Annotated in this window: 116 protein-coding genes, 1 tRNA gene and 1 pseudogene (1 of these 118 only partly in view); 52 read left to right on the plus strand and 66 right to left on the minus strand. The window is 69.7% G+C overall.

The annotated features are described in order from the left end of the window. Positions 1-72 precede the first annotated feature (72 nt). Together IF188_RS20680 and IF188_RS13530 are read right to left on the minus strand one after the other, a co-directional pair. The gene (locus IF188_RS20680; RefSeq protein WP_396652790.1) at positions 73-258 is read right to left on the minus strand and encodes a UvrD-helicase domain-containing protein; all 186 of its coding nucleotides are present in this window, start codon (positions 256-258) and stop codon (positions 73-75) included. Then, positions 255-1,952, minus strand: coding sequence for an ATP-dependent nuclease (locus IF188_RS13530; RefSeq protein ID WP_191172340.1), 1,698 nt, complete (start codon positions 1,950-1,952; stop codon positions 255-257). Before IF188_RS13530 ends, IF188_RS20680 begins: the two co-directional genes overlap by 4 nt. 548 nt (positions 1,953-2,500) lie before the next feature. Between IF188_RS13530 and IF188_RS13535 the strand changes: the two genes are divergently transcribed. Together IF188_RS13535 and IF188_RS13540 are read left to right on the plus strand one after the other, a co-directional pair. Then, a complete protein-coding gene (locus IF188_RS13535; protein WP_191172341.1) occupies positions 2,501-3,085 on the plus strand; it encodes a hypothetical protein in 585 nt (194 codons plus the stop codon). A 67-nt stretch (positions 3,086-3,152) separates the two neighbouring features. Then, a complete protein-coding gene (locus IF188_RS13540; RefSeq protein ID WP_191172342.1) occupies positions 3,153-4,178 on the plus strand; it encodes a beta family protein in 1,026 nt (341 codons plus the stop codon). Here IF188_RS13540 and IF188_RS20685 read toward each other — a convergent pair. Both IF188_RS20685 and IF188_RS13550 read right to left on the minus strand, forming a co-directional pair. Further along, positions 4,060-4,716 carry a sce7726 family protein gene (locus IF188_RS20685; protein WP_191172343.1) on the minus strand — a complete coding sequence of 219 codons (657 nt, stop codon included), beginning with the start codon at positions 4,714-4,716 and terminating at the stop codon, positions 4,060-4,062. The two genes, IF188_RS13540 and IF188_RS20685, sit on opposite strands and share 119 nt — an antisense overlap. A gap of 275 nt (positions 4,717-4,991) precedes the next feature. After that, a complete protein-coding gene (locus tag IF188_RS13550) occupies positions 4,992-5,171 on the minus strand; it encodes a MerR family transcriptional regulator (RefSeq protein WP_224751873.1) in 180 nt (59 codons plus the stop codon). Positions 5,172-5,287: 116 nt separating this feature from the next. Here IF188_RS13550 and IF188_RS13555 point away from each other — a divergent pair, with 116 nt between their 5' ends. Next, positions 5,288-5,902 (plus strand): hypothetical protein, encoded by a 615-nt coding sequence (locus IF188_RS13555; protein ID WP_191172344.1) that lies wholly within the window; start codon positions 5,288-5,290, stop codon positions 5,900-5,902. A 335-nt stretch (positions 5,903-6,237) separates the two neighbouring features. Here the strand turns inward: IF188_RS13555 and IF188_RS13560 are convergent. Both IF188_RS13560 and IF188_RS13565 read right to left on the minus strand, forming a co-directional pair. Beyond that, positions 6,238-6,705: pseudogene (locus IF188_RS13560) on the minus strand (fibronectin type III-like domain-contianing protein); the annotation flags it as partial. An 81-nt stretch (positions 6,706-6,786) separates the two neighbouring features. Next, positions 6,787-8,286 (minus strand): alanine/glycine:cation symporter family protein, encoded by a 1,500-nt coding sequence (locus IF188_RS13565; RefSeq protein ID WP_191172346.1) that lies wholly within the window; start codon positions 8,284-8,286, stop codon positions 6,787-6,789. Positions 8,287-8,440: 154 nt separating this feature from the next. Between IF188_RS13565 and IF188_RS13570 the strand changes: the two genes are divergently transcribed. Further along, complete coding sequence (locus tag IF188_RS13570; protein WP_396652791.1) at positions 8,441-8,659, plus strand: hypothetical protein; 219 nt, start codon at positions 8,441-8,443, stop codon at positions 8,657-8,659. Continuing rightward, positions 8,656-9,132: a CinA family protein gene (locus tag IF188_RS13575; protein ID WP_318152879.1), complete on the plus strand. Its 477-nt coding sequence runs from the start codon at positions 8,656-8,658 to the stop codon at positions 9,130-9,132. Before IF188_RS13570 ends, IF188_RS13575 begins: the two co-directional genes overlap by 4 nt. A 3-nt stretch (positions 9,133-9,135) precedes the next feature. Here the strand turns inward: IF188_RS13575 and IF188_RS13580 are convergent, their stop codons facing one another. From IF188_RS13580 to IF188_RS13590, 3 genes are all read right to left on the minus strand, one after another. Further along, complete coding sequence (locus IF188_RS13580) at positions 9,136-9,579, minus strand: hypothetical protein (protein WP_191172347.1); 444 nt, start codon at positions 9,577-9,579, stop codon at positions 9,136-9,138. 92 nt (positions 9,580-9,671) lie between these two features. Beyond that, positions 9,672-10,136, minus strand: a complete 465-nt coding sequence (locus tag IF188_RS13585) for a pyridoxamine 5'-phosphate oxidase family protein (protein WP_191172348.1) — start codon at positions 10,134-10,136, stop codon at positions 9,672-9,674. Between the two features lie 9 nt (positions 10,137-10,145). Beyond that, complete coding sequence (locus IF188_RS13590; RefSeq protein ID WP_191172349.1) at positions 10,146-10,661, minus strand: GNAT family N-acetyltransferase; 516 nt, start codon at positions 10,659-10,661, stop codon at positions 10,146-10,148. Positions 10,662-10,677: 16 nt separating this feature from the next. Between IF188_RS13590 and IF188_RS13595 the strand changes: the two genes are divergently transcribed. Beyond that, positions 10,678-11,247, plus strand: a complete 570-nt coding sequence (locus IF188_RS13595) for a helix-turn-helix domain-containing protein (RefSeq protein ID WP_191172350.1) — start codon at positions 10,678-10,680, stop codon at positions 11,245-11,247. A gap of 49 nt (positions 11,248-11,296) precedes the next feature. On the opposite strand, the gene IF188_RS13600 is transcribed toward IF188_RS13595, so the two are convergent. Beyond that, the gene (locus tag IF188_RS13600) at positions 11,297-11,716 is read right to left on the minus strand and encodes a hypothetical protein (protein WP_191172351.1); all 420 of its coding nucleotides are present in this window, start codon (positions 11,714-11,716) and stop codon (positions 11,297-11,299) included. A 96-nt stretch (positions 11,717-11,812) separates the two neighbouring features. Further along, positions 11,813-12,790: a phosphotransferase enzyme family protein gene (locus IF188_RS13605; protein WP_191172352.1), complete on the minus strand. Its 978-nt coding sequence runs from the start codon at positions 12,788-12,790 to the stop codon at positions 11,813-11,815. Positions 12,791-12,922: 132 nt separating this feature from the next. Between IF188_RS13605 and IF188_RS13610 the strand changes: the two genes are divergently transcribed. Then, positions 12,923-13,936, plus strand: a complete 1,014-nt coding sequence (locus IF188_RS13610; protein ID WP_191172353.1) for an epimerase — start codon at positions 12,923-12,925, stop codon at positions 13,934-13,936. 41 nt (positions 13,937-13,977) lie between these two features. On the opposite strand, the gene IF188_RS13615 is transcribed toward IF188_RS13610, so the two are convergent. The 4 genes from IF188_RS13615 to IF188_RS13630 form a co-directional block, all read right to left on the minus strand. Then, on the minus strand, positions 13,978-17,523 hold the full coding sequence (locus tag IF188_RS13615; protein WP_191172354.1) for an error-prone DNA polymerase: 3,546 nt from the start codon (positions 17,521-17,523) through the stop codon (positions 13,978-13,980). A 90-nt stretch (positions 17,524-17,613) separates the two neighbouring features. Further along, on the minus strand, positions 17,614-19,368 hold the full coding sequence (locus IF188_RS13620) for a Y-family DNA polymerase (protein WP_191172355.1): 1,755 nt from the start codon (positions 19,366-19,368) through the stop codon (positions 17,614-17,616). A gap of 1 nt (position 19,369) precedes the next feature. Then, a complete protein-coding gene (locus IF188_RS13625; RefSeq protein WP_191172356.1) occupies positions 19,370-20,128 on the minus strand; it encodes a hypothetical protein in 759 nt (252 codons plus the stop codon). Between the two features lie 95 nt (positions 20,129-20,223). Next, a complete protein-coding gene (locus IF188_RS13630; RefSeq protein WP_191172357.1) occupies positions 20,224-21,168 on the minus strand; it encodes a LysR family transcriptional regulator in 945 nt (314 codons plus the stop codon). 135 nt (positions 21,169-21,303) lie between these two features. On the opposite strand from IF188_RS13630, the gene IF188_RS13635 reads away from it, so the two are divergent. The 3 genes from IF188_RS13635 to IF188_RS13645 are packed head-to-tail and all read left to right on the plus strand — an operon-like array spanning position 21,304 to position 24,434. After that, positions 21,304-22,539, plus strand: a complete 1,236-nt coding sequence (locus IF188_RS13635) for an MFS transporter (protein WP_191172358.1) — start codon at positions 21,304-21,306, stop codon at positions 22,537-22,539. Beyond that, the gene (locus tag IF188_RS13640; protein ID WP_318152880.1) at positions 22,536-23,432 is read left to right on the plus strand and encodes an MBL fold metallo-hydrolase; all 897 of its coding nucleotides are present in this window, start codon (positions 22,536-22,538) and stop codon (positions 23,430-23,432) included. Before IF188_RS13635 ends, IF188_RS13640 begins: the two co-directional genes overlap by 4 nt. Positions 23,433-23,453: 21 nt before the next feature. Next, the gene (locus tag IF188_RS13645; RefSeq protein ID WP_191172359.1) at positions 23,454-24,434 is read left to right on the plus strand and encodes a fumarylacetoacetate hydrolase family protein; all 981 of its coding nucleotides are present in this window, start codon (positions 23,454-23,456) and stop codon (positions 24,432-24,434) included. Between the two features lie 43 nt (positions 24,435-24,477). Here IF188_RS13645 and IF188_RS13650 read toward each other — a convergent pair whose 3' ends face one another. Beyond that, positions 24,478-25,035, minus strand: a complete 558-nt coding sequence (locus tag IF188_RS13650; protein ID WP_224751883.1) for a DMT family transporter — start codon at positions 25,033-25,035, stop codon at positions 24,478-24,480. 90 nt (positions 25,036-25,125) lie between these two features. Here IF188_RS13650 and IF188_RS13655 point away from each other — a divergent pair, with 90 nt between their 5' ends. Next, positions 25,126-25,281: a hypothetical protein gene (locus IF188_RS13655; protein WP_191172539.1), complete on the plus strand. Its 156-nt coding sequence runs from the start codon at positions 25,126-25,128 to the stop codon at positions 25,279-25,281. 21 nt (positions 25,282-25,302) lie between these two features. On the opposite strand, the gene IF188_RS13660 is transcribed toward IF188_RS13655, so the two are convergent. The 3 genes from IF188_RS13660 to IF188_RS13670 all read right to left on the minus strand — a co-directional run bounded on the left by IF188_RS13660 (position 25,303) and on the right by IF188_RS13670 (position 28,023). Beyond that, positions 25,303-25,800 carry an HNH endonuclease gene (locus tag IF188_RS13660; RefSeq protein WP_191172360.1) on the minus strand — a complete coding sequence of 166 codons (498 nt, stop codon included), beginning with the start codon at positions 25,798-25,800 and terminating at the stop codon, positions 25,303-25,305. A gap of 363 nt (positions 25,801-26,163) precedes the next feature. Further along, the gene (locus IF188_RS13665; RefSeq protein ID WP_191172361.1) at positions 26,164-27,072 is read right to left on the minus strand and encodes a M23 family metallopeptidase; all 909 of its coding nucleotides are present in this window, start codon (positions 27,070-27,072) and stop codon (positions 26,164-26,166) included. 249 nt (positions 27,073-27,321) lie between these two features. Then, positions 27,322-28,023 carry a metal-dependent transcriptional regulator gene (locus IF188_RS13670; protein ID WP_191172362.1) on the minus strand — a complete coding sequence of 234 codons (702 nt, stop codon included), beginning with the start codon at positions 28,021-28,023 and terminating at the stop codon, positions 27,322-27,324. A gap of 129 nt (positions 28,024-28,152) precedes the next feature. Between IF188_RS13670 and IF188_RS13675 the strand changes: the two genes are divergently transcribed. Together IF188_RS13675 and serC are read left to right on the plus strand one after the other, a co-directional pair. After that, a complete protein-coding gene (locus tag IF188_RS13675; RefSeq protein ID WP_191172363.1) occupies positions 28,153-28,692 on the plus strand; it encodes a GNAT family N-acetyltransferase in 540 nt (179 codons plus the stop codon). Between the two features lie 74 nt (positions 28,693-28,766). Then, the gene (serC, locus tag IF188_RS13680; protein WP_191172364.1) at positions 28,767-29,882 is read left to right on the plus strand and encodes a phosphoserine transaminase; all 1,116 of its coding nucleotides are present in this window, start codon (positions 28,767-28,769) and stop codon (positions 29,880-29,882) included. A 52-nt stretch (positions 29,883-29,934) separates the two neighbouring features. Here serC and IF188_RS13685 read toward each other — a convergent pair whose 3' ends face one another. Further along, positions 29,935-30,591, minus strand: coding sequence for a TetR/AcrR family transcriptional regulator (locus IF188_RS13685; RefSeq protein ID WP_191172365.1), 657 nt, complete (start codon positions 30,589-30,591; stop codon positions 29,935-29,937). Between the two features lie 196 nt (positions 30,592-30,787). Here IF188_RS13685 and IF188_RS13690 point away from each other — a divergent pair, with 196 nt between their 5' ends. The 6 genes from IF188_RS13690 to IF188_RS13715 all read left to right on the plus strand — a co-directional run bounded on the left by IF188_RS13690 (position 30,788) and on the right by IF188_RS13715 (position 38,651). Further along, complete coding sequence (locus IF188_RS13690; protein ID WP_191172366.1) at positions 30,788-32,443, plus strand: ABC transporter substrate-binding protein; 1,656 nt, start codon at positions 30,788-30,790, stop codon at positions 32,441-32,443. 85 nt (positions 32,444-32,528) lie between these two features. Continuing rightward, entirely contained in the window at positions 32,529-33,371 is an 843-nt protein-coding gene (locus IF188_RS13695) for an ABC transporter ATP-binding protein (RefSeq protein WP_191172367.1), read from the plus strand. Continuing rightward, positions 33,368-34,174 (plus strand): ABC transporter ATP-binding protein, encoded by an 807-nt coding sequence (locus tag IF188_RS13700; RefSeq protein WP_191172368.1) that lies wholly within the window; start codon positions 33,368-33,370, stop codon positions 34,172-34,174. Before IF188_RS13695 ends, IF188_RS13700 begins: the two co-directional genes overlap by 4 nt. Next, entirely contained in the window at positions 34,171-35,250 is a 1,080-nt protein-coding gene (locus tag IF188_RS13705) for an ABC transporter permease (protein WP_191172369.1), read from the plus strand. Before IF188_RS13700 ends, IF188_RS13705 begins: the two co-directional genes overlap by 4 nt. Positions 35,251-35,253: 3 nt before the next feature. Next, entirely contained in the window at positions 35,254-36,336 is a 1,083-nt protein-coding gene (locus tag IF188_RS13710; protein ID WP_191172370.1) for an ABC transporter permease, read from the plus strand. Continuing rightward, the gene (locus IF188_RS13715; protein WP_191172371.1) at positions 36,333-38,651 is read left to right on the plus strand and encodes an exo-beta-d-1,3/1,6-glucosidase; all 2,319 of its coding nucleotides are present in this window, start codon (positions 36,333-36,335) and stop codon (positions 38,649-38,651) included. Before IF188_RS13710 ends, IF188_RS13715 begins: the two co-directional genes overlap by 4 nt. Before the next feature lie 135 nt (positions 38,652-38,786). Here IF188_RS13715 and IF188_RS13720 read toward each other — a convergent pair whose 3' ends face one another. Next, a complete protein-coding gene (locus IF188_RS13720) occupies positions 38,787-39,644 on the minus strand; it encodes a DUF3027 domain-containing protein (RefSeq protein ID WP_191172372.1) in 858 nt (285 codons plus the stop codon). Further along, the gene (locus tag IF188_RS13725) at positions 39,628-40,011 is read right to left on the minus strand and encodes a cold-shock protein (RefSeq protein WP_191172373.1); all 384 of its coding nucleotides are present in this window, start codon (positions 40,009-40,011) and stop codon (positions 39,628-39,630) included. The genes IF188_RS13720 and IF188_RS13725 overlap by 17 nt, the downstream gene beginning before the upstream one ends. A 197-nt stretch (positions 40,012-40,208) precedes the next feature. On the opposite strand from IF188_RS13725, the gene IF188_RS13730 reads away from it, so the two are divergent. The 3 genes from IF188_RS13730 (at position 40,209) to IF188_RS13740 (ending at position 44,021) form a co-directional block, all read left to right on the plus strand. Beyond that, positions 40,209-40,472, plus strand: coding sequence for a multidrug ABC transporter ATPase (locus IF188_RS13730; protein ID WP_191172374.1), 264 nt, complete (start codon positions 40,209-40,211; stop codon positions 40,470-40,472). Between the two features lie 3 nt (positions 40,473-40,475). Then, positions 40,476-42,203 carry a helicase-associated domain-containing protein gene (locus IF188_RS20595; RefSeq protein ID WP_191172375.1) on the plus strand — a complete coding sequence of 576 codons (1,728 nt, stop codon included), beginning with the start codon at positions 40,476-40,478 and terminating at the stop codon, positions 42,201-42,203. A gap of 159 nt (positions 42,204-42,362) precedes the next feature. Further along, on the plus strand, positions 42,363-44,021 hold the full coding sequence (locus tag IF188_RS13740) for a DNA repair helicase XPB (protein ID WP_191172376.1): 1,659 nt from the start codon (positions 42,363-42,365) through the stop codon (positions 44,019-44,021). A gap of 102 nt (positions 44,022-44,123) precedes the next feature. Here IF188_RS13740 and IF188_RS13745 read toward each other — a convergent pair whose 3' ends face one another. From IF188_RS13745 to IF188_RS13755, 3 genes are read right to left on the minus strand one after another with little or no spacing between them, the layout of a single operon-like run. Continuing rightward, positions 44,124-44,600, minus strand: coding sequence for an SRPBCC family protein (locus IF188_RS13745; protein WP_191172377.1), 477 nt, complete (start codon positions 44,598-44,600; stop codon positions 44,124-44,126). Positions 44,601-44,655: 55 nt separating this feature from the next. Then, positions 44,656-45,072, minus strand: coding sequence for a hypothetical protein (locus IF188_RS13750; RefSeq protein WP_191172378.1), 417 nt, complete (start codon positions 45,070-45,072; stop codon positions 44,656-44,658). Between the two features lie 18 nt (positions 45,073-45,090). Further along, positions 45,091-45,972, minus strand: coding sequence for an alpha/beta fold hydrolase (locus IF188_RS13755; protein WP_191172379.1), 882 nt, complete (start codon positions 45,970-45,972; stop codon positions 45,091-45,093). Between the two features lie 120 nt (positions 45,973-46,092). Here IF188_RS13755 and IF188_RS13760 point away from each other — a divergent pair, with 120 nt between their 5' ends. Next, complete coding sequence (locus IF188_RS13760) at positions 46,093-46,644, plus strand: TetR/AcrR family transcriptional regulator (protein ID WP_191172380.1); 552 nt, start codon at positions 46,093-46,095, stop codon at positions 46,642-46,644. 11 nt (positions 46,645-46,655) lie between these two features. On the opposite strand, the gene IF188_RS13765 is transcribed toward IF188_RS13760, so the two are convergent. From IF188_RS13765 to folE, 4 genes are read right to left on the minus strand one after another with little or no spacing between them, the layout of a single operon-like run. After that, on the minus strand, positions 46,656-47,363 hold the full coding sequence (locus IF188_RS13765; RefSeq protein WP_191172381.1) for a pyrimidine reductase family protein: 708 nt from the start codon (positions 47,361-47,363) through the stop codon (positions 46,656-46,658). A gap of 1 nt (position 47,364) precedes the next feature. Further along, complete coding sequence (gene folP / locus IF188_RS13770) at positions 47,365-48,267, minus strand: dihydropteroate synthase (protein WP_191172382.1); 903 nt, start codon at positions 48,265-48,267, stop codon at positions 47,365-47,367. Beyond that, a complete protein-coding gene (locus IF188_RS13775) occupies positions 48,264-49,502 on the minus strand; it encodes an NAD(P)/FAD-dependent oxidoreductase (protein ID WP_191172383.1) in 1,239 nt (412 codons plus the stop codon). The genes folP and IF188_RS13775 overlap by 4 nt, the downstream gene beginning before the upstream one ends. Before the next feature lie 43 nt (positions 49,503-49,545). Beyond that, positions 49,546-50,133, minus strand: coding sequence for a GTP cyclohydrolase I (folE, locus tag IF188_RS13780; protein ID WP_191172384.1), 588 nt, complete (start codon positions 50,131-50,133; stop codon positions 49,546-49,548). Between the two features lie 100 nt (positions 50,134-50,233). On the opposite strand from folE, the gene IF188_RS13785 reads away from it, so the two are divergent. The 4 genes from IF188_RS13785 to IF188_RS13800 all read left to right on the plus strand — a co-directional run bounded on the left by IF188_RS13785 (position 50,234) and on the right by IF188_RS13800 (position 53,912). Then, entirely contained in the window at positions 50,234-50,920 is a 687-nt protein-coding gene (locus IF188_RS13785; RefSeq protein ID WP_318152881.1) for a helix-turn-helix transcriptional regulator, read from the plus strand. 64 nt (positions 50,921-50,984) lie between these two features. Continuing rightward, positions 50,985-51,677, plus strand: coding sequence for a response regulator transcription factor (locus IF188_RS13790; protein WP_018172550.1), 693 nt, complete (start codon positions 50,985-50,987; stop codon positions 51,675-51,677). A 118-nt stretch (positions 51,678-51,795) separates the two neighbouring features. Continuing rightward, positions 51,796-53,466 (plus strand): sensor histidine kinase, encoded by a 1,671-nt coding sequence (locus IF188_RS13795; protein WP_396652810.1) that lies wholly within the window; start codon positions 51,796-51,798, stop codon positions 53,464-53,466. A gap of 158 nt (positions 53,467-53,624) precedes the next feature. Then, the gene (locus tag IF188_RS13800; protein WP_191172385.1) at positions 53,625-53,912 is read left to right on the plus strand and encodes a WXG100 family type VII secretion target; all 288 of its coding nucleotides are present in this window, start codon (positions 53,625-53,627) and stop codon (positions 53,910-53,912) included. Positions 53,913-54,067: 155 nt separating this feature from the next. Here IF188_RS13800 and groL read toward each other — a convergent pair whose 3' ends face one another. The 5 genes from groL to IF188_RS13825 all read right to left on the minus strand — a co-directional run bounded on the left by groL (position 54,068) and on the right by IF188_RS13825 (position 58,179). After that, complete coding sequence (groL, locus tag IF188_RS13805) at positions 54,068-55,687, minus strand: chaperonin GroEL (RefSeq protein ID WP_191172386.1); 1,620 nt, start codon at positions 55,685-55,687, stop codon at positions 54,068-54,070. A 185-nt stretch (positions 55,688-55,872) separates the two neighbouring features. Further along, a complete protein-coding gene (locus IF188_RS13810; protein ID WP_045298154.1) occupies positions 55,873-56,073 on the minus strand; it encodes a cold-shock protein in 201 nt (66 codons plus the stop codon). A gap of 132 nt (positions 56,074-56,205) precedes the next feature. Continuing rightward, positions 56,206-56,775 (minus strand): LytR C-terminal domain-containing protein, encoded by a 570-nt coding sequence (locus IF188_RS13815; RefSeq protein WP_191172387.1) that lies wholly within the window; start codon positions 56,773-56,775, stop codon positions 56,206-56,208. 84 nt (positions 56,776-56,859) lie between these two features. After that, complete coding sequence (locus IF188_RS13820) at positions 56,860-57,108, minus strand: DUF3263 domain-containing protein (protein ID WP_191172388.1); 249 nt, start codon at positions 57,106-57,108, stop codon at positions 56,860-56,862. A 9-nt stretch (positions 57,109-57,117) separates the two neighbouring features. Continuing rightward, entirely contained in the window at positions 57,118-58,179 is a 1,062-nt protein-coding gene (locus IF188_RS13825) for a DUF2332 domain-containing protein (protein ID WP_191172389.1), read from the minus strand. Between the two features lie 151 nt (positions 58,180-58,330). On the opposite strand from IF188_RS13825, the gene msrB reads away from it, so the two are divergent. Continuing rightward, positions 58,331-58,735, plus strand: a complete 405-nt coding sequence (gene msrB, locus IF188_RS13830) for a peptide-methionine (R)-S-oxide reductase MsrB (protein ID WP_191172390.1) — start codon at positions 58,331-58,333, stop codon at positions 58,733-58,735. Next, positions 58,735-59,271 (plus strand): nitroreductase family protein, encoded by a 537-nt coding sequence (locus IF188_RS13835; RefSeq protein WP_191172391.1) that lies wholly within the window; start codon positions 58,735-58,737, stop codon positions 59,269-59,271. The genes msrB and IF188_RS13835 overlap by 1 nt, the downstream gene beginning before the upstream one ends. Before the next feature lie 19 nt (positions 59,272-59,290). Here the strand turns inward: IF188_RS13835 and aceE are convergent, their stop codons facing one another. The 5 genes from aceE to uraD form a co-directional block, all read right to left on the minus strand. Continuing rightward, positions 59,291-62,044, minus strand: a complete 2,754-nt coding sequence (aceE, locus tag IF188_RS13840) for a pyruvate dehydrogenase (acetyl-transferring), homodimeric type (protein ID WP_191172392.1) — start codon at positions 62,042-62,044, stop codon at positions 59,291-59,293. A 63-nt stretch (positions 62,045-62,107) separates the two neighbouring features. Beyond that, positions 62,108-63,658, minus strand: coding sequence for a nucleobase:cation symporter-2 family protein (locus tag IF188_RS13845; protein WP_191172393.1), 1,551 nt, complete (start codon positions 63,656-63,658; stop codon positions 62,108-62,110). An 88-nt stretch (positions 63,659-63,746) separates the two neighbouring features. Further along, entirely contained in the window at positions 63,747-64,649 is a 903-nt protein-coding gene (pucL, locus tag IF188_RS13850) for a factor-independent urate hydroxylase (RefSeq protein ID WP_191172394.1), read from the minus strand. Next, positions 64,649-64,975, minus strand: coding sequence for a hydroxyisourate hydrolase (uraH, locus tag IF188_RS13855; protein WP_191172395.1), 327 nt, complete (start codon positions 64,973-64,975; stop codon positions 64,649-64,651). Before uraH ends, pucL begins: the two co-directional genes overlap by 1 nt. Then, complete coding sequence (gene uraD / locus IF188_RS13860; protein ID WP_191172396.1) at positions 64,972-65,469, minus strand: 2-oxo-4-hydroxy-4-carboxy-5-ureidoimidazoline decarboxylase; 498 nt, start codon at positions 65,467-65,469, stop codon at positions 64,972-64,974. Before uraD ends, uraH begins: the two co-directional genes overlap by 4 nt. Before the next feature lie 101 nt (positions 65,470-65,570). Between uraD and IF188_RS13865 the strand changes: the two genes are divergently transcribed. The 3 genes from IF188_RS13865 (at position 65,571) to IF188_RS13875 (ending at position 68,153) form a co-directional block, all read left to right on the plus strand. Continuing rightward, positions 65,571-66,350 carry an SDR family oxidoreductase gene (locus IF188_RS13865; RefSeq protein WP_191172397.1) on the plus strand — a complete coding sequence of 260 codons (780 nt, stop codon included), beginning with the start codon at positions 65,571-65,573 and terminating at the stop codon, positions 66,348-66,350. Positions 66,351-66,583: 233 nt separating this feature from the next. Beyond that, the gene (locus IF188_RS13870; protein WP_191172398.1) at positions 66,584-67,846 is read left to right on the plus strand and encodes an MFS transporter; all 1,263 of its coding nucleotides are present in this window, start codon (positions 66,584-66,586) and stop codon (positions 67,844-67,846) included. Positions 67,847-67,961: 115 nt separating this feature from the next. Continuing rightward, on the plus strand, positions 67,962-68,153 hold the full coding sequence (locus IF188_RS13875; RefSeq protein WP_191172399.1) for a hypothetical protein: 192 nt from the start codon (positions 67,962-67,964) through the stop codon (positions 68,151-68,153). Positions 68,154-68,437: 284 nt separating this feature from the next. On the opposite strand, the gene bcp is transcribed toward IF188_RS13875, so the two are convergent. The 11 genes from bcp to IF188_RS13930 all read right to left on the minus strand — a co-directional run bounded on the left by bcp (position 68,438) and on the right by IF188_RS13930 (position 81,378). Further along, positions 68,438-68,911 (minus strand): thioredoxin-dependent thiol peroxidase, encoded by a 474-nt coding sequence (gene bcp, locus IF188_RS13880; RefSeq protein ID WP_191172400.1) that lies wholly within the window; start codon positions 68,909-68,911, stop codon positions 68,438-68,440. A gap of 26 nt (positions 68,912-68,937) precedes the next feature. Continuing rightward, positions 68,938-69,852, minus strand: a complete 915-nt coding sequence (locus IF188_RS13885) for an HpcH/HpaI aldolase/citrate lyase family protein (protein ID WP_224751875.1) — start codon at positions 69,850-69,852, stop codon at positions 68,938-68,940. Positions 69,853-69,904: 52 nt separating this feature from the next. After that, positions 69,905-71,257: an allantoinase AllB gene (allB, locus tag IF188_RS13890; RefSeq protein WP_191172401.1), complete on the minus strand. Its 1,353-nt coding sequence runs from the start codon at positions 71,255-71,257 to the stop codon at positions 69,905-69,907. Beyond that, positions 71,254-72,423 (minus strand): glycerate kinase, encoded by a 1,170-nt coding sequence (locus IF188_RS13895; RefSeq protein ID WP_191172402.1) that lies wholly within the window; start codon positions 72,421-72,423, stop codon positions 71,254-71,256. Before IF188_RS13895 ends, allB begins: the two co-directional genes overlap by 4 nt. Before the next feature lie 22 nt (positions 72,424-72,445). Further along, on the minus strand, positions 72,446-74,239 hold the full coding sequence (gene gcl, locus IF188_RS13900; protein WP_191172403.1) for a glyoxylate carboligase: 1,794 nt from the start codon (positions 74,237-74,239) through the stop codon (positions 72,446-72,448). Positions 74,240-74,297: 58 nt separating this feature from the next. Further along, positions 74,298-75,176 (minus strand): 2-hydroxy-3-oxopropionate reductase, encoded by an 879-nt coding sequence (locus IF188_RS13905; RefSeq protein ID WP_191172404.1) that lies wholly within the window; start codon positions 75,174-75,176, stop codon positions 74,298-74,300. 49 nt (positions 75,177-75,225) lie between these two features. Beyond that, positions 75,226-76,050 carry a hydroxypyruvate isomerase family protein gene (locus tag IF188_RS13910; RefSeq protein WP_191172405.1) on the minus strand — a complete coding sequence of 275 codons (825 nt, stop codon included), beginning with the start codon at positions 76,048-76,050 and terminating at the stop codon, positions 75,226-75,228. A 159-nt stretch (positions 76,051-76,209) separates the two neighbouring features. Next, positions 76,210-77,022, minus strand: coding sequence for a bifunctional allantoicase/(S)-ureidoglycine aminohydrolase (locus IF188_RS13915; RefSeq protein ID WP_191172406.1), 813 nt, complete (start codon positions 77,020-77,022; stop codon positions 76,210-76,212). Further along, positions 77,019-78,308, minus strand: coding sequence for a DUF6986 family protein (locus IF188_RS13920; RefSeq protein ID WP_191172407.1), 1,290 nt, complete (start codon positions 78,306-78,308; stop codon positions 77,019-77,021). The genes IF188_RS13915 and IF188_RS13920 overlap by 4 nt, the downstream gene beginning before the upstream one ends. Then, the gene (gene aceB / locus IF188_RS13925; RefSeq protein ID WP_191172408.1) at positions 78,305-79,909 is read right to left on the minus strand and encodes a malate synthase A; all 1,605 of its coding nucleotides are present in this window, start codon (positions 79,907-79,909) and stop codon (positions 78,305-78,307) included. Before aceB ends, IF188_RS13920 begins: the two co-directional genes overlap by 4 nt. 26 nt (positions 79,910-79,935) lie before the next feature. Continuing rightward, entirely contained in the window at positions 79,936-81,378 is a 1,443-nt protein-coding gene (locus IF188_RS13930; RefSeq protein ID WP_191172409.1) for an NAD-dependent malic enzyme, read from the minus strand. A gap of 189 nt (positions 81,379-81,567) precedes the next feature. Here IF188_RS13930 and IF188_RS13935 point away from each other — a divergent pair, with 189 nt between their 5' ends. Continuing rightward, entirely contained in the window at positions 81,568-82,326 is a 759-nt protein-coding gene (locus IF188_RS13935; RefSeq protein WP_191172410.1) for an IclR family transcriptional regulator, read from the plus strand. A gap of 29 nt (positions 82,327-82,355) precedes the next feature. On the opposite strand, the gene IF188_RS13940 is transcribed toward IF188_RS13935, so the two are convergent. Next, on the minus strand, positions 82,356-83,318 hold the full coding sequence (locus tag IF188_RS13940; RefSeq protein ID WP_191172411.1) for a DMT family transporter: 963 nt from the start codon (positions 83,316-83,318) through the stop codon (positions 82,356-82,358). Positions 83,319-83,399: 81 nt separating this feature from the next. Between IF188_RS13940 and IF188_RS13945 the strand changes: the two genes are divergently transcribed. Both IF188_RS13945 and IF188_RS13950 read left to right on the plus strand, forming a co-directional pair. Continuing rightward, positions 83,400-84,059: a hypothetical protein gene (locus IF188_RS13945; RefSeq protein WP_191172412.1), complete on the plus strand. Its 660-nt coding sequence runs from the start codon at positions 83,400-83,402 to the stop codon at positions 84,057-84,059. 46 nt (positions 84,060-84,105) lie between these two features. Next, positions 84,106-84,381, plus strand: coding sequence for a hypothetical protein (locus IF188_RS13950; RefSeq protein WP_191172413.1), 276 nt, complete (start codon positions 84,106-84,108; stop codon positions 84,379-84,381). Between the two features lie 24 nt (positions 84,382-84,405). Here the strand turns inward: IF188_RS13950 and IF188_RS13955 are convergent. The 3 genes from IF188_RS13955 to IF188_RS13965 form a co-directional block, all read right to left on the minus strand. Then, a tRNA-Thr gene (locus IF188_RS13955) sits at positions 84,406-84,481 on the minus strand. Positions 84,482-84,557: 76 nt separating this feature from the next. Beyond that, positions 84,558-85,640: a tyrosine-type recombinase/integrase gene (locus tag IF188_RS13960; RefSeq protein ID WP_191172414.1), complete on the minus strand. Its 1,083-nt coding sequence runs from the start codon at positions 85,638-85,640 to the stop codon at positions 84,558-84,560. After that, complete coding sequence (locus tag IF188_RS13965) at positions 85,612-86,052, minus strand: helix-turn-helix domain-containing protein (protein ID WP_191172415.1); 441 nt, start codon at positions 86,050-86,052, stop codon at positions 85,612-85,614. Before IF188_RS13965 ends, IF188_RS13960 begins: the two co-directional genes overlap by 29 nt. Positions 86,053-86,154: 102 nt before the next feature. On the opposite strand from IF188_RS13965, the gene IF188_RS13970 reads away from it, so the two are divergent. The 10 genes from IF188_RS13970 to IF188_RS14015 all read left to right on the plus strand — a co-directional run bounded on the left by IF188_RS13970 (position 86,155) and on the right by IF188_RS14015 (position 91,542). Continuing rightward, a complete protein-coding gene (locus IF188_RS13970; RefSeq protein ID WP_318152882.1) occupies positions 86,155-86,355 on the plus strand; it encodes a helix-turn-helix transcriptional regulator in 201 nt (66 codons plus the stop codon). Then, the gene (locus IF188_RS13975) at positions 86,355-86,636 is read left to right on the plus strand and encodes a helix-turn-helix transcriptional regulator (RefSeq protein WP_191172416.1); all 282 of its coding nucleotides are present in this window, start codon (positions 86,355-86,357) and stop codon (positions 86,634-86,636) included. The genes IF188_RS13970 and IF188_RS13975 overlap by 1 nt, the downstream gene beginning before the upstream one ends. A gap of 164 nt (positions 86,637-86,800) precedes the next feature. Beyond that, a complete protein-coding gene (locus tag IF188_RS20600; protein WP_191172417.1) occupies positions 86,801-87,208 on the plus strand; it encodes a helix-turn-helix domain-containing protein in 408 nt (135 codons plus the stop codon). Next, the gene (locus IF188_RS13985; RefSeq protein WP_191172418.1) at positions 87,205-87,615 is read left to right on the plus strand and encodes a hypothetical protein; all 411 of its coding nucleotides are present in this window, start codon (positions 87,205-87,207) and stop codon (positions 87,613-87,615) included. The genes IF188_RS20600 and IF188_RS13985 overlap by 4 nt, the downstream gene beginning before the upstream one ends. A 70-nt stretch (positions 87,616-87,685) precedes the next feature. After that, entirely contained in the window at positions 87,686-88,285 is a 600-nt protein-coding gene (locus IF188_RS13990) for a hypothetical protein (protein ID WP_191172419.1), read from the plus strand. Beyond that, entirely contained in the window at positions 88,282-88,500 is a 219-nt protein-coding gene (locus IF188_RS13995; protein ID WP_191172420.1) for a hypothetical protein, read from the plus strand. The genes IF188_RS13990 and IF188_RS13995 overlap by 4 nt, the downstream gene beginning before the upstream one ends. Next, positions 88,455-88,805: a WhiB family transcriptional regulator gene (locus tag IF188_RS14000; protein ID WP_191172421.1), complete on the plus strand. Its 351-nt coding sequence runs from the start codon at positions 88,455-88,457 to the stop codon at positions 88,803-88,805. The genes IF188_RS13995 and IF188_RS14000 overlap by 46 nt, the downstream gene beginning before the upstream one ends. Further along, the gene (locus IF188_RS14005; protein ID WP_191172422.1) at positions 88,805-89,443 is read left to right on the plus strand and encodes a hypothetical protein; all 639 of its coding nucleotides are present in this window, start codon (positions 88,805-88,807) and stop codon (positions 89,441-89,443) included. The genes IF188_RS14000 and IF188_RS14005 overlap by 1 nt, the downstream gene beginning before the upstream one ends. After that, positions 89,440-89,751: a hypothetical protein gene (locus IF188_RS14010; protein ID WP_191172423.1), complete on the plus strand. Its 312-nt coding sequence runs from the start codon at positions 89,440-89,442 to the stop codon at positions 89,749-89,751. The genes IF188_RS14005 and IF188_RS14010 overlap by 4 nt, the downstream gene beginning before the upstream one ends. Before the next feature lie 606 nt (positions 89,752-90,357). After that, positions 90,358-91,542: a phage major capsid protein gene (locus IF188_RS14015; RefSeq protein WP_191172424.1), complete on the plus strand. Its 1,185-nt coding sequence runs from the start codon at positions 90,358-90,360 to the stop codon at positions 91,540-91,542. A 960-nt stretch (positions 91,543-92,502) separates the two neighbouring features. On the opposite strand, the gene IF188_RS14020 is transcribed toward IF188_RS14015, so the two are convergent. Next, positions 92,503-93,456 (minus strand): DsbA family protein, encoded by a 954-nt coding sequence (locus IF188_RS14020; protein ID WP_191172425.1) that lies wholly within the window; start codon positions 93,454-93,456, stop codon positions 92,503-92,505. Between the two features lie 225 nt (positions 93,457-93,681). On the opposite strand from IF188_RS14020, the gene IF188_RS14025 reads away from it, so the two are divergent. Both IF188_RS14025 and IF188_RS14030 read left to right on the plus strand, forming a co-directional pair. Continuing rightward, the gene (locus IF188_RS14025) at positions 93,682-94,785 is read left to right on the plus strand and encodes an ABC transporter ATP-binding protein (RefSeq protein ID WP_191172426.1); all 1,104 of its coding nucleotides are present in this window, start codon (positions 93,682-93,684) and stop codon (positions 94,783-94,785) included. Positions 94,786-94,871: 86 nt separating this feature from the next. Next, positions 94,872-96,182 carry a DUF4032 domain-containing protein gene (locus IF188_RS14030; protein ID WP_191172427.1) on the plus strand — a complete coding sequence of 437 codons (1,311 nt, stop codon included), beginning with the start codon at positions 94,872-94,874 and terminating at the stop codon, positions 96,180-96,182. A 50-nt stretch (positions 96,183-96,232) separates the two neighbouring features. Here IF188_RS14030 and IF188_RS14035 read toward each other — a convergent pair whose 3' ends face one another. From IF188_RS14035 to cysS, 4 genes are all read right to left on the minus strand, one after another. Then, positions 96,233-96,874 carry an NAD(P)-dependent oxidoreductase gene (locus IF188_RS14035; protein WP_191172428.1) on the minus strand — a complete coding sequence of 214 codons (642 nt, stop codon included), beginning with the start codon at positions 96,872-96,874 and terminating at the stop codon, positions 96,233-96,235. 112 nt (positions 96,875-96,986) lie between these two features. Beyond that, positions 96,987-97,631 carry an NAD(P)-dependent oxidoreductase gene (locus IF188_RS14040; RefSeq protein WP_191172429.1) on the minus strand — a complete coding sequence of 215 codons (645 nt, stop codon included), beginning with the start codon at positions 97,629-97,631 and terminating at the stop codon, positions 96,987-96,989. Between the two features lie 30 nt (positions 97,632-97,661). Next, positions 97,662-98,666, minus strand: coding sequence for a 23S rRNA (guanosine(2251)-2'-O)-methyltransferase RlmB (gene rlmB / locus IF188_RS14045; protein WP_191172430.1), 1,005 nt, complete (start codon positions 98,664-98,666; stop codon positions 97,662-97,664). Continuing rightward, positions 98,659-100,146 (minus strand): cysteine--tRNA ligase, encoded by a 1,488-nt coding sequence (gene cysS, locus IF188_RS14050; RefSeq protein ID WP_191172431.1) that lies wholly within the window; start codon positions 100,144-100,146, stop codon positions 98,659-98,661. The genes rlmB and cysS overlap by 8 nt, the downstream gene beginning before the upstream one ends. A 71-nt stretch (positions 100,147-100,217) precedes the next feature. On the opposite strand from cysS, the gene IF188_RS14055 reads away from it, so the two are divergent. Together IF188_RS14055 and IF188_RS14060 are read left to right on the plus strand one after the other, a co-directional pair. After that, positions 100,218-101,147, plus strand: a complete 930-nt coding sequence (locus IF188_RS14055; RefSeq protein WP_191172432.1) for a DMT family transporter — start codon at positions 100,218-100,220, stop codon at positions 101,145-101,147. 52 nt (positions 101,148-101,199) lie between these two features. Beyond that, the gene (locus IF188_RS14060) at positions 101,200-101,667 is read left to right on the plus strand and encodes a GNAT family N-acetyltransferase (protein ID WP_191172433.1); all 468 of its coding nucleotides are present in this window, start codon (positions 101,200-101,202) and stop codon (positions 101,665-101,667) included. A gap of 203 nt (positions 101,668-101,870) precedes the next feature. On the opposite strand, the gene ispD is transcribed toward IF188_RS14060, so the two are convergent. Beyond that, positions 101,871-103,040, minus strand: a complete 1,170-nt coding sequence (gene ispD, locus IF188_RS14065) for a 2-C-methyl-D-erythritol 4-phosphate cytidylyltransferase (protein ID WP_191172531.1) — start codon at positions 103,038-103,040, stop codon at positions 101,871-101,873. Positions 103,041-103,156: 116 nt separating this feature from the next. Beyond that, on the minus strand, positions 103,157-103,639 hold the full coding sequence (locus IF188_RS14070) for a CarD family transcriptional regulator (protein ID WP_018172589.1): 483 nt from the start codon (positions 103,637-103,639) through the stop codon (positions 103,157-103,159). 161 nt (positions 103,640-103,800) lie between these two features. On the opposite strand from IF188_RS14070, the gene IF188_RS14075 reads away from it, so the two are divergent. Beyond that, positions 103,801-104,268 carry a DNA modification methylase gene (locus IF188_RS14075; protein ID WP_191172434.1) on the plus strand — a complete coding sequence of 156 codons (468 nt, stop codon included), beginning with the start codon at positions 103,801-103,803 and terminating at the stop codon, positions 104,266-104,268. Between the two features lie 97 nt (positions 104,269-104,365). Here IF188_RS14075 and IF188_RS14080 read toward each other — a convergent pair whose 3' ends face one another. Together IF188_RS14080 and IF188_RS14085 are read right to left on the minus strand one after the other, a co-directional pair. Further along, the gene (locus tag IF188_RS14080; protein ID WP_191172435.1) at positions 104,366-105,049 is read right to left on the minus strand and encodes a response regulator transcription factor; all 684 of its coding nucleotides are present in this window, start codon (positions 105,047-105,049) and stop codon (positions 104,366-104,368) included. Continuing rightward, positions 105,046-106,437, minus strand: a complete 1,392-nt coding sequence (locus IF188_RS14085; protein ID WP_224751876.1) for a sensor histidine kinase — start codon at positions 106,435-106,437, stop codon at positions 105,046-105,048. Before IF188_RS14085 ends, IF188_RS14080 begins: the two co-directional genes overlap by 4 nt. Before the next feature lie 168 nt (positions 106,438-106,605). Between IF188_RS14085 and phoU the strand changes: the two genes are divergently transcribed. Next, positions 106,606-107,286, plus strand: coding sequence for a phosphate signaling complex protein PhoU (gene phoU / locus IF188_RS14090; RefSeq protein WP_191172436.1), 681 nt, complete (start codon positions 106,606-106,608; stop codon positions 107,284-107,286). A gap of 102 nt (positions 107,287-107,388) precedes the next feature. Here the strand turns inward: phoU and IF188_RS14095 are convergent, their stop codons facing one another. Then, the gene (locus IF188_RS14095; protein WP_191172437.1) at positions 107,389-108,138 is read right to left on the minus strand and encodes a phosphoglyceromutase; all 750 of its coding nucleotides are present in this window, start codon (positions 108,136-108,138) and stop codon (positions 107,389-107,391) included. A 63-nt stretch (positions 108,139-108,201) separates the two neighbouring features. Between IF188_RS14095 and IF188_RS14100 the strand changes: the two genes are divergently transcribed. Then, complete coding sequence (locus IF188_RS14100) at positions 108,202-109,035, plus strand: methyltransferase domain-containing protein (protein WP_191172438.1); 834 nt, start codon at positions 108,202-108,204, stop codon at positions 109,033-109,035. A 180-nt stretch (positions 109,036-109,215) separates the two neighbouring features. Here the strand turns inward: IF188_RS14100 and IF188_RS14105 are convergent, their stop codons facing one another. Both IF188_RS14105 and ygfZ read right to left on the minus strand, forming a co-directional pair. After that, on the minus strand, positions 109,216-110,328 hold the full coding sequence (locus IF188_RS14105) for an FUSC family protein (protein ID WP_191172439.1): 1,113 nt from the start codon (positions 110,326-110,328) through the stop codon (positions 109,216-109,218). Between the two features lie 7 nt (positions 110,329-110,335). Then, positions 110,336-111,267, minus strand: the 3' portion of a protein-coding gene (gene ygfZ, locus IF188_RS14110) for a CAF17-like 4Fe-4S cluster assembly/insertion protein YgfZ (RefSeq protein ID WP_191172440.1). Its footprint extends 175 nt past the window's final position; only the last 932 of its 1,107 coding nucleotides appear in the window; its start codon lies beyond the right edge, outside the window — the gene reads right to left on this strand; it ends in the stop codon at positions 110,336-110,338.

Raw genomic sequence — 111,267 nt, forward strand, 5'->3', positions numbered from 1 at the left:
TATGGTGAGACACGTCGAGGTCCTCGTGATGGAACAGCAGTTGGCGCTACTGATCCTCGGGGACCTCGACCCCTACCCGCCGACCATCACCCGGCGAGCCTCACCCCCACCGGATGTCCGAAGAGCCGCCAAACGCGTGACAAGGAGTTTCGTTTTGCCGCTTCCTGGCGGTGCGATCACAACGCAATGGCCCTCAACGTCCATTGCCGCGATTTGCGAGTCATTGAGCTCAGCGCAGGCGTCCCCGAGCGTGCTCACAGTGCAGTCCTTAAGAAGTCGAGGGCGCGCTGAAATGCGGCCGGTGCGGTTAGAGGCTCAGAGGCAAGACGTTGGGCGAACCGACCCTTGCCGCCTGCATGGTCGATCTCGTCCACGAGCTGTTTGCGCGAGGGAGACCCGTTCCAAGTCTCAATGCGCGACGGCGTATTCCTTGTGCCGAGCTCGGTGAGAACGACGTGGATTCGCTCAGCGTTCGAGGCTGTCCGATACAGGTCCACCTCCAGCGTGTCCTCACCAAGAAAGAGTCCGTGGCCGTCGAGTTCACCTGTGAGGCCCATGGCTTCAGCTAGTCGGCTGAGGCGGGTGCGACCTTCAAGTTCTCCGTCGTCCCCAGGATCACCGTCCGTCACAATCGCAAACGGAATCCCCAGAGAACCGCATAGTTTCGCGTACGAAAGGAAGTGAGTCCCGTGGATCGCGCAGACCGTGATCCCCTCCTTATTCAAGTCCATGCCGTGTTCGGATGCGAACGCCGGGACGAGCACTTCTTCCGCGTAGCCCTCAACCAGCAAGACCTTGGTTGCAAAGACCATCTCCGCCTGGGTTGCCCCTAAATACCGGTTGACGTCGCCCCATTCGCGCTCGGTCAGCGTTGCATCGGCGGCGGAGTGGGCAACGGTGCCGCCGTCCTTGCGCGACAAGCGCAGGAGAGCGCGGCCGTCCACCGCGCTCACGAGCTGGGGTGAGTGGGTCGTCACAAGAATCGACCTTGAGTCTGTGGGCGCGCCGATTGCCTCGAGAACACTCCGCTGGAGGTGCGGATGAAGGTGGGCTTCAGGTTCCTCTGCCACCACCAAGGTGTGGCTCACTTCTTTGCCCTCCAATCGAGCTTCGGAACCCAGCTGCAGAAGCACGAAGTAGAGAATGTTCAGCGAGCCAAGGCTGGCGGTGTCAAGGGAACGAGCCTGGGAGCCATCGACGTAGAGCGTCAATGCCCGGATCACCTCGTCAACCTGCGGCGGAACGGTTCGAAGTGACGCACCTAGTGCATGTCGAGGACCTACCGCGGCCTCGACTCGCCTCTCGACGGTGGTCGCAAGGTCCTCCACGTCCGGCAGGCCAACGACTTGGTCGTTCGCCTCCGATAGGAGGGCGCGCAGACGTGCGACTTCATCCGGGGGAATCTTTCCGATTACACGCTCTAGAAGTGAACGCAGCGGTGAACGTCGCCACGACCGTATGTCGCTTTCGACGTCCCGAAGCGCAGAGGTGAAGGCGACAAAGACTTCATCGCGGAGGTCGTTGGGAACGCGTCGGTTATCTTCGCCGTCGGCAAAGTAGACCCCATCGGTGTAAATGCCGTCCTTCTTGGGATCAGGAGCCCATTTGTAGGTGAGGCGTGCGACGGGCGGCTTCAGCTCGACGAGACCGTTCCCGAGCGTGGCCATCATTCGCTTGTCGTCGCTGAGTTCGTCGAGGTCAAGCGAGATGCGTATCTCGTACCCATCCACCATCGGGTCACCGCTGGGACAATCGAGGCCATCCCAGAAGTCCTTGCTGGAGAGTCGTCGATCCGCATAGGGCAAGCTCGAGTCGAGCACAAGCCGAATGGCCTGCAGCAGATTGCTCTTTCCCGCGCGGTTCTCGCCCACGATCACGACGGATCGTCCCAACGCTGTGTCCAGACTCGGGAGGTTTCTGAAGTTGTGAGTCCTGATTCGCGCGAGCCGCATGGTCTCACCGTATCCATCGCGGCGCTAGTCGAATCCTCGCCGCCCCGATTGCACCAAGACATGCTGCTCGTCTACGCAAGACCGCGCTTTGCGATTTCTGACGCGCGACATCGTCTCCACCATCGGTCGACTGGACGAAACGACCGCAGAAGCGCTGGGGAAGGCCATCGTGTCGGCGACCTGACGCTCCGATGCGGGTGGGTGGGATATCCGCGAGGCAACCACGGACTAGCTGTGGTGTCCACGGGGAGTAGGACTCCGCAGCCGATCTCACGCCTGCCGATGCGAAAACGGGACGTCGATTAGCCGAGCTCGCCTGGATGATGAGGGCCGGTTCGCGTGGGGCGGCCGGCTGTATCCGGACTCGCTCATCCTGGCCGCCGAGCCACCGATCTTCCACTGCTGCACAACGATCCGCGACCGGACACAGTCTCGGTTCGGGCGCCGGACGCCTTGCGAACGCTATCGTCAGATGGGTGCAAAGCATGTACCCTCTCACTCCCGATTCGGAGCACCTCACGCTCAGACCCGGAATGCGAAGGGTCACGGTGGAAACCGCGTCCACGCCGGAACTCATCGACCTCGCAAGCCTTCGATACGACTTCAGCTCCGCCAAGGTGTTCGCACAGTCCTATCTGTCACAAGACTTCGAGCTGCTAGGTCCAGAGCTTGGCGAGAGCGACGCCCTGTGGCTGGCCGCGTTGACACTCTACGGACGCGCATTCGCTAACGGATTGCGACACCGTGGCCGCGCCTACACCGACGGTCTGAGCACGGACATGCAGGAGGCCCACGACTACTTCATCGACACGCGAAACAAGTTCGTCGCTCACTCAGTGAACGCTTTCGAGATCGGTACCGTCTTTGTGGATCTCAACCCCCGCGATGAGGCGCCCGGAGTGTCCAGAATTGGAGAAGTTCACGCGAGCGTGACACGTTTGTCCCGCGAGATGGTGGAGCGGCTGAGCGCCTTATGCGAGCATCAAGTGAGGACCCTCACACGGCGCATCGAAGTGTTACATCAAGTGATCGGGCAGGAGCTTCTCACGATGGGAGAGGACGCGGTTTACTCTCTACCTGCCTTCACTCCTCCCGTGCCTGATGGTTCGAACCCTAGGTCTGCGCGCACATAGCTGGCACAAAGCTTCACGCGCGGCGTGTCCCTCCTCGCAACTGAGCCACATGTGTCGATAATTCGCCATGGTCTCCCCGAGCTTGCCCTTGCCTGCTGACGCGTACGTCCCGATTCTCAAAGGAAAGCGAGCCGAGCTAGACGCCGTGTCAGGCGCTCCAGCCGACAAGCTCGTGCCCCTCTTCGAGTTTCTCGACCCGGCGACGGCAAAGGATCTGCTTGCGCGTGCATGGTCCAATCCGGACGACGTCGTTTGGCTCCAGATCCTGAATGCGGACGGCGTGGAGGATGCCGCCTTTGCGGCTTCCCTAACCGCCCTCTACGACAGTCTGCGCGCCGCCTACCTGGCGGTCCCGGTGTTGACAACAACAGAAGAGCCCAACACACTGGCCGCACTGGCTGACATCGCAGCGACTGATGGCCGAGGCGTCAGCCTCCGCATCGATGTGGAAGAGCTCGTCGATGAGGCGGTCGACAGTGCGGCGGATATCGCGGCGACTCTAGACGGTCTCGATCTCACAGCCGATGTTGTTGATCTCGTGCTGGATGGCGGACTCCTCACCGGGTCTGCAACAATCCGGGCCGCGGTCGTCGGGCAAGCGATCCGGGAGCTACCGCACACCAACTGGCGGTCCATCGTGGTCTCCTTCTCGGCATTCCCGGCAGCAGTCGGCGACGTCGTGCCAAAGGGAACCGTCGCCGCATTGCCGCGCACCGATGCGGCCGCTTTCGTCGCTGTCCGTCGAGCAGTCGACCTTCCCATCGTGTTCAGCGACTATGCAGTCGGAGTTCCGACTTACGGCGGTGCCGCCTTCACACCGATCCCGAACATCCGTTACGCCTCAGATACGGACTGGTACGTGCATCGCGGTACGGAACGTGCGAACCCGGCCGCGCAGTACCGGTCACTAGCACGAGCGATCGTTGCTGCTCCGTACTACTCCGGCCCGTCATTCAGCCCGGGCGACCAACAGATCAGCGACGTTGCGACAGAAATCTCCGGGCCAGGAAACGCGACGACACACCTCCGTGAGGCGACTTCGCGTCACCTTCATGTAGTTCTTTCGCGACTCGCCACCCTTGGCGCGCCGTAAGAGCGTTAGTCACTATGGCTCGGAGCTGGTCACGCTCCGTCATCGCCGCGAGGCGCTCCGTGAGTTCGTCACGCGTCCGGCTTCGGTAACCGGCGGACGCCCCGAGCGAGTCGAGCGCCTGAAGGACTTCGTCGCGCCAGAGCAACCTTGCGAGTGCGAGGTTGTCACGGGACTGACGCTGTTGAGCGCGACGAATCTGTCGGTAAATCAGCGTGTCCTCGGGCGTGCGGTCAACCACCGCTAGCCCCCACCCACGCTTCAGCACTTGACGCGCTCTTGACAGGTGCCGCGACGTGACTACGAGAGTGCAGTAGTCAAACACGTCGCCGAACACGTCCATCTGCCGAGGTAGTCGGGTGAGCGTGTCCAGATCGCTCTTCAACTCATAGCCGAATAGATGATCGCCGATCACAGCGATATCAATGCGTCCGCGCTCGCCAACCACGAACTCATCGATGACTAGATCATGCAGAAGTCCGTCGCGCACCACAGCATCGTGGACTGCGGACCGGATCTCGAGTTCGGTCACCGGTGCCATGCTCACGATGCTAGCTCCCTCCGGTCTCCGCAAAGGCCTCGAACCGCTCGATGTGTTGCGCGTAGTTCGTCGGGTATGGGTGGTAGTGATCGGGTCCGCGGTAACGACGCTTGCGTGGCCAAGCCAACGACTGAACTGGCGCCCCCGGCAATGGTGGCCACGCTCTGAGCGCCGCGACTAAGCGACGTCCCACGCACTCCAGTCGTAGCATCGCCCAGCGCAACCGATCCCGTTTCATTCGGCACGGACGTCGGGCATCATGACCCGCGCCTCTGTCAAACCTCGACGCCGAAGGCCCGCAGCAGCGGGACGCGCGGGATCATTCGGCGCGGGCCGAGCTGGACCGTGGGGACCGTTCCGCTCTCGATGCCGAGCTTGATCGTGCGGTAATCGACGCCAACGAGCTTAGCGGCATCCTTCATCGTTAGTGCGAGTGAGTTCGCGGACTTGTTCATTGCCTTCTCCTTCCCGTGAGCAATACGTGACATCGCTTGCGCACACCGTACTCCCTCTGTGAGCAAAGCGCGACATGAATTGCTCACCGAGTCCGGATCGTGGGACACTCGCTGATGTGAGCGAGCTCTTCCTCGAAGCCATCGACCACGAACGGATCCACGTCGGAGACGGCGTGCATATGCCGTCAAGATGGGACGCCGTCTCGACCGGCGAGCCCGACAATCTGGGCACGATCCGTGTGGGCGTGGTCTATGACCAGAAGTTGCGACGGTCGGTCGCCGCATCCATCCGAGTGGATCGGTCGGGAGAGGGCGAGGAAGTCACCGCCGCCTCGCTGCGGGATGTCAGTGTCCTCCAGATCGTCCAGCGGTCCGCGGTTCGAGTGGTCACGGTGCAGCGCGACGAGGGGCCGTCGGCGACGTTGAGCGAGTACCTCGCCGACGTGCAAGCTCATGCATCTGATCGCGAGTCCGCCAAGACCGTCCTTGAGGCGGTGAGACTGTACCGGATCGCGACCGCGGTGAACATCGCGCCGCTCAAGCTCGTCGCGGACCAGCTCGGCGTGAGCGTCAGCACGGCCACTCGGCTGATGGCGCGGGCTCGCGAAGCCGGGCTCGCGGAGGACCTCATCACCCGCGAGACGTACAACCGGATGCGCGCCGACGAAGAGCAGCGGACCCGCCCGCACCAGTTCCCGGACTCTCCGCCAGGTCCCTCGCTCGGGCGCTGATAACACTGACGAACATCAACAAGCGTTGATGCACATTGCCAAGCAAAGTACGTCAATCTATGCAGAACGCTCAAACTCGGTCTCGCTACGCCACGCTCAATACAGTCGTGGCCGCATCTGCTTCTGGCATGGGCCAGGATGCCGCGCTATGACAGGGATTTGTGCCCGCATTTTGGCCGCGTCCTGTTCGCAGTTGGATGTTTTCGGACGTTGTTTGATGTCGTTCGGATCCCGAACACCCGTGTAATTCCGCGGAAGTTGTCGTTCCACGTCGTCATGCAGAATGCTAAAAACGTCTTCGAGTCCCTCCAGGGGCATTGTGAACGTGCGGCCCGTCAGACGCTCAGCGCCATCAGCTGCTCGAGTGCGGCATCCGGGTTCTCGACGCCGGGGAATCGCACGAACTGGCCCATGGGCATCGACTCGACCATCTTGAGCATGTTCTCGTTCTCGGATGCCGCCCCCAATTGCTGCTCGCTGGCTTCGGCCGTGATCGCCTGCATGAGCGCGGGTCCGACGACGGGGTGCGCGAACCAGTCGCCGACCGCGGATTCGAGGGTGAGCGGTTCCGGCTTGTCGGTGTCGCCTTCGAGTGGCAGTTCGACGGATGCCACGACCTCGGCGGAGGACCGGCCGAGCTCGACGCGATATGTGCCGGGCTGCACGCGCCACCTGTGCTTGACGGCATCCCAGTACGCGAACGCGCGGCGATCGAGAGGGAGTTCCACAACCTTGGACTCCCCCGGCTCAAGATGCACCTTGGCGAACGCGGCGAGCTCTCGCACAGGGCGGCGCACCGGCGACGCGGCGGGGGCGACCTATCGCCCAGCGTCGGCCGTGTGGCTCCGCTGGTCGCCCGGGCACTCCACGGCATGCGCGCCGATTCAGTCGTGAGGATGCAGGTGGTCCCGGTGCTTTTCGGCCTGACGTTCCTTCGTGGGCAGGTCGAGAGGTCCGGTGACGCTGAGCTCGTCCTCCCAGCACTCGACGCCCGTGACGCCGGGAAGCCGATCCCGCGTGAACACCGGGTCGCGGCCCTCACGCCTCTGGCCGGTGTAGTCCTTCAGCAGCCGGAAGGCGATGCCCGAGAGCAGACCGATCGCGATCAGATTCGTCAGTGCCATGAGCCCCATGACGCCGTCGGCGAAGTTCCACACCAGGTCCGCACCGGCGACCGATCCGACCAGCACCGCGGCCACGACGAGCAGGCGGTAGCCGGTGAGGAGTCCGCGGTTGGTCGAGATGAACTCGATGTTCGATTCGCCGTAGTAGTAGTTGCCGAGGATCGACGAGAACGCCAGCAGGAAGATGATGACGCTCAGCGCCACATTCGACCACTCGCCGAGTGTGCTGACCAGTGCCCCCTGGGTCAGACCGATCCCACGCGTGGCGCCGGCGAGGTCGGGCACCGAGACCAGGATGATGAACGCGGTGATCGAGCAGACCAGGAACGTGTCGAAGTAGACGCCGAGAGTCTGCACGAGTCCCTGTTTGACGGGATGCGTCACCGCGGCGCTCGCACCGGCGTTCGGGGCCGACCCGAGCCCGGCTTCATTCGAGAACATGCCGCGTTTGACACCCGTCAGCACGATGTACCCGAACGCGGCGCCCACCACTTCGTTGAACCCCCACGCCGAGGTGAAGATCTCGGCGAAGACCGGCCCGATCCGGTCCACGTGCAGCGCGACGACGACGATGCCGAGCAGCAGGTAGGCGATCGCCATGATCGGCACGAGGAACTGCGTCACCGACGCGATGCGCCGGACGCCGCCGAAGACCACGAGCCCCGTCAGCACGGCGATGCCGAGCCCGACTCCCCACGACAGCCACGGCACGTCCGCACCGATGCTGGACGTGACCGTGGCCGCGATCGTGTTGGCCTGCAGCGAGCTGAACGCGAACGGGAAACAGACGATGAGGATGACCGCGAACACGACGCCCAGCCAGCGAGCCTTCAGACCTCGCTGCATGTAGTACGCCGGACCGCCGCGGAAGCTGTCGGCGTCGCGGACCTTGAACAGCTGTGCGAGCGAGGACTCGATGAAGCTCGAAGCGCCACCGATGAACGCCATCACCCACATCCAGAACACGGCGCCCGGTCCCCCGACGGCGATCGCGGTGCCCACGCCGGCGATGTTGCCGACCCCGACGCGCGACGCGGCCGAGATCGTGAACGCCTGGAATGCCGAGACCGACTGCGGTTCGCCAGACTCCGTCCGCGGCGTCTTGTCGGTCAAAGTGCGGAACATCTCGGGGATCAGCCGGAACTGCACGACTCCGGAGCGGATCGTGAAGTACAGCCCGAGCAGCACCACCACGGGGAGGACGACCCAGGTCCACAGGTTGTCTCCCCAGGTCAGCAACCAATCGTTGACGGCATCCATGCCCGTCAGTATGGCGAACACGTGCGTGCTGCCGGGCGCGACCCGCGCGCCGCCCGGAACTCGCGGCGGAATCCGCACAACCGCGCTTGCCCACGCCCGGTCTGCGCGTCAACGGGGTTGGCAGGACCTCTCGCGGGGCGGTGGACTGGACGCGATGAAGAGCCGAGAGACCCACGACGTGACCATCCGCGACATCCGTGAAGACGACGCGGGCGAGGTGCTCACGCTGCAGCGCGCCGCGTTCGTGCAGGAGGCGCTCATCTACGACAGCATCCAGATGGCGCCGTTCACGCAGACACTCCGAGTGATGGTGGATGCTGCAGCCCCAGCGGACCCCGTCCACCGCACATCAGGTGGGATGGTGGTCGTGTGAGCACTCCGACCGACCGGCTCGCCGACCTGATGCGCCACCGTGCCCTCACAGTCGGCGTCGCTGAGTCGCTCACCTGCGGCCTGCTGGCGAGCGAGATCGGCAAGGGCGCGGACGCTGCGGACTGGTTCGCAGGCGGGGTCGTCGCCTACCAGACCGCGGTGAAGGAGCATGTGCTGGGTGTGCCCGCGGGGATCGATCCGTGCTCGGCGGAATGCGCCGCTCAGCTCGCCCGAGGGGTGCGGGAGCTGCTCGGGGCCGACATCGCGGTCGCGACGACCGGCGTCGGAGGGCCGGACAGCGAAGACGGGCATCCGCCGGGGACGGTGTTCGTGGGGTGGGCCGACGCCGAAGACTCCGGCGCCGAGCTGCTTCAGCTGTCGGGTGGTCCCGACGACGTGCTTCGGACCACGGTCGAGCGCGCCGTCCTCCGGCTCGTCGACCTCGCCGAACGAGCCTCAGCAGGGATGGGATGAGCGTCAGCTCACGTACCAGTCGCCCGTGTTGACGCCGGGGCGATGATGCATCCTGCCGCCGTCGATGGGCGCGGTCTCATGACCGACCAGCTCCTGCAGCCACAGCGGGCGGTCGTCGATGGCCACCGACCCTGCACCGGTCGTGAAGTACGCCACGATCGGCGGACTCGAGACGAACGCGGCCGCGAAGGCGCCCGCGCCGCTCAGCCCCACGATCGCGGCCCGCGCATGCAGATCGCGCATCAGCGCGGCGAACGCCCAGGGATCGTCCGACACCGGCACGGCCGGTGCAACGGGCAGCTGCGCGCACAGCTCATCGACGAGCTCCTGCCGCAGCGCCGGATCCAGGAGAGTGAACGCGACGGCATACGCCTTGTCGGCGACACTCGCCGGCACGTTCCCCAGCGCATAGGCATATCGTGCGATCTGCTCGTCGTCGCTGATCACGTGGGAAGTGTGCCGCCGCTTCACGATTCCTCCTGCTGGTGTGCGCCAGGGTACGCCACCGAAGAGCCTCATGACAGACGTCCCACGGGCGATCACATCACGCGCAGCCGCTCGTCGTGATCGTCGAGCACGAAGGACTCCAGCGGGACGGCCCGGTACAACCGGTGCCTCGCGGGCTCAGTGAGCTCCCCCGCCTTCCATGCGGCCAGTCCCCGCGCGATCGACCGCTCATTGTAGACCGCGAGCGCCTCATCGAATTCCGCCCCTTCGGCGCGCGCGGCGAGCGCAGACACGTAGAACGCGCTTCCTTCGCCTGGGGCCCGGCTCGAGTCGAAGACCACGAACGACACCCGGGGGTTCTCGACGATGTTGCGCGAGTGCAGCGCCCCCGGCTTCGAGGCCCACACGAACAGCTCCAGCCCGCGCGACGCGAACCACACCGGAGACGCCCACGGGTGACCGCCCACGCCCGCCGTCGCCAGGGTGAGGTACGAGTTCGCGCCGACCAGGTCGAGGGCCACGCGCGCGGCATCGAAAGTCACCGATCCGGACGTCATGCGCCCAATCTACGACGGTCGCGTCGATCGGTCCTCGAGCGAGAGCTCCAGGATCACCAGGTCGAGTCGCTCGCCGAACTTCGTCCCGATCTGCCGCAGGAATCCGGCGCGCGTGAAGCCCAGGCGCTCGTGCAGGCGGATCGACGCGCTGTTGCCGGACTCGATATCGGCGAGCATGACACGCATGCCCGCGGCCCGGGCGAGGCGGATGAGCTCGCTCAGCAGCAGGGTGCCGATCCCGCGCCCGTGGAACGCATCGTCGAGGTAGATCGAGTCCTCGACGGTGTAGCGGTATCCGGACTTGACGCGCCAGGGTGCGTACGTGGCGTAGCCGGCGACGATCCCGTCGACATCGGCGACGATGACGGGATGCCCCGCCGCATGGCGATCTGCCAGCCACTGCTCGCGCTCGCGGCGATCGACCGGTTCGTCAGTCCAGATCGCACGCGAGTGAGCGATCGCGTGATTGTGGATGGCGAGGATCGCGTCGAGGTCGCGGTCTTCCGCGCGTCGGATCGTGGGCACACAATATAGTAGACAGATGTCGCAGATATCAGCTACTCCAGACGAGCTGGATGTCGGCGGGGCCTTGCGCAGCGCACGAGAGCGACGCGGCTGGTCGGGCGGCGAGCTGGCGGCCGCATCCGGAGTCTCGCGAGCGATGATCGACAGGATCGAACGCGGAGCGAGCAGCCCCACCGCGACGCTCCTCGGCAGACTGGCCACAGCCCTCGGACTGACGGTCTCGAACCTGCTCAGCAGGCCGGCGGCAGCCGAGCGCGGCGTGCTTCGCGCGGCAGAGCGCGCCTTCTGGACGGATCCGGACACCGGTTACCGCCGCCGCCAGGTCGCGGCGACCCCGGCGTTCCCCGTGGATGTCACCGAGGTGACGCTGCCGCCAGGGGCACGGGTGGCGTATCCCGCCGAGACCTATGCGTTCAGCCGCCACCTCGTGTGGGTGACGGACGGCACGCTGACCTTCCATGAGGGCGTCACGGTGCATCGGCTGACGGCCGGTGACCGCCTCGTCCTCGGCGAGGTCGTCGAGTGCGCCTACGAGAACAGCGAAGACGAGGACTGCACCTACGTCGTGGTCGTGGCACCGGTCTGAGCCCGCTGCCCGCCGCCGGTCGGCGGGCGACCGGTCAGCTGGCGACCGGTCAGCGGCCGACCGTGAAGTCTCCGCTCGCCGAGGCACAGCTCCCGCTGCCCGCACCGCTGCAGAACGAGTAGTCCCAGTTGTCGACGCGCGCGAAGGCATCGCCCTCGGGAAAGTCCGTCGGCAGCCGGACCGTCACCTCGAACGACCCGTCGAACGGAGCATCCGTCGTGGCCAGCGCGAGCGGCTCGTCACCCGCACCGACCGGCGCGACGGCGATCGACCACCCGCCGTCGGGCATCGTCACGTCGCACGGGGTGTCGGACGACAGTGTGATCATGTCGCCCGGAGCGACCGTGGACGGCGAGACCACGATCACGGGAACGCACCCTTCCGCAGGAACGCCGCTCCAGCTGCACCCGCTGAGCGCCGTGGCGAAGAGCGCGACGACAGCGAGGACCGCAGCAGTGCGACGCGACATGGGATCACCTTAGAGGGCGCGGTGTCGTCTCAGACGTCTGCGAAAGTATCAGCCGTCGTCAACCGCAATCACCGAAGTCGCGGGAGAGCCCACGCGTCAGCGGCGCTCGCACGCGTCCAGCATCGCGAGTGACCAGCGCAGCGACCCGTCGAGCCGCGCCGCGAACTCCGGATTGACCCGTGCCATTCCGACGCACCACAGGGCGAATGCGACCTGGCGCAGCGCGATGTAGTCATCGATCGCCGTCAGATCGACCGTCCGGCGGCCGAGATACCCCGCCTGCAGCGCAGCGAGGTAGGCGGGGTAGTCGGGCCGGAGGCGGAACTCCCATACGGCGACCGCGAGCTCATACAGCCTCGGTCCGGTGCCGCAGTCGTCGAAGTCGATCAGCTTCACCCGCTCACCGTCGAAGACGGCGTTTCCGGGATGCAGGTCGGCATGGATGAGGCCGACGTCGCGGTCGGCCGCCATGATGTCGGCCAGGCGCACGGCGACCGATTCGAACCGCGCGCGCACCGCTGCGGGCAGCAGACGCCAGCATTCGCCGGCGGTGATGTCGCCGTAGACCATGACGTCCCCGAAGAAGGTGTCGTGGTCCCACGCGATGCGGACGAAGCCGGGCGGCGGGGTCCACACGTCGGCCTGGTGGTGAAGCACCGCCATCGCCTCGCCGAGCCGTCGCAGGTGGACCGGCCGCGCTGACTCCTCATAGATGCGGCCGTCCATCCAGCGCAGCACCGAGCACACCCGCGACTCCCCCGCGGCGGCGGCGACCACGGTGTCGTCGCCGTCGCGGGTATGAAGCGGCTCAGGCACGTCCAGGTCGGTGTCGGCCCGGATCGCGCGCAACCATGAGATCTCGGAGTCGATCGCGGCGGCGGCATCCACTCCCTGCCCGTGGCGCTGCAGGCGATGCACGCGCACCAGGAAGCGGCCGGCGGCGCTCTCATGCCGGAACGTGGTGTTCTCGCCGTGGGTGACGAACGTCAGTCGCCCGTCGGGCAGCGCGTACGACGCAAGAGCGGCGAGCGCGACGGCACGCAGGCGTGCGATCTGCGATCGGCGAGAAAGCATGCCCACACTGTGCCGTGATCTGCCGGGCGCGGCAAGGAGGCGCACGCCGGCGACGACGTCGAGGGACGCCACCGGCTTTGCCGACCGGCGCGCAGGTTTTTGAACATGTTCAGAAAGCGGTAAAGTCATGGCATGGGCACGGAGGGCGGGCGACGTACCGCGGTGATCGCGGGCGCGAGCGGCTTCGTGGGACGCGCCGTCGCCGAGGCGTTCGCCGCCGACGGATACCGCCTGCAGCACATCGGCCGCAGCGCGGACACCACGTGGAGCGACGCCGACGGCATCCGGTGCGCGGTGGACGGTGCCGACATCGTCCTCAATCTCGCGGGGAAGTCCGTGAACTGCCGCTACACCGACCTAAACCGGCACGAGATGCTCGACTCGCGTGTGCGCACCACCGAGGCGCTCCGGACGGCGATCGGCACGGCCGAGCGGCCGCCGCGGGTCTGGCTCAACGCCTCGACAGCGACGATCTACCGGCACGAGATGGAACGACCGAACACCGAGTCCACCGGTGAGATCGGATCGGGGTTCTCGGTGGACGTGGCGACGTCGTGGGAGCGCGCATTCTTCGCGGGCGACCTTCCTGGCACGCGACGGGCCGCACTGCGCATGGCGATCGTCATCGGCGACGGCCCGGCGACGCGGATGCTGCTCGCGCTCGCACGCACGGGGCTCGGCGGTACCCAGTTCGACGGGTGGTGCCCGCCCCACCGCCGCTATCGCGGCATCGGCGAGCATCCGACGGGTCCCGACCGCGCGCCCTGGCATCGCACGCACGGGCGCCAGCGATTCAGCTGGGTCCACCTCGACGACGTCGTGCGCGCCATGCGGTTCATCCGCGACCAGGAACAGCTCGAGGGTCCGATCAACCTCGCGTCGCCGCATCCCTCCGACAATCGCACGCTGATGCGCAGCCTTCGCCGCACGGTCGGTGCCCCGTTCGGGCTTCCAGTCCCGCGCTGGATGCTCGAGGCCGGGATGTGGGCGATGCGCTCGGAGGCGGAGCTGCTCGTCAAGAGCCGCTGGGTGCTGCCCGAGGCGCTGCTCGCCGCGGGGTTCACGTTCGCGCACCCCGACCTGGACGAGGCGCTGAGCGACGTGCGCGATCGCATCCGCCGCGGCGATGGCGGTCAGCTGCCCTGACACGGAGGCACCCGTCGCGGTACCGAGCACGCGTCGGCGGCTCACCGGAAGTCCCGCGCCCGATGCTGCACGCTCACACGCAGGTCCTCGAACGCGTCGGCGACGAGGTTCGTCACCCCCTCTGCCGATCGCTCGAGCAGACCGCGGACGATCAGCGCCGGAGAATCCCGGACGACACGGCGGTAGCGGTTCCAGACCCCGATCGAGCACACGATGTTGACGAGGCCGTGTTCGTCCTCGAGGTTGATGAAGGTGATTCCGGATGCCGTCGCCGGGCGCTGGCGGTGCGTCACGAGTCCCGCCACCTCCACCCGGCGGCCGATCTCGTAGGTGCGCAGCTCACGGGAGGTCAGGACGCCGCGGGCATCGAGCCCGGAACGGTAGTGGGTCAGCGGATGGTCGTCTGTCGAGACGCCCGTTGCCCACAGATCGGCGGCGAGCCGTTCGTAGCTCGTGGGATCGGGGAACAGCGGCGGCTGCACCGCGATGAGCGAGTCGGGCAGGAACTCGGGACGATCCTGCGCCGCCGCTCCCGCCAGCCAGATCGCCTCGCGACGGCTGACGCCGAGGCATTCGAACGCCCCCGCCGTCGCAAGAGCCTCGACCTGCGCCGCGGTGACGCTGGTGCGGCGCACCAGGTCGCGAAGATCGCGGAACTCTCCCCCGGCCTCGCGTGCGGCGACGATGCGCTGCGCGACCGTCGCGCCGATGCCCTTCACCCCCGTGAGCCCCAGCCGCACCGCGAACGCGCCGTCGCGACGGTGTGCCGCCGACTCATCGGGGGCGGTGAGGTCGAAGTCTCCGACCGGCGGCTGGTCGCGGCGCAGACACGTGTCCATTCCGGCTCCCGGTCGTTGAGCGGAGGGCGCCCCAGCGCCCGCAGACGAAACGTCGTGGGCATCCGCAGACCTCGACCCGAGGTCGTCCGTGCGCTCGGGGCGTTTCGTCTCGCTCGTTCCTCGCTCGCTCAACGACCGAGGGGGCTGCTCGCTCAACGACCGGGTGGACTCCAGCAGCGCCTCGACACCGGACGCGTGCAGATCGGGGCGGCGCACCTCCACACCGTGGCGGCGCGCGTCCGCGACCAGGGTGGCAGGCGAATAGAACCCCATCGGCTGTGCGCGCAGCAGCCCGGCGAGGAACGCGCCCGGGTAGTGCAGCTTGATCCACGAGCTCGCGTACACGAGCAGCGCGAACGACAGCGAATGCGACTCGGCGAACCCGAAGTTCGCGAACGCCTGGATCTTGGCGTAGATGGCGTCGGCGGCATCCCCCACCAGACCGTTCTCTTCCATGCCTTCATAGAGCTTCTTCTTCAGCGAATCGATGCGCTCGATCCCGCGCTTGGAGCCCATCGCCCGGCGCAGCAGGTCGGCGTCCTCGCCGTCCAGCCCGCCGATGACCATGCCCATCTGCATGAGCTGCTCTTGGAAGACCGGGATGCCGAGCGTGCGCTCCAGCACCGGCTTGAGCTTCTCGTGCGGATAGGTGACGGCCTCCTGACCGAGCTTGCGGCGGACGAACGGATGCACGGCGCCGCCCTGGATCGGCCCGGGACGGATGAGGGCGATCTCGATCGCGAGGTCGTAGAACTCTCGGGGCTGCAGCCGCGGCAGCAGCCCCATCTGCGCGCGCGACTCGACCTGGAACACGCCCACCGCGTCCGCGCGGCACAGCATGTCGTAGACCGCCTTCTCTTCCTTCGGGATCGTCGAGAGCTCCCAGTCCTCGCCCGTCGAGGCGCGGATCATGTCGAAGCAGTACTGCAGGGCCGCCAGCATCCCGAGTCCCAGCAGGTCGAACTTGACCAGCCCCATCCAGGCGGCGTCATCCTTGTCCCACTGGATCACGGTGCGGTTCTCCATGCGGGCATGCTCGATCGGCACGACCTCGCCCACCGGCCGGTCGGTGAGCACCATGCCGCCGGAATGGATGCCGAGATGCCGAGGCGCCTTCAGCAGCTCGCTCGCGAACTCCAGCACCTGATCCGGGATGTCGTGGCCGGCGCCGGTCTCGAGCAGCGCACCCCAGCCCTCGATCTGCTTCGACCAGGCGTCCTGCTGACCCGGCGAATGACCGAGCGCCTTCGCCATGTCGCGGACGGCGTTCTTCGGCCGGTACTGGATGACGTTCGCGACCTGCGCTGCGCGCTCCCTCCCGTACTGCTCGTAGACCCACTGGATGATCTCTTCGCGGCGATCGGAGTCGAAGTCCACGTCGATGTCGGGCTCCTCCTCGCGCAGGCTCGACAGGAACCGCTCGAACGGCAGGTTGTACCTGATCGCGTCGACCGCGGTGATGTCGAGCAGATAGCAGACGGCGCTGCTGGCGGCGGACCCGCGCCCCTGGCACAGGATGCCGCGGCGACGCGCCTCTTGCACGATGGCGTGGACGATCAGGAAATAGCCCGGGAAGTCCTTCATCTCGATGACGCCGAGCTCTTTCTCGATGCGCGCCCTGTCGTCCTCGGTCAGGTCCGGATACTTGCGCGGCACCGCCTCCCACACGAGGTGCCGCAGCCACGACATCGGCGTGTGCCCCTCCGGCACCTTCTGCTTCGGCAGCGCCGGCGTCGCCTTGCGCAGCGGGAACTCGAGCTCGTCGGCGAGCGTCACGGTGCGGGCGACCGCATCGGGGAACCGCACGAACCGCTCCGCCATCTCGGCTCCCGACCGCAGGTGGGCGCCGGCGTGGGCGGGCAGCCAGCCGTCCAGCTCGTCGAGGCCCCGGTTCGCGCGCACCGCCGCGACCGCCGCCGCGAGCAGCTGCCGCTTCGGGACCGCGTAGTGCACGTTGTTCGTGGCGAGGAGCGGCAGTCCCCGCTCCCGGGCGAGCCCGGCCAGCACGTCGTTGTCGCGGGTGTCGAGCGGGTTGCCGTGGTCGATGAGCTCGACGTGCACGTTGTCGCGGCCGAACAGGGTCACGAGCCGGTCGAGCTCGACGGCGGCAGCATCCGCCCCCGCCGTTCCGGGCGCCGACGCGAGCGCACGACGCACCGCCCCCTTGCGGCACCCGGTGAGCACGGCCCACTGCCCCTCGGCCCGCGCGGCCAGCTCGTCGAGGTCGTAGACCGGACGCCCCTTCTCGGCGCCCTGCAGCTGCGCGTGCGTGATGGCCCCGGCCAGCCGGTGGTACCCCTCTTCGCCACGGGCGAGCACCAGCAGGTGCGCGCCGACCGGATCGGCCTCGCCGTTCTGCGGTTTGGGCAGCTCGAGCGAGAGCTCGGCGCCGAACACCGTCTTCAGCTGCAGCGCCTCAGCGGCCTCGGCGAACCGCACGATGCCGTAGAAGCCGTCGTGATCGGTGACCGCGAGGGCGTGCAGTCCCAGACGCTCGGCCTCTTCGGCCAGCTCTTCGGGCGACGACGCCCCGTCGAGGAACGAGTACGACGAATGCGCGTGCAGCTCGGCGTACGGGATCGCATCGGCCGGTCGCTCGATCTCGGGGGCGACGTACGGGCCCCGCTTGTGCGACCAGGCCGGGCTGTCGCCGCCGTCCGCGCCGACCGGCGGGGCATCGGGCCGACGACGGCCAGAGAGCACCCGCTCCATCTCGGACCACGGCACCCCGGGATTGTTGAAGCCCATCAGGCATCACCGCTTCGGTCAGCCGCCGGCCCGGGGCGTTTCGTCTCCGCGCCTTCGTCGCTCCGCGGGGCGGACAGGAGTCGCTGCGATTCAGTCATACGTCGCCTCCGCGGTCCAGAGGTCGCCGTCGCACACCAGCAGCCACGCGCTCCCGTCGGCGTCGACCACTTGGAAGCGATAGGCACGGCGCGAGCGTGCGGCATCCCATCCCCGCTCGACGACCGGCCAGGGTCCCGCCCACGCCTCGATCGCCCGCCGCCGACCGCTCTCGGTGAGGAACGCGGGCACGGCCGACACCGTACCCCGCTCGTCCACGTCGACGAGCTCGCCGCCCAATGCCCGCACGTCGACCGGCACCGGATCGGCGAACACCGTCGTCGGCAGCGGGTCGGGCAGGCTCCCCGGCCACGGCCGCGCGCGCTGCGCCGCGAGGCCGCCCGCACCCGTGGCACCCGGGCCGCGCGCACCGGTGCGGCGATCGCGCGCGTCCTTGTCGCGCGCATCCCTGTCTCCCCAGGGCACGAGCACCTGCCGCTCGGCCAGCCACCGCCCGCCCCCGATGACGGGAGTGAGCACGCCGCGATGCCCCAGCATCGCCTGCACGCGCGACAGCGCGTGGTGCACCCGCTGCTCGGGACCCCCGCCGAACAGCGCCGGAGCGTGGTGGGATGCCGCATCCACCGCCTCGGGCGAGATCCGCACCAGCGCGACCCCGCTGCGCAGCCCGCGGACCACTGTGCCCTCTGGATCACGAGGGCCGCCGGGACCACGAGGGCCGCCGGGACCACCAGGGCCGCCGGCATCCCCCGCTCCCACATCCTCGGCAAGCTGCCAGCGCACCCGGTCCACGATCGCCGGCGCATCGAACGAACCGGGATGCAGCCACACCCGTTCGCTGCGCTCCCCCCGGTCGCCGACCAGCTCGACGCGCAGCTCGGTGCACACGAGGTCCAGCGCACCCAGACCCGAGACGAAGTCATCGGCGGTGACGCGCATCGCGAACGCCACCTGGTCGGCGATCTCGAGCGGCGGCTCGAACGCGACCTCGCGCTGCAGCTCCGGAGGCGGGGTCCGCGGCTGCACGGGCCTCGAGTCGCGACCCGCCGCGAGAGCGTGCAGCCTCACCCCCCGCTCGCCGAACCGCTCGCGCACCCGGTCGGGGTCCATCTCGGCGAACCCGCCCAAGGTCTGCACGCCGAGCCGCGCCAGCAGCCCGACCAGATCGGCCGCGCCGTCCCTGCCTGCGGACGGCGGCCCACCAGGCGCCGCATCCAGCACCGAGACCGACAGCGGCGCGAGGAACCCCGCCGCTCCCCCGGCCGGCACCACGAACACCGGATCGGCCGCGCTCGTCCCCCCGCGCGCCGCCTGCTCGGCGGTGAACGGCCCGTCGGCGATCCCCGCCCGCACCCCGTCGAGCCCGTGATCGCGCAGCATCTCCAGCAGCACCCGCGCCGCCGCCACCTCGCCGCCGTAGTACCGCGCCGGTCCGCGGGCGTGCAGCGCGCACAGCCCCGGCCGCACCAGCTGCACGCCCGGCGCCCGCTCCTCGATCAGCGACACCACCGGTGCGAACGCCCGGTGATCCCGTGCCTCGTCCGCCGCCACCACCCTCAGACCGGGGCAGCGCGCCTGCGCGTCCCGTCGCCGCTGCCCGCGCCGCACACCGTCCGCGCGCGCCGACGCCGAGCACGCGACGACGAGATTGCGCTCCACGACGGCGAGTGGATGCCGCACCTCCGGCGCGTCCGGCTCCACCGCAGTGCCGGCCTCACGTGCGATCGCCGTGACCGGCCAGTCGGGAAACCACAGCACGAGGCTCCGGACCGGCGTTCCGGGTGCCATGTCACCCCACCGCCCTGGCGAGGACGGCGTCGTCCCTGACCTGCCGCAACGGCTCGACCGCGCCCATCTGCTGCAGAGGCCGCATCCGCTCGGGCACGGCCGACACGTGCCCCAGGGCATCCGGAAGCATCACGCGCGCCCGCCGCGACCGCGGCCAGCGCCGACTCGACGAGGTGATCGTCACCTCGCGACCGGAGAGATACCCATGGCCGCGGCCGACGCCCTGCCACGCCGGCTCGCCGACCTCGAGCACCGCCTCGGCCTGCGGCCAGGGCCCCTGCACGAGCAGCACCGCGCCCCGATCGCGCAGCCGGGCAGCCAGACGTGCGATCTCGCCGTCGGCCGCACGGCCCATCGGCCTCACGGCGACCACCGGCAGCACCTCGGCGACGGTCGAAGTGACCGCGAGCCACCGTGCGCCGGGATCGGGGATGAGCACGAGACGCGACAGATCGACACCCAGGCCTTCGGCCGCTTCGGCGCCGAGCCGCGGCAGACCGATCACGCCGCACCAGGAACCGGACTGCGACGGCTGGGCGAGCAGGGCCAGCAGCACCGACGTCGAGCGCGGCAGGGAGTAGGCGGCACCGGGACGCAACCCGCCGCCGGGAAGCAGCGAGGCCAGCGCCGGCAGCACAGGCAGCACCGGGGCGTCCAGCCGACGCCCTTGCACGCGTTCGAGCTGCGCCCGCAGCGTCGCGACGGCATGGGCTGAGTCAGTAGAGCTGACCGAATCAATGAGCTGCACGATCGCCCCCATCACTTCATGTTAGAACAGATGTTCTAGCACTTCAATCGATGGGAACGAGGCTACCCTGCACTTCCGACAGTTATGTTCGAGACTTCAGCGAGCCGTCACCGCATCCGCAGCCGACGAGGCGGCGGACCGCTGGGGTCTCGCGACAATGTCGGCACCGTGCGCACCAGCACCTCGCGCAGCCAGCGGATGGCCGCGTCCTCCTCATCGCGCGGATGCCAGAAGACACGCTCCGTCATGGGGATCGTCGTCCCCTCGGGAAGCTCGAAGATCGCCAGCGCGAGCGTGCGCGAAGCCTTGGCCGCCAGCATCCGCGGGACGAGGGCGACCATCTCGGTACCCGAGACGAGGAGCGGAAGGGCGGCGAGACCGAACAGACGCGCACCGACGAGATGATCGATGCCCGCCCGGCGGAGCAGGTCCTGGACGTTGTCATGATCCGGATCGTTGAGGTAGGCGATCGCGTGCGGAAGCTCCGCCAGCTGCGCGACCGTCGGCTCCCGATCCGTCAGCGTCGCGTTGGCGGGGTCGGCGATGAGCACGAAATCGTCGGTGAACAGCTCCTGACTCCGGCCCGGGATGTTGAACCCCACCGGACCGACGATCACGTCCAGCCTGCTGTAGGGACCGAGCGTGCCGTCGCGCTCCGGCTGAGGGACGAAGTCGATCGACACACCGGGCGCCTCGCGCGCCAGCATCCGCAGCAGCGGCCCGGCCAGGATCGCCGTCATGTAGTCCGTCGCCCCGATCACGAACCGCCGTTCCGTCGCGGCCGGATCGAAGGACTCCTTGCGGTCGATCACCGGCCCGAGCTCAGCGATCGCTCGATCCACGGCAGGAAGCAGGTCCCGCGCGAACGGAGTGAGCTGCATCGTGCGGCCCACCCGCACGAGCAGGTCGTCGTCGTAGTGCTTTCGCAGACGAGCGAGGGCGGCGCTGGTGGCCGGCTGGCTCAGGTGCAGCCGCTCCGCCGCGCGGGTCACGTTGCGTTCCTCCAACAGCACGAGCAGCGGGCGCAGCAGGTTGAGATCGAACGACGGCACAGCACTCACCTATCCACGGCATGGATATCATCCATGCTCATCTCGACATTGCATGAATAGTACTGCGTTGACAGCATGGAGCATCCGGCGCCCGCCCGAGGCGCACCCGACTTCACCGTTGAAGGAAGAACTCTCATGGCCGAGACGATCACCTCAGACACCGCGGCGCAGGGCGCCGCCCCGAGCGAATTCCGAAGGGGCTGGCCCACCGTCGTCTTCGGTGCGGTCGGCGCCGGGGTCGGGCTCAGCTCGCTCGGCTACATCCTCGGCACGATGGTCGTCCCGCTGCAGGAGGAGTTCGGCTGGGGCCGGGGCGAGATCAACCTGGCATCCCTCGTGAGCTCGCTCGGGCTCGCCGCAGCACTCCCCTTCGTCGGCAGGTTCCTCGATCGGTTCGGGGTCAAGCGCGTCTCGATGATCTCGATCCCGCTCTTCGTCGTCGTGCTGGTGATGCTGAGCGTCTTCACCTCCAGCCTCGCGACGTTCCTCGCGTTCTATGCGCTCGCCGGCGTGCTGGGCGCGGGGACCTCGGCCGTGACCTATTCGAAGGCGGTCATCGACGCCTTCGACCGGCGTCGCGGCATCGCACTGGGCATCGTGGCGGGCGGTCTGGGAGCGGCAGGGCTCGTGCTTCCGCCCCTCATGGGGACCGTCATCGCCGCAGACGGCTGGCGTGCCGCCTATCTGACGATGGCGCTGCTCGGCGCACTGCCGTTCGTGCTGCTCTTCTTCGCGCGCCTCAGCGCGCCCGCGTCCGTCGCCGCCGTGGACCGCTCGACGCTGCCCGGCCTCTCCGTGCCCGAGGCGCTGCGCACCCGCGCCTTCTGGAGCCTGTGCATCGTGTTCTTCCTGCTCGGGTGGGCGCTGCTGACGATGGTGCCGCACTTCGTGCCCCTGCTCATCGACTCGGGCGTCGACCCCGTGCGCGCCGCCTTCCTCTCTTCGCTGGTCGGCGTGGGGACGGTGATCGCGCGGCCGGTCATCGGCTGGCTGTTCGACAGGTTCTACGCGACGTATGTCGCCGTACCGCTCTTCCTCGCCGCGGCACTCGGCTGTCTGCTGCTGCTGTGGGCCGGCCCCGCGGTCGCGCCCCTGACCGCACTGCTCATCGGCATCGGCTTCGGCGCCGAGATCGACCTCATGGGCTACCTCAGCTCGCGGTACCTCGGTCCCCGCGCATTCGGCATCCTGTACAGCATCGTGTACAGCGTCTTCATGATCGGCAGCGCCTTCGGACCGGTCGTGGCCGGCTTCACGTTCGACGCCACCGGCAGCTACAGCATCCCCCTCGTGGTCGCGGCATCCATGATGGTCGTCGCCGCGGTGATCCTTCTCACGCTGCCGCGCTTCACGAAGGAGGCGGCCGCGTGACCGACACTCCGCAGCTTCAGCGCCTGGCCGACGGGGTCTGGGCGTACATCCAGCCGGACGGCGGATGGATGATCAACAACATGGGCCTCATCGCGGGCGAGGACGCGGCGACCAGCGTCGACATGACCTCGACCGAGGCGCGCACGAAGACGTACCTCCGTGCGGCGTCCGACGCCACGGCGCTCCCCCTCCGCCGGATCGTGCTGACCCACGCCCACCCCGACCACTGCAACGGCACCTCGCTCCTTCCGGACGCAGAGGTCGTCGCGCACCGCAGGGTCGCCGAGGATCTGAGCGCTCCTCACCGGCTCGCGCCGCACATCTTCAGCCCCTTCGAGCAGGGCGATGCCCGACCTCGCATCCCGACGATCGTGTACGACGACACGCTGACGATCGATCCCGGCTCGCGCCCCCTCGAGATCCGGCATCCGGGGACGGCGGCCCATACGACGGGCGACTCCTACGTGTGGCTCCCGGCGGAGCGCGTGCTGTTCACGGGTGACCTCGTGTTCCACGGCGGCATGCCGTTCGCGCTGTCGGGGTCGCCCGCCGGGTGGCTGCGCGCCCTGCAGCAGATGTCCGCGCTCCAGCCGGCGGTCGTCGTCCCCGGGCATGGTCCCGTCGGCGGGCCCGAACTGCTCGAGCCGGTCGCGGAGTACCTCCGCTTCCTCATCGACGCCGCCGCCGACGCGCACGCCCGGGGCCTGTCCCCCCTCGCCGCGGCGCGCGCGCTCGATCTCGGACGGTTCGGCGACCTCGCCGAGCAGGAGCGCATCGTGGGCAACCTCCACCGCGCGATCGCGGAGGTCGACGGCACAGAACCCGATGTCGCCGCCGCGTGGCAGGACATGTACGACTACAACGGCGGCCGCCCGCTCACCTGCCATGCGTGATCGAGAGAACAAGGAGAGACCATGAGGATCGCCCGTTGGGACCACCGCGGTGTCGTCGGCGAAGGCTTCGTCATCGGCGCGCGTGTCGTCTCGTTCCCCGACGGACTGACGGTCGCGGACGTGCTGGCCGGTGGAGTGGATGCCGCACGCGCGGCTTTCGCCCGTGTCGGCGAGGACGCGGGCCAGGCGCTGGCCGATGTGCGGCTGCTGGCGCCGCTCGTGCCGGCATCCGTCCGTGACTTCGTCGCGTTCGAGGAGCATGTCGAGGGCGTGAGCGCGGGCGTGGAAGGCAAGAGCCACGTGGCCGAGGAGTGGTACCAGGCGCCGACGTTCTACTTCACCAACCCGCACACGATCCTCGGCCCGGGCGACGTGCTGCACCCGCCGGTGACCGACCGGCTGGACTTCGAGCTGGAGGTCGCCCTCATCGTCGGCGGATCGGCCGGGTCGACGAACCGGTGGTCCGATCTCACGGTCGAAGACGCGCGAGATGTCATCTTCGGCTACACGATCATGAACGACTGGTCGGCACGGGATCTGCAGGGCCGAGAGATGAAGGTGCGTCTCGGGCCCGCCAAGGGCAAGGACTTCGGCACGGCGCTCGGTCCGTGGATCGTCACCGCGGACGAACTGGAGCCCTTCCTCGACGCCGACGGGTTCCTGGCGATCCGCGCGGAGGTGTACGTCAACGGCGATCGCGTCGGCGAAGACCTCGTCTCGAACGCAGGGTGGCCGTTCCCCGAATTCGTCGCGTACGCCTCGCGCAACTCGTGCGTGGTGCCCGGCGATGTGCTCGGCAGCGGCACCGTGGGCAACGGTGGATGCCTCGGCGAGCTGTGGGGGCGAAACGGAGGTCTCACCCCGGCGCCGCTGCGCGAGGGCGACGAGGTGCGGATGGTCGTCGAGGGGATCGGCGAGCTGACGGGCACGGTCGGCACGGCGGTCGCCGCTGCGCCGGTGCCCCCGGCTCGCCCGCGGCCACGGCTCCGACGCAGGCCGTAGCCCGGTCGATCCGCCGAGGCGGGAGTGCGGTCGAGGCGACCGCTCACGTTGGGGACGGCATGGGCTCTTTCGTCTCGGCGGGCTCTGCCGTGTCGGCGGGCTCTTTCGTCTCGGCGGGCTCGGCGGGCTCGGCATGCGGCGGTCGCTCTCGGCGCGGCGGCAGCGCGCCGAGCACGATCCCCGTCAGCACGAGCAGGACGCCGACGATCTGCGGCGCGCCGAACGCCTCCCCTGCGACGGCGACGCCCAGCACGACGCCGGTGACGGGGTTGAGGAGTCCGACGACGCCCACGACCCCGGGGGTCAGACGCCGCAGTCCCGAGAACCACGCGACGTACGCCAGTGCGGTGGCGACGAGAGTCAGGTACGCGAATCCGATCGCGGACTGCGTCGTCAGCGCCGGCGGCGCGCCCTCGACGAGGATCGCCACCGGCAGCAGGACGACCGACCCGCCGATCAGCTGCCAGGCCGTCATCGGCAGCGCCGGGACGTCCGCACCCCACCGCGAGGTGAGCACGAACCCGATCGACGATGCCACCATCGCGCCGAGCGAGGCCGCCACTCCCCAGGCGTCGACACCGTCGACATCGAACCCGAGCATGACCACCACGCCGGCCAGCCCGACGACCGCCTCGAAGCCCGTGGGCTCGTCGAACGGCGGGCGGAAGCATCCGACGCGCGAAAGCGCCTCGTGCGCCTCACCCCCGAGGGCGTGCGACTCATCGACGGGGCGATCGCCGCGCACCTGGCCAACGAGCGCAGCATCCTCGAAGAACTGGGCGCGGACGACAGTGCAGCGCTCGAGCCGATCCTGACCCGCTGGCTGCGCGTCCTCGACCGCGGCTGACCCGCGGCCGAGCCCCGCGCGTCACGCGGCGAGGGTCAGATACGGCTCCCACCGCGGATCGGTGCGCTCGGTGCCGCGCACCGTCCACTGCGCGCCGCGCGGCGGACGCGGCGTGAATCGCAGCTCCCAGCCCATCTCTTGCGGGGTGCGGTCGCCCTTCACGTTGTTGCAGCGCAGACAGCACGCGACGAGGTTCTCCCACGAGTCGGCGCCGCCGCGCGAGCGGGGCAGCACGTGGTCGATCGTGGATGCCGATTTGCCGCAGTACGCGCAGTGGTGGTTGTCGCGCCGCAGCACTCCTCGCCGAGTGACCGGGATGTGACGCCCGCCTGGCACCCGCACGTACCGGGTGAGGATGATCACGGCCGGGCGTTCATACGCGCGCCTGGTTCCCCACACCGGATCCGTCTCGGTGTGCTCGACCACGGTGGCCTTCTCGTTCATCACGAGCACCAGGGCCCGCTTGAACGACACGACCGCGAGCGGCTCGTAACCTGCATTCAGCACCAGTGTGCGCATCGATCATCCTCTCGAACGGCCGGAACGGCTTTCCGGTGATTCGAATCACGTGACGATCAAGGACGGAAGGGCATGAAAAAAGGCGCTGTCTACAGACAGCGCCCTGGCGCCACGGCAGTGCCGCGGCATCCACTCGTGCAATGCCGAAGGACGAGGCGTCCAAGCGCATCCATGGTTCGGATGCGTGGTGTGCAGCCCATCGGCTCCCTCCGCTCTCTCAGCGTCGGGATCAGGGTAACGCACCCAGCCGACAGCGAGGGCCATGCGGGACGTGAACTCCGCGTGGCGTGTCGACGAACGGATGCCCCGCGCCTCGGGCGCAGGGCATCGGTTCTGCTGTGGTGCAGGCAGGCTTCGAAGGGCTCAGCCGGCGTTGGCCTGCAGCCAGGCCCACGGGTCGACGACCGAGCCGTTGATGTGGATCTCGAAGTGGGTGTGGCAGGCCGTCGAGCTTCCGGTGCTGCCGACGAGGCCGATCAGCTGGCCGGCTTCGACCGACTGGCCGACCTTCACCTGGCGTGAGCCGTAGGTCATGTGGCCGTACAGCGAGTTGACCCGCTGACCGCCGAGGACGTGGTCGATCGAGACGGCGACGCCGTAGCCGCCGTAGCTCTCCTGCGAGACCTTGACGACGCCTGCTGCCGTGGCGTAGATGGGCTGACCGCACGACGTGAGCAGGTCGACGCCCTGGTGGTAGCCGGAGTCCCACAGACCGCGGCCCTTCTTGAAGTTGGTGAGCGGCCAGCGCACTTCGCCGGTGCCGGGAGAGGTGAGGGCGATGTTGGCGCCGACGGATGCCGTCGACGCACGCTTCGCGGCCTCGCGCGCGCGCTCTGCGGCCGCTTCGGCCGCCTTCTTCTTCTCGATCTCTTCGGCGGTGGTCGCCGAGTAGCTGTCACGAGAGAGCTCTTGGTTGGTGGCATCTGATGCCGCCACGAACGTCTGCGGCTCGTCCATCGCCATCTGCTGCAGCGTGACGGGGTTCTCGCCGTCCTTCGCTGCGCCTGCGGCGAAGGCCGGCAGCGCCACGGTGGCGACGAGGCCGCCCACCATGCTCAGGATCACGAGACTGCGCAGCGGCTTCGCGACGCGCCCCTTCTTCGCGGCCGGACGGGCGGATGCGGGCGCCGTCGTCGCCGGTGCAGACTTCGCGCGCGCGACGGTGCTGCGCGGTCGGCCGGCGGGAGCGGTGCTGCGTGCGCGCGCGCGACGGGTCTGATTCGTCGCGTCGTGCTCGGGTCCGTTCGCGGGCGACTCGATCTCTTCAGCCAAACTGTCCTCCGGCGCCTCTGCGCCGGGGCGCCTGGCTCGTCGGGTTGCGTGAGGGCGGACGCGTCGGGACACGTCGCGCGACTTTGCACCGCGGGGACGACGAGCCGGTGAGGCGATCCACGCGGGGTCCGGTCGGCGGGCTTCTCGCCTGGTGGACTGTTCGAGGCTACCCGAAGGTCACGATTCTGTCACGCTACGCGCCTGGCAAACCTCTGGATGCCGCCGGCACGAGCCGCGAGGACCACCTGATCAGCGGGCTTCGTCCACCAGGAAGATGTGCGACGCGACCTCGACCGGGAGCTCGAGGCCCCCGTCGTTGCCGTGCATCTGCACGAGCACGTAGCCCTCGTTGAAGCGGTAGTCGCCGATGGCGCCCGGCACGACGCCGGCGCCCTTCAGCTGCTGCAGCAGCTCGGGGTCGACCTGCGCGGGCTCGGCCAGGCGGCGCACGGTGCCGGTGATCGGCTCGCCGGCGTCGTTCAGGCGACGGACGAGCCCCACGACGCCCTGTTCGAACTGGGTGGCAGGAACATCGCCCAGCTGATCGAGGCCGGGGATCGGGTTGCCGTACGGCGACTCGGTGGGGTGGCCGAGCAGCTCGACGAGGCGGCGCTCGACCTGCTCGCTCATGACGTGCTCCCACCGGCAGGCCTCGTCGTGCACGTAGGCCCAGTCCAGTCCGATGACGTCCGACAGCAGGCGCTCGGCGAGCCGGTGCTTGCGCATCACGTCGACGGCCTTCTGGCGGCCGGCGTCGGTGAGCTCGAGGGTGCGGTCCTCCGACACGACGACCAGTCCGTCCCGCTCCATGCGACCGATCGTCTGCGACACGGTCGGCCCCGAGTGACCCAGGCGCTCCGAGATGCGCGCCCGCAGCGGAACGATGTTCTCCTCTTCGAGCTCGAGGATCGTGCGCAGGTACATCTCGGTGGTGTCGATCAGGTCGGTCATCGCGGTGTCCTCAGTTCTCAAGGGGCAAAGGCCAGCCTATCCTCTGCCCCCGACACCGAGGCCGGCCGCGGGCACCGGCCGCCGGCATCCGCTCGCTTCCGGATCACGCGCCGATGGCAGGATCGAGGGATGCCCGTCCTGCTGCGCCCCTGGTCCCTCGACGACGCGGCAGCCCTGCAGGACGCCGTCGCCACCAGCCCGGATCTGGAGCGGCAGCTGGGCCCGTCGACTCCTGCGACCGAGAGCGAGTCCCGGGACTTCATCGCGCGCCGCCTCGCACCCTCGCGCGAGCGCGTGAATGCCGCGATCGTCGTCGACGGTCGCGCGGTGGGCAACGTCGGGATCAGCAGCCTCGACCGGGTGAACGACATCGGCTGGGTGTACTACTGGCTGGGAACGGACGCGCGGGGCCGTGGACTGGCCGCCCGCGCGGCGGCGACGATCGCTGCGCACGGCTTCGGCGAGCTCGGCCTGTTCCGCCTCGAGCTCGGCCACCGGGTGAACAACCCCGCGTCCTGCGGCTTCGCGACGCGTGCAGGGTTCCTCGCCGAGGGCGTCGAGCGTCAGAAGCTGCGGTACGGGTCCGAGCGGTTCGACACCGAGACCCACGCCCGGCTCGCCACCGATCCCGCCCCCGACGTCGACCTGCTCGCCTTATCCGGGTTCTGACGAACGGCCTGGCGCCCGCCCGCCCCGTCCGTCACGCGGTCGGAGCGCGCACGGCGCGTCTCTAGAATCGATCCATGGCGCACATCGAGCTTCCCCGAGAGATCCTGCCCGCCGACGGACGCTTCGGGTGCGGCCCGTCGAAGATCATCCCCGCCCACCTCGACGCCCTCGCCGGGCGCGGCGCGGCCCTGATGGGCACATCGCACCGCCAGGCGCCGGTCAAGGACCTCGTGGGCAGCGTCCGCGCCGGGCTGCGTGAGCTGTTCCGCGCCCCCACCGGGTACGAGGTCATCCTCGGCAACGGCGGCTCGACCGCCTTCTGGGACGCCGCCTCGTTCGGCCTCATCGACAAGCGCGCGCAGAACCTCGTGTTCGGCGAGTTCGGCGGCAAGTTCGCCAAGGCGGCCGGAGCCCCCTGGCTCGAAGCCCCCGACGTGCGCGAAGTGCCCGCCGGAACCCGCACCGTCGCCGAGGCCGTCGAGGACGTCGACGTGTACGCCTGGCCGCACAACGAGACCTCGACCGGCGTGTCGGCCCCGGTGCAGCGCGTGCACGGCGACGAAGGCGCCCTCACCGTCATCGACGCGACGAGCGCCGCCGGCGGCATCGACTTCTCGGTGCACGAGGCCGACGTCTACTACTTCGCGCCGCAGAAGAACCTCGGCTCGGACGGCGGGCTGTGGTTCGCGATCGTCTCGCCCGCGGCGATCGAGCGCATCGAGCGCATCGCCGCCTCGGGCCGCTACATCCCCGAGTTCCTGAGCCTCAAGCAGGCCGTCGACAACTCGCGCCTGAACCAGACCCTCAACACGCCCGCGCTCGCGACGCTGTTCCTGCTGAACGAACAGGTGTCGTGGATCAACGGCAACGGCGGGCTGCAGTGGGCCGACGCCCGCACCCGCGAATCGTCGCAGGCGCTGTACGACTGGGCTGAAGCAGCCTCGTCTGCGACGCCGTTCGTGGCGGACGCCGCCGACCGCTCCCCCGTCGTCGTCACGATCGACTTCGACGAGTCGGTCGACGCGGCCGCCGTGGCCAAGAGCCTGCGCGCCAACGGCATCGTCGACACCGAGCCGTACCGCAAGCTCGGCCGCAACCAGCTGCGCATCGCGACGTTCGTCTCGATCGAGCCCGACGACGTGCGCCAGCTGATCCGCTGCATCGACTACACGGTCGAGCGTCTGGGCTGAAGAAGCGGAAGGGAGAGGGTGGATGCCTCGCGCCGAGGCATCCACCCTCTTCTCATGCGTGCGCGCTCGAGGCCGGCTCGGCGAGGGGCGACGGCTGCGGCGTCAGCACGGCCGACACGATGGCCTCGATCGCGAACTCGGACGCGCGGGCGAGGTCGACGGCATCGGGAGCCAGCAGCCACTGCACCTGAAGCCCGTCCATGACGGCGAGGATGCTGGCAGAGGCGAGGCCGACCGTCTCAGGCTCGGTGACGCCGCGCTCGGCGCACACGACCTCGAAGGCGTGCGCGACCTCGGAGCGCAGCGTGGTGTACCGCTTCTCGAAGAACTCGCGGCCGGGGTGGCCGTCGGTCACGGATTCTGCCGACAGCACGGCGTAAGCCTGCACGATGCCGGCGCGATGGGCGTTGACGAACGCGGTGCGCACGAGGTGTCGGAACAGCGGCATGCCGTCGGGGATGTGCTGCCCCTCCAGGTCCGCGACGTCCGTGTCGTCGCGATGCTGCAGGACCTCGATCAGCAGCTGATCCTTCGAGCCGAAGTGATGCAGGATCCCGGCGTGCGTCATCCCCACCTGATCGGCGATCTCCTGCAGCGTGCCGCCGGCGAATCCCTTGCTGCCGAAGGTCTCGACCGCGGCGTCGAGGATGTCGCGCCGGCGCGCGAGCGTCTCGGGTCGTGAGCGCGGCTGCCGTCTCTGACCAGCCATCGGTGACCCCCTTCTCATCCGCTTTTCCGGGCGCATGAGCCGGCGTATGCGAGTTTATCCACGGCCGATCGCGGTCGCGGATGAAGCCTACTTGCAAAGATTACTTACTTGATTGTAAGTTCATCAGGCAATCACCCTGACAGCGTCGTCTACCCTCCGGGGAGACACGATGTCGTGCCAACACCAAGGAGAAGCAATGAGGCTCAGAACTACCCTCGCCGCAGTGGGCGTCGCCGCCGCGCTGGTGCTCACCGGCTGCGCCGGTGGCAGCGGCGACAACGACGGCGACTCGTCGGGCGCGGCGCTCACGATCGCCAAGCCGGACGGTGCGATCACCACCGAGTCGCACAACCCCTACCTCGGCGACTCGTCCGCTTCGAAGTACGGCTACGCGAAGGTCATCTTCGAGCCGCTCGCCCTCGTGAACCCCACGGGCGACCTCGGCACCACCCCGTGGCTGGCCGAGTCGGTCAAGTGGAACGACGACTACACCGAGCTGACCGTCGTCCCCCGCGCGGACGTGAAGTGGAGCGACGGCGAGGACTTCACCGCCGACGACATCGTCTTCACGTTCAACATGTACATCGACGGCAAGCTCAACGACACGTCGGCCCTCAACCTCGAGAGCGCGACGTCGGACGGCGACACCGTGGTCCTGAAGTTCGCCGACTCGAAGTACACGGCGCAGGCGCGCGTGCTGCACACGCCGATCGTCCCGAAGCACATCTGGGAGAACATCGACGACCCCAACACCGACCCGCTGACCGGCGAGGGCATGGCCGTCGGCACCGGACCGTACGTGCTCGACAGCTGGACGACGGAGTCCGTGAACCTGACGGCCAACCCCGATTACTGGGGCGGCGACCTCGCGGTCCCCGAGCTGCACTACGTGTCCTACGGCGACAACGCGGCGCTGACCACGGCACTCGTCTCGGAGGAGGCGGACTGGGCGCAGGCGTTCATCCCGCAGATCCAGGACAGCTTCCTCGCCGCGGACGAGAACAACAAGTTCCTGGCCTCGCCGACCGCGGGCGCCGGCACGCTGTTCATGAACCTGCAGCAGAAGCCGTTCAACGACCCCGCGCTGCGTCAGGCGATCGCGTGGACGGTCGACCGTCAGGCATACGTGGACGTGGCGCGTGAGGGCGCGAGCACGCCGATCTGGAGCGTCACCGGCCTCGGCGACCTGCTGGCCGACGAGATCGACGCCGAGTACGAGGGCGACGTCTACAGCGTCGACGTCGACAAGGCCAAGCAGATCCTCACGGACGCGGGCTACACCTGGAAGGACGAGAAGCTCATCGACCCGTCCGGCGAGGCGGTCTCGTTCTCGATCTCGGTTCCGGCCGGCTGGAGCGACTGGAACACCGAGCAGGCGCTCATCGCCGAGGAGCTCGGCGAGGGCCTCGGCATCGACGTCAAGGTCGACCAGCCCGACTGGGGCGGCTGGGACGCCGCGCGCCAGGAGGGTACGTTCGACATGATCATCCACTGGCTGGAGGACACCGGCAACGCCTACGGCCTCTACACCTCCACGATGGACCCGAAGTGGATCGTCGACGGCAAGGCGCAGTTCAACTTCGGCCGCTACGACAACCCGGCCGTCACCGAGGCGCTCAACACGTACGCGAACACCTCGTCGGACGAGGAGCGCGCAGCCGCCGTCGCCGTCATGGAGAAGGCATTCGCCACGGACGTGCCGGCGATCCCGCTCGGCTCGCACCCGCTGCTGGGCGAGTTCAACACCCGCAACTACGTGGGCTGGCCCTCGGAGGAGGACCAGTACGCGTCGGCTGACCCGACGCAGCCCGCGGTGGTTCAGATCCTGACGAAGCTGAAGCCCGCCAGCTGATCTGCGACGACAGGCGGGGCGGGTGCATCCCGATGCATCCGCCCCGCCTGCCACGTGAGGCCTCTAGAAAGCGAACCCTGCACCGATGAACGACCCGCTGCTGTCCATCAACGACTTCTCCGTCGAGTACGACGTCGATCCCCCCGTCGAAGCCGTCAAGCACGTCACCCTCGAACTCCACCGCGGCGAGATCCTCGGCCTCGCCGGCGAGAGCGGCTGCGGCAAGACCACCCTCGCCTACGGCGTCCAGCGCCTGCTGAAGGCACCCGCCGTCATCACGAGCGGCTCCGTCATGTTCCACGACGCCTCGGGCGAGGACATCGACATCAACGCCCTCGACGTCGAAGAGATGCGCCGCTTCCGCTGGGACAAGATCTCCATGGTCTTCCAGGGTGCGATGAACGCTCTCAACCCGGTCGCCACGATCGGCTCGCAGCTCGAGGACGTGTTCGAGGTGCACCGGCCGGGGATGTCGGGCTCCGAGCGGCGCGATGCCGTCGTCGAGCTGCTCGAGATCGTCAAGGTCGGCGCGCAGCGCTACCGCTCCTACCCGCACGAGCTGTCGGGCGGCATGCGCCAGCGCGTCATGATCGCCATGGCGCTGGCGCTGCGCCCCCAGCTGATGGTGATGGATGAGCCGACCACCGCGCTCGACGTGCTCGTCCAGCGCGAGATCCTCCGCCAGATCTCCCAGCTGCGGCACGAGTTCGGCTTCTCCGTCATCTTCATCACCCACGATCTGCCCCTGCTCCTTGAGATCAGCGACCGGATCGCCATCATGCGCCACGGCGAGATCGTCGAGCTCGACACCGCCGAACGCATCTGGACCCAGCCCAAGGACGACTACACGAAGACCCTGCTGTCGTCCTTCCCGCGTCTCACGGCAGAGACGCGGCTCACCGCAGAGAGAGGGGTGGTCTCACGATGACCGTCCTCGAATTCGACGGCGTCACGAAGGCGTACTCGGTACGCGGCGCCGGCCAGATCAAAGCCCTCGACGACGTGAGCTTCACGCTCGAATCCGGTCAGATCATCGGTCTCGTCGGCCAGTCCGGCAGCGGCAAGTCGACCATCGCCAAGATCCTCACCCAGCTCGAGACGCCGACCAGCGGCGAGGTGCGCCTCGACGGCGTGCCGATCCCCCGCCGCGGGAAGGAGCTGCGGGCCTACCGTCAGAAGCTCCGCATGGTGTTCCAGGACCCCTTCGCGTCGCTGAACCCGTACCACACCATCCGCTACCACCTCGAGCGTCCGCTGCGCCTGGACCACATCGTGCCGCGCGACCAGGTCGACGACGAGGTGCACCGGCTGCTCGAGCGCGTCCGCCTCGACGCGGGCGCCGTCATCGACCGGCGCCCGCACGAGCTGTCCGGGGGCCAGCGGCAGCGCGTGGCCATCGCCCGCGCCCTCGCCTCCCGGCCGAACCTGCTCGTGGCCGACGAGCCCGTGTCGATGCTGGATGTGTCGATCCGGATGAGCGTGCTGAACCTCCTCTCGGACCTGCAGCACGAGCACGGTCTCGGCGTGCTCTACATCACGCACGACCTCGCCACGGCCCGCCACTTCAGCGACGAGATCATCGTGCTCAACCAGGGCCGCATCGTCGAGAGCGGCACGGCAGACGACGTGATCCTCCGACCCCAGAACCCTTACACGCAGGAACTGCGGGCGGCCTCACCCGACCCCGACAAGTTCTTCGCCTCGTCCGGCATCCTCGGAGGTGCACAGTGACCGCCATCGACTCGTCGCTCCCGCCCCAGGAACCCGACGCCATCTCGGCCGGGACGACCGCCACGACCGCCGTCCAGGGACGCGGACGCATCCCTTGGCGCTTCCTCGGCAACCGCGCATTGTTCTACCTGTTCACGCTCTGGGCGGCCATCACGATCAACTTCTTCGTGCCGCGCATGATGAAGGGCGACGCGGTCGACCAGTATCTGGCACGCAACCGCAACGTGAGTCCCGAGGCGGCCGAGGCTCTGCGGGCGCTGCTCGGCCTCGACACCGACAAGTCGCTCCTGCAGCAGTACTTCGAGTACTGGAACCTGCTGCTGCACGGCGACCTCGGCGTCTCGCTCCTGCACGGCCTGCGGCCGGTGACCGAGGTCATCAGCCAGGCGCTGCCGTGGACGGTCGGGCTCGTGGGCTTCGCCACGCTCGTGGCGTTCGCCATCGGCACCATCGGCGGCGCGATCGTCGGATGGCGGCGCGGCAGCCGCCTGGACGCCCTCATCCCGATCACCACGTTCCTGAGCACGATCCCGTACTTCTGGCTGGGCCTGCTCGCGATCGCCCTCTTCTCGGTGAACCTCGGGTGGTTCCCCATCGGCAAGGCATACGGCGTCGGCGTCACGCCCGAGTGGTCGTTCGAGTTCATCGGCGAAGTCATCCACCACGGGTTCCTCCCCGCGGCGACGATCATCATCGCCTCGCTCGGCGGCTGGATGCTCGGCATGCGCAACATGATGCTGACGGTCCTCGACGAGGACTACGTCATGGTGGCGCAGGCCAAGGGCATGCCGAACGACCGCGTGCTGTGGCGCTACGCCGCCCGCAATGCGGTACTCCCCCAGATCCAGAGCTTCGCGCTGTCTCTCGGCTTCATCGTCGGAGGCACGATCGTGATGGAGATGGTGTTCAGCTACCCGGGCGTCGGCAAGCTGCTGCTGGACGCCACCAACGCGAAGGACTACGCGCTCATGCAGGGGGTGTTCCTGGTGATCACGCTCTCTGTGCTCCTGGCGAACCTCCTGGCCGACGTCGCCTACGCCTTCCTCGACCCGCGCACCCGCCAGACGGAGGCCTGAGCCATGACCGCAGTCAACGACCGCACCACCGCGGACGCCGCTGGGCAGCACCCGGCCAACACCCCGGCCACCGCGACCGTCCGCACGCCGCGGGCGGCGGCATCCACCCCGCCCAAGAAGCCGACCTTCTGGTCGAAGCTCGGATCGGCGTTCGCGATGTTCCGCAACCCCAAGTCGATCGCGGGGCTGTCGATCCTCGGGTTCTTCGTGCTCGTCGCGATCTTCGCCGACGTGCTGGCGCCGTACTCGCCCACGCAGATCAACAACTCGGCGCGGTTCCAGCCCCCGTCGGCGGAGCACTGGCTGGGCACCACCCACATCGGCGAGGACGTACTGAGCCAGGTGATCCACGGCACCCGCGGCGTCATCGTCGTGGGCTTCCTCGCCGCGATCATCGCGACGATCATCGCGATCGTGATCGGCGTCATCTCTGGCTACCTCACCGGGTGGCGGAGCGAGAGCCTGTCGGCCCTCACCAACGTGTTCCTCGTGATCCCGGGTCTTCCGCTGATCATCATCGTCGCCTCGATGTTCGAGGACCCGCCGCTGATCCTCATCGCCCTCGTACTCGGACTCATCGGCTGGGCGTGGGGTGCGCGTGTGCTGCGCGCTCAGACGATGTCGCTGCGCACGCGCGACTTCATCCAGGCGGCGCGCGCCAACGGCGAGCCGATGCGGCGCATCATCACGGTCGAGATGCTTCCCAACCTCATGGCGCTGATCGCCGCGAGCTTCGTCGGCACCGTGACCGCCGCGATCCTGGGGCTCACCACGCTGTCGTACATCGGCGTGATCCCGGTCACGACCTACAACTGGGGGACGATCCTCAACTGGGCCAGCGCGCAGGGCGCGTTCCGGCAGAACCAGTGGTGGTGGTACCTGCCTCCGGGCCTGTGCATCGCCGCGATCGGCGTCGCACTGTCGCTCATCAACTTCGGCATCGACGAGTACGTCAACCCGCGCCTGCGGTCTGCCGGTGAGCGCGCCCGCGCCATGAAGAAGAAGGGCATGAACGTGAACGACACCGTCACGATCGTGCGCACGAACACCACGAGCACGAACACGAAGACGCAGGAGAACGCGTGACCACCGCGACCATCCCGGACTACCTCGACGAGACGCTGCCGGTCGCCGACCGCATCGCAGACCTTCTCGGCCGCATGACGGTCGAAGAGAAGGTCGGCCAGATGCTCCAGCTCGACGCCCGCGACGACCTCGACGACCACGTGCTGCGCAAGCACGTCGGCTCGATCCTGCACACCTCGCCCGAGCGCGTGCTGCGGGCGCGCGAGCTGACGCTGCAGACGCGGCTGCAGATCCCGCTGCTGGTCGGCGAGGACTGCATCCACGGCCACTCGTTCTGGGAGGGCGCCACCATCTTCCCGACGCAGCTGGGCATGGCGGCGTCGTGGGATGCCGAGCTCGTCGAGAAGGTCGCACGTGCGACCGCCGTCGAGGTCGCGGCCACCGGCATCCACTGGACGTTCTCGCCCGTCCTCTGCATCGCGCGCGATCTGCGCTGGGGCCGCGTCGACGAGACATTCGGCGAGGACCCGGTGCTCATCGGCGAACTCGCCTCGGCGATGGTGCGCGGCTACCAGGGCGACGGGCTGGCGGACCCGACGGCGATCCTCGCGACGGCGAAGCACTTCGCGGGCTACTCCGAGACGCAGGGCGGGCGTGACGCCAGCGAGGCGGATCTGTCGCGACGCAAGCTGCGCTCGTGGTTCCTGCCGCCGTTCGAGCGCGTGGCGAAGGAGGGATGCCGCACCTTCATGATCGGCTATCAGACCACCGACGGCGTGCCGATCACGATCAACGACTGGCTGCTCAACGACGTGCTGCGCGGCGAGTGGGGCTACACCGGCACCCTCATCACCGACTGGGACAACGTCGGCCGCATGGTGTGGGAGCAGCACGTGCAACCCGACTACGCGCATGCCGCGGCCGCAGCCGTCAACGCCGGCAACGACATGATCATGACGACGCCGGGCTTCTTCCAGGGCGCGCTCGACGCGATCGCTCAGGGTCTGCTCACCGAGGACGCGCTGGACCGCGCCGTCTCACGCATCCTGCTGCTCAAGTTCGAGTTCGGCCTCTTCGCCGACCCGCGGCTTCCCGACGAGGCCCGCATCGCGAGCGAGATCGCGACCGCAGAGCACCGCGCGCTGAACCTCGACCTCACGCGCCGCTCGCTCGTGCTGCTGCGCAACGACGGCCTGCTGCCGCTGGACGGCGGATACACGGGGGATGCCGGCGGCCGGGCACTGTCCGGCGCGGCGGGCCCCCGCCGTATCGCGGTGATCGGACCGCTCGCCGACGACGCCCAGACCCAGCTCGGCGACTGGGCGGGCGGCTCCGGCCAGGCCGGATGGCTCGACGGTCAGCCGCGTGACATGATCACGACGGTGCTCGACGGGTTCCGCTCGTTCGCTCCTGCGGACTGGACTGTCACGCACGCGCGCGGCGCCGATGTGCTGACGCTCGAAGAGGATCCGGCCGGCGCCTTCTTCCCCGACGGCCAGCCCCGGCCGCAGATCGTGGTGCCCTCGCCGCCCGACGATGCACTGATCGCCGAGGCGGTCGCCGCCGCGCAGGCGTCGGACGTCGCCGTCGTCGTGGTCGGCGACGTGATCGAGCTCGTCGGCGAGGGCCGGTCGACGGCGACCCTCGACCTCATCGGCGGGCAGATCGCCCTGATCGACGCGCTGGCGGATGCCGGCACGCCGTTCGTGATCGTGCTCATGGCGTCCAAGCCCCTCGTGCTGCCGCCGTCGGCGGAACGGGCGTCCGCGGTGATCTGGGCGGCATCGCCCGGCATGGAGGGCGGTCGCGCGATCGCCGAGCTGGCGCTCGGACTCATCGAGCCGAGCGGACGCCTGCCGATCTCGTTCGCCCGCCACGTCGGGCAGCTGCCGATCTTCTACAACCAGATCCGCGGCCAGCACGGCGACCGCTACGCCGACCTCACGCAGTCCCCCGCGTGGGCGTTCGGCGAGGGCCTGTCGTACACGACGGTGGAGTACGACCGGCTGCGCATCGTCGACACCGAGCTCGGCGAGGGCGACACGGTGCGCGCGACGATCGAGCTGCGCAACACGGGCTCCCGCCCCGCGCACGAGATCGTCCAGGTGTACGTCCGCGACATCGTCACGTCGGTCAGCTGGGCAGAGAAGGAGCTGAAGGCGTTCCGCCACGTCGATCTCGAACCCGGTCAGATCGTGACGGTCGAGCTCTCGGTGCCGGTCGCGGAGTGCACGATCGTGGATGCCGCCGGCCGGCGCATCGTGGAACCCGGCGAGTTCGATCTGCTCGTCGGCCCGTCGTCACGCGAGGAGGCGTTGCTGGACGCCCGATTCCGCGTGGCCTCCCCCGCCCCGAAGGCGGTCCAGCACCCCTGAGGGACGGCGAAGGGCGGTCCTCCGCGCGCTGCGGGCGCGGAGGACCGCCCCTTTTCGCACCGTCGCCGAGCGCCGCGCTCGTCGAGCGGACCGAGGAACGTGCGGAGACGAGACGCTCAGGCCCTCGGTCGGCCCTCAGCGCCGCGTGTCGTCCGAGTAATCCTCGTCCGCTTCGTCGTCCTCATCGTCGGAGTCGTCCTCGTCATCCGGGTCCTCGTCGTCCGACTCTTCCTCGTCATCGGACTCCTCGTCATCCGAGTCCTCGTCGTCGGCGGACGCGTCGAGCACATCGATGTCGACCCCGTCGACGTCGCCGGCGTGGAGGATGGGCGAGCCGTCGTCGTCGAAGTCGGCGGCGTCGAGGTCGTCGACGTCGTCGAGGTCCTCCTCGTCATCTTCGTCGTCGTCCTCGGCCTCGTCGTCCGCGTGCGCGGCTTCGGCGAGCGCCGCCTGCGCGGCGTGGTACTCGGCCAGCCGCACCGCCCACGGCACCCAGTCGGGCGCCAGCAGCGCGCCGTCGCCGGGAAGCAGCTCGACCTCGAGCACGGTGGGCTCGGAGCCCTCGACGCGGGCGAGACTCACCGTCCAGAACCATCCCGGATACCCCGGGAGCCGGTTCGCGAACCGCAGCGACACGACGCCGTCGGGCTCGACGCGGTAGTCCGCGGGCTCGCCGATCGACGCCTCCGTCGTGATCTCGCGCAGCGCGGCCAGAGCCAGATCGTGCGCCTCGAAGAGCGACGGGTCGGGCTCGATGACGACGACCTCGGCGGGCTCCTCCGCCTCGGCTTCGCCCTCGACCGCATCCTCGACGAGGTCGACCAGCAGCGCATCGAGCACTCCGGTCTCGACCTCGACCACCTCGACGACAGCCTCGTCCTCCGCAGCACCCGTCACGTCGGTCTCGACGGTGCTGCTCGCGTCCGCGAGCGCTTCCGTCGCGACGGAGCCGTCGGCGTCAGGAGCGTCGATCGGATCAGGCGTCGAGCTCATCGGCCACCTTGCGCAGGACCGCAGCGACCTTGCTCGCGTGCGCACCGCTGGGGTACCGGCCGCGGCGCAGGTCGCCGCCGATGCCGTCGAGCAGCTTGACGAGGTCCTCGATGATGATCGCCATGTCGTCTGCGGGCTTGCGCGAGCGCTTCGCGAGGCTCACCGGCGCGTCGAGCACGCGCACCGAGAGCGCCTGCGGGCCGCGCTTGCCGTCGGCGACGCCGAACTCGAGCCGCGTCCCCGTCTTGGGCGCGGGCGTGCCGGCGGGCAGGGCGGTGGCGTGCAGGAAGACGTCCTGGCCGTCGTCCGTGGAGATGAAGCCGAACCCCTTCTCCTCGTCGTAGAACCTGACCTTGCCGGTGGGCATCGAGAACCTCGCTGAATCGGGCGCCGCGCGGCGAGCCGCGGGCGAAACAGTGCATGACGAAAGCGGGGGCTCCGTGTCCCCCACCCAGACAGCCTAGTCGCACAGGCTGCCCGCGGCACCGTTGCGACGCGGAGCCGCGGCGAGGAGCCCGGCGCAGGAGGCCGGTGCCGCCGGCATCGACGGGTAGGCTGGAGAGGATGAGCACGAAACCCGACGGCGACGTCCCCGTCCGCCGCATCGACCGCATCCTGGCATTCATGTCGCTCGGACTGCTCGCGCTGTCGATCGTGTGCTTCTTCGCGATCATGATCGCGTCCTCGGCGGGCGCCAAGATGGACACCGGCGTCTGGCCGGTCGTGGGCGTGCTGGTCTACTTCGCACCGATCGTCGCCTTCGCGATGCTGCTCGCCGTGCTCATCATGAGCTTCGTGCGGAGGGCCCGGGCGAACCGAGGAGGCTGACGCGTGGGCTCCGACGCGCGCACGCTCGCGACGCGGCTCGCCGAACGGGACGACGCCGCGCTCGCTGAGACGCTCGCGGCCCGGGGCATCTCACCTCACGTCGCCTGGCACGACTTCTTCGACGCCGCGGAGAGTCTGCTCGATCCCGTGCAGCTCGATCGCGCGCTCGTCCGCCTCGACCGCGGCGAGCTCATCGCGCTGGCGGCGGGTTCGGCCGTCCCAGGCGGTGACGCCGCGCTCCTCTCGCTGACCGACCAGGACGATGCGCCGTACGAGGCTGTGGCCGAGCGGATCGCGGCGGCGGCGGCATCCCGCCCCGGCGCTTTCACCGCGCCGCCCGCACCCGCGGATCCGCACGCTGCCGAGCCCCGCGCCGCCGCCGCGGCCGCCGAGCGCGCCTTCACCACGGCCGGGTCGCTGGCCGATGTGCTGCTGGCCTGCCTTCATACCCCGCTCGGTCGCACCGGCGCCGGCGCCGTCAGCGCCGTGGACCGCCGCAGGCTCGTGGATGCCGGGGCCATCGCCGCGCCGGACGACCTCGAGGATCTGCTGGCATCGGCCGCCGACTCCGGCCTCGCGGTCGCGCGTGAGCGGGAGTGGGTCGTGACCGAGGCGGGCGAGTCGTGGCTGCAGACGACGACGCCGCATCGCTGGGAGGCGATCGCCGAGGGGTACCGCGCCGGGCTGCCCCGCGGCATCCGGACCCCCGACGGCGGGTTCACGGCACCCTCGACCTGGCCGGATGCATACCCGCTCGACGACGACTGGCCCGACCGCGCGCGTCGCCTGCGGCGCATCGGCACGCGCTGGGGGCTGTTCGAGCCCGACGAGTCATCCTCCACCGAGTTCGCCTGGACGACCGTGCTTCGCATCGGTGGGCGGGCGGATGCGGTCACGATGGCGCCGTACCTGCCGGCCGAGATCGACCGGGTCTATCTGCAGGCCGACCTGACCGCGATCGCGCCGGGACCGCTGGCACCCGCTCTCGACCTGCGACTGCGCTCGCTCGCACTGCGCGAGTCGCGGGCGCAGGCGTCCACCTACCGCTTCACGGCCGAGTCGCTCGGCGCCGGCATGGGCGAGGGCGAGACCGCGGCCTCGATGCGGGAGTTCCTTGCTCAGCTGTCGCTGACGGGCATCCCGCAGCCCCTCGAGTACCTGATCGAGAGCACGGCCTCGCGGCACGGGCTGGTCCGCGTGCGTGCCGACGACGCGACCGGACGCACCCGGGTCGACAGCGTCGACGAGGGGCTGCTCGACACGATGGCCGTCGACCAGGCGCTGCGCCCCCTCGGCCTCGTCGGCGACGGCGACGGCGGGCTGTCGTCGCGGGTCGCGCGCGACGCCGTCTACTGGACCCTCGCCGACGCCCGCTACCCGGTGATCGCGCTGGATGCGTCCGGCCGCCCGGAGCCCATCCATCGCCGTGCCGCAGCGTCGACATCGGCCGCGGCCACCACCGCGCTGCAGACGTACGAGCGCCTGCTCGCCACGCTGCGCCGCAGCCACACGGCCGCGGGCGAGGCGGGCTGGCTCGAGCGCGAGCTCGAACAGGCCGTCCGCGCGCGTGCCGAGATCGTCGTGGTCGTGCGCATGCCTGACGGGTCTGAGCGTGCGTTCACGCTCGAGGCCTCGGGCCTCGGCGGCGGACGCCTGCGCGGACGCGACCGCGCGGCCGACATCGAGCGCACGCTGCCGGTGTCGAGCATCGTGAGCGTCCGCGCCGCCTGAGCCCCGGCATCCCTCGCCCTCGCTCGCTCCCTCGCCCCTCCCCTCCCCGTTCATCCGTCACAGATGTACGCGCGATCGGCCGATTCCTGTACATCTGTGACGGATGAACCAGAGGGGACGCGGAGCCCGGCACGGCGAGCGCCGGTAGACTCGTACGTTATGGCTGACGGACCCCTCATCGTCCAGAGCGACCGCACGGTGCTGCTCGAAGTCGCGCATCCCGACGCCGAGAGCGCGCGCCACGAGCTCGCGATCTTCGCCGAGCTGGAGCGCGCGCCCGAGCACATCCACACGTACCGCATCACGCGGCTCGGGCTGTGGAACGCGCGTGCGGCCGGTCACGACGCGGATGACATGCTGGCGACGCTCGACCGCTGGTCGCGCTTCCCGGTGCCGCCGTCGGTGTCGATCGACATCGCCGAGACGGTCGGCCGCTACGGCCGCCTCGTCATCGAACGCACGCCGGTCGCCGAGGACGGCTCAGGCGGAGAGCTCATCCTGCGCTCGACCGATGCCGCGGTGCTGGCGGAGGTCTCGAAGAACAAGCGCATCCAGCCGCTGCTGATCGGCCACCCCTCCCCCGACGCGTACGTGATCGACGCCTGGGCGCGCGGCCAGATCAAGCAGGAGCTGCTCAAGATCGGCTGGCCGGCGGAGGATCTGGCCGGCTACACGCCGGGCACCCCGCATCCCATCGATCTCGAAGAGGACGGCTGGACGCTGCGTCCGTACCAGCGCCACGCCGTCGACATCTTCACCGAGGGCGGGTCGGGCGTCGTCGTGCTGCCCTGTGGCGCCGGCAAGACGCTCGTCGGCGCAGCGGCGATGGCCGACACCAAGACGACGACGCTCATCCTGGTCACCAACACCGTGAGCGCGCGGCAGTGGCGCGACGAGCTGCTCAAGCGCACGTCGCTGACGCCGGAAGAGATCGGCGAGTACTCCGGCCAGACCAAGGAGATCAAGCCGGTCACGATCGCGACCTACCAGATCCTGACGGCGAAGCGGAAGGGTCAGTACGCGCACCTCGCGCTGCTCGACGCGCTCGACTGGGGCCTCATCGTCTACGACGAGGTGCACCTGCTGCCGGCACCCGTGTTCAAGCTCACCGCCGACCTGCAGGCGCGCCGGCGCCTCGGCCTCACCGCGACGCTCGTGCGCGAGGACGGCCGCGAGGGCGACGTGTTCAGCCTGATCGGCCCCAAGCGGTTCGACGCGCCGTGGAAAGAGATCGAGGCGCAGGGCTTCATCTCGCCCGCCGTCTGCTACGAGGTGCGCGTCGACCTGCCCGCCTACGACCGCCTGGAGTACGCGGCCGCAGCCGACGACGAGCGCTACCGCCTCGCCGCCACCGCGCCCGCCAAGATCGGCGTCGTCAAGCAGCTGGTCGAGCGCCACGAGGGCGAGCGCATCCTCATCATCGGACAGTACCTCGACCAGATCGACGTGCTGTCCGAGGCGCTGAACGCCCCGAAGATCACCGGGCAGACGCCCGTCGACGAGCGCGAAGAGCTCTATCAGGCGTTCCGCGTCGGCGAGATCTCGGTGCTCGTGGTGTCGAAGGTCGCGAACTTTTCGATCGATCTGCCCGAGGCATCCGTCGCCATCCAGGTGTCGGGATCGTTCGGATCGCGCCAGGAGGAGGCCCAGCGCCTCGGGCGCCTGCTGCGGCCGAAGCAGTCGAACCACACCGCCAGCTTCTACACGCTGATCGCCCGCGACACCGTGGATCAGGACTTCGCGCAGAACCGCCAGCGGTTCCTCGCCGAGCAGGGCTACGCCTACACGATTCTCGACGCCCACTCGCTCGCGGCGTAGGCGTCAGAGGCGGGCGCGCAGCGGCGCGCAGCCATGACGAGTGGATGCCGCGATCCGTCCCCCGCGTCGGGTCGCGGCATCCTCGCCCCCACACGTGCGTGGTCAGCGGCTCGCGAGGAAGTTCTCGATCCGGTCGAAGGCGGACGGCCAGACCGAGGCTTCGAAGAAGTCCCGCATCTCAGCGCTCGGAAACCCGGTCTGCTCGGCCGTCACCAGCGTGCCGGCCGCCGTCGGGGTGAAGGTGAAGGCGATGCGCGAGGCGATGGTGGGCATGGGCTGACCGCCGATGACCGATTCCGACACGACATCGGTGACGAGGCGGTGCGGCCGGTCGATGACGACGTACGTCTGCACGTCATGCACCTGCGTCTCAGGATTCGGCTGGAAGCTCGCCTCCCACACGCCGCCGACGCGCAGGTCGACCGACGTCTGCACCGCACCCGCGTCGGGCCCGAGCGGCGAGAGCCAGTCTCGCTGCTTCTCGGGATCGACCAGGGCGTCGAAGATGTCGTCCGCGCTGGCGCGCAGTTCGCGCTCCGCACGGACGGCGAGCGCGCCGGTCTGTTCTGTCTGACTCATGATGACCTTCCCTCCTCGGTGGACCGTCTTCGGATCGACGGCGCCATGCCGACACTCATCCGCCCACGGTCGCGGCGATCGCGACGTACAGCGCGGGGAAGAACACGGCCGCGCTGAACAGCGTGTGGAACTGCAGTGCACGCCCGTACCGCCCCGCGCAGACCGCGACCATCGATCGCCAGTAGTCCGGCAGTCGTGGCCTCGCCACCCCGCGGTCCCGGCTCGTGCGCCGGACCACCTCGGTGTCGCCGAACCCGATGAAGGCGACGAGAACGACGAAGCCCACCCAGGCCCACAACGGCTCGCGCGTCGCGATGAATAGCGTCCAGGGCACGAAGAACCCCAGCATGGCGACGACGTGCGTCACGATCAACCCCGCGTCCTGTCCACGCGCGTGCCGCGCCCACGACATCAGCAGCGCGACACCGACCGCGGCCTGGATGAGCCCGGTGATGAGGACCAGATACCCCATGTCGACGACGCCTTCCGCTCAGCCGGTCACCGGCAGGCCGGCGAACTCCCGGACGAGTCGCGCGACCTCGGCGGGGTTGTCGTCGAGCAGATAGTGAGCGCCGCCGGGCACGAACTCGATGCGCAGATCGTCGGCGTCGTCGGGAGACACGCGCAAGGCGTCATGGGGGATGAGGTCGTCCGCCGCCCCGTAGAGCACGAGCGTCGGCACCCGCAGCACGCGACCCCGGTACTTTCCCGCGATGAGGTTCCAGAAGCCCGGGAGGATCAGCTGGCGATACAGCGCACCGGCCGCTCGCGCGCGTGCCGGGTCGCGCAGCAGCGCCAGATACGCTTCGACGTCGTCGTCGCGCATGGGCTGCACCTCGAAGTGCCGCAGTATCCAGCGTGTCAGCCGCTGCTTGCCGCGCGACAGCAGACGGGGGCCCAGGACCGGAGTGGCCACGACGACCTGGAACCACAGATCCTTCATCGCCTTCACCAGCGCGCCGGCGAGCTCACGGTTCAGCTCCAGGTACGGAGCGGGCGCCGCGATCGCGACGAGACGACTGACCCGCTCCGGGTGGTCGAGGCACAGCTCGAACGCAGCGAAGGCGCTCCAGTCGTGCGCGACGATCATGACGCGTTCGAGCGCGAGCGCATCGAGCAGGCCGAGGAGGTCTCGCTCGATGCTCTTCACGTCGTAGCCGCCGGGTGTGACCTGGGTCGCGCCCGCACCTCGCATGTCGACTGCGATGAGGCGGGCGCCGCCGCCCATCGCTGCCATCGCTGCCATCGCTCGGGCGTAGACGCGGGAGCTCTGCGGGAATCCGTGCAGCAGAAGCATCGGCGCCCCCTCACCGGTCTCGACGGTATGGATCTCCAGGCCGGGGATCGAGATGGTCCGTTCGATGACATCCATGACATCCCCTGCCTCTCATGGCCCGCTGCGACGACCCCTTCGTCGCAACAGCAAGGATACTATTTCTGTAGTGCTTTGTCACTACTTTCGTAGTAGCGAGATCACGCCTATTGTCGAACCATGGCGACCACCCGCGACCGCGCGCTCGAAGCCGCCGTGCGGCTCGTCGGCGAGCAGGGCGTCCGCGCACTCACCCACGCGCGGGTCGACGCCGACGCGGAGTTGCCACGCGGCTCGACATCGAACTGGTTCCGCACCCGCGACGCGCTCGTCGCCGGGGTGGTGCTGTGGATCGCGGAACACGAGCGCGCGGACATGGACGCGGCGATGGCGCCCGCCGCGACGCCGGACGAGGTCATCGACGTCATGGAGAGGATGATCGAGGATGCCACCGGCCGCAACGCGGTGCGCACCCGGGCCCGCTACGCACTGTTCTTCGAGGCCAACGCCGCGCCGGGCGCGCAGCCGACGATGACGGCGCAGCGCTCGATCTTCGTGGAGTGGACCCGCGACCGACTTCGGATGCTGGGCGCACCAGACCCCGAGACGTCGGCGCCGGCTGTGCTCACCACGTGCGCCGGAATCATCGTGAATCGGCTCACGGTCGCGCCGGGTCTGCCGATCCGTCCGACGCTGGAGTTCGTCGTCCGTGCGGCGCTCGACGGCAGCTGAGCAACCGCCGCTCAGGCCGCCACGTACCGCAGGAAAGCGAACCCCTCGTCGTCGATGACGACGCCCGCGAGCGTGAAGCGGCGGTCGGACTCGGCGACCCCCTGCACGATGCGCCCCGCCTCTCCCCCGACGAAGCGCGGGGCGAGCGTGAGGCACACCTCGTCGACGAGGTCCTCTCCGAGCAGCGCACCGAACAGGTGCGGGCCGCCCTCGCAGAGCACCTGCGTCCAGCCGCGGCGCGCGAAGACGTCGAACATCTCGCCGAGGTCGACCGCCTCGCCGCCGCACGCCACCACCGTGGCCACCGGGTCGAAGAGCGACCCGTGTGCGGCGGCTGCGGCATCCGTCGTCACCAGCACGGGGCGGGAATGCGCGTCGGCGAACACGGGATCGCCCGGGTCGAGGTGCAGACCACCCGAGACGACGGCGAGCGCCGGCTGTTCGTCGAGGCCGCGCGAGCGGCGCCACTGGACGTCATCGGCACCCACCCGGACATCGCCGTAGCCCTCGGCGCGCACGGTGCCGGCACCGACGAGCACCACATCGGCCATGGCGCGCAGCACCTGCATCAGCGCGCGGTCGGTGCCGCCGCCGAGCGCGCCGCTGCGGCCGCCGAGGGTCACCGCGCCGTCGGCCGACGACACGAAGTTCATGCGCACCCGCGTGCCGTCGCGGCCACGCAGCGCGTAGGCGTCGAACAGCTCGGAGCGCGTAGGCACGTCAGTCGTTCCCCTCGGGGCGGGTGTTGTGCAGCTCGTACGCCGGGGCGCGCCAGCCGAGGATCGCCTCGACCATGCGCAGCGCATCGACGGTCTCGCGCACGTTGTGCGCCCGCACGACGCGGGCGCCGTGCAGCGCGCAATAGACCGCCGCGGCGAGCGAGCCGGACAGGCGGTCGCCGCGTTCGCGATCGAGCGTCTCGCCCACGAAGTCCTTGTTCGACAGCGCGACCAGCAGCGGCGAGCCGAGCACCGCGAGCTCTTCGAGGCGACGCGTGAGCTCGAGCGTCTGCCGCGTGTTCTTGTTGAGGTCGTGCCCCGGGTCGAGCACGATGCGTTCGGCCGGCACCCCTCGGGCGAGCGCCCGTTCGCGACGCGCCGAGAGGAACGCCGCGACGTCGCCGATCACGTCGTCGTAGTGCGGGAGCGGATGCTGCGTACGCGGCGCCGCAAGGCTGTGGGCGATCACCACCCCGGCGCCGCCCGCGGCGACCACATCGGCCATCGCGGGATCGTGGAGCCCCGTGGTGTCGTTGATGATCGCCGCACCCGCCTCGATCGCCGCGGCCGCTACCTCGGGGTGGAACGTGTCGACGCTCACCCGCGTGATCGGGGCGAGCTCGCGCACGACGGGCACGACCCGAGCGATCTCTTCCTCGACGGGCACCGGCGGTCCTGGCGCGAACTTCACCCCACCGACATCGACGATCTCTGCGCCCGCTTCGACCGCAGCGATCCCGGCGGCCACAGCCGCGTCGAGCGCGAACGTCGCGCCACGGTCGTAGAACGAGTCCGGGGTGCGGTTGACGATCGCCATCACGGCGATGTGGCGCGACAGGTCGAGCGCCCCGCCCGGCACCTCCAGCAGGCAGTCGGCGAGCACACGGTCGCTGAGCAGAGTCATGGCATCAGCTCCGTCAGCGGCACGTCGGGGTCGCGCAGCCGCTCCGAATCGACGCGGGCACCCGATCGGATCAGCGCCTGCACGTCCTCGTTGACGTCCCACACATTGACGTTCATGCCCGCGACGACGCGGCCGGTGTCGGCCGAGGAGGCGCCGTCGGTCCAGAACGCGATGAACTCCCGGGCCTCGAGGTCGCCGCGCACGACGATCGAGGCGTCCCTCATCAGCGGCGCGTAGCCCGACAGCTCCATCCCGAGGTCGTACTGGTCGGTGTAGAAGTACGGGATGTCGTCATGGGATGCCGGCAGCCCGAGCATCGACCGCGCCACCACCTTGCCGGCGTTGAGCGCGTTGGCCCAGTGCTCGCTGCGCACGTGCTGCTGCAGCACGGGGTGGAAGGCGTTGGCCACGTCGCCCGCGGCGAAGACGCCGCGGGCGCTGGTGCGCAGCGCGGCGTCGGTGAGGACGCCGTTCTGGATGTCGAGGCCGGCGGCCTCGGCGAGCGCGGTGTTCGGAACCGCACCCACGCCGACGAGCACCAGGTCGGCCCCCAGCGTCTCGCCGTCGACCACGACTCCCTCAGCGCGCCCGTCGCCGACGATCCGGTCGACGCCGACCGACGTGCGCAGATCGACGCCGTGGTCGAGGTGCAGGCGACGGAACACCTCCCCCATCTCCGGTCCGACGGCGGCGCCCAGCGGCACGGCGCCCTGCTCGAGGATCGCCACCTCGTTGCCGAACCCGCGGGCGGTGGCGGCGACCTCCATGCCGATCCACCCGGCGCCGATCACCACGAGCCGCCTGCCGCCGCCGCGCAGCTGGGCCGCCAGGGCGTCGGAGTCGTCGAGCCGGCGCAGCGTCGTGACGCCCGGCAGCTCGTGGCCGGGGAGCGGCAGCATGCGGGGCGTCGCCCCGGTGGCCAGCAGCACCGCGTCGTACGAGAGCCGCTCGCCGTCTTCGAGATGCACCGCGTACGCGGCGGGGTCGAGGCTGGTCGCCGAGACGCCGGTCACCAGCCGGATGCCGTGCTCGGCATACCAGTCGGCGGGGTGCAGGATCACCGCATCGATGCCCTCGGTGCCGCCGAGGTATCCCTTCGACAGCGGCGGCCGCTGGTAAGGCGGATGCGCCTCCCCCGCGATGACGGTGATGTCGCCGTCGAACCCCTCATCGCGCAGCGCCTCGGCGGCCGTGCCGCCGGCGAGCCCTCCGCCGATGATCAGCATGTGCGCCATGACATCTCCTCTCGTAGGTGCGGCCGCTGTGGATGCGAGCCGCTCACGCCCCGGCGAACCGCGCCTGCAGCGCCCGGTCGTGCGCGAGCTCGCCCCGGAAGGCCGTGGTGGTCGTCATCGCCGTCTCGCTCCGCACGCCCCGCACGGTCATGCAGAGGTGCTCGGCCTCGACCACCACCCCGACGCCGCGCGGCACGAGCGCGTGGTCGAGTGTTCGGGCCACCTGCATCGTCAGCGACTCCTGCACCTGCAGTCCGCGTGCATGGTGCGCGACGACCCGTGCGAGCTTCGACAGTCCCACCAGGCGCTCGCCGGGCAGGTAGCCGACCGTCGCGGTGCCGCGGAAGGGCAGCAGGTGATGACGGCACAGCGACACGAACGGGATGCCCCGCACGACGACCGGCTCGTCATACCCCTCGTCGTTGGCGAACGTCGTCATCTCGAACGGCTCGGGCGTGAGCATCTCGATGTACGCGTCGGCGACGCGACGGGGCGTGTCGGCCAGGTCGCCGGCATCCGGATCATGTCCCAGAGCGGCGAGCAGGTCCGCGACCGCGGCCATCGCCCGCTCCCGGTCGAACGGCGCCTCGTCGGGGAGCGCGTGCAGCGCGGCCTGGGCGGTGGTCGACATGTCGTGCTCCTTCGCGTGCGCCGGAACTGCGTCTGAGCCCGACGTTAGAACCGGCGATTTCTTTTGTCAAGGTTTTTGGTTTTAGAGGTACACTCGCTGCGTGAGCACATCATCGCCGCTGGCTCCGACACCGAACCGCGCCGGCGCCATCGCCGCACTGGTCGATCCCCAGCGCCGCGACCTCTACCGCCTCGCCGCCGAACGCGCCGTCAGCCGCGATGACGCCGCCGACGCGCTCGGCATTCCGCGCAGCACGGCGGCGCTCAACCTCGACAGGCTGGTGGATGCCGGCCTCCTGACCGTCTCGTACGTCCGGCGCTCCGGTCGCAGCGGCCCGGGAGCGGGGCGCCCCGCCAAGCTCTACCGGGCGGCGGCTGCCGAACTGGCGGCCACCATCCCGGAGCGCCACTACGAACTCGTCGGCGACCTGCTCGCGGGGGCCGCCGAGCAGGCCGATGCCGCCGGCATCCCCGTCCGCGATGCGCTCGCGTCCGAGGCCTTCGCCGCCGGCGCCGCGATCGGGGCCGACGCGGACGGTCTCGAAGCGGCCCTCGCCGCGTGCGGCTATGCCCCGGCCGACGCGCACCCCGAGCGGCCGGCATCCCGTGATCTCGTCCTCGAGAACTGCCCCTTCCACGCGCTCGCGACACGCCACACCGCCCTCATCTGCGGCGCCAACCTCGAGCTCGTGAAGGGGCTCGCGGTCGCCACCGGCGATGAGCGCACCCCCGTTCTGGCACCCGCCGCCGGCCGCTGCTGCGTCGAGATCCGCACGAGGTCGACCTGATCGAATTCTCAGGCGTGTCGCCGATATCCAGGCACGGCATGGATTCCGCCGACATAATGGGCCCATGACCGCACCGCGCATCCTCGTCGTGGACGACGAACCGAACATCCGCGACCTGCTGATCACCAGCCTGCGATTCGCCGGGTTCCAGGTCCGGGCCGTCTCGAACGGCGCCCAGACGATCTCGGCGGTGCTCGAGGAGGAACCGGACCTCATCATCCTCGACGTGATGCTCCCCGACATGAACGGGTTCAGCGTCACAAAGAGGCTGCGCGGCGCCGGCTACACGGCGCCGATCCTCTTCCTCACCGCCAAGGACGAGACCGAGGACAAGATCACGGGCCTCAACGCCGGCGGCGACGACTACGTCACGAAGCCCTTCAGCCTCGACGAGATCGTCGCCCGCATCCAGGCGATCCTGCGCCGGACGATGCAGGCCGACGAAGAGTCCGTCATCCGCGCCGGCGAGCTCACGATGGACCAGGACACCCACGACGTGCAGGTCGGCGACGTCAGCATCGACCTCAGCCCCACCGAGTTCAAGCTGCTGCGCTACCTCATGCTCAACCCGAACCGTGTGCTGTCGAAGGCGCAGATCCTCGACCACGTGTGGGAGTACGACTTCAACGGCGACGCCGGCATCGTCGAGAGCTACATCTCGTACCTGCGCCGCAAGATCGACCCGCACTCGACCGAGCCGCTCATCCAGACCAAGCGCGGCTTCGGCTACATGCTGAAGGCCGGCAAGACCGCGTAGCCGCGGGCGATCCAGCAAGGGGGGCGACCTGGCGCAGAAGCCTGACGCGATCACCCGGTGGTGGCGCGGAATCAGTCTGCGCGCGAAGGTCACCGGGGTCACTGTCGCGCTCCTGGGCATCGGGCTGATCGCGGCGGGCGTCGGGACGGCGGTCTTCCTGCGCAACTCGCTGATCGACGGCGTCGAGACCCAGCTCATCGCCCTCGGCCGCACCGAGGCGGGCGCGCCGCTGTTCGACTTCTCGCTGGTCGACGGCCAGCTCGCGGTCACTCCGACCGAGAATCCGGTCTCGGTCGACTACTTCGTGGCGATCTACGATCCGGCGCGCAATGAGAACAACCTGCTCGCCCTGGGCGGCGGCCGCGCCGGCAGCCCACAGCCGGCCGTGCCGCAGACCCTGACGCTGACCGACGCGCAGACGTACGAGCTCGACCCGTCCGAGCTGATGTCGGCCGACGGCGATGCGGCCTTCCTCGGCGTGACCTCTGTCCAGCAGTACCAGGACGGCGGCCTGTACTACCCTCAGCTGGTCGCCGTGCCGCTCGCGAGCGTCAATCGCACGATCGCGCAGTACCTCGGCATCTACTCGATCCTCGCGCTCGTGATCCTCGTCGTCGGGGCCTTCGCGACCCGGTTCCTCGTCACCCTGACGTTCCGCAGCCTCGGGCAGGTCGAGTCCACGGCAGACGCGATCGCGGCCGGCGACCTCACGCAGCGCATGACCGACATCGAGCCGAAGACCACCGAGGTCGGCCGTCTCAAGACCGCGATCAACGCGATGCTCGACCGTGTCGACGGCGCCCTCTCGCAGCGCGACGCGACGGTCCGGCAGATGCGCCGATTCATCGGCGACGCGAGCCACGAGCTGCGCACGCCGCTGGTCACGGTGCGCGGGTATGCGGAGCTGTACCGGATGGGGGCCGTGCGCGGCGACGAACAGGTCGCGCAGTCGATGGAGCGCATCGAGAAGGAGGCGATCCGCATGGGCGTGCTCGTCGAGGACCTGCTCGCCCTCGCCCGTCTCGACGAGCGGCGCGATGTCGTGATCGTGCCGGTCGACCTGCGTCCGGTGGCGAGGGATGCCGCACTCGACGTCCGTGCGGCGGCGCCGATGCGCCCGGTCACGGTGCTCGACACGACGCTCCTCGACCGCGAGCCGGCGCGTGACAACCCCGTCATGACCGCCCCCGAGGCGAAGCGGCGCGGCACGCCGCCGTCCGCGATCTCTCTTGCCGGCGCGACCCTGTCGATGCTGCGTCGCCGCCCGAAGCCGGTTCCCGCGACCGCCGGCGCCGAGCAGGCGGATCTGCCCCCGCTCGTTCCCGAGCCGGAACCGGTCGCCCCCGTCGGCGCCCTCGAGCCGATCGTGCTGGGCGACGAGAACCGCATCCGTCAGGTCGTGACGAACCTGCTCGGCAATGCCCGCCGCTACTCGGCCGAGGACTCCCCCATCGATCTGTGCATCGGGGTCGACGTGGCAAGCCGCATGGGGTGGATCGAGATCGTCGATCACGGCGAGGGCGTCCCCGACCAGATCAAAGAGAAGATCTTCCAGCGCTTCTGGCGTGCCGACACGTCGCGCACGCGCGAGACGGGCGGCTCGGGCCTGGGACTGTCGATCGTCGCCTCGATCGTCGAGGCGCTGCACGGCACCGTCGAGGTCATCGACACCCCCGGCGGTGGGGCGACCTTCCGCGTGTCGTTCCCGCTGGCCGACGCCCGCGATGCCGCCGACCACGCGTCGATCCCGACGCAGCCGCTGCAGCGTCCGACCGACGCCGCGCGCTGACGCGGGGCTCCTCCTCCCCAGGCGAGGGTCGCCGACGTGTTGTGCACAGATGCGGCTGAGAACGGAGGATGCCGGCGTCCGGGCGCGCGGCGAACCCTAACGTGGCGGGCACAGCGGGTGCGGCATCCGGTCCCCCGCCTTCACAGTCAGGAGATCCCATGGCCGTCTTCGCCGTCGACAGCGACTCGATCCTCACCTCGACGACCGCGGTACGCGGCACCATCGACCGGCTGCAGGCCGAGTCGAACGCGATGCTCGCGCAGCTGACGCAGCTGCAGTCGTCGTGGACGGGTTCCGCGTCGGCCGCCTTCGCGAGTGTCGTCGACCAGTGGCGCGGCACGCAGCGTCAGGTCGAGGAGTCGCTCGCGAGCATCAACGCCGCACTCGCCGCGGCGGGTCGCCAGTACGCCGACACCGAGCTCGCTACGACGAGCCTGTTCCGCTGAGCTGCTCGCCGCCGGGAACGACGAAGGCCCCTCCGTCCGGAGGGGCCTTCGTTTCATACAGGTCTGTCCGTGTCTCGGTACGCTCGTACCTCGCTACTCGACCTTGACCCGAGCCGGCTCAACGCTCGCTGGCGCTCGCATTGAGCCGTCACGCGTCAAAAGTCCATGCCGCCCGTCGGGTCGCCGGCCGGAGCCGCGACCTTCTCGGGCTTGTCGGCGACGACGGCCTCGGTCGTGAGGAACAGGCCGGCGATCGACGCGGCGTTCTGCAGCGCCGAGCGGGTCACCTTGGCGGGGTCGATGATGCCCTGCGCGAACAGGTCGCCGTACTCGCCCGTGGCGGCGTTGAGGCCGTGGCCGAGCGGGAGCTCCGAGACCTTGTTCGCCACGACGCCCGGCTCCAGACCGGCGTTGAGGGCGATCTGCTTGAGCGGAGCCTCGATCGCGACGCGCACGATGTTGGCACCGGTCGCCTCGTCGCCCGAGAGCTCGAGGGCCTCGAGGGCCTTCTTGCCGGACTGGATGAGGGCGACGCCACCACCGGCGACGATGCCCTCCTCGACGGCGGCCTTCGCGTTGCGGACGGCGTCCTCGATGCGGTGCTTGCGCTCCTTGAGCTCGACCTCGGTCGCCGCACCCGCCTTGATGACGGCGACGCCGCCGGCGAGCTTGGCGAGGCGCTCCTGCAGCTTCTCGCGGTCGTAGTCGCTGTCGGTGTTGTCGATCTCGCGACGGATCTGGGTCACGCGACCCTCGATCTGCGCGGCCTCGCCGGCGCCCTCGACGATCGTGGTCTCGTCCTTGGTGACGATGACCTTGCGCGCACGGCCGAGCAGGTCGAGGGTGGCGTTCTCGAGCTTGAGACCGACCTCCTCGGTGATGACCTGGCCACCCGTGAGGATCGCGATGTCCTGCAGCTGGGCCTTGCGGCGGTCGCCGAAGCCGGGGGCCTTGACGGCGACCGACTTGAAGATGCCGCGGATCTTGTTGAGCACGAGGGTCGCGAGAGCCTCGCCCTCGACGTCCTCGGCGATGATGACGAGCTCCTTGCCGTCCTGGATCACCTTGTCGACGACGGGCAGAAGGTCCTTGATGTTCGAGATCTTCTGGTTCGCGATGAGGATGTACGGGTCCTCGAACACGGCCTCCTGGCGGTCGGGGTCCGTGACGAAGTAGGGGTTGATGTAGCCCTTGTCGAAGCGCATGCCCTCGGTGAGCTCGAGCTCGGTGCCGAACGTCTGCGACTCCTCGACGGTGACGACGCCCTCCTTGCCCACCTTGTCGATGGCCTCGGCGATGAGCGCGCCGATCTCGGGGTCGGCGGCAGAGATCGACGCGGTGGCGGCGATCTGCTCCTTGGACTCGACCTCCTTGGCGGACTCGAGCAGCTCGGCGGTGATCGCCGCGACAGCCTTCTCGATGCCCTTCTTGAGCGAGATCGGGTCGGCGCCGGCCGCGACGTTGCGCAGGCCCTCGCGCACGAGCGCCTGGGCGAGGACGGTCGCGGTGGTGGTGCCGTCACCGGCGACGTCGTCGGTCTTCTTGGCGACCTCCTTGACGAGCTCCGCGCCGATCTTCTCGTACGGGTCGTCCAGCTCGATCTCCTTGGCGATGGAGACACCGTCGTTCGTGATCGTGGGGGCGCCCCACTTCTTCTCGAGCACGACGTTGCGACCGCGCGGGCCGAGCGTCACCTTGACGGCGTCGGCCAGGGTGTTCAGGCCGCGCTCGAGGCCACGACGGGCCTCCTCGTCGAAAGCGATGATCTTTGCCATGTGTGTGTCGTCCCTCCGGAACGTTGGCTTTGGGTATTAGCACTCAACAAACGTGAGTGCTAAATCATTCTGGCACTCGACCCTATCGAGTGCAAGCCGCGGAGGAGGACGCCGAAACGCACGGAAACGGGATGCCGCAGCATCCCGTTTCCGGAAGGTTCAGAGCGTCGCGCGCCCGGTGGAGGTCAGACGACGCGCACCGACTCGGCCTGCGGTCCCTTCTGCCCGGAGCCGACCGTGAACTCCACGGTCTGCCCCTCTTCGAGCACGCGGAAGCCCGACATGTCGATGTTCGAGTAGTGGACGAAGACGTCCTGGCCGTCGGCGACGGTGATGAAGCCGAATCCCTTCTCGGCGTTGAACCATTTGACGGTGCCCTGGGTCATGCGTATCTCCTGTTGCCGGCGGTGCAGGGCTTCATCGTATGCAGGCGCCGAGACGCGCCCGCATCGATTCGTCACTTGTTGACACGCAGGCACACAAGTGTTTACCGGCGCGAAACACACGCCGACCAAGGCTCAGGGAGCGGGAGTCGCGGACTGCCCGGCGGCAGTGCGGTCGAGGCCGATCACGATGGTGAGCTGCTTCACGTCCGCCGACGGCGCGGGGTACGCGTCGCTCTGCTCGGTGGCGGCGCCGCCGATGACCTCGGCGAGTCCGGCGGCGGCCGCTGCGTCGGCAGGATCGCTGTAGAAGACGGTGGTCGTGGGGAAGTCCTGCGAACCTGCCCCGCCCGCGGCGACAGCGTCCTCGGCCCAGCCCGCGTTCACCACGGTGTCCTTCATCTGCGTCGCGAGCCCCTCCTCGGGCGTCGCGTTGAGGATCTGCACCTGGTACGTCGTGTCCTTGACCGGCGTCACCTCAGGCGCCGGGGCCACTGTCGGCGTCGGCGTGGGCGCGAGGTCGATGCGGCCCGATGCGATCAGGGTGCCGAAGATCCCGACGGCGATCAGCACGACCGTCGCGAGCGCGGCCCACAGCAGCACGACCCAGCCGCGCATGCGCGGGTTCTCGGCCCGGTGTGCCCCGACGCGGTCCGTGTCCGGCAGGTCGTCGAAGCGATCCTGGGGATAGGGCGAGGTCGGCACCCGTCGATGTTACCCGGCGCAGCCTGTGGGGCCGTCCGCGACAGACCGGTGTCAGCCGAGGCGGCGGGAGCGGCGTCGCGCCGGTCAGCGGGCGTCGGCAGCGCGCACAGCGCGCTCGTGCAGACGCGCGTCGCGCAGACGGCGCAGTCGCTTGACCAGCATCGGATCGTGCTCCTGCGCGTCGGTGGTGTCGATCAGGCGACCGAGCAGCTGGTAGTACCTCGCCGGCGACATGCCCAGCTCCGCGCGGATCGCCTCCTCCTTGGCTCCCGCGTGCCGCCGCCACTCCCCCTCGAAGTCGAGGAGGGCGCGATCGCGGTCGGTCAGGGGCACACCGCAACGCTAGCTCGCGGCATCCACCGATCCCGCGTCCGACGCGCGCCTGCGCACGAATCCGCCGAGGGGATCGACCGCAGCCAGCGGTTCACCGTCGCGCGCGAGCACGAAGCCGTCCCACGTGGCCGGGTCGAGGGGTCCCCACGCGTTCTTCAGCCGCCAGTCGTGGAGTCCCGGCGGATCGATCGTGATCCACACGGCGTCGAGCGCATCGATCGCGGCGAGCAGCCGCTCCCGCCCCGGCCGGTCGATGTGGGGCAGCACGCCCGGCGTCGTCACCACGAGGGTCGCGTCCCGGGGCGCCCGCCCCGCGAGGCTGCGCAGCGCGGCCGGGTCGGTCGCGTCGCCCTCGACCAGCAGCGGCGGCTCGGCGGCGACGATGTCGAGCGCGGCGCGGATGCGGTCCGCCCGCCCCGCCTCGCCCGGCCACACCAGACTCGTGAGAAAGCGGCGGTCATCGGGGTCGGCGGCGTTCAGCGGCTGCAGGTCGATGCCCGCCCGCCACACCACGCGCGGCAGGCTCAGCGGCGGGACGCCTTCGACAGCGCAGTCCAGCACCACCGGCGACACACCGTCGTGCGGATCGAGCGCGCCCGCGCCGTCGGGGCCGAGCGTGCCGTCGGGGCCGCGATAGCGGTACGAGTAGCGGTCGGGGTACAGACACAGCCCGGCGCTGGCGCCGACCTCCAGCAGCGCGATCGGGCCGTCGATCCCGGCGAACGCGGGCAGCAGCGCCGCGCACCGCTGCGGCTCGTTGGTCTGCAGCCGGCGGATGGATGCCGCGGCCACCACGTCGTCGGCGTGCTCTCGCACCCAGGCGGCCCAGTCCGGGAACGGCCGCTCGGGGGCGCCGAGCATGCGCGTGACGGCGAAGACGAGGGGCGGCTGACGGCGTGTGGCCGGGATGCGGGCGAGGATGCCGGCGATGAGGGCGTCGCCGGCGACGCCCGCGGCCCAGTCCTCGTACAGCGCGGATCGCCCCGGCGCCTCGTCGCGGGCGAACCGGGCATAGCGCTCGACGGTACCGGCTTGTTCGGCAGCCGAGGTCTCGTCGGGTGCAGCATCCACTCCGTCATCCTCTCAAGAGCCATTCGAATCGCGCACCGTGCAGCGGCATCGCGCCGCCGGCGGCAGAGTGCGCGATTCGAAACGCCGACGACCCCGCACGCCGTCCGCTGCGGTTGAATGGAGGGGCAGCATACGAGGCCGAGGAGGACCCATGACCTACGCCGTTGACAAGAGCGACGAGCAGTGGCGCGCCGAGCTGACGCCCGACCAGTACGCGGTGCTGCGTCAGGCGGGCACCGAGCGGCCGTGGACCGGCGAACTGCTCGATGAGAGCCGCGCCGGCCTGTATGCGTGCGCGGCGTGCGGGGCCGAGCTGTTCCAGAGCGGCACGAAGTTCGACTCCCACTGCGGCTGGCCGAGCTTCTACGAGTCGGTGCGGCCCGAGGCCGTCGAGCTCATCGAGGACAACAGCCACGGCATGGTGCGCACCGAGGTCCGCTGCGCGAACTGCGGGTCGCACCTCGGGCATGTGTTCCCCGACGGCTTCGGCACGCCCACCGGCGACCGCTACTGCATGAACTCGCTGTCGCTGCAGTTCACCCCCGACGAGGCGTGATGGCCAGCGCGATGGAGGCGGCGCTCGCGCGCCGTTCGTGGTCGAAGGTCACCGACGAGGCGCCGACGCACGACGAGCTGCTGCGCCTCGTGGCTGCCGCGGGCCGCGTCGCCGACCACTCCTCGCTGCACCCGTGGCGGCTCATCGAGCTGCGCGGCGACGACCGCGAGCGGCTCGGCCGTGCCATCAACAAGGCGAACGGCGAGAAGGGGTCGTCGTCGAAACCGCTGCGCGCACCGCTGCTCATCGCGGTGGTCGCGAGCTACCGCAAGAGCCACAAGGTGCCGCGGTGGGAGCAGGAGGCGGTCGCCTCGGGCGTCGCGCACCTGCTGAGCCTGCTGCTCGACGACGCGGGGTGGGGCGTCATCTGGCGCACCGGGCACTACACGCGCGCGAAGGCGGTGGCCAAGCTCCACGGGCTGAAGAAGAACGAGGAGCTGCTCGGCTGGCTCTACGTCGGCGGAAAGCCGAAGAACTCCCGGCCCGAGCGGCGCAAGACCGTCGATGCGCGGGAGTTCCTCGGCCAGCTTCCCTGAGCGCGCCGTCCGCCTCGGCTCAGGAATCGCCGCCCGCCGTGCCCGTGGTTCCGGCCGTGACGTCGAGCAGCCGGTAGCGGGCGATCGCCTGGGCGGCGGCATCCGCAGCCACCTCACCGCGACGCGCGAGCAGCTCGAGCGTCCGCACCACGATGGAGTGCACGTCGTTCTTGAAGAAGCGGCGTGCCGCAGCGCGGGTGTCCGAGAAGCCGAACCCGTCCGCACCGAGAGAGGCGAAGTCGTTCGGCAGGAACTGGCGGATCTGGTCGGGCAGCGCCTTCGTGTAGTCGCTGACCGCCACGATCGGGCCGGTCGACTCCGCCAGCTTCGCCGTCACGTACGGCGTGCGCGCGGGTGTCTCGGGATGCAGGAACCCTTCCTCCTCGGCGGCGACGGCGTCCCGGCGCAGCTCGATCCACGACGTCACCGACCACACGTCGGCGTCGACGCCCCACTCCTCGGCGAGGATCCGCTGCGCCTCGATCGCCCACGGCACCGACACGCCCGACGCGAGGATGTGGGAGGGGATGCCGCCGCCCGAGCGGGGCGAGACGCGATGGATGCCGCGCACGATGCCCTCGACGTCCACGCTGTCCGGCTCGGCCGGCTGCAGGATCGGCTCGTTGTAGAGCGTGAGGTAGTACATGACGCTGGGGTCGGGATGCGCACCGCCGTACATGCGCTCGAGGCCGGAGCGTACGATGTGCCCGATCTCATACCCGTACGCCGGGTCGTACGTGACGACGGCGGGGTTCGTCGACGCAAGGATCGGCGAATGGCCGTCGGCGTGCTGCAGGCCTTCGCCCGTCAGCGTCGTGCGACCGGCCGTGGCGCCGATGATGAAGCCGCGCGTCATCTGGTCGGCGGCCGCCCAGAACGAGTCGCCGGTGCGCTGGAACCCGAACATCGAGTAGAAGACGTACACAGGGATGAGCGGCTCGCCGTGCGTGGCGTAGGCGGTCCCCGTCGAGGTGAACGCAGCGACGGACCCCGCCTCGTTGATGCCGGCGTGCAGGATCTGCCCCGCCGGGCTCTCTTTGTACGCCAGCAGCAGCTCACGGTCGACCGAGGTGTAGTGCTGGCCATTCGGGTTGTAGATCTTCGCCGATGGGAAGAACGAGTCCATGCCGAAGGTGCGCGCCTCGTCGGGGATGATCGGCACGATGCGGGAGCCGATGCCCTTGTCTCTCATGAGATCGCGGAGCAGGCGCACGAACGACATCGTGGTGGCCGCCTGCTGCGTGCCTGACCCGCGACGGGCGACCTGGTAGGCGCCGTCGCCCGGGAGTTCCACCGCGGCGTGCTCCGCGCGCCGCTGCGGCACCGCGCCGCCGAGGGCGCGGCGGCGGTCCTGCAGGTACCGGATCTCGGGCGCATCCGCACCCGGGTGGTAGTACGGCGGGCGGTACGGGTCGGCCTCGAGCTGCTCGTCGCTCACGGGGATGCGCAGCAGGTCGCGGAACGACTTCAAGTCCGCGAGCGTCAGTTTCTTCATCTGGTGCGTCGCGTTGCGGCCCTCGAAGTTGGCGCCGAGGCCGTAGCCCTTGACCGTCTTCACGAGCACCACGGTCGGCTGACCCTTGTGCTCGGTGGCGGCGCGGTAGGCGGCGTACACCTTGCGGTAGTCGTGACCGCCGCGCTTGAGGTTCCAGATCTGCTCGTCGGTGTAGTCCTGCACGAGGTGCGCCGTGCGCTCGTCGCGGCCGAAGAAGTGCTCACGGATATAGGCGCCGTTCTCGGCCTTGTACGTCTGGTAGTCGCCGTCTGGCGTGACGTTCATGAGGTCGACGAGCGCGCCGTCGCGGTCGCGCGTCAGCAACTCGTCCCACTCGCGACCCCAGATCACCTTGATCACGTTCCAGCCCGCGCCGCGGAAGAACGCCTCGAGCTCCTGCACGATCTTGCCGTTGCCGCGCACCGGGCCGTCCAGTCGCTGCAGGTTGCAGTTGACCACGAACGTGAGGTTGTCGAGCCGGTCGTTGGCGGCCAGCTGCAGCAGCCCGCGACTCTCGGGCTCGTCCATCTCGCCGTCGCCGAGGAAGGCCCACACGTGCTGGTCGGAGGTGTCCTTGATGCCGCGGTTGTGCAGGTACCGGTTGGTCTGCGCCTGGTAGATCGCGTTCATGGGGCCGATGCCCATCGAGACGGTCGGGAACTCCCAGAACTCCGGCATCAGGCGCGGGTGGGGGTACGAGCTCAGCGCGTGCCCCTGCTTCGACTTCTCCTGACGGAAGCCGTCGAGATCCTCCTCGCTCAGGCGCCCCTCCAGGAACGCGCGGGCGTACATGCCGGGCGACGCGTGCCCCTGGAAGAAGACCTGGTCGCCGCCGCCGGGATGGTCCTTGCCGCGGAAGAAGTGGTTGAAGCCGACCTCGTACAGCGTGGCGGCGCCGGCGAAGGTCGAGATGTGGCCGCCCACGCCGATGTCCGCCCGCTGCGCGCGGTGCACCATGACGGCGGCGTTCCACCGCATGAACGCGCGGTAGCGGCGCTCGACCTGCTCGTCGCCGGGGAACTCCGGCTCCTGGTCGGCGGGGATGGTGTTGACGTAGTCGGTCGTGGTGACCGGTGGCAGGGCTGCGCTGCGCGCGCCGGCGCGCTGCACGATGCTGCGGACGATGTGCTGCCCGCGGGCGGTGCCCCGGGCGTCGATCAGCGCATCGAGCGACTCGACCCATTCCGCGGTCTCTTCGGGATCGATGTCGACGGTGTCGTGGACGGTGGTGCCGACCGCGGGGTCAGCGGCTCCGGTGACGGTGGTGGCGGCGCTCATGGCGCTCCTTCCTGCAGGGCGGGGGCGGGATCCGGTCGGATCCCGCCCCCGCGTGAGATGTGCTCAGTGCTCGCCGGCGGCGTTCTGCTTGTGCGCCGCGGCGCGTGCCGGCCGGATCACCGGCTGCGACCCGGTGGGGATGATCTGCACCTCGCGGCCGTCGGCGGCGATCAGCTTGCCGCCCAGATAGTGGTCGCCGTCCTCCAGCGCCGCGAGCTCCTCCTCGCGCACCATGCGCGGCGGCGCGGCGACGAAGACCGACTGTCCCTTCGAGTTCCCCCAGGTGATGTGGTTGAAAAGGATGTTCAGCAGGATGGCGACGATGGCCGCCGAGCTGATGCCCGAGTGGAAGATCGTGATGAACCAGGTCGGGAACGCGTCGTAGATGGCGGGGGCCACGACCGGCAGCATCCCGACGCCGATCGAGGCGGCGACGATGATGAGGTTCATGTTGTCGCGGTACTCGACCTTGGAGAGAGTCCGGATGCCGGAGGCCGCGACCGTGCCGAACAGCACGATGCCCGCACCGCCCAGCACCGACATCGGCACCGCGGCGACGACGCGGCCGAGGATCGGCAGCAGACCGAGCACCACGAGGATGCCGCCGCCCGCCGTCACGACGAACCGGCTCTTGACCTTGGTGATCGCGACGAGGCCGACGTTCTGCGCGAACGCGCTCTGCGTGAACGAGTTGAAGACCGGTGAGAGCAGGCTCGACAGCATGTCGGCGCGCAGGCCGTTGCCGATGCGCTTGGCGTCGACCTTGCCCCCCACGATCTCGCCGACGGCGAGGATGTCGGCGGTCGTCTCGGTCAGGATCACCAGCACGACGATCATCATCGACACGATGGCCGCAATGTCGAACGTGGGCATGCCGAACGCGAACGGGGTCGGGAACGCGAAGATCGGGCCGTCGAGCACCTTCGAGAAGTCGGCCATGCCGAACGGGATCGCGACGACCGTGCCGATCACGATCGCGAGCAGGATCGACAGACGCGAGATCGCGGCGTTGCCGACCTTCGAGAGGATCAGCACGATCAGCAGCGTCGCGAACGCCAGCCCGATGTGGGCCATGCTGCCGTAGTCCGGCGCGGTGCGGTTGCCGCCCATGATCCAGTTGGCGGCGACCGGCAGCAGCGACAGGCCGATCATCGTGATCACCGAGCCCGTGACGACGGGCGGGAAGAACCGGATGATCTTCGAGAACACCGGCGTGATGAGCAGGCCTATCGCGGCAGAGACCATCACGGCGCCGAACGCCGCCTGGATGCCGCCACCGCCCGTGACGATCGCCGTCATGGTCGCGACGCTGGCGAACGAGACGCCCTGCACGAGCGGCAGCTGCGCACCGAACCACGGGATGCCGATGGTCTGCAGCAGCGTCGCGAGCCCGCCGACGAACAGGCACGACGCGATGAGCAGGCCGATGTCGGCGGAGCTCATGCCCGCGGCGGCGCCGATGATCAGCGGTGGCGCGATGATGCCGCCGTACATGGTCAGGACGTGCTGGAAGCCGAAGGCGATGGACGTGCCGATCGGCAGCTTCTCGTCCTCGGGACGGATCTCTTTCGACGCCTTGGCGTCCTTCTGTGCGGTCTTGCGCGCAGCAGTCATGTGCTGACCTCCTCGTCAGGCAATGAAGAATGGAATGGATGCCGCGAGCCGGGCTTCCTCGCCCGGCCCGCAAGCGGGTGGCTGCGGGTCAGCAGAACCCGGCGATGCCGCTCCAGGCCGGATGCCCGCCCTCGATGCCGTCTCGCTGGACGGTCGCCTCGATGAGGCCGTACGGACGGTCGGCGGCGTAGAACACCTCGTTGGGGTTGTCGAGGCCGAACGGGGACAGATCGACGACGAAGTGGTGCAGGTTGGGCATGGAGAACTTGATCTCGTCGATCTCGGCATGCGCCTCGAGCACGCGTCTGCCCATCTCGAACAGCGTCTGCTGCAGGGCCAGCGAGTGGGTCTGCGCGAACGCCTCGAGCAGCAGCCGACGGACGTCGGCGAAGGTCTCGTCGAAGTCGAGGTCGGTGCGGTTGTAGCGCCACTTCGTCGTGACCGAGGTCGCGAGGATGCGGTCGTTCGTCTCGACCAGGGTCGTGTACCTGTCGCGCGGGAAGCCGTGGAACTCCGACCCCGTCGACTTCAGCACGGCGAGGTCGTGCAGACCCGAGATGACCGTGGCCTCGTCTCCGTCGAACGTCACGACCGTCGAACGGGTCTCGGTGCCGCCGCGGACGAACGCGTGGTCGTGCTCCTGGCCGTCGACGGGAATGCGGCTCCAGGTGTACTGCTCCGCCTCCCAGCGCCCGCCGGTGACCCAGTCGAACTCGCCGGTGAAGTGGCGGCCGAGGCGCAGCAGGAAGTCCTCGGGGGCGCCGACGCCGTCTCGCGCGAACGCGTACACCGTGTTCTTCTGCGTGTCGGTGGCGACCACCTTGGAGTTGTCGCCCCCGGTGTGGGCGGACGTGAAGTCGCCGCGCAGCTGCGAAGTGACGTTGAGATCCGTGATCTCGTGACGGGGCGTGTCCCGGTCGATCCGGACGAGGCGGACCTCGGCCTTGCCGTACTGGTTCGCGCCGAGGACGATCGTGCTCTCTGACATCATCAATTCCCTCTGTATGTGGAGTATGAGAACGGACTGATGAGTAGCGGTACGTGATAGTGCTGCTCGGAGTCGGCGACCGAGAAGTCGATCGACACGACGGGGTAGAAGGTGTCGCGGCCCGTGCCGGCGAAGTACTCGCCGACGGCGAAGGTGAGCCGGTAGGTCCCTGCCTCGAGATGATCGGGGCCGAGGTCCTTGATACGGCCGGCGTCGTCGGTGACACCGGTCGCGATCACGGCGCCGTCCCCTCGCGCGAGCTCGACGTCGACCCCGCGGGCGGGGCCTCCGAGGGCGGCATCCAGGATGTGCGTCGTGATCTGGCTCATGAGCCGAGGATTCCTTCCAGTCGGAGGACGGCGATCTGCCGCAGCTGGTCGGCCACGACGGGGATCTCCTCCTCTTCGGTGTGCGTCAGCCGCTGCTGCAGAGCGCCGAGGATCTCCTCGGCACTGCGGCCGGCGGCCCGGATCAGGAAGACGCGCCCGAACTTCTCTTCGTAGGCGCGGTTCCCGGCGGCGAGGGCCGAGGCGATGTCGTCGCCCTGGACCCCGAGTCCCGCCTGCTCCGAACGCGACAGCGTCGCTTCTGCGCTCCCCCCGCTCGCGCGCTCCCCGATGCGGGGGTGGTGCGCGAGAGCGCCGTCGATCTCGGTGACCGTCCAGGGTGACGCGGCTGTGCGCGCCACCTCGACTGCCTCCTCCACGTTGGAGTAGGGACGGCCCTCGACCACGGCGTCGATCCAGCGATCGATGTCGACGCAGGGGCGCACGAGTGCTCTCGCGGCATCTGCGTCGATCCGGTTGAATGCTTCAAGCTTCACTGCTTGTCCTTCGCTCTTCCGTAATGCGAAATCTTCTTTCCATTACATGAGATATCGTCTCCCTCGAAGCTTGTGTTGTCAACCCTTCGGAAGGAATTCGGATGCCTGAGTCCGCGCAATCCCCCTCGGCCACTGCCGGCGCGCGCGTCGCCGTCGTCACCGGAGCGGGCACCGGCATCGGGCGGGCCGTCGCGCGCGCCTTCCTCGACGAGGGCTGGGCGGTCGTGCTGGCCGGCCGCACACGCGCGACCCTCGACGAGGCTGCGGTGCGGCATCCCCTCGCCCATTGCGTGACCGCAGACGTGACCGACCGGGACGACGTCGAGGCGCTCTTCGCCGCCGCCGTCGAGCGGTTCGGCCGTGTGGACGTGCTGTTCAACAACGCGGGCGTCCCGGGACCGCAGGGGTCGGTGGACGAACTCGCCCTGGCTGACTGGGAGCGCACGCTCGCGGTCAACGTGACGGGGGCGATGCTCGTCGCGGGCGCCGCCGTGCGCACCATGAAGGCGCAGCGGCCGCAAGGCGGCCGCATCATCAACAACGGCTCGATCGCGGCGCACCGGCCGCGTCCGCGCACCGCGGCCTACGCCGTCTCGAAGCATGCCGTCACGGGGCTCACCCGCTCCCTCGCGCTGGACGGGCGCCCATATGGCATCACGTGCGGGCAGATCGACATCGGCAACGCCGCGACGGCGCTCCTCAGCGACCTCGGACACGGCGGCGGACACGTGCAGCCCGACGGGTCGCTCAAGATCGAGCCCACGTTCGACGTCGCCGAGGCGGCGCGCACCGTGGTTTTCATGGCGTCGCTGCCCCCGAACGCGGTGATCGGCGAGGTGACGCTGACCGCCGCGGGCATGCCGTGGGACGGACGGGGCTGAGCCTCACTCGTCGGCGCCCTCCGTCCGGGTGGCGCACCCTGCGGCTTCCCCAGGAGTGTGACGACCATCCGCGCCCCGAGAAACGTCCGGCAGCAGCATCTCGGCGACCCCTAGAGTGGTCGACGTGAGTCCTCTCTTCGTGCGCACGCGCTGATCGGCATCGCCCGCGGCGGGACGCATCGGCCGTCCCGCTGGTTCCGATGTCCCCTGATCCGCAGATTGCGCACACGAATATGAACGACTCCCCCGTCCCTCAGCGCCTGTTCGCCCTGTTCTGGACCGGAAACGCCCTGGCCACCACCGGCTCCGAGATCTTCCGGTTCGCCGTCGGCATCATCGCCGTCGACCTGCTCGTGGCCTCGCCGTTCGAGCTCGGCGTGCTGGGCGCCGTGACCTTCGCCGGCATCCTCCTGCTCAGCCCGATCGCGGGCGCCGTCACCGACCGGCGTGCGCGGCGGGCGGTGCTGCTGGCGACCGTGACCGCCCGCATCCTGCTCATGATCCTGGTGCCCGCGGCGTACCTCGTCGACGGCCTGTCGATCTGGATCCTCATCGGACTCGTGGCCGCACTGAGCCTCGGCGACGTGTTCTACGATGCCGCCCACTTCAGCGTCGTGACCGAGCTGGTGCCGCGCGAACTGGTCTCGACAGCGGTCGGGCGCCTGCAGACGGCGGATCAGGTCGCGCGCATCGCGGTGCCCGGCGCCGCGGGGATCGCGGTGCGGTTCATCGCCGCCCCGGTCGTCACGGTCTTCGCCGCGCTGTTCCAGGCCGGCGCGCTGCTGATGTTCCGGCGGCTGCCCCGGACTGGCCGTCCGTCGGATGCGACCGCCCGCCAGCCGTTCCGCGAGACGGTCCGCGCGGGCTTCGCATTCATCGGTCAGAGCCTCGTGATCCGGACCTTCATGCTCTCCAGCGGCATCCTGAATCTCGCCGCCGGAGTCGTGGTCGCCGTCCTCACGCTCTTCTCGCTGCGCACCCTCGGGCTCAGCCCGGCCGAGTACGGCATCGCCATGGGCATCGGCGCCGCAGGCGGAGTCGTCGCCGGGATCGTGGCCGCACGCATCGGCGAGCAGATCGGGCAGATCCGGACGATGGTGATCGCCGCGGCCGGCATACCGCTCGCCTACGCGGTGCTTCTCACCGCCCCCGTGATCCCAGTGCCCGCCGTGGTCTCGCTGACGGTCGCAGAGCTGCTGTTCTCGTTCCTCATCCTGCTGTACGGGATCCAGAACGCCGGGCTGTCGGCCCGCGTGACTCCGAGCGCGCTGATGGGCCGCGTCGCGTCAGCCCGGCGGCTCGTCGCCGTCGGCTCGTTCCCGGTCGGATCGCTGCTCGGCGGCCTCATCGCGCAGTGGTGGGGTGTCGAGACGGCCCTTGCCGCGGCGCTCGTGATCTCGCTGTGCATCACACTGCCCATCGTGCTCAGCGGTCTGGCCCGGCGCGCTTCGCTGCCCGACGAGTATGCCGCGATCGAGGACCGCGGCCCCGCCTGAGCCGAGGGGGCTGCGACGCGTGTCCTCAGGGCGCGGCGCCGGAGCGCCCGCGCGTCCTCGGCGCAGACGAGCCGCGTGCGTTCGACCGCGCCTTCCAGGTCGCCGCCGAGGCACGGTGCCGTTCGCGCTGTCGTTTCCGGCGTCCGCTGTCACTCTCGCGCACCAGGAATCCTTCGCGCTGTCGTTTCCGGCATCCGCTGTCGCTCTCGCGCACCAGGAATCCTTCGCGCTGTCGTTTCCGGCATCCGCTGTCGTTGTAAGCGGGCGCGAATGCCGATTCCTGCAGCGCGGACGAGGGCTGTCGTGAGAACGCGCGACGGTTCGAGCGTGACCGGCCGCTCCTCGACCGCGACCGCCGCCGGCCCACCCTTCGCCGAAACCCAGGATTCCACCCGAGACAAGGGGCCACGTCCCAGGTCTCAGGCAGAATCCCTTGTCTCGCCGAGCCGGTCCCTTTTCTCGCCGACCCGTTCCCGGTCTCGCCGACCCCTTCCCGGTCTCGACGCGCCGGCCTCGGGCGAGCGGATGCCGGCGGCCGCGGCATCCGCTCACCGGATCTTGCGAGCGCACGGCTCGCGGCGCAGGGATGCGTCAGGCCGCGAGCTGCTCGCGCAGGCGCGCGACGTGGCCGTTCGGGTCGACGTGGTACTCGGCCGACTCGACGGTGCCGTCGGCGGCGAGCACGAACGTCGAGCGGATGAGCCCGACGCGCTCCTCGCCGTTCACGACCTTGGTGCCCCACGCGCCCCACGCCTCGGCGACGGCGTGGTCGGCGTCGGACAGCAGCGGGAACGACAGCTGCTCGGCCTCGGCCCATTCGGCCAGCCGCTCGACGGTGTCGGGCGAGATGCCCACGACAGCGACACCCGCCGCCTGCAGCGACGCGAGGTTGTCGCGGAAGTCGCACGCCTCGGTGGTGCAGCCGGGCGTGAACGCGGCCGGGTAGAAGTACACGACGAGGCGCCGTCCCGCGAAGTCCTCCGGGCGAACGACGGCGCCGGTGGCGTCCGAGAGCGCGAAGCCCGGGTTGGCGTCGCCCGCGGAGAGGTGGATGCCGTCAGTCATGGGTGTGTCCTTTCGACAGGTCGTCGTCACGACGTGGGGTGCACGCCGAACGCGAGAGCCAGCTTCTCGATCTTCTGCGCACGACCGAGGCGGGGCAAGTCACTGCCGTCACGGACCACGCGGCCGCGACCCTCGAAGTCGGCGAGGAAGTCCAGCGCCCACAGCACCTCGCTCGGGGTCGGGCAGATGACCTCGTTGATCACGGGAGCCTGCTCGGCCGCGAGGCACAGCTTGCCGGTCATGCCCATCGACACCGTGATCCCCGACTGCTCGCGCAGCGTCGGCATGCTGTTGCCCACGGTGGGGCCGTCGATCGGGCCGGGCAGATTGCCGACGCGGCTCGCGACCACGAGCCGGGCACGCGGGTACGCCATGGCCTCGGCGTCGGCGCTCATGCCCGTGTCGCGGCGGAAGTCGCCGCTGCCGAACGCGAGGCGGAACGCGCCGCGCGCGCGGGCGATGTGGGCGGCGTCCTCCATGCCGATCGCGGACTCGATGAGCGCGACGACGGGCACGGTGCCGCCGAGGCGGTCGAACGAGCTCGTCACCTGCGCGGGCGACTCGGTCTTGGCGAGCATGATGCCCAGGAGCGAGGGGATGCCGGCGAGCGCGGCCAGATCGTCGGACCAGTACGGGCTCGCCGCATCGTTGACCCGCACCCAGGCCCGCCCGCCGGCGCGCAGCCAGTCCACGACGTCCTGCCGCGCCTGCGGCTTGTTGCTGGGATCGACCGCGTCCTCGATGTCGAGCACGACCGCATCGGCTCGCGAGGCCGCCATCTCGTCGAACAGGTCGGCGCGCGTGCCCGGGACGAGCAGCCATGAGCGCGCGATCGACGGGTCGACGGGACGGTGGCGCGGCGCGCGCGTGGTGACCAGACTGCGCAGGTCGTCCTCCGGATCGAGGACTTCGGGGCGACTGCCGTACGGGTCTGCGGACATCTCAACTCTTCTTCCGACATCTGGGGGCGGTCTGGCGACCGGCGGGTGATTCTCAGGCCGCGCCGCGGCGGATCAGGCGGCCGCGCGGCTCGGCGAAGTCGACGCGTTCACCGCGCAGGAACGTCTCGCGCACCACGCCCGACAGCGCCTTGCCGTCGTAGGGGGTCAGCGGGTTCTTGTGGTGCAGCTTGTTCACGTCGACCACGTACGCGCTGTCGGGGGCGAACACCGACAGGTCGGCGTCGAACCCCAGCGCGATCCTTCCCTTGCGGGTGAGTCCGGCGAGGGCCGCCGGACGCGCCGACATCCATTCCACCACGGTCTCGAGGGGTATGCCGCGCGTGCGGGCCTCGGACCACACCAGCGACAGGCCCAGCTGCAGCGAGGCGACGCCGCCCCACGCGACCGCGAAGTCGCCGTTGTCGAGGTCCTTGAGGTCGAGGGTCGACGGCGAGTGGTCGCTGACGATGCAGTCGATCGTGCCGTCGACGAGCCCCTGCCACAGCAGCTCGCGGTTGGAGGCCTCGCGGATCGGCGGGCAGCACTTGAACGCGGTCGCGCCGTTCGGGATCTCTTCCGCCAGCAGCGTCAGGTAGTGCGGGCACGTCTCGACGGTGAGGCGCACGCCGTCGCGCTTGGCGCTCGCGATCATCGGCAGCGCGTCGGACGACGACAGGTGCAGGATGTGGGCGCGGGCACCGGTCCAGCGGGCGCGCTCGATGACCTCGGCGATCGCGATGTTCTCGGCGCCGCGCGGGCGCGAGGCGAGGAAGCGGTCGTAGTGGTCGCCTTCGGCCGAGGGCGCGCGGTCGATGGCGCGCGAGTCCTCGGCGTGCACGATGAGCAGCGAGTCGAAGCTCGCGAGCTCCGCCATGTCGCGCTCCATCTCGTCGGCGTCGAGGTGCGGGAACTCGTCGACGCCCGAGTGCAGCAGGAAGCACTTGAAGCCGAACACGCCGTCGTCGTGCAGCGCGCGCAGCTCGCCGGTGTTACCGGGGATCGCACCGCCCCAGAAGCCGACGTCGACGAACGCCTGGTCCTTCGCGACGCTGCGCTTGAGCTCCAGAGCCTCGACGTCGACCGTCGGCGGGATGCTGTTCAGCGGCATGTCGATGATCGTGGTGACACCGCCGGCGGCAGCGGCCTTGGTCGCCGAGGCGAAGCCCTCCCACTCGGTGCGGCCGGGCTCGTTGACGTGCACATGCGAATCGACGAGGCCCGGCAGCAGCGTCTCGTCGTCCGCGAGCGTGACGATCTCGCGCCCCTGCAGGTCATGGCCGAGCGGCTCGATCGCGACGATCGCGCCGTCGGTGATGCCGATCTCGCGGGCCGCGAAGCCCGCGGTGGTGAGGATGCGTTCGCCGCGCACGACGACGTCGTAGTGGGGGGTCTGGTTCTCGCTCATGAGGTGATGCTTTCGGTGAGGGTTTCGGCCCGGACGGCTCCGTCGCCGACCGGAAGGGATGCCGCCAGCTCGGCGCCGATCTCGCGGAGCAGCCGTGCGGCGTCGCGCATGCTGACCTCGGGATCGGGCTCGCGCGCGGCGAGGGCCCAGGTGCGGACGAAGCCGGCCGCCCGCAGCCGGTCGTCGTCGAGGGTGGTGCGTCCGCAGACCGCGACGACGGGGACGCCGATCGCACGCGCGGCACGAGCGACGCCCACGGGCGTCTTGCCGCCGAGGGACTGCTCGTCGATGCTGCCCTCGCCGGTGACGACGAGGTCGGCGCCGACGAGGCGCTCGCGCAGGCCGGTGAAGTCGAGCACGACGTCGACGCCGCTGCGGCGCTCGGCGCCGAGGGCCGCGACGGCCGCGAAGCCCACGCCGCCGGCTGCGCCGGCCCCGGGGGCATCGGCCGCCCCGGGCACGCCGAAGGCGTCGGCGATGAGCGCCACGTAGCGGGCGAGCGCGGCGTCGAGCTCGGCGACATCCTCGGGCGTGGCGCCCTTCTGCGGTCCGAACACCGCGGCTGCACCGTTCGGGCCGAGCAGCGGGTTGTCGACGTCGGTGGCGAGCGTGAGGGATGCCTCGGCCAACCGAGGATCGAAGGCCGAGGCATCCACCGTCACGAGTCGCGCGAGAGCGGCGCCGCCCCCCGGAAGCACCGCCCCCGCGCCGTCGAGGAGCCGCAGGCCCAGGGCCTGCAGCATGCCGGCACCGCCGTCGGTGCCGGCGCTGCCGCCGACGCCGAGCACGATGCGGCGGGCACCGGCGTCGAGCGCGGCGGCGATCAGCTCGCCGGTGCCGCGGCTGGTCGCGCCCCGCGCGTCGCGGATGCCGCCGGGGAGGATGCCGAGGCCCGACGCGAGCGCCATCTCGATCACCGCCTCGTCGCCGCGCAGCCCCCAGTCGGCCGCGACGGGCGCGCCGGTGGGCCCGCTGACGACGGTGGTGCGGCGTTCGAATCCGGCGCCGAGCGCGGCATCCAGCGTGCCTTCTCCCCCGTCGGCGACGGGCACGAGGTCGACGGCGGCGTCATGGCGCACGGCCCGGATGCCGTCGGCGACGGCGCGTGCGACGCCGGCCGCGTCCAAGGAGCCCTTGAACTTGTCGGGAGCGATGACGATGCGCATGGTCGGCTTTCGGGCGGACGGTTCAGTCGACCAGAGCGTAGACCGCCGCGGGAGCGTCCTCGCCCTTCTCGGCGAGATCCTCGAACTCGACCATGTTGTCGAGCTCGGTGCCCATGGCGATGTTGGTCACGCGCTCGAGGATCACCTCGACGACCACCGGCACCTGGAACTGCGCCTTGAGGCGCTCGGCCTCGGCGAAGGCTGCGGGCAGGTCCTCGGGCCGCTCGACGCGCAGCGCCTTGCAGCCGAGGCCCTCGGCCACCTTGACGTGGTCGACGCCGTAGCCGTGCGCGACGCTGTGGGCGTCGTACGGGGTGTTGACGTTGTCGAAGGCCAGCGACACCTCGAAGTCCATCTCGAAGCCGCGCTGCGACTGGCGGATCAAGCCGAGGTAGCTGTTGTTCACCACGACATGGATGTACGGCAGCTTGTGCTGCGCGCCGACGGCGAGCTCCTCGATCATGAACTGGAAGTCGTAGTCCCCCGACAGCGCCACGACGGGCTCCCCCGGCTTGCCGCGCACGACGCCGAGCGCCGCGGGTCCCGTCCAGCCGAGGGGTCCGGCCTGGCCGGCGTTGATCCACTTTCGGGGCCCGTAGACGTGCAGCAGCTGGGCGCCGGCGATCTGCGACAGGCCGATCGTCGTGACGTAGGTCGTCTCGCGCGGGAAGGCCAGCACCATCTCCTGGTACACCCGGTGCGGCTTCATCGGCACGTTGTCGAAGTTGGTCTTGCGCTGCAGGGTCGCCTTGCGGATGCGGCAGTCCTCCGCCCAGCCGAGGTACGACGGAAGGATGCCGGCGGCCTGACGCTCGCGTGCGACCTCGAGGATCGCATCGAGGAACAGCCCGGCATCCGACACCACGCTGTAGTCCGGCGCGAAGACGCGGCCGATCTGCGTGGGTTCGATGTCGACGTGGACGAACGTGCGGCCGCGGCGGTACAGGTCGAGGCCGCCGGTGTGGCGGTTCGCCCAGCGGTTGCCGATGCCCAGCACGAAGTCGGACTGCAGGAAGTTCGCGTTGCCGTAGCGCTGCGACGTCTGGATTCCGACCATGCCCGCCGCCAGCGGGTGGTCGTCGGCGATCGAGCCCCAGCCCATGAGCGTCGGCACGACGGGCACGCCCAGCAGCTCGGCGAGCTCGACGAGACGCTCGGAAGCCCCGGCGTTGATGACCCCGCCGCCCGAGATGATGAGCGGGTGCTCGGCGGCGGTGAGCAGATCGAGCACCTTCTCGGCCTGCGCGCGCGTCGCCGCCGGCTTGGCGATCGGCAGCGGCTCGTACGTGTCGATGTCGAACTCGATCTCGGTCATCTGCACGTCGAACGGCAGGTCGATCAGCACGGGGCCGGGCCGCCCCTGACGCATCACCTGGAAAGCGGTCTGGAAGGCGCCCGGCACCTGACCCGCTTCGAGCACGGTCTTGGCGAACTTCGTCACCGGCTTCGCGATGGCCGCGATGTCGACGGCCTGGAAGTCCTCTTTGTCGAGCTTGGCCACCGGCGCCTGGCCGGTGATGCACAGCATCGGGATGGAGTCGGCGATCGCCGCGTACAGCCCGGTGATCATGTCGGTGCCCGCGGGACCCGACGTGCCGAGGCAGACGCCGATGCGGCCGTCGCCGGTGCGGCTGTAGCCGTCGGCCATGTGCGAGGCGCCCTCGACGTGGCGGGCGAGCGTGTGGCGGATGCCGCCGTGGGCGCGCATCGCGGAGTAGAGCGGGTTGATCGCCGCGCCCGGCAGTCCGAACGCCTCGGTGGCGCCCTCTTTGATCAGGATCTGCACGATGGCGTCGACGGCACGCATGCGAGTCATTTGAGTTCTCCAGTATTCCGGTCGTTGAGCGAGGAGCGCAGCGACGAGACGAAACGGTTCAGTCGCGACCCGACAGCTCGGCGGTGAGCTTGAACAGGCCGGAGTGGTCGAGCCCGCCGTCGCCACGCGCGACCAGCGAGGTCACGAGCTGGGCGACCGCCGACCCGAGTGGGACGGTGATGCCGACCTGTCGTGCGGCGGCGGTGACGATGCCCAGGTCCTTGTTGTGGAGGGCGAGTCGGAAGCCGGGGCCGAAGTCGCGGTTCAGCATCTTCTGCCCCTTCTGGTCGAGGACCTTCGAGCCGGCGAGACCGCCGCCGAGGACCGTGAGGGCGGCATCGGTGTCGACGCCGTACGCCTCGAGGAAGACGACCGCCTCGGCGAGCGCCTGGATGTTGACGGCGACGATCAGCTGGTTGGCGGCCTTGACGGTCTGTCCTGCGCCTGCGGGGCCGACGTGCACGATGGTCTTGCCGATGGCGTTCAGCACGGGCTCGGCCTTGGCGAAGTCCTCGGCGGTACCGCCGACCATGATCGACAGCACGGCGTCGATCGCGCCCTGCTCGCCGCCTGAGACGGGGGCGTCCACGACACCGAGTCCCGCGGCGACGGCCTCGTCGGCGAGTTCCTTGGCGACATCGGGGCGGATCGACGAGTTGTCGATCCACAGCGCCCCGGCCTTCGCGTTCGCGAACACGCCGTCCTCGCCGCGCACGACGCCGGCGACGTCCGGCGAGTCCGGCACCATCGTGATGATGACGTCGGCGTCCGCGACCGCGTCCGCGATGCTGGTGGCACCGCGGCCGCCCGCCGCCGCGAGGGCGTCGATCGGGCCCTGGCTGCGGTTGTAGCCGGCGACCGTGTACCCGGCGGCGACGAGGTTCTTGGCCATGGGCAGGCCCATGATCCCGAGACCGATGACTGCGACGTTGCTCATTGTTCTGGTCCTTGTGTCGTGAGAAGAGTGGATGCCGGCGGCCGCGCGCTCAGCGAGCGCCGGCGTAGCCGCGCTCGACGGCGGGGAGCCACGCGAACGGGTCGGCGGCCTCGGTCTTGTACTCGAGGCCGATGACGCCGGCGTAGCCGAGGCCCTGGGCGTCGGCGATCCACTGCTGCAGCGGCAGGTCGCCGGTGCCGGGCTCGCCGCGGCCGGGGGCGTCGGCGATCTGGATGTGGCCGAAGTCGGCGGCGTGACCGGCGATGACCGCGGGGACGTCGTCGCCGTTGACGGCGAGGTGGTAGTAGTCGGCGAGCAGGCGCACATTGTCGACACCGTGCTCGGTGCGCACGCGCTCGATGACGGCGAGCGCGTCGGCCGCGGTCGTGAGCGGGTACGCGGGGGCGCCGCTCACCGGCTCCAGCAGCACGATGCCGTCGATCTCGGCCACGGCGCGTCCGGCGGCGGCGAGGTTGCGCACCGCGAGCTCGTCCTGCGCGGCGGCGTCGACGCCGTCGATGCGGTTGCCGTAGAGGGCGTTGAAGGCCTTCGTGCCCAGGCGCCGCCCGATCTCGACGACCACGCCGATGTTGGCGGCGAACTCGTCCTCGCGTCCGATCCACGACACCAGGCCCCGGTCGCCGCCGGGCATGTCGCCGGCGAAGAAGTTCAGCCCTGTCAGCTGCACGCCCGCGTCCTGGACGGCAGCGACGAACGCATCGACATCAGCGGCGGCCGGCACGGCCTCGGCGAACGGCCACCAGAACTCGACGGCGTCGAACCCGGCGGCCTTCGCGGCGGAGGGGCGCTCCTGCAACGGCAGCTGCGTCAGCAGGATCGAGCAGTTCACCGTGTAGCGGGTCGTGTCGCTCATGAGACTTCCTTGTCGGTTCCAAGTGATTCCATATCGTGGAATCTAGTTTCTGCAATATGAAAAGTGTAAGTCAGATCGTGGGTGCCGTCAACCCCTTCCAGGCGGGGAACGACGACGGGCGGGTGCCCGAAGGCACCCGCCCGTTCGTTCCCCGCCGGATCAGGTGAGCTTGATCTGGCGGTTCATGTCCTTGTACAGCAGGTAGCGGAACGGCTCGGGGCCACCCGCGTAGCAGGCCTGCGGGCAGAACGCGCGCAGCAGCATGTAGTCGCCGGCCTCGCACTCGACCCAGTCGTCGTTGAGGCGGTAGACCGCCTTGCCCTGCAGCACGAACAGGCCGTGCTCCATGACGTGCGTCTCGGCGAACGGGATCGAGCCGCCGGGCTGGAACGTCACGATGTTGACCTGCATGTCGTGGGCCATGTCGCTCGCGTCCGAGAACCGCGTCGTCGCCCACACGCCGTCGGTGTCGGGCATCGCTACCGGCTCGATGTCCTGGTCGCGCGTGACGAACGAGGCCGGCGCCGGCACGCCTTCGAGCCACTCGTAGGCCTTGCGGATCCAGTGGAACGACGTGATCGCGGATCCGCGGTTGGCGAGCGACCACTCCGCGCCCGGAGCGATGAAGGCGTAGCCGCCCTCGCCGAGCACGTGCTCCTCGCCCTCGAGCGTGAGCGTCAGCTCGCCCGTCGTGACGAAGACGACGCCCTCGACGCCCGCTTCGGGCTCGGGCTTCGCGGCCCCGCCGCCGGGCGCGATCTCGACGATCAGCTGCGAGAACGTCGTCGCCGAGCTGGGCGTGGGCCTCGCGAGGATCCACGCGCGCGCGTCGGTGAACCCGGGCAGGCTCGAGGTGACGATATCGCGCAGCACGCCCTTCGGGATGAAGGTGTACGCCAGCTTGACGACGGCGCGGTCGGTCAGCAGATCGGTCTGCGGCGGCAGTCCGCCCTGGGGTGTGTAGTAGCTCATGCGGGCTCCTCGGTCGTGACGAGTGACGTGGCCGGTTTCGGGTGCGCGAGCGCCGTGAGGGCCGCGAGGTCGATGCCGGCGGCATCCTGGACCTCCGCCTCGGTGACCGCACCGCACTGCACGCCGCGCAGTACGAACGCGGCCAGCGCCCGAGCGGTGGCAGGCTCGTCCATGACGGCGCTCTCGATGCGGTGCACGTAGTTGCGCAGACGTGTCGTCGCCGACGCGAGGCCTTCGCGGTAGAACAGCGTGTTCGCGACGAACCGCGGCACCAGCTGTGCCGGATGCAGGTCCCAGCCCTGGTAATAGCCGCGCTCCAGCGACCGCCGCGTGAGGCGCGCGCTCAGCCGCCAGGCCGCGCGCACCGCGTCGTCGTCGCCGACCGGCAGGATGTTCGTCGAGCCGTCCGACAGGCGCACTCCCGTCTGGGCCGCCGCGACCTGCATCACGTTCTTCGCGTGGTCGGCGGCCGGGTGCTCCATCGACTGGTAGGCGGCAGAGATCCCGAGCGACGCGCTGTAGTCGTAGGTGCCGTAGTGCAACCCGCTCACGCGTCCCTCGGCGACGTGGATGGCCGTGGCGAGCGGCGACGTCCCGTCGGGGCCGAGGATCAGCTGTGGCGTCTCGACCTGCACCTCGAACCGCAGGCGACCCGGCGTGAGACCGTGGTGCTCTTCGAAGCGATGGCAGATGTGCGCCATCGCCTCGACCTGCGCGACCGTCGTCACCTTCGGCAGCGTCAGCACGAGACCGTCGGGAAGATCGCCCGCGTCGAGCAGCGTCGCGAGGAACAGATCGAGCGAACGGATGCCTCGTGCCCGGGTGGGAGCCTCGAAGCACTTGAAGCGGATGCCGATGAACGCGGGCGCGACGCCCGCGTCGACGGCTGCGAGGATCTGCTCGGCCGCGCGGCGCACGTCGGCATCCTCCGTCTCGTCGCCCCGGTCGCCATAGCCGTCCTCGAAGTCCAGGCGCAGGTCCTCGATCGGCTCGGTGCGCAGCTTCGCCTCCACCAGCGCCGCGACGTCGGCCGCGAAGGCCTCGGGCACGCCGAGCTCACGGACGACCGTCGCCACGCCGCCCTGCGCCTCCGCGGCCGCGAGCGCGGCGGCGCCCCAGTCGGCGGGGAGCGCCGGCGTGTACCGGTCGGCCGGCACGTACACCGTGTGCACGGGCTGGCGCGATCCGTCGTCGCCGGGGAACCGCTCGGCCAGCAGCCGGTCGGTGGGCGCGAGGAACCGGTCGAGCTCGGCGAGATCGCCCGGTCCGAGCAGGCGCTCGGTCATCGCGCGACCACCAGGTCGTAGGCCGGAGTGGTGAGGAAGTCGGTGTACTCCTCCGACAGGCAGATGTCGGCGACGAGGTCGGCCGCCGGCCGGTAGTAGCGCTCGAACTGGTCTGCGCCGACCTCGCCCGCAAGGCGCGAGGTCTCCTCGTCGAGGATGCGGCGCACGAGCTCCCGCGTCACGGTCTCGCCGGTGTCGGCGAGGACCACGCCGTTGCGGATCTGCTGCCACACCTGCGACCGCGAGATCTCGGCGGTGGCGGCATCCTCCATGAGGTTGTGGATGGCGACCGCACCGTTGCCCGAGAGCCACACGGCGATGTAGGCGATCGCGACATAGAGGTTGGTGCGCAGGCCGGTCTCGGTGACCGCGCCCGGAGCCGAGGCGACATCGAGCAGCTGGCTGCCGGTGACCTCGACCTCGGGCCGTTGCCGGTCGAGCTGGTTCGGCCGGTCTCCGAGCACCGCGTCGAAGACGGCGCGGCAGATCGGCACCAGGTCGGGGTGGGCGACCCACGAGCCGTCGAAGCCGTCGTTCGCCTCGCGCGTCTTGTCGGCGCGCACCTTCTCGAACGCCGCCTCGGTGACCTCGGGCTCGCGACGGTTCGGGATGAACGCGGCCATGCCGCCCATCGCGAAGGCGCCGCGGCGGTGACAGGTCTTGACGAGCAGCTCCGTGTACGCGCGCATGAACGGCGCCGTCATCGACACGTCGGCGCGGTCGGGCAGCACGAACGACTCCCCCGCGTCGCGGAAGTACTTCACGATGCTGAAGAGGTAGTCCCAGCGGCCGGCGTTGAGGCCCGACGCGTGGTCGCGCAGCTCGTACAGGATCTCGTCCATCTCGAACGCCGCGGGGATCGTCTCGATGAGGACGGTCGCGCGGATCGTCCCCTGCGGGATGCCGAGGGCGTCCTGGGCGAACACGAACACGTCGTTCCACAGCCGCGCTTCGAGGTGGCTCTCGGTCTTGGGCAGGTAGTAGTACGGGCCCTGGCCGTTCTCGACGAGCCGCTTCGCGGTGTGGAAGAAGTGCAGGCCGAAGTCGACGAAGGCGCCGACGGCGTCGCGGCCGTTCACCTCCACGTGCTTCTCGTCCATGTGCCAGCCGCGGGGCCGGGCCACCACGACGGCCAGCGGCGCGTCCTCGCGCAGCGCGTACACCTTGCCCTCCGGCGAGGTGTACGCCAGCGTGCCGCGCGCGGCGTCACGCAGCGTCAGCAGCGCGTCGACGACGTTGAACCACGTGGGCGTCGAGGCGTCTTCGAGATCGGCGAGCCAGACCTTGGCACCGGAGTTGAGGGCGTTGATCGCCATCTTGGCGGGCGAGGCCGGACCCGTGATCTCGACGCGGCGATCCTGCAGCGCGGCCGGCGCCGGGGCGACGGTCCAGTCGCCGGCGCGGATCCCGACCGTCTCGGGCAGGAAGTCGAGTCGTCCGGTGCGGGCGACCTCGTCGCGGCGGACGCGGCGCGCCTCGAGCAGCTCGTCGCGGCGGGCGGCGAACCGCTCGTGCAGCTGCTCGACGAACGCCAGGGCCTCGGGAGTCAGGATCTCGTCGGCGCGCTCGGGCGCCTCGGCGGAACGGACGTGGATGGTCATGGGGGGCTCCTCTCAGGGGCGGGTCATCAGGCGGCGGAGCGCTCGAGGTCGTCTGCGCTCACGTCGGCGGGCGCGTCGGCCGGCGAACCGGCCTGCGCCGCGGCAGCCACGGCCGCGGCGACGTCGCCTGCCACCAGCGGGTCGAACACGCTCGGGATGATGTAGCTGGCGTGCAGCTCGTCGTCCGAGACGCGCTTCGCGATCGCGTCGGCGGCCGCGACGAGCATTGCCGGCGTGATCTCGACGGCGTGCGCGTCGAGCAGCCCGCGGAAGAACCCGGGGAAGGCCAGCACGTTGTTGATCTGGTTCGGGAAATCGCTGCGCCCGGTCGCGACCACGGCGGCGTGACGTGCGGCCAGGACCGGATCGATCTCAGGATCGGGGTTGGCCATGGCGAACACGATCGCTCCCTCGGCCATGCTCCTGACCTCGGCCTCGCCGATGACGTTCGGCGCGGAGACGCCGATGAAGACGTCCGCACCGGCCAGCGCGTCGGAGAGGGTGCCGGTGACTCCCGCGGCGTTGGTGTTCGCGGCGAGCCAGCGGCGGTGCTCGTCGGTGTACTGCTCGCCGGCGTGGATGACGCCCGAGCGACCCGCGGCGACGATGTGCTGCGCGCCCTCGGCCTTGAGCAGCTGGATGATCGCAGAGCCGGCCGCGCCGACGCCCGAGACGACGATGCGCACGTCGGCGAGCTGCTTGCCGACCACGCGCAGCGCGTTCTGCAGGGCGGCGAGCGTCACGATGGCGGTGCCGTGCTGGTCGTCGTGGAACACCGGGATGTCGAGCTCTTCGCGCAGGCGTGCCTCGATCTCGAAGCAGCGGGGCGCCGCGATGTCTTCGAGGTTGACGCCGCCGTAGACGGGCGCGATGGCCTTCACGATCTTCACGATCTCGTCGGTGTCCTGCGTGTCGAGGCAGACCGGCCACGCGTCGACATCGGCGAACTGCTTGAACAGGGCGGCTTTGCCCTCCATGACGGGAAGAGCAGCCGCGGGGCCGATGTTGCCCAGCCCGAGCACCGCCGATCCGTCGGTCACGACGGCGATCGTGTTGCGCTTGACAGTGAGGTTGCGGGCGTCCTCGGGGCGCTCGGCGATCGCGAGGCACACGCGGGCGACCCCCGGCGTATAGGCGCGCGACAGGTCGTCGCGGTTTCGCAGCGGCACCTTCGGCACGATCTCCAGCTTGCCACCGAGGTGCATCAGGAAGGTGCGGTCGCTGGTGTGCAGCACCGACACGTCGGCGAGGGCGGCGAGCGCGTCCTGCACCTGCGTGCCGTGGTCGGCGTTCGTGGTGTTGCAGGTCACGTCGACGATGAGCGCGTCGGGGCGCGACTCGACGACGTCGAGCGCGGTCACGGCGGCTCCGACGCGGCCGACGGCCGCCGCCAGTTCGGCGGTGGAGCTGACGCTCGCGGGCGCCTGGACACGCAGCGTGATCGAGTAGCCGGGGCTGGGGTTCGCCATTGATCCTCCTCGTTCGCTCGATCACTTCCGCGGATCGAGAACTTGTTTCCGTATTATGGATAGTAGTTTCTGTCACACGGAAAAGCAATTGCCGGACGAGGGATGCTTCACACCGCGTCGCGCGTGCGGTGAGGCATCCCTCTTCCGTATCGTGGAGGCAGACCGCAACGGAGTGGAAAGGTTGGCGACATGGCCGAGAAGGCGTCCGGAGGTGTGCAGTCCGTCGAGCGCGTGTTCGAGCTGCTCGAGCTGATCACCGACGCTGACGGCGAGGTGACTCTCAGCGAGCTGGCCGCATCCACCGAGCTGCCGCTGCCGACGATCCACCGACTGCTGCGCACCCTCGTCGGCATGGGCTACGTGCGACAGCTGCCGAACCGCCGCTACGCCCTCGGCCCTCGGCTGATCCGCCTGGGCGAAGGAGCGAGCAAGCAGCTCGGCGCGATCGCCCGCCCACAGCTGGCGCGCCTGGTCGACGCGCTCGGCGAGACCGCCAACATGGCGGTGCTCGACTCCGACATGGTCGTGTACGTCGGGCAGGTGCCGTCCAAGCACTCGATGCGCATGTTCACCGAGGTGGGCCGCCACGCCCACACGCACGCCACCGGCGTGGGCAAGGCGATCCTCGCGACGCTCGACGACGACGTCGTGCGCGGCATCGTCGGTCGCGCCGGCATGCCGACGTCCACCCCGATGGCCATCGGCGACATCGACTCGCTGCTGGCCGAGCTCGACCGCATCCGCGAGCGGGGCTACTCGATCGACGAGCAGGAGCAGGAGATCGGCGTCCGCTGCTTCGCGGTCGCGGTCCCCCATGCGCCCACCCCGACCGCGATCTCGGTGTCGGGACCGGTCTCGCGCGTAGACGACGCATTCGCCGAACGGGCGATCCCGCTGCTCACCGACGCGGCCCGGGTGCTCTCGCAGGAGCTCGGCGACGCCGCCTGAACCCGGCGGGCCCCCGACGTCGTGTCGGGTCAGCGCTCGCGCCGCGTCCACCGCCATGGCACCGCGGCGACCACGACCGACAGGATCGCCAGCGACGACATCAGGAGCGACTGCCACAGCGAGGGCGCCGCCTCGGTCGGCCACAGCGCGTCGATCACGACGGACGTGACGACCTGGCCGACGACGGTGCCGAGTCCCAGCAGCAGCACGCCCGTGTACGGCACGAGGGCGGCGGCGAGGAAGATGTAGGTCACCCCGATGACGCCGCCGAGGTACAGCCACGGCTCGGCCGGGTAGACCGTTGGCGGCGGTGCGACGGTGAGCGAGTGCACGAGCTCGGCGATGCCGAGCACGAGCGTGCCGCCGATGAAGTTCACGAGGGTGGCCGTCAGCGGCGTGCCGACGCGCTGGCGCAGGCGTCCGTTGACCGCGGACTGCCACGCGATCCCGGCGCCCACGAGGAAGGGCAGCACGATGAGCACCGGCGGCGCGTCCACCCCGCCGGCGAGCGAGACACCGGCCGCCAGCATCGCGAGCGCTCCCCCGACGAGGCGGGCGGGGGTCACGGCGACGACGCCCGCGGGGCCGATCCCCGAGCGGTCCAGCAGCAGGCCGCTCACCGTCTGCCCGGCGACGACGCCAACCGTGAACAGCGCGACGCCGATGACGCCGACAGCGAGCGATTGCGTGGCGACAGAGAGCGCACCCGCGACGCCGCCGCACAGCATCCACAACGGGATCCCCCGTGCGCCGTCCTCGCGTCGGCGGACGCCGGACACCAGTGCGGCGAACCCGCGCCGACCCTGCGGGATGACGAGCGACAGCACCACCAGGACCACGAGACCCGAACCGAACGAGATCACCGCGGCGGTGAAGCCGTCACCCAGGCGCGTGCCGAGCTGGCCGTTGATGCGTGCCTGGACGGCGGTGAGGATGCCGATGACCGCGGCCGCGCCGATGCCGAGCCATGCGGGCAGTCGGCGGGTGGTCACCGATCAATCATGCCTTGCCACGGTGCGCCCTCCCGCCGCCCGCGCACCGCGACCGCCCGCGCAGCAGAGTTACCCTGGAACGTGCCCCTCACCGCGCGGACCCGAACACTCCTCACGTGGCTTCCCGCCACGGTGCTCGTGCTGATCATCGCGGGAGTCGTGGTCGCCTCGCTCGCGATCCAGGGATCGTGGTGGACCGAGGATCGTCCCGTCGCCTCCGACGACCAGCGCGCGTCCGACGGGTCGAGCATGCTCACCGACACCGGCTTCGACTACGTGAACGTCGCGGGCACCTTCAAGGTGCGCGTCGGCGAAGGCGGACTGTCGGCGAGCGAGCTCGGCCTCGCCTCGGACGGCGAGAAGTCCGCCGAGTTCCGCCGACCGGTGCGTGCGGTGATCGCCGCGGGCGAAGAGCTGTATGTGCTCGACGACATCCTCGGCCTCACCGCCGTCGGCGAGGACGACGTGCTGGCATCGGTCACGTTCGTCCCCGATGTGGCGGGAAACTGGATCGGAGCCATCGACTACCTGCGTTCCCTCGCCCCGGATCTGGGATGGGATGCCGCGCAGCTCGATCCGCTGACCGCAGAGCTCGGCGAGTTCAACCGGACGGGCACGGAAGACACCTTCACCGCGCAGATCGGCCCTTCCGAGGGGCCCGCGAAGATCACCGGGAACATCGCGTTCGACCGCGCCTCCGGCGGCACGTTCGTGACGATCACGTTCGAGCCGGGGAGCTGAGCGCGGGTCGCCCCGGCCTGCGCCGTCCGCTCCGTAGAGTGGAGGCATGCTGATCGGCCGCATCCGTCCCGTCGAGACCCGCACCGTCGAGGTGCAGGGCGAATCGCTCGCAGCCCTTCGAGCCGCCGTGGACGCGCAGCTCCCGGACGGCTGGGTCGTCACCGACGTGCCCGCCGCGATGCCGAAGGGCTCGCAGCTGCTGACCTCGACCGCGAGCATGGCCCGGCGTGACGGCATCCAGCAGATCGAAGCCGACGACCGCGACGCTCTGCAGGCGAAGGTGCCCGAGGGCTGGCAGCTGCTGGGCGTCTACGAGGTGTGACGGCGCCGCGCATCGCGACGTCGATGGTGCCGGCTACAGGACTTGAACCTGCAACCCCCGTATTACAAGTACGGTGCGCTACCAATTGCGCCAAGCCGGCAAGCCGCGGAATTCCGCGGGTTCTCAGGTGTTCGAGTGAGTTCGGTCGTAGCCGACCCCGCACAAACCCCGCACATTCAATCAGGCCGAACGTGCATCATCGAGTCTAGAGCGTCCGCCGCGCGCCGCCCGCCCACTGTCTTCGACATGTAAACCGACATCGTCAGCGACGGGTCGGCGTGCCCGAGGTACTCGGCGACGTCCCGCGGCGAGAGCCCCGCCTGGTCGAGCGCCGTCGCTACCGTCTTCCGGAAGCTGTGGAACGTGTATGCCGGCAGCCCGAGTCGCTCGCGCCCGGCCTGCCAGTCGTTCGACGTGTTGCGGCGGTCTCGTCGCTTCAGGAACGGCGTGGGGAACACTGGGCCGTCTCGGCGCTCCCGGCGCGCGAGCGAGGCGCTCACAGCCGCAGGGACCACGATCCGCCGCTCTCCCGCGGTGGTCTTCGACTTCCGGATCGTCACGACACGGCATTCCTGGTCCACATCAGCCCAGTCGAGCCCGATCGCCTCGGAGATCCGAGCGCCCGTGCCGGCGATGAACTCGACGAGATCGACCATGTCGAGCTGCTGCAGGCGTTCGTCATCGCGGACGGACTCGAGCAGCTGCGGGAGCTCCGCGAGCGGGATCGGGATCGCGCCGTCGCCCCCACCCTCGATCGGCGCGAGCTCGCGCACGGGGTTCGCGCGGATCGCGTCCGAGCGCGCGGCAAGGCCCATCATCCCCGAGAGGACCGCGCGCGCCTTCTTCGCCTCGCCCGGCCCGTTCTCGGTCGCCACGACGTCGAGGAACCGCTGCAGCCGCTCCGGTGTCGCCTCCGACACAGCGAGGTCACCGATGCGCGGCACGATCACCTTACGCACGCTGCGCTCGTACGTCTCGACCGTGCGGGGCGCACGGCCGGCCTTCTCGCGCAGGAACCGTTCGCCGAGGTCGCGGACGCGGGTCTCGCGTTTCACCTCGACGGCCGTCGATTCCTGGATCTCTGTCAGGGCCTTCCGCAGCGCAGCCTCGGCCTTCGCGCGCGATGGGGCGAACCGCTCCACCTGGCGCAGCCGGCCCGACTCGAACCGGTATCGCGCCCGCGCGCGCCACTTCCCCGGCTCGACCTCGACCGCGTGGATCGTGCCGTAGCTACTCAGCGGGGTCCGCGGCCGCGCCATCGCGAACGTCCTGGAATCTCTGCTCGGCGGCCAGGCGCTCAGCGCGCGCCTCAGCCCAGTCGCTGACGTATGTCAGCATGTCCTTCCGCATCGACTCCTCCACCATGCGCAGAGTCGCAAGATAGCTCTCCATCTCAGCGATCGGGACGTCGCCGTGAATCATCGGACTCGGCTCCGCCAACAGCGATTGCCACGGCATCCCGAGCGCGTGCGCGATCCCGACGAACTCGCTCAGGCGTAGAGGGCGCGTTCCAGCCTCGATCTTCGCGACGGTCGTCTGCATCATCGAAAACCCCATGCGAGACAGACGATCAGCAAGCTCTGACTGCGAGAGACCGCTAGTCATCCGGCGAAGGCGAATCGCCTGCCCAACCGCATGCTCGTACGCCTCAAGTGACTCTCGATCCTTCACGGGGATAACTTACAACCTGACAGAGGTTGCGTGCTAGTGATTCCAGGTGTACCTTCCTGATATGCCTGACGAGGTTGTCAACCAACCGATGGAGGAATAGCCGTGACGCTCTCTCGTATCAATGACCTCCCGGAGGTCGCCTCTCGCAACGAGGTGGCCGAGTACACGGGGATATCCGTCCCAACCCTCGCCCGCTGGGCCGGCGAGGGAAAAGGTCCGAAGTCCATCAAGGCGGGCGGCCGACGGATCTACCGCAAGCGCGACGTGCTCGCGTGGCTCGACAGCCTCGAAGCGAACGCCTGATGCTCACCCCAGAGACGACGGGCACCGTCGTCGTGGAACCGCACTACAAGGTCGCGAAGGTCGCCGAACTGCTCGACGTCGGCGTCGACTGGGTTTACGAGCGCATCCGCGCAGGCGAGTTCCAGACGGTCGTCGAACTCGGCGAGGGGCGCGGCAACCTCCGCATCCCCGCCTCCGAGGTGCAGCGCTTCCTCGACGCGCGCACCATCACCACGAAGAAGAATGCCCTCGCCGCGGCGGCAACCGCGGTCGAGGGCCAGATCCCCAAAGGAACCAACTGATGGAAACCACCCTAACGCCCACCACGCACGAGACGTGGGGAACCGAACCGCACATCACCGCTCGTCTCCACCGCGCACAGGCGGATGGTGCATCTGTCACCGTCGCGCCCGACTCCGATGAGCCGGCCATCGGAGTCGAGTTCGGAGAGCGCATCTTCGCGGGCGTGACGCTCGTCGACGGTGTCTGGCGACTCGACGTCGACTCCCGCGCCATCATGGATGCCCCCCAGACGACGACGGCCGCTCAGGTGGTCGCAGCGCGGCAGGTGATCCTCGCCGCACAGCTGTGCATCGACCTGAACCGGCCCCGCATCGCAGGCTCGTGCGAGGACGCCATCATGACGGAAGTTCTGGCTCTGGCGGGCGACAGGGAGATATCCCGCCGCGAACTCGCCGAGGCGGCCGGGATCAGCTACGGCCGACTCTCCAGCATGATCGCCGGCACGACACACATCCCCATCGATGACTTCCTCCGGTTCGCGTGCGCGCTCAGTCCCGATGACTCGCACGGCATGCTGCTCCACCTCGGACAGATCGCAGGCGACGCGTACCGGGAAGGGGATAGCCGGTGACCGCCGTCGACGCACGCTTCGCCGGCGGCTCGATCCTCGTGGAACCAGTAGCGTCTGTCCTCGATGGTCGCACGATGGTGCGAATCCAGGCACCTGGGTACGAGGTCGTCCTGTTCCCCCACGAAGCCGATCGGCTCGCCGAGGCGCTGAGCGACCGGGGGACCGTCACCGAAGAGGGCGCCGCCCGCGACGACGCAGCCGAGAGCATCCACCTGATGCTCGACGCTGAGACGCGCCGCCCCGACTTCATCTCCCTCACCACCGACTACCCGATCGAGTTGAGTCGGAGCGCGGCGCTCGCCTATGCGCAGCGTCTCATCGAACTCGCCGCGCAGATACCCGACCGCCCCGCCATCCTTCGGCGTCGGCGCGACATCGACGAAGCGTTGCGAGACCACGAGATCTAAACAGCGCACCGAGCGGAGCTCGTAGGGCACGCGGACTCCGCCCGGGCCACCAGGAAGGGAAGACCCCCGCATGACGGATGCACGTCTCCGCGGCGAGTGGCTCACTGCAGCTGCTCACGACGGACTGACGGATGCCGCCTACCGTGTGCTCCACAACGCCCTCATGCACTGTGCCGAGCAGGGCACCGACGGCGCCATCGCGATCCGCGAGCTGCGATTCCTCTACCCCGGCGTGCTCGAACCCGCCATCCTCGACGAGCTCGAGCACGCCGGGTTCTGGGAACGCACCGCCGACGGATTCCAGCTCGTCGGCTGGGCGACAACCCTCGGTCAGTCCACCGCAGAAGAAGTCGCCACGTACCGCCGCAACGCGCGCGAGCGCCAGCAGAGGCGCCGAGAACGCGTCAAGCAAGGGTTGGACGCGTCGAACGCGTCGCAACCTCCCAGTTCCGAAGTCATCACGCGTGATGACCAACGTGACGTCACAACGAACGTAACGGGGGACGTAGGCAAGGACAGGACAGGCCCGGATAGGCCTGTCCTTGCCATCAAGAAAACGCGCGCGCACGACTGCGAATTCGATCCCGTCTCCGGCTACTGCGGCTGCGGGCGCCGCAACGACGGACTCGTGCCTGAGGGCACCCCCGCGAACCTCGGGAGGACAGCATGACGATCAGCGAGGCGTACGCCGACCTCGGAGGCGGCATCCACACCACCCAGCGCGAAACGCTCCCCACCTTCACCCCGCCGGCCGGATGCAGGCACCTCTACGACCCGATCTCGGGCTGGTGCGGCTGCGGCCGCCGCAACGACGGGAAGCTAGCGGAGGGCTCGCCCGCATGGCGCGCCGCGATCGACCGCGCGATGCCAGAGCGCGGCGCCTGATGGGAGCGAAGGCCGATGCAGCGTACCTGGCACTCTCGCACGCGCTCGATGAGATCGACGCACCACCGTGCACCGACGACCCGAGATTCATCCTCGACATCGACCAGCTCGCACCCGGCGAAGCCGCATTCCTCGGCCGCACCGTCTGCAACACCTGCCCGATCAAGTGGGCATGCATCGCCTACGCCGAAGCCGCCCGCCCGTCCGCCGGCATCTGGGCAGGACGCACCTACAAGCCGCGGAAGCTCGCGGATCCCGAACCCCACGCACCGGACACGGTGCCAAACCCGAAAGAGGACCGCTGATGGCGGAGAACTACCTGTTCGAGTTCTACGGAGCTCGGTTCAACGTGACGATCGAGCTCGGCGGTACGACGACCACGGACCCGCCAAACCTGCGAGTGATCGAAGGCACGTGGAAGACGTGGCGGCTCACGATCGACCCGGATGTGTCCGGGCTCGATGGCCTGACCATCCAGCGGAGTGTCTCGGCTGGTGGCGGTGAGCATCCGCACGGGAACCTGACCGAGGCCGAGAGCGCCCCCACCGGATATCAGGTCATGTCGGCGCCGGATGGGAGCCTCTACCGGATTCCGGACGGTTTCGGGGCGGTCGCTCGCATGTACACGGCGTCGGAGTGGGCGCAGCAGCTTGCCGAGTGGGAAGCGGATCTGGAGCCCATGAGTAACGAGATTCGCCCCGTTGATCGCGCCCGTGCATCCCAGCTGGTAACGGCGCAGGTCACCGGCGACCGGGAGATGTTCGCAGTCGCTGTCCAAGCCACTCTCGATGACGACTACGGCCTGGGAGAGCTCGGCTCGCTGATCAATGTGCTCCGCGTTCTCAGCGAAGACCTGGCCGGGATCCTCGTCGACACGCATGGCGACAACGCGGCACCCCTCATGCGCAGTCTGCTCGCCTCACAGCTGGCGGAGGAGTCATGATCCCGCAGCCGAGCCAAGGTGACGGCGAGAAGGCCTGGCGACAGTACGCAGGTGATCTGCGACACATGCTGGGCGACGCGAGCCAACTCATCGAGAAGCTAGAACGTGACGTCGAGCGCAAGGAGCGAGCACTCCGGGACGGTCAACGCCGAGGGAAGAAGATCCGCTGGCTTCTGAACCGTGCCTACCGCGAGCTCATCGACGGGGACACGCCGGCCGCCATCCGACTACTCGCAGCCCACCGTCCCGCGGACGAAGGGGCGTCCCAATCTCTGGGCGCCCTGCCCAAAGCCGAGCGCCGGCAGTGATTCGTCCCCCTCCGACCCCGGCTGTCACACGTAACGCTGTCCCACGTCCCACTGTCCCACCCCGGCGCCATCCGCGTGATTCTGCGGCTTTCCGGGGGTGTGAGGCGTGACAAGGGTGGGACAGCGTTACGTGTCCCACCCTGTCCAGATGTCCGCGCAAAGGAGACCCATGCCGACGTACGAACGCGACCCCTCATTCCGCCCGGCGAGCCGCCGACCGCCCTCCACGCTGCGCGACGCGTCGGGATTCCTGCCCGCGTCGGCCGAGGTGGCGTGGCTTGCCGACGATATCGATGCCCTCGCGATAGAATCCGATCAGCAAGTCGAAGGCGCTGTAGCTGCTCCGGTTGGGCCGGGCCAAGGTGGAACACCGAAGAGCCCCATACGAACGAAGCGGCGAGCATCAGCGGCAGAGTCAAGGGACCGATGAGCATCCGCCAAGGTTCCGACGAACTCTTTCGGACACGAGCGACCGCAGCATCAGGGTTGAACCCGTCTCCCGCGCATCTTGCGCGGTCGAGGCCACATAGACACCCGGCAGCGGATCCCCTGTTGAACGCGCACGGCGCATCCCGTGCCGGCGCACTTGCATAGAAGGAGTCCACGATGGACTACAAGAGCATCATGCAGCGCGAGGTGCAGGCCGCGAGGGCGATCGCGTCCAAGGCCGAGGCCGAGAACCGTGACCTCACGCCCGAGGAGATTGGGCAGGCGCAGACGCACCTAAAGGCATATGAGTCGGCCAAGGCAGCAGACCGTGAAGCGTCGACGCGCGGCGGCCGGAACTTCACGACGGAGACGGCTCAGAAACTCGCCAACATCGGGTTCGGAGGCTTCGAGGGCAGCGGTGACGCGGCGAGCATGTCGCGAGGCTTCAAGTCCGTGGCCGGTTCCCGATGGTCACGCAAGGCCGCCGAGATCTTCCAGAAGGTCATGGCCGGCCCCGACGGATCCAAGGCACTGACGAGCGGATCGATCGACGTCCCGTCGGTGATCGCCGAGCCCGTCGAGATCACCGGCCGGCCGCTGTCCGTTCTCGACCTGGTGCCGAAGCGGAAGAACACCGACAAGGGGCGAGGTAACGCCTTCTCGTACCTGCGCCAGACGGCTCGGACGAACAACGCGGGTGCGGTGGCTGACAACGCCACGAAGCCGACGTCGATCTACACCTTCGGCGATGTCGAAGACGCGTTCCGTGTGTACGCGCACCTGTCGGAGGTGTTCCCGAAGCGGTACCTCGACGACTACAACGGCCTCATCCAGATCCTGCAGAACCAGATGGGTGCCGGGCTAATGGAGGCACTTGAGGAGGACATCCTCAACGGAGCGATCCAGCCGCAGGACGGATTCACCGGCGTTCTCAACACCTCCGGGATCCAGACGCAGGCGTGGGCAACCGACCTGCTCACCACGATGAGCAACGCGAAGTACAAGCTCGTCAACACCCACGAGAGCCCCAACGCCTGGGTTCTCAACCCGAACGATGTTCAGCGACTCGAGCTCATCCGTGAGGATGGCGCGACGGGACCCTTCATGTTCCGCAACGGCATCGCGGACGTCGAGAAGTTCGTCGGCGCTCCGATCGTCCCGAGCACGGCGATCACAGCTGGCGTCGGGCTCCTCGGCGACTGGGAGCAGACGGAGCTGATCATCCGCGAGGACGACCACCTCGACATCGACACCAGTGGCGCCAAGTTCGAGAAGAACCAAGTCCAGTTCCGGCTCGAAGGTCGGTACGGCTTCACGATCGAGCGTCCGATGGCGTTCGTGAGCGTCGACCTCACGGCCTGACGATGAACCGTGCTGCGGCTCCCGGCTGTGCATCCCGGGAGCCGCAGCACATCCTCGCAAGTCCGAACGGACAAGCATGAGCGCAGCGGCACCCCACACCTGCCCCGGGACAGCACCACACAGCTGTCCTGGCGCGGCACCAGCCCCGTACGTCGGTCCCGGCGCCGCGCCCACCGCTTCGCGTCCCAGGTAGTGCGGATGCCGCGCTACCCAACGCGACAACCGGCTCAGGTGTCTTGTCGAGGTGGCCAGAATTGGCCACCTGCACATCGGTCTTTACCGTGCTCAAGCTCGCACCGACGATCGGTGCGATTGCGCGGGTCGAGAGACCTTCACCGCTGAGGTAGCCGACAAGCTGCTGACGCTCCTCACGGCCGAGTCGCATCGGCTCGTCCGCGAGAGTGTCGGATATTCGACAGGTGAGACGTTTACCCCAGGTGTAACAGATGTGACACCTGCGTCGTCAAAGGTCATCCCTCCCCCGTCAACGATTCCTCGTCGTGGCGAGGAGGGATGATCGTGTGCGTGGTCGACCGCTACCTATCTCCTGACGACGTCTGCGAGCTCATCCCCGGCATGACCTGCAGGACTCTACAGCGGCTCCGCGACAACGGACGTGGACCGCGTTACTACAAGCCCACGGGAATGCTCGTGATCTATCGCGAGGCTGAGGTGCGACAGTGGGTCGAGGGTTGTGTCGTGCCGACCCGAGACCAACCATGATCGGGCGTGCCCGAACCCCGCACTTACCCCGCAGATTGGGTGATATCGAGCGGATCCGTCTGATACCGCGTGATCAGTCAGGATAAGGGCACGCGACGATGCTGATACCCCGCGATAACCCCTGATCTACCCCCGTACGGAATTACAAGTACGGTGCGCTACCAATTGCGCCAAGCCGGCAGAGCGCCCAGTCTAGCGGCGCCCGTGCGCACGCCCGTCATCGCGGGCGCGCGACGATCACGGCGTCGGCGTGACCGTGGGGCTCGGAGTCGCCTTGTAGTACGAGTCGCTCGCGACCGTGAGGACGAACTGCGCGAACTCCTTGGGGTCGTCGATCTTGCCGACGTACTGCGTGCCGTTGACGAGGATCATCGGGGTCGCGGTCAGCGCCACTCCGCCGGTGTCGGGCAGCTCGTGCAGCGCCTGCTCGGTCGCGGTCTTGACCCACGACGTGTACGACTGCGACTCGATGCAGCTGCGCACGACCTTGGGGCCCTCAAGACCGGTGGCGATGGCGAGGTCGGCGAGCTCGGTGTCGCTGAGCCCGTCGGAGTCGACGTCCGGCTGCTGCGTGAGCAGAGCGTTGTTGAACGCGAAGAAGTAGTCGGGCGAGTTCTGGGCGACGCACGCCGCCGCGCCCGCGGCGCGCAGCGAGTACTTCGTGCCGTTCGACTTCGCCGTGAGCATCGCGACCGGGTAGTACGTGAGCGTGGCGGCGCCGGTGTCGACCCACTTGGACAGCTGCTTGACGTTCGCGACCTGGAAGTCGCGCGAACCGGTCGAGAGATAGTCGACGTACACGCGGATGTCGACGGCCGGGGCTTCGGTGGGAGTCGGCGTGGGCGTGGGTTCCGCGGCCTGGGCCGCCGGATCGCCGGTGGGCGCGGGGGTCGCGCCGTCCGCCGCGCCGACGCCGTTCTCTGTCGAGGGCACACCGGTGCCGGTCACGCCGGTCACGACGAAGCCGCCCGCCACGTTGGACGGGTCGGCGGTGGGCTTGGACGCGCTGGACGACACCGTCCACGTCACGACCACCGCGATCACGGCGATGAATGCGACACCGAGCGTGGCGAGCGTCGTCCGCCGGATGACTCGGGCGCGCGACTGGCGGGCCTTCACCTGCTGCGCCTTCTCACGCACGGCGTCGCGGCGCTCGCTGGACGCGGCGTTCGGTGACTCGTCGCTCGACATGGAACCTCTCGGGGGCGGAAATCAGCGGGGCCACACGGGAAAGCGGCCGTCCACGATGCTAGTCAGCCACCCTGGGAAATGCCCAGACGCAACCTCCGTGCGCGGTGTGTCATCGCGCATGGCATACTGTTGCGAGCGCCCGATGACGGGCGTGCGGGAAAGCCCCCGCTCATTCCATCACTACGGATCGTCCGGCACGTACCTGCCGGTGAAGGAGAAGAGAACATGGCGTCCGTCACGTTTGACAACGCAACCCGCCTGTACCCCGGGGGCACGCGCCCCGCGGTCGACAAGCTGAACCTCGAGGTCGCCGACGGCGAGTTCCTGGTCCTCGTCGGCCCGTCGGGCTGTGGCAAGTCCACCTCGCTGCGCATGCTGGCCGGCCTCGAAGAGGTCAACTCCGGCCGCATCCTCATCGGCGACCGCGACGTCACCGACGTCCCGCCGAAGGACCGCGACATCGCGATGGTGTTCCAGAACTACGCGCTGTACCCGCACATGACCGTGGCTGAGAACATGGGCTTCGCCCTGAAGATCGCCGGCGTCGGCAAGGAGGAGCGCGCCGCTCGCGTGCTCGAGGCCGCCAAGCTCCTCGACCTCGAGGAGTACCTGACCCGCAAGCCGAAGGCCCTCTCGGGTGGTCAGCGTCAGCGTGTCGCCATGGGCCGCGCGATCGTCCGCCAGCCGCAGGTGTTCCTCATGGACGAGCCGCTGTCGAACCTCGACGCCAAGCTCCGCGTCCAGACCCGCACGCAGATCGCGTCGCTGCAGCGCCGCCTCGGCGTCACCACCGTCTACGTCACGCACGACCAGACCGAGGCCCTCACCATGGGCGACCGCATCGCGGTCCTCAAGGACGGCCTCCTGCAGCAGGTCGGCACCCCGCGCGACCTGTACGAGAAGCCGAACAACGTGTTCGTCGCCGGCTTCATCGGCTCGCCCGCCATGAACCTGTTCCCGGCGAGCATCGCCGAGGGCGGCGTCCAGTTCGGCGACAAGGTCGTCGGCGTCGAGGCCGACACGCTCGGCAAGGCGCACGGCTCGGACGTCACCATCGGTGTGCGCCCCGAGGACATCCAGGTCGCCCCCGAGGACGGCAAGGGCCTCACGGTCACGGTCGACCTCGTCGAGGAGCTCGGCGCGGACGGCTACCTCTACGGCCACGCGGACGTCGACGGCAAGCGCACCGACATCGTCGCGCGTGTCGACGGCCGTCGTCACCCGAACGCGGGCGACAAGGTCACGCTGGCTCCGGTCCCCGGTCACGTGCACGTCTTCGACATCGAGTCGGGCGAGCGCCTCACCGACAAGGCCATCGCCTCGACGTAAGCAGTACCTTCGCGACGGCGCGGGCGGGAGTCTCTTCCCCCGCGCCGTCGCGCTGTTCCCGGCTTCTTCGACCCACGGGGGTATGCGTGTCCGACGCCCTGAGCATCACCGCGAGCAGTGTCGACCCCGGCCTGCTCACGCTGCCGTGGTCGACCCCGCTCGGCGAGTGGCCGTCGAACCACATCGTCTTCCTTCCCAAGGGCATCTCGCGGCACCTCGTGCGTTTCGCGAACCTGTCCGGCCGCGTCGTCGCGATCAAGGAGACGACCGAGGCGATGGCACGCCGCGAGTACGACATGCTCGGCAACCTCGCCCGCCTGGACGTCCCGTGCGTCGAGCGCGTCGCCGTGATCGCGGGACGGACGGATGCCGACGGCACCCCTCTTCCGGCCGCCCTGGTGACCGCGCACCTGAAGTTCTCGCTCCCCTACCGTGCCCTGTTCACCCAGGTGCTGCGCCCCGACACGGCGACGCGTCTGGTGGACGCGCTGGCGCTGCTGCTCGTACGCCTGCACAACGTGGGGTTCTTCTGGGGCGACGTGTCGCTGTCCAACACGCTGTTCCGCCGCGACGCCGGAGCCTTCGCCGCGTATCTCGTCGACGCCGAGACCGGCGAACTGCACGAGAGCGGCCTGACGCCCGGTCAGCGTGCGCACGATCTGGACGTCGCGCGCACCAACATCGCCGGCGAGATCATGGACCTCGAAGCCGGCGGCCGCCTCGAAGGCGGCGTCGACGCCGTGGCGATCGCCGACGGCATCGTGTCGTCGTACCACTCGCTGTGGGCCGCCCTCACCGACGAAGAGACGTTCCGCGCCGATGAGGCGTGGCGGCTCACGCAGCGGGTGCAGCGTCTCAACGACCTCGGCTTCGACATCGGCGAGATGTCGATCCAGACGACCGCCGACGGCACGCGCGTCTCGATCCAGCCGAAGGTGGTGGATGCCGGGCACCACCAGCGCCGTCTGCTGCGGCTGACCGGTCTCGATGTCGAAGAGAACCAGGCACGCCGGCTGCTCAACGACCTCGACGAGTTCCGGGTGCGTGTCTCACGTCTGGGCGACGACGAGGAGATGGCCGCCCACGAGTGGCTGACCCGCGTGTTCGAGCCCGTCGTCAAGGCCATTCCGTGGGACCTGCGCGCCAAGCTGGAGCCTGCGGAGGTCTTCCACCAGCTGCTCGAGCACCGCTGGTACCTGTCGCAGGCGAAGGGCAAGTCGGTGCCGCTGGCCGAGGCGCTGTCGAGCTACATCGACAACGTCCTGCGACACCGGCGCGATGAGGCGACTCTCATGGGTCCTCCCACCGAGACGGTCTCACTGCCCGTCATCACGTCGTCGAACCCGGTCCTCGACGACGACGAGGACGACGACATCGACTGGCGCGATCTGGTCTGAACGGTCGGGCCCGGCCGCCGGCATCCTTCACCGCCGACCGGGGACCCGCGTCAGTAGCCGACGGTGAAGCGATCGCGGCGGTGCGCCGGCGTCTCGATCTCGTCGACGAGAGCGAGGGCGAAGTCGGGACCCGAGATGTACGAGTTGCCGTCGGCGTCCTTCACGACGACCGCGCCGCCCGTGCGGTAGGCACCGGTGCGCTCACCGGGCTCCCACGCGCCGAACACCAGGGGCGGGTGCACCAGGAACCAGTCCAGTCCCTCGTCGGACGCCGTCAGTACGTCGAGCGTCTCGACACCGACGGTCGCCTCGTGACGGTACTCCTCGGGCACGCCGAGGTCGTACAGGCGCGGTCCCCCGGCCTCGCTGAGGCTGCCCATGGCGCCCCCGACGACGGCGAGGCGGGTGCCGGTGCCGGTCAAGGCGTCTGCGAGACCCTGGACGGCGTCGACGCCGAGGTCCGTCATGTCGCCGCGCGGCGCGATCGCCGAGACCACGACATCCGCGCCGTCGAGCACCGGGGCCAGCGAAGGCAGGTCCAGCACGGATCCGGTGACGTACGTCACGCCGTCGACGGGGACCTGCGGCGGCTTCCGTGCGACCGACACCACGTCATGCCCGCGTGAAGCGGCCTCCGCGACGATGTTCCCGCCGGCGTAGCCGGTTCCTCCGATGACGACGATGCGTGCCATTGTGTGCCTTCCGCTGCAAGCTCGCCGGCGGAGCTCCGCCGGTCCCTTGTGACAAGTCGGCACTGCTCGGATTCATTCCGATGAATGCGTCGGGCGGGCTGTGTCCGCGCGGTCAGTAGCCGACGGTGAAGCGGCCTCGTGGATGCTGGGGGTGCTCGATCTCGTCGACCACGGCGACGGCCAGGTCGGGGCCGGAGATGTACGACTCGCCTTCGGCGTCGGTGACGACCACGTCGCCGCCCTTGCGATACTCGCCGGTGCGCTCCCCCGGGTTCCAGGCGCCGAAGCCCCCGGCCGGGTGGATGTAGAACCAGTCCGCGGCATCGGGCGACAGCGCCTGCAGGTCTTCGAGGATGCCGAGTCCTTCGAGCGCCTCGGGCACATAGTCCGCGCCGAAGGTCGGCAGATCGACCAGGCGCTGCCCGCCCTCGGCGACGAGGCTGCCCCCGGCACCGCCGACGACGCCGAGACGCACTCCCTCGGGCAGCGCCGAGACGAGCGCGGCGATGTTCGGACGGACGAGGCCCGCCATGTCACCGCGCGGCGCCACGGCCGAGACCACCACGTCGACACCCTCGATCTGCGCGAGCAGCCCGGGAACATCGGTGAGCGATCCCTCGATGTACATCGCGCCCTGCTGACGCTCGCTGGGGATGCGGCGCGCGATCGACAGCACGCTGTGGCCGCGGTTCACCGCCTCGGCGACGATGTGCCGGCCGGCGTAGCCGGAGCCTCCGATGACGGCGATGCGTGCCATGTGCCTATGCCTTTCGACGGGGATCGGGTCTCAGTCCAGTTCGGCGCTGCGCAGCGACGAGACCTGGTACAGGGCGACGGATGCCGCGATGCCCGCGTTCAGCGACTCGGTCGCCGACGAGATCGGGATCGACACGATCTGGTCGCACGTCTCGGTCACCAGACGCGACAGCCCCTTGCCCTCGGAGCCGACCACGATCACGACCGGCCGGTCGGCGAGCTGGAGGGCGGGCAGCGACACGTCGCCGCCGCCGTCGAGGCCGAGCACGAACACGCCCTGCTTCTTGAACTCCTTGAGCGTCGTCGTGAGGTTCGGCGCGACGGCGACCGGGATGCGCGCGGCGGCGCCGGCGCTGGTCTTCCACGCGGCGGAATTGACGCCCGCCGATCGGCGCTGCGGCACGATCACGCCCTGGCCCCCGAAGGCGGCGGTCGAGCGGATGATCGCGCCGAGGTTGCGCGGATCGGTGACACCGTCGAGGGCGATCAGCAGCGGCAGCTGATCGCGGTCGATGATCTCTTCCAGCAGATCCTGCGGGTGCGCGTACTCGTACGGCGGCACCTTGAGCGCGACCCCCTGGTGCACGCCGTCGAAGCCGGCCATGCGGTCGAGCTCCGGACGCGTGACCTCGAGCACAGGGATGCCGCGGTGGGTCGTGATCGCCAGCATCTCTTTCACGCGGTCGTCCATCTCGACCCGCTGCGCGATGTAGAACGCCGTGGCCGGGATCTTCGCGCGCAGCGCCTCGAGCACCGAGTTGCGCCCGGTGACGGTCTCGGTGTCGTCACCGGCCTTCGACTTGCCGGATCGGTTCGGGTTCGACCCCTGGGGCTTCTGACCGGGCTTGCCCTTGCCGCCCGCTGCGGCGTAGCGCTCGGCCGCGGCCTTGCGCTTGCCGGCGACGTGCCAGGCGCGGTCCTCTGCCTTCGGGGTCGGGCCGCGCCCCTCCAGCGCCTTGCGGCTGTGCCCGCCGGTGCCCTTCTGGGCGCCCTTCTTCTTGCTGTTGCCCGCGCCGGGGCGGCCTGGCTTAGCCATCGCTGTAACTCCAGTGTGTTCCGTCTGCTGAATCTTCGAGGGTGATGCCGGCCGCCGCGATCGCGTCGCGGATGCGGTCGGCCGCCGCCCAGTCCTTCGCCGCGCGCGCATCGGCACGCTGAGCGATCATGGTCGTCACGAGGGTGTCGAGAGCGGATGCCGCCGCCGACGCGTCGGCCGTCCGCCACTGCGGATCGAGCGGGTCGATCCCGAGGATGCCGGTCATCACCGCGACGTCCGCGAACGCGCGCAGCGCCGTCTCCCGGTCCCCCGCATCCAGGGCCGTGTTGCCGTCCCGCACGGTCTCGTGCAGCACCGCGAGCGCCTGCGGCACACCCAGGTCGTCGTCGAGCGCGGCCGCGAAACGGGCCGGCACGACGGCTGGGCCCACGCGCCCGGAGGCTCCGCCCGACGCGCCAGCGGCGGGTGGAGAAGGCGTGGGGACCACGATCACGTCGTCGGCCTCGTCGCGCAGCGTGCGCACCGCGCGCTCGAGGAACGTGCGGATGCGGTCGATCGCCGCCTCGGCCTCGTCGAAGGTGGATGCCGTGATGTCGAGGCTCGAACGGTAGTGCGCGGCGGCGAGCGCATACCGCACCACGAGTGGGTCGCGCTCGCGGAGCACGTCCTCGGCGAGGATGAAGTTGAAGAGCGACTTCGACATCTTCTGCCCGGCCACGGTGACCAGGCCGTTGTGCACCCAGTACTGCGCGAAGCCGTCGCCGGCCGCGGTGGACTGTGCGAGCTCGTTCTCGTGGTGGGGGAAGCGCAGGTCGAGTCCGCCGCCGTGGATGTCGAATTCGGCGCCCAGGTACCGGCGCGACATCGCGGAGCACTCGATGTGCCAGCCCGGCCGGCCGGCGCCCCACGGCGACTGCCAGCTCGCGGATTCGGGCTCGTCGGACTTGCCGCCCTTCCAGAGGGCGAAGTCGCGCGGGTCGCGCTTGCCGCGCGGGTCGGCGTCCGCGGCCGGCTCCATCGCGTCGAGCGACTGGTTGGTGAGAGTGCCGTAGCCCGGCCACGAGCGCACGTCGAAGTACACGTCGCCGGCGGCGTCCGCGCCCGCGTCGGCGGGGTATGCGTGTCCGGCGTCGATGAGGCGCTGGATCAGCTCCTGCATCTGCGGGATGGATGCCGTCGCCCGCGGCTCGTACGTCGGCGCGAGGATCCCGATCGCGGTGTACGCCCGGGTGAATTCCTGCTCCATGCGGTACGCGAGCGCCCACCACGGCTCACCGTCGGTGGAGTTGGCGAGCACCTTGTCATCGACGTCGGTGACGTTGCGCACGAACGTGACGCGCCCGTACCGGTGGGCGAGCCAACGACGCAGCAGGTCGAAGCTCAGCGCACCGCGCAGATGCCCGATGTGGGGACCGGACTGGACGGTCGGCCCGCACACGTAGATCGTGACGTTCCCGGGGTCGAGCGGCACGAAGTCGCGCAGAGCCTGCGCCTTGGTGTCATAGAGCTGAACCGTCACTGCACCAGCCTACCGGCGCGCCCCTGGGAACCAGCGGGCTGCGGCCGCCGCTCGCCTGGTAGAACTTGACCGTGCTGCACGTCCTCGCCGTCCTCGCCGCCGCCCTGCTGTTCGGCACGACGGGCACCTCGCAGGCGCTCGGCCCCTCGGGCACCACGCCCTTGTCGATCGGGGTCATGCGCATGGTCATCGGCGGTGCGGGCCTGGCGCTCATCGCGTTCACGCTCGCAGCCCGCCATGCGCGGCGCAGCGATGCGACGCCGCGCCCGCGGCTGGGCGCCCGGCCCGTGCTGCTGATGGTGCTCACCGGTGCGTGCCTCGCGGTCTACCAGCCGCTGTTCTTCCTCGGTACGGCGCGCAACGGGGTCGCTGTCGGCACCGTCGTCGCCCTCGGCTCGGCGCCGATCCTGGCCGGGCTCCTCGAGTGGGCTCTGACCCGACGCATCCCGAGCCCCACCTGGATGGGCGCGACCGCCCTGGCGACGCTCGGCGTCGTGCTGCTGGGCTTCGGCGGCGAAGCAGGCAGCGCCGGCGGCACCGACCCGCTGGGACTGCTGGGCTCGATCGGTGCCGGCGCATCGTTCGCCGTGATCGCCAATGCCCAGCGGCGGCTGCTGGACGATGGGTGGGATCCGTTCACGGTCGTCGGCGCCATGGGGGCGAGCGCCGCCGCGCTGTGCGTCTTCGCGATCCCGTTCGTCGACCTGTCCTGGCTCGGCACCGCCTCCGGGCTCACGATGGCGCTCTGGCTGGGACTCGGCACGATCGCGATCGCGTACGTCCTGTTCACGTGGGGGCTCAGCGGGCTGACGGCCGCGACCGCGGCGACCCTGACGCTCGGTGAGCCGCTGACCGCAGGCATCCTGGGCATCTTCGTGCTGGGCGAACGGCTCTCGGCGCTCGCGATCATCGGGCTCGTGGTGCTCGCCGCCGGCCTCGCGCTGCTCGCGTGGGGATCACGCGCGCCGCGGGACCCCGAGCCCTTCGCCGTCGAGGCCTGATCCGCCGGGCGGAAACACCCCCGCAATCCGCCCGTGTCACACTGGGCGCGACATGCAGAGCACCATCGAGATCCGCCCCGACGACCTCACCGGCGACGACACCCGTCGCCTCGTCGCCTTCCACCTCGCCGCGCTGGTCGGCACCGCCCCGCCCGAGAGCATCCACGCGCTCGACGTCGATGCGCTGCGCCGGCCGGGCATCACGCTGTGGTCCGCGTGGATCGACGATCGCGTCGCCGGGATCGCGGCATTGCGCGCCCTCGATGCGCAGCGCGGCGAGATCAAATCGATGCGGGTCGACGACGCCTTCCGCGGCGCGGGCGTCGGACGGGCGCTGCTCGACCACCTCATCACCGTCGCGCAGGGGCGCGGAATGACGAGCCTCTGGCTCGAGACCGGCACGACCGACGACTTCGCCGCCGCCCACCGGCTGTACGCCCGCGCCGGCTTCACGGACTGCGGCCCGTTCGGCGGCTACCGCCTCGACCCGCACTCGCGGTTCATGACGCGCGCCCTCTGAATCGGTTCACTTGCGCTGTTTGTACGCCTGAACCCGGTTCTCGCGTACGAACAGCGCAAGTGAACGAGGTGTCAGGTTCGGAGGGCCGGGGGCGGCGCGGGGCGAGGGCGAGGGCGAGGGCGAGGGGCAAGGGCGAGGGTGAGGGGCGAGGGTGAGGGACGGACGGGGGCAGAGGGACGAAGGGGACGGACGGGAGGCGGGGGTCAGGCGGCGGCGATGAGGGCCACGGCGTAGGCCGAGACGCCTTCGCCGCGACCGGTGAATCCCAATCCGTCTGTCGTGGTCGCTGAGACCGACACCGGGGCGCCGCCGAGCGCCGCCGAGAGCGCCCGCTCGGCCTCGGCGCGGCGCGCGGCGAACCGTGGACGATTCGCCTGCACCTGCACCGAGACGTTGCCCACGCGCCAGCCGGCCTCACGCAGCAGCTCCGTCGTGCGGCCGAGGAAGGCGTCCGCGTGGGCTCCGGCGAACTCCGGCCGGTCGGTGCCGAAGTGCGTGCCGATGTCGCCCAGGCCGGCCGCCGCGAGGAGGGCGTCCACGATCGCGTGGGCGACGGCATCCCCGTCCGAATGCCCCGACAGCGCCTGCTCGCCGGGCCACTCCAGCCCCGCGAGCCACAGTGTGCCGTCGCCGCCGAATGCGTGCACATCGGTGCCCACGCCCACGCGCGGCGACGCGGGCTCCGGTGCCGCGGCGAGCAGGTGGCGGGCGCGGTCGAGGTCGGCGGCGGTCGTGATCTTGAAGGCGAGTGGATGCCCCGGCACAGCCGATACCGCATGCCCGGCATCCGCCACCAGCGCGGCGTCGTCGGTGAACTCGGCCGACGCGGCGGCGTATGCCGCGTCGAGCACGTCACGGCGGAAGCCCTGTGGCGTCTGCGCCGACGCCAGCTCGGACCGATCGACGGCGGCGACGATCTCTTCGCCGGCCACGCGCTTGATCGTGTCGATGACGGGGAGCACGGGGATGGCGCCGTCGGCACCGGCGTCGATCGCGCCGACGACCCGGGAGAACACCTCGGGCGGCGTGAGCGCGCGGGCCGCGTCGTGCACGAGGACGATCTCGACGTCGCCCCACAGCGCGCGCAGTCCCGCCGCCACCGATTCCTGACGCGTGGCGCCCCCCGTGACGACCGTCACGAGGTCCGAACGGTCACCGGAAGCTTCCAGCGCCTCGGTGCGGGCGTCGCCCTCGCGCCCCTCCGGCACGACGATCACGACCTGCGCTTCGGGAGCCGCGAACACGCCGTCCAGCGCGTGGCGCAGGATGCTGTGCCGGTCGATGCCCACGAACGCCTTGGGGCCACCGGCGCCGAGCCGGGTGCCGGATCCAGCGGCCACGACGACGATGCCGACACGCGGAACGGGAAGCATGCTCACCCGTTCACGCTATCGCGCCCATGACGGTGCGAACCCGGGGAGGCGCGTCCCAGGCCCGCCCGGACACAGTGAAACGGCGCCCCCCTGCCGGGGGCGCCGTTTCAGAAGTCTCAGCTTGCGAGGACCTCGTCGAGGATCACGCTGGCCTGCTCCTCGTCGGTCTTCTCAGCGAGCGCCAGCTCGGAGATGAGGATCTGCTTGGCCTTGGCCAGCATTCGCTTCTCACCGGCCGAGAGGCCGCGATCCTGATCGCGGCGCCACAGGTCGCGAACGACCTCGCTGACCTTGATGACGTCACCCGACGCGAGCTTCTCCAGGTTGGCCTTGTACCGGCGGGACCAGTTCGTGGGCTCTTCCGTGAAGGGCGCGCGCAGCACCTCGAAGACCCTGTCGAGGCCTTCCTTGCCGATGACGTCGCGAACCCCGACAAGATCGACGTTCTCTGCGGGTACTTCGATGATGAGATCACCCTGCGTGACGTTGAGCTTCAGGTACTTCTTCGTCTCGCCCTTGATGATCCGGTCTTTGACCTCGATGATCGTTGCCGCCCCGTGGTGGGGGTAGACGACCGTCTCGCCAACCTCAAAAAGCATGGAGTTATGTCCTTTCGGCAACCTCCAGGATACCACAGGAGAAATACGCTAAGGTTCTCCGCCCCTGAGGCGGACCCCTCGCCGCGTGCGGCCCGGGTGCTCCGCGCGCGCCCGCTCGAACCCCTAGACTTACGGGGTACCGAATCGTCCTGGGAGGATCTGTGAACCGCCGCCTCATCGCGTCTCTGGCCGTCGGGGCCGCGCTCGTGCTCACGACCACCGGCTGCAGCATGATCTCGCCGCAGGCGACGACGATCCCCTACTCGGCCGCCGAAGGCACCAACGTCCACGATTCCGGCCCGCTCGAGGTGCGCAACGCCTTCGTCGTCGCCAACGACGAGGGCACCGCGGGCAATTTCGTCGCGGCGATCGTGAACGACACCGAGGACTCGCACACCCTGAACGTCGAGTTCGGTGAGGGCGGTCCGTCGCTCACCGTCCGCGTGCCCGCGAACACGACCGTCAGCCTCGGCTCCGACGAGGACGAGCCGCTCGAGATCGACGGCTTCGAGGGTCTTCCCGGCACCGACGTCGCCACCTTCTTCCAGTCCGGCGACAGCGAGGGCGCCCTCGTCTCGATCCCCGTCCTCGACGGCTCGCTCGACTACCTCTCGGCGCTGGCGCCCTGATTCCTCATCGGATCCGGTGGTCTGAGCCCCGGCATCCCGATCCCGGCGAGAAGAAGCGGGGCGCGTCAGCCGACGCGCCCCGCTTCTTCGTCCCTGGTCAGCCCTCGAAGCGGTAGCCCAGCCCGCGCACCGTCACGAGCATCTCGGGCGAGCCGGGGTTCTGCTCGATCCGCGATCGGATGCGCTTGATGTGGACGTCGAGCGTCTTGGTGTCGCCGAAGTAGTCGCTCCCCCACACCCGGTCGATCAGCTGACCGCGGGTGAGCACGCGACCGGCATTGCGCATGAGGACTTCGAGCAGCTCGAATTCCTTGAGGGGCATGTTGATCTCGTCGCCGTCCACCGCGACGGTGTGCCGGTCGATGTCGAGCACGACGCGGCCGCCTTCGAGGACCCGGTCTTCGAGGTCGGCGTCGATCTGCGAGAAGCGGCGGAGCACCGCGCGCATGCGTGCGAGCAGCTCGCGCGCCGAGTACGGCTTGGTGACGTAGTCGTCGGCGCCGAGCTCGAGGCCCACCACGATGTCGACCTCGGAGTCCTTGGCCGTGAGCATGATGATCGGCACCGCCGACGTGGTGCGGATCTGACGGCACACCTCGGTGCCCGGCATCCCCGGCAGCATCAGATCGAGCAGCACGATGTCGGCGCCCCGGTCGCGGAACGCGACCAGCGCGGACGGGCCGTCCTCGGCGATCTCGACCTCATAGCCCTCACGCCGCAGAAGGTAGGCGAGCGGGTCGGCGAGGTCCGGCTCGTCCTCGACGATCAGGACGCGGGTCATGCGGGTTCTCCATTCGCAGCGGGTTCGGCAGCCGGCGCGGGCGCCGGGATCACGGGGTTCTTCGGCGCCGATGATTCGGTGGCGGCGGGCGTGGTCCTCGCAGGCTTCTGTGCCGCGGGCCGGGTTACGGCGCCCTTCGACGTCGGCTTCTTCTTGGCCGCCGGCGCGCCGATCACCGGAGCCGAGGCATCCTGGGCCTCGGCCGCGGCGCGCTTCTTCTTGCGGCCCCGCTTCGGGGTGGGCTCGGCAGCAGGAGCGGCCGACTCGGGCAGCCGGATCGTGAACGTCGAGCCGCGACCGGGCCGCGACCACAGGCGCACCTCGCCTCCGTGGCGCTGCACGGCGTGCTTGACGATCGACAGGCCGAGGCCGCTGCCGCCGGTGCGACGCGCACGTGCGGGGTCGGCGCGGTAGAACCGCTCGAACACGCGATCCTGGTCGCCTTCGGCGATGCCGATGCCGCGGTCTGTCACGGCGATCTCGACGACGCCGTCGGCGGACTTGATGCCGACGCCGACGCTCGACCCGCGGGGCGAGTAGGCGATCGCGTTGGCCACGAGGTTGCCCACCGCCTCGCTCAGCACCTGCGCGTCGCCGCGGACGTACAGCCCACGGCTGCCGCCGCGCACCATCTCGACGCCGGCGGAGTCCGCCTGGATCGCGTGCGCGTCCAGTGCGGATGCCACGACCTCGTCGATCGACACATCGCGCTGCGGCAGCTGGTCGGACGCCTGCAGCCGCGAGAGGTTCATGATGCGCGAGGTCAGCAGCGCCAGGCGCGACGCCTCGGCCTGCAGTCGCGCGGCGAAGATGCGCACCTGCGGCGGGTCGTCCGCCGCCGACTCGATCGCCTCGGCGAGCAGGCTCACCGCACCGACCGGCGTCTTGAGCTCGTGACTGGTGTTCGCCACGAAGTCGCGGCGCATCTCTTCGACGCGCTCGCGCTCGGTGATGTCGCGCAGCACCAGCAGCGTGAGCCGTGCCGAGATGCGTGTCGCACGCACCGCGACCAGGCGCGGCTCGGCGGGGAGCGCCCCGCGGCGCAGCCGCATGGTCTCGGTGGCGGTGGTGCCCGGCGACACAGACTCGCTCGTGCGCACGCCCCGCGCGAGCATGCGCAGCTCGTCGGTGGGCAGCGTCCCGCCCTCGACCAGCTCGAACGGAACGGCGGCCGACGAGGCTGCGAGCACCGTGAACGACGTGTCGACGACCACGGCCGCGTCGTCCATGCCGTGCAGGACCTCGCGCACGCCGTCGGGCACGTCGACGTTCGTCTCCATCCGTGCGCGGTCGCGAGCACGGAGCGCGGCGACGATGACGGCAGACACCGACCCGCCGACGATGACCCCCACGAGAAGGGCGAGCAGCGTCAGCTGCGTGGAGTCCATGCGTCCCAGAGTACGGGCACGTTCGGGGCCGCATCGGCCGCCGGCGCCCCTGGAGCGGCACGTGCCGGGCAGTGTTCACCGTCGCGGCACCGTCCGTTAACCTTCTCTGACGAGAATCGCCGGGGCTGCGGGCGGACGCCTGCCCGAAACCACGAAAGGTGCATCGCAATGCGCGAAGTCTTCCACCAGTCGCTCGAAGACGTGCAAGGGCGTCTCGTAGAGATCGCCGAGCTGGTCACGGTCGCGATCGACAAGGCGACGCGGGCGTTCGGCACGAGCGACGTGGCGCTGGCCGAAGAGGTCATCGAGGCCGATGCGGTCATCGACGAGAAGGCCATCGAGCTCGACGAGCTCGCGATCGAGATCCTCGCCCGTCAGCAGCCGGTGGCGCGGGACCTGCGCATCGTGGTGAGCGCGCTGCGCATGAGCGCCTCACTGGAGCGCATGGGCGACATCGCCGAGCACATCGCCCAGTTGACACGCATGCGCTTCCCCGAGCGAGCGATCCCCAAGGGCCTGAAGTCGACGTTCCTCAAGATGGGCGAGCTGGACGTCGAGGTCGCCCGTCAGCTCACCGAGCTGCTGCGCACGCAGGACGAATCGCTCATCGACGCGGTCCGCAACGCCGACGACAGCCTCGACGACCTGCACCTGTCGGTCTTCGAGAAGGTTCTGAGCGACAGTTGGCAGGGCGAGGCCGCCGCGACCGTGGACGCGACGCTCGCGAGCCGCTACCACGAGCGCTTCGCCGACCACGCGGTCTCGGTGGCGAAGAAGGTGCTCTACCTCTCCACCGGAGACTGGACCACGACCACGGACACCATCACGGTCGTCGCTCCCGAGCAGTAGACCCCGTCGCCGGGCGCAGTCGGGGGGCTGACGCCGGTGCGACGACAAAGAGAAGAGTGGATGCCTCACCGGAGGCATCCACTCTTCTCTTTGCGTCTGCGATCAGGCCTTGCCCTGGTTCGCGACCGCGGCCGCTCCCGCAGCGGCGGCTTCGGGGTCGAGGTACTCACCCGGGCCGAGGGGCTGCAGGTTCTCGTCGAGGCGGTAGACCAGCGGGATGCCGGTGGGGATGTTGAGCTCGGCGATGTCGGCGTCGCTGATGCCGTCGAGGTGCTTGACGAGGCCGCGCAGCGAGTTGCCGTGGGCGGTCACGAGCACCGTCTTGCCGGCCTTCAGGTCGGGCACGATGTCGCTGTGCCAGTAGGGCAGCATGCGGTCGATGACGATCTTGAGCGACTCGGTGTCGGGCACCTCGCCGTCGATGCCGGCGTAGCGCGGGTCGCCGACCTGGCTGTACTGGTCGTCGGCCGGCAGCGGCGGCGGCGGAACGTCGAACGAGCGGCGCCACAGCATGAACTGCTCGTTGCCGAACTCTTCGAGGGTCTGCGCCTTGTCCTTGCCCTGCAGAGCGCCGTAGTGCCGCTCGTTGAGGCGCCACGAGCGCTTGACCGGGATCCACAGGCGGTCGGCGGCATCCAGCGCGATGTTCGCGGTCTGGATCGCCCGGCTGAGCACCGAGGTGTGCAGGACGTCGGGGAGGATGCCGGACTCGGCGAGCAGCTCGCCGCCGCGCTGGGCCTCGGCCTTGCCCTGCTCGGTGAGGCGGACATCGACCCACCCCGTGAACTGGTTGGTCTTGTTCCACTCGCTCTGGCCGTGTCGGAGGAGGATGAGCGTATAGGGCGCGGTCATGACCTCCATGTTATCGGCGGCCGGCCGCCGTGCCCGGGCGCGTGACGCTGGCATCATGGAGGCATGGCGCGCGGACCGGTCGGGCAGATCACACGCGGCACCACCGGCACCAACAGGCTGCGCCGCATCGACCGGTGGATCGCGCGGCATCCGGCGCTGCGTCGTGCTGCCGATCCCCTCGTGGTGGATCTGGGCTACGGCGCGAGCGGGGTCACCGCGTTCGAGCTCTTCGCGCGCCTCTCGCGATCGCGACCCGATGTCGAGGTGCTGGGCCTGGAGATCGATCCTGCGCGCGTGGCCCGCGCGACCGCTCAGCTGGAGCAGGTGCGCGCCGGCATGACGCCCTTCGCCGCAGACTCGCAGGTGTCGTTCGCGCGGGGAGGCTTCGAGGTGCCGGTGACGGGCGGCCGGCGACCCGCGATCATCCGGGCCATGAACGTGCTGCGCCAGTACGACGAGTCTGAGGTGACCGCGGCATGGGTGACCATGGCGGCGCGGCTGGCGCCCGGTGGCCTGCTCGTCGAGGGCACCTGCGACGAGATCGGCCGCATCGCGACGTGGGTCGCGATCGGCCCGGACGCGGTACCGCAGACGTTCACGGTGTCGCTGCGGCTGACGGGGCTGGAGCACCCGTCGGTGGCCGCCGAACGCCTGCCCAAGGCGCTCATCCACCGGAATGTGCCCGGCGAGCGCATCCACGCGCTGCTCCGGGCGCTCGACGCCGAATGGGACCGCGCCGCCGTCGTCTCGCCGTTCGGCGCCGTGCACCGCTGGCGCACGGCCCTCGCCGCCGTCCAGGCGGCCGGCTGGCCCCTTCTGCAGCGATCCCGCTGGCGCCTCGGCGAACTGACGCTGCCGTGGAGCGCGGTCGCGCCGCGGGATGCCGCCACCCCCTGACCCCGGCATCCCCCTCCTCCTCGAATCTCACTCCTGCCGAGAACGCACGTTCTCGTCGAGAACGCACGTCGTTCGCGTCGAGGATGTGTGGTCTCGGCGAGAACGCACGTCGTCAACGGGGAGGGAATGGATGCCGCGGCCCGGGGCTGCCCGATGCCCGCGGGCCGGTGCTGCCGCCGATCAGACGCGCGGCAGGATCGCTCTGGCCTGGTCGCCGGGAAGGCCGGTCGCGGTGAGCAGGTCGACGGCGAGCGGGCGCAGCGCGGTGACGAGGTTCAGCTCGCTCTGCGTGCCGCCGGGGAGGATCGCCGCCGGGTCGAGGCGCGCGGCCACGGCACGCACCGCCTCGCGCGCCGCCGGCTGCATCGAGATGTCGTCGAGGCTCTCGCCGACGAGCGCGGCGGCGCGCATGAGCTCCGACAGCAGCTCGGCGGGGACAGGGCGCCGCTCGCCGTCGTCGCACAGGTAGACCGCCCGGCGGGCGACGACGCGGAGGTTCCTCGTCGCGAAGTCCATCGACTGCAGCACGGTGTGGTGCCGGCGCAGCTCGGCGCGCTGCGGCCGCAGCCACGGCGAGAACCCGGCGACCGCGAGCCCCGAGTCCAGCGACGCGCGCCACTCGTCGATGCGCGGTGCGATCGCACGCGCCTTCTCGAGACCGCGCGTGGCCCGCATCGCGTCGCCGCGACGCAGCGCCTGGGCGATCGTGCGGGCCGCGTCGTCGGCGGCGGCGAACACCGCATGGCCGTCACGGGCTTCTTCTCGCCGGGGATTGCGCGGGATCAGCGCGGTCACCACGAGCGCCGCGATGCCTCCGACGATGCCGTCGACGAGGCGCGAGAACGGCTGCGAAGCCGGCAGCGACATCACGATCGAGGCCTGGATGCCGGCCATGATCGCGAACGGCGGGTACGGCGACAGGAACCTGGCGACGAACAGCGTCGCGGCGAGCGCCAGCGCCAGCTGCCACCAGCCCGGGCCGACCACGACGACGAAGCCCTCGGCGACGAGGATGCCGACCAGCATGCCCACGACCGTCTCGAGCACGCGGCGCGGCCGGGCGTCGCGGACGAGGCCGAGGCTCGAGATCGTGACCGTCGCCGCCAGCAGCGGAGCGGGATGCCCCACCACGTAATGCGCGAACGCCCACGCCGCGGTCGCCGCGACCACGATCTGCACGATCGCGATCGCCGATCCGCGCACACGCGCCATCTGCGGGCGCAGGTCGAGCCGCGAGCGCCAGCCTGTGGGAACGACCTGCGTGATCGGGGCGGTCTCGCCGTTTCCGCTCATGGGCGGACTATTGCGCCGCCTGGCGCCGGCCGAGCCTCGGGATCCGCGGCACGTTCGCCGTCGCGCCGGCGTCGGGCGGCACGACGACCTCCTGCGCGGCCGCAACGGGGCCCTCGTCGGTGTCGACCGTGAGCGCCGCGTCGAGGGGGGTCGAGCGCCGCACCACGGCGAGCGCGATCGGCCCCTCTTCGAAGTGCAGCGCGGCCGAGGTCACGACGCCCACCTCGTCGTCGCCCACCCGGACGGCTGCGCCGTGAACGGGAAGCACGCTCCCCGATCCGTCGAGCTGCAGCGCGACGAGCCGCCGCGGCGGATGCCCGAGGTTGTGCACCTTGGCGATGGTCTCCTGCCCGCGGTAGCAGCCCTTGTCGAGGTGCACGGCCGTCCGCAGCCAGTCCAGCTCGTGCGGCAGCGCGCGTTCGTCGACGTCGGCGCTCCAGCGCGGACGCCACGCGGCCACACGCAGCGCGTCGACCGCCGCAAGACCGGCGAGCCGCATGTCGCCCCGGGTGGCGGCATCCGCGATCCTCGCCTCTTCTTCGCGGGTGACGATCGCCTCCGCCCAGTCACGGTCGGCGCCGGGGTGAGGCTCGACGGCCGCATACGCCCAGCCGCCGGGCGTCACGTCGGGCCAGGGGTCCCGCCACACCAGCGGAGTGCCGGCCGGTGCGGCGGCGGCCACGGCGGTCGCGAGCGCGGCCGACGTGCCGCCGATGACGGCGTACTCGTCGGCGATGCGCGGATCCACGCGCAGCCGGAACCGCATCTTGCGCAGCCAGTCGTACAGGCCGGGCCCGTCGGCGGCATCGGCGATCAGCCACGTGGTCTCGCCGTCGTCGATGACGGATGCCGCATGCTCGACATGCCCCTGCGGGTCGAGGATCAGCATCTCGGTGCTGACGCCGGGCTGCAGCCGCGCGAGAGCCTGCGACGACAGCG

This window comes from Microbacterium helvum (assembly GCF_014779795.1).
Classification (GTDB): domain Bacteria; phylum Actinomycetota; class Actinomycetes; order Actinomycetales; family Microbacteriaceae; genus Microbacterium; species Microbacterium helvum.

What these genes read in the sequence shown, in the direction of transcription:
- IF188_RS20685 (WP_191172343.1), bottom strand. Translation starts at nt 4,716, where the DNA reads ATGGCACCGGTGACCGAACTCGAGATCCGGTCCGCAGTCCACGATGCT.
- gcl (WP_191172403.1), bottom strand. Translation starts at nt 74,239, where the DNA reads ATGACTCGCATGCGTGCCGTCGACGCCATCGTGCAGATCCTGATCAAA.
- IF188_RS14000 (WP_191172421.1), top strand. Translation starts at nt 88,455, where the DNA reads ATGGCGCGCCGCGATCGACCGCGCGATGCCAGAGCGCGGCGCCTGATG.
- IF188_RS13725 (WP_191172373.1), bottom strand. Translation starts at nt 40,011, where the DNA reads ATGCCCACCGGCAAGGTCAGGTTCTACGACGAGGAGAAGGGGTTCGGC.
- IF188_RS13570 (WP_396652791.1), top strand. Translation starts at nt 8,441, where the DNA reads ATGAAGAGCCGAGAGACCCACGACGTGACCATCCGCGACATCCGTGAA.
- IF188_RS13710 (WP_191172370.1), top strand. Translation starts at nt 35,254, where the DNA reads ATGACCGCAGTCAACGACCGCACCACCGCGGACGCCGCTGGGCAGCAC.
- phoU (WP_191172436.1), top strand. Translation starts at nt 106,606, where the DNA reads ATGCGCGAAGTCTTCCACCAGTCGCTCGAAGACGTGCAAGGGCGTCTC.
- IF188_RS14080 (WP_191172435.1), bottom strand. Translation starts at nt 105,049, where the DNA reads ATGACCCGCGTCCTGATCGTCGAGGACGAGCCGGACCTCGCCGACCCG.
- IF188_RS13540 (WP_191172342.1), top strand. Translation starts at nt 3,153, where the DNA reads ATGGTCTCCCCGAGCTTGCCCTTGCCTGCTGACGCGTACGTCCCGATT.
- IF188_RS13775 (WP_191172383.1), bottom strand. Translation starts at nt 49,502, where the DNA reads ATGGCGCACATGCTGATCATCGGCGGAGGGCTCGCCGGCGGCACGGCC.
- IF188_RS14105 (WP_191172439.1), bottom strand. Translation starts at nt 110,328, where the DNA reads ATGAGCGGAAACGGCGAGACCGCCCCGATCACGCAGGTCGTTCCCACA.
- IF188_RS13660 (WP_191172360.1), bottom strand. Translation starts at nt 25,800, where the DNA reads ATGCGCACACTGGTGCTGAATGCAGGTTACGAGCCGCTCGCGGTCGTG.
- IF188_RS13645 (WP_191172359.1), top strand. Translation starts at nt 23,454, where the DNA reads ATGAGGATCGCCCGTTGGGACCACCGCGGTGTCGTCGGCGAAGGCTTC.
- IF188_RS14020 (WP_191172425.1), bottom strand. Translation starts at nt 93,456, where the DNA reads ATGTCGAGCGACGAGTCACCGAACGCCGCGTCCAGCGAGCGCCGCGAC.
- IF188_RS13635 (WP_191172358.1), top strand. Translation starts at nt 21,304, where the DNA reads ATGGCCGAGACGATCACCTCAGACACCGCGGCGCAGGGCGCCGCCCCG.
- IF188_RS13915 (WP_191172406.1), bottom strand. Translation starts at nt 77,022, where the DNA reads ATGAGCTACTACACACCCCAGGGCGGACTGCCGCCGCAGACCGATCTG.
- IF188_RS13720 (WP_191172372.1), bottom strand. Translation starts at nt 39,644, where the DNA reads ATGAGCTCGACGCCTGATCCGATCGACGCTCCTGACGCCGACGGCTCC.
- IF188_RS13995 (WP_191172420.1), top strand. Translation starts at nt 88,282, where the DNA reads ATGACGATCAGCGAGGCGTACGCCGACCTCGGAGGCGGCATCCACACC.
- IF188_RS14085 (WP_224751876.1), bottom strand. Translation starts at nt 106,437, where the DNA reads ATGGACTCCACGCAGCTGACGCTGCTCGCCCTTCTCGTGGGGGTCATC.
- IF188_RS14025 (WP_191172426.1), top strand. Translation starts at nt 93,682, where the DNA reads ATGGCGTCCGTCACGTTTGACAACGCAACCCGCCTGTACCCCGGGGGC.
- uraH (WP_191172395.1), bottom strand. Translation starts at nt 64,975, where the DNA reads ATGAGCCAGATCACGACGCACATCCTGGATGCCGCCCTCGGAGGCCCC.
- IF188_RS13865 (WP_191172397.1), top strand. Translation starts at nt 65,571, where the DNA reads ATGCCTGAGTCCGCGCAATCCCCCTCGGCCACTGCCGGCGCGCGCGTC.
- IF188_RS13920 (WP_191172407.1), bottom strand. Translation starts at nt 78,308, where the DNA reads ATGACCGAGCGCCTGCTCGGACCGGGCGATCTCGCCGAGCTCGACCGG.
- allB (WP_191172401.1), bottom strand. Translation starts at nt 71,257, where the DNA reads ATGAGCGAGAACCAGACCCCCCACTACGACGTCGTCGTGCGCGGCGAA.
- IF188_RS13760 (WP_191172380.1), top strand. Translation starts at nt 46,093, where the DNA reads ATGGCGACCACCCGCGACCGCGCGCTCGAAGCCGCCGTGCGGCTCGTC.
- IF188_RS14095 (WP_191172437.1), bottom strand. Translation starts at nt 108,138, where the DNA reads ATGACCGCGCCCTATACGCTCATCCTCCTCCGACACGGCCAGAGCGAG.
- aceE (WP_191172392.1), bottom strand. Translation starts at nt 62,044, where the DNA reads ATGAGCGCCGCCACCACCGTCACCGGAGCCGCTGACCCCGCGGTCGGC.
- IF188_RS14035 (WP_191172428.1), bottom strand. Translation starts at nt 96,874, where the DNA reads ATGGCACGCATCGTCGTCATCGGAGGAACCGGCTACGCCGGCGGGAAC.
- IF188_RS13610 (WP_191172353.1), top strand. Translation starts at nt 12,923, where the DNA reads ATGGGCACGGAGGGCGGGCGACGTACCGCGGTGATCGCGGGCGCGAGC.
- IF188_RS13605 (WP_191172352.1), bottom strand. Translation starts at nt 12,790, where the DNA reads ATGCTTTCTCGCCGATCGCAGATCGCACGCCTGCGTGCCGTCGCGCTC.
- IF188_RS13565 (WP_191172346.1), bottom strand. Translation starts at nt 8,286, where the DNA reads ATGGATGCCGTCAACGATTGGTTGCTGACCTGGGGAGACAACCTGTGG.
- IF188_RS13620 (WP_191172355.1), bottom strand. Translation starts at nt 19,368, where the DNA reads ATGGCACCCGGAACGCCGGTCCGGAGCCTCGTGCTGTGGTTTCCCGAC.
- IF188_RS13690 (WP_191172366.1), top strand. Translation starts at nt 30,788, where the DNA reads ATGAGGCTCAGAACTACCCTCGCCGCAGTGGGCGTCGCCGCCGCGCTG.
- IF188_RS13550 (WP_224751873.1), bottom strand. Translation starts at nt 5,171, where the DNA reads ATGAACAAGTCCGCGAACTCACTCGCACTAACGATGAAGGATGCCGCT.
- IF188_RS13935 (WP_191172410.1), top strand. Translation starts at nt 81,568, where the DNA reads ATGGCCGAGAAGGCGTCCGGAGGTGTGCAGTCCGTCGAGCGCGTGTTC.
- IF188_RS13595 (WP_191172350.1), top strand. Translation starts at nt 10,678, where the DNA reads ATGTCGCAGATATCAGCTACTCCAGACGAGCTGGATGTCGGCGGGGCC.
- IF188_RS13670 (WP_191172362.1), bottom strand. Translation starts at nt 28,023, where the DNA reads ATGACCGACCTGATCGACACCACCGAGATGTACCTGCGCACGATCCTC.
- IF188_RS13730 (WP_191172374.1), top strand. Translation starts at nt 40,209, where the DNA reads ATGAGCACGAAACCCGACGGCGACGTCCCCGTCCGCCGCATCGACCGC.
- IF188_RS13930 (WP_191172409.1), bottom strand. Translation starts at nt 81,378, where the DNA reads ATGGCGAACCCCAGCCCCGGCTACTCGATCACGCTGCGTGTCCAGGCG.
- IF188_RS14010 (WP_191172423.1), top strand. Translation starts at nt 89,440, where the DNA reads ATGATCCCGCAGCCGAGCCAAGGTGACGGCGAGAAGGCCTGGCGACAG.
- IF188_RS13895 (WP_191172402.1), bottom strand. Translation starts at nt 72,423, where the DNA reads ATGCGCATCGTCATCGCTCCCGACAAGTTCAAGGGCTCCTTGGACGCG.
- IF188_RS13950 (WP_191172413.1), top strand. Translation starts at nt 84,106, where the DNA reads ATGCTGATCGGCCGCATCCGTCCCGTCGAGACCCGCACCGTCGAGGTG.
- IF188_RS14100 (WP_191172438.1), top strand. Translation starts at nt 108,202, where the DNA reads ATGGCGCGCGGACCGGTCGGGCAGATCACACGCGGCACCACCGGCACC.
- IF188_RS13870 (WP_191172398.1), top strand. Translation starts at nt 66,584, where the DNA reads ATGAACGACTCCCCCGTCCCTCAGCGCCTGTTCGCCCTGTTCTGGACC.
- aceB (WP_191172408.1), bottom strand. Translation starts at nt 79,909, where the DNA reads ATGACCATCCACGTCCGTTCCGCCGAGGCGCCCGAGCGCGCCGACGAG.
- IF188_RS14070 (WP_018172589.1), bottom strand. Translation starts at nt 103,639, where the DNA reads ATGCTTTTTGAGGTTGGCGAGACGGTCGTCTACCCCCACCACGGGGCG.
- folP (WP_191172382.1), bottom strand. Translation starts at nt 48,267, where the DNA reads ATGACTCTGCTCAGCGACCGTGTGCTCGCCGACTGCCTGCTGGAGGTG.
- IF188_RS14060 (WP_191172433.1), top strand. Translation starts at nt 101,200, where the DNA reads ATGCAGAGCACCATCGAGATCCGCCCCGACGACCTCACCGGCGACGAC.
- IF188_RS14040 (WP_191172429.1), bottom strand. Translation starts at nt 97,631, where the DNA reads ATGGCACGCATCGCCGTCATCGGAGGCTCCGGCTACGCCGGCCGGCAC.
- IF188_RS13960 (WP_191172414.1), bottom strand. Translation starts at nt 85,640, where the DNA reads ATGGCGCGGCCGCGGACCCCGCTGAGTAGCTACGGCACGATCCACGCG.
- IF188_RS13910 (WP_191172405.1), bottom strand. Translation starts at nt 76,050, where the DNA reads ATGAGCGACACGACCCGCTACACGGTGAACTGCTCGATCCTGCTGACG.
- IF188_RS13585 (WP_191172348.1), bottom strand. Translation starts at nt 10,136, where the DNA reads ATGACGTCCGGATCGGTGACTTTCGATGCCGCGCGCGTGGCCCTCGAC.
- ispD (WP_191172531.1), bottom strand. Translation starts at nt 103,040, where the DNA reads ATGCTTCCCGTTCCGCGTGTCGGCATCGTCGTCGTGGCCGCTGGATCC.
- IF188_RS13530 (WP_191172340.1), bottom strand. Translation starts at nt 1,952, where the DNA reads ATGCGGCTCGCGCGAATCAGGACTCACAACTTCAGAAACCTCCCGAGT.
- IF188_RS13835 (WP_191172391.1), top strand. Translation starts at nt 58,735, where the DNA reads ATGGCCAGCGCGATGGAGGCGGCGCTCGCGCGCCGTTCGTGGTCGAAG.
- serC (WP_191172364.1), top strand. Translation starts at nt 28,767, where the DNA reads ATGGCGCACATCGAGCTTCCCCGAGAGATCCTGCCCGCCGACGGACGC.
- IF188_RS13745 (WP_191172377.1), bottom strand. Translation starts at nt 44,600, where the DNA reads ATGAGTCAGACAGAACAGACCGGCGCGCTCGCCGTCCGTGCGGAGCGC.
- IF188_RS13755 (WP_191172379.1), bottom strand. Translation starts at nt 45,972, where the DNA reads ATGGATGTCATCGAACGGACCATCTCGATCCCCGGCCTGGAGATCCAT.
- groL (WP_191172386.1), bottom strand. Translation starts at nt 55,687, where the DNA reads ATGGCAAAGATCATCGCTTTCGACGAGGAGGCCCGTCGTGGCCTCGAG.
- IF188_RS14015 (WP_191172424.1), top strand. Translation starts at nt 90,358, where the DNA reads ATGGACTACAAGAGCATCATGCAGCGCGAGGTGCAGGCCGCGAGGGCG.
- IF188_RS13685 (WP_191172365.1), bottom strand. Translation starts at nt 30,591, where the DNA reads ATGGCTGGTCAGAGACGGCAGCCGCGCTCACGACCCGAGACGCTCGCG.
- IF188_RS13740 (WP_191172376.1), top strand. Translation starts at nt 42,363, where the DNA reads ATGGCTGACGGACCCCTCATCGTCCAGAGCGACCGCACGGTGCTGCTC.
- IF188_RS14005 (WP_191172422.1), top strand. Translation starts at nt 88,805, where the DNA reads ATGGCGGAGAACTACCTGTTCGAGTTCTACGGAGCTCGGTTCAACGTG.
- rlmB (WP_191172430.1), bottom strand. Translation starts at nt 98,666, where the DNA reads ATGGCTAAGCCAGGCCGCCCCGGCGCGGGCAACAGCAAGAAGAAGGGC.
- IF188_RS13790 (WP_018172550.1), top strand. Translation starts at nt 50,985, where the DNA reads ATGACCGCACCGCGCATCCTCGTCGTGGACGACGAACCGAACATCCGC.
- pucL (WP_191172394.1), bottom strand. Translation starts at nt 64,649, where the DNA reads ATGATGTCAGAGAGCACGATCGTCCTCGGCGCGAACCAGTACGGCAAG.
- folE (WP_191172384.1), bottom strand. Translation starts at nt 50,133, where the DNA reads ATGTCGACCACCGCCCAGGCCGCGCTGCACGCGCTCCCCGACGAGGCG.
- IF188_RS13700 (WP_191172368.1), top strand. Translation starts at nt 33,368, where the DNA reads ATGACCGTCCTCGAATTCGACGGCGTCACGAAGGCGTACTCGGTACGC.
- bcp (WP_191172400.1), bottom strand. Translation starts at nt 68,911, where the DNA reads ATGACTGACGGCATCCACCTCTCCGCGGGCGACGCCAACCCGGGCTTC.
- IF188_RS13615 (WP_191172354.1), bottom strand. Translation starts at nt 17,523, where the DNA reads ATGGGCTTCAACAATCCCGGGGTGCCGTGGTCCGAGATGGAGCGGGTG.
- IF188_RS13600 (WP_191172351.1), bottom strand. Translation starts at nt 11,716, where the DNA reads ATGTCGCGTCGCACTGCTGCGGTCCTCGCTGTCGTCGCGCTCTTCGCC.
- IF188_RS13810 (WP_045298154.1), bottom strand. Translation starts at nt 56,073, where the DNA reads ATGACCCAGGGCACCGTCAAATGGTTCAACGCCGAGAAGGGATTCGGC.
- IF188_RS13885 (WP_224751875.1), bottom strand. Translation starts at nt 69,852, where the DNA reads ATGTCCGCAGACCCGTACGGCAGTCGCCCCGAAGTCCTCGATCCGGAG.
- IF188_RS13625 (WP_191172356.1), bottom strand. Translation starts at nt 20,128, where the DNA reads ATGGGGGCGATCGTGCAGCTCATTGATTCGGTCAGCTCTACTGACTCA.
- IF188_RS13675 (WP_191172363.1), top strand. Translation starts at nt 28,153, where the DNA reads ATGCCCGTCCTGCTGCGCCCCTGGTCCCTCGACGACGCGGCAGCCCTG.
- IF188_RS13800 (WP_191172385.1), top strand. Translation starts at nt 53,625, where the DNA reads ATGGCCGTCTTCGCCGTCGACAGCGACTCGATCCTCACCTCGACGACC.
- IF188_RS13905 (WP_191172404.1), bottom strand. Translation starts at nt 75,176, where the DNA reads ATGAGCAACGTCGCAGTCATCGGTCTCGGGATCATGGGCCTGCCCATG.
- msrB (WP_191172390.1), top strand. Translation starts at nt 58,331, where the DNA reads ATGACCTACGCCGTTGACAAGAGCGACGAGCAGTGGCGCGCCGAGCTG.
- IF188_RS13975 (WP_191172416.1), top strand. Translation starts at nt 86,355, where the DNA reads ATGCTCACCCCAGAGACGACGGGCACCGTCGTCGTGGAACCGCACTAC.
- IF188_RS13650 (WP_224751883.1), bottom strand. Translation starts at nt 25,035, where the DNA reads ATGCTCGGGTTCGATGTCGACGGTGTCGACGCCTGGGGAGTGGCGGCC.
- IF188_RS13990 (WP_191172419.1), top strand. Translation starts at nt 87,686, where the DNA reads ATGACGGATGCACGTCTCCGCGGCGAGTGGCTCACTGCAGCTGCTCAC.
- IF188_RS13695 (WP_191172367.1), top strand. Translation starts at nt 32,529, where the DNA reads ATGAACGACCCGCTGCTGTCCATCAACGACTTCTCCGTCGAGTACGAC.
- IF188_RS13845 (WP_191172393.1), bottom strand. Translation starts at nt 63,658, where the DNA reads ATGACTGCTGCGCGCAAGACCGCACAGAAGGACGCCAAGGCGTCGAAA.
- IF188_RS13750 (WP_191172378.1), bottom strand. Translation starts at nt 45,072, where the DNA reads ATGGGGTATCTGGTCCTCATCACCGGGCTCATCCAGGCCGCGGTCGGT.